Source organism: Burkholderia pyrrocinia (assembly GCF_003330765.1).
GTDB classification, from domain to species: domain Bacteria; phylum Pseudomonadota; class Gammaproteobacteria; order Burkholderiales; family Burkholderiaceae; genus Burkholderia; species Burkholderia pyrrocinia_B.
Window position 1 is genome coordinate 1,475,183 of the sequence record NZ_CP024902.1, and the last position, 113,765, is coordinate 1,588,947.

General features: G+C 69.0%; 98 protein-coding genes and 1 pseudogene (2 of these 99 running past the window's edge). 64 read left to right on the top strand and 35 right to left on the bottom strand.

Translation table 11 applies throughout. From position 1 onward, the window contains the following. Window positions 1-2,345, top strand: partial view of a TonB-dependent siderophore receptor gene (locus tag CUJ89_RS07105; RefSeq protein ID WP_114176724.1) — the 3' portion only. It extends 232 nt beyond the left edge of the window; the window shows 2,345 of its 2,577 coding nt (coding positions 233-2,577); its start codon lies off the left edge, out of view; its stop codon occupies window positions 2,343-2,345. Window positions 2,346-2,400: 55 nt separating this feature from the next. Next, window positions 2,401-3,168 (top strand): hypothetical protein, encoded by a 768-nt coding sequence (locus CUJ89_RS07110; protein ID WP_114176725.1) that lies wholly within the window; start codon window positions 2,401-2,403, stop codon window positions 3,166-3,168. 27 nt (window positions 3,169-3,195) lie between these two features. Here the strand turns inward: CUJ89_RS07110 and CUJ89_RS07115 are convergent, their stop codons facing one another. Beyond that, window positions 3,196-4,086, bottom strand: a complete 891-nt coding sequence (locus CUJ89_RS07115) for a LysR family transcriptional regulator (RefSeq protein ID WP_114176726.1) — start codon at window positions 4,084-4,086, stop codon at window positions 3,196-3,198. Between the two features lie 112 nt (window positions 4,087-4,198). Between CUJ89_RS07115 and CUJ89_RS07120 the strand changes: the two genes are divergently transcribed. Both CUJ89_RS07120 and CUJ89_RS07125 read left to right on the top strand, forming a co-directional pair. Then, window positions 4,199-4,624, top strand: a complete 426-nt coding sequence (locus CUJ89_RS07120; protein WP_114176727.1) for a VOC family protein — start codon at window positions 4,199-4,201, stop codon at window positions 4,622-4,624. 132 nt (window positions 4,625-4,756) lie between these two features. Beyond that, the gene (locus CUJ89_RS07125; RefSeq protein WP_114176728.1) at window positions 4,757-5,341 is read left to right on the top strand and encodes a flavin reductase family protein; all 585 of its coding nucleotides are present in this window, start codon (window positions 4,757-4,759) and stop codon (window positions 5,339-5,341) included. Between the two features lie 39 nt (window positions 5,342-5,380). On the opposite strand, the gene CUJ89_RS07130 is transcribed toward CUJ89_RS07125, so the two are convergent. After that, complete coding sequence (locus CUJ89_RS07130; RefSeq protein WP_114176729.1) at window positions 5,381-6,277, bottom strand: LysR family transcriptional regulator; 897 nt, start codon at window positions 6,275-6,277, stop codon at window positions 5,381-5,383. 97 nt (window positions 6,278-6,374) lie between these two features. Between CUJ89_RS07130 and CUJ89_RS07135 the strand changes: the two genes are divergently transcribed. Genes CUJ89_RS07135 through CUJ89_RS07145 form a run of 3 tightly spaced genes read left to right on the top strand, consistent with a single transcriptional unit; the run spans window position 6,375 to window position 9,356 of the window. Continuing rightward, window positions 6,375-7,673, top strand: coding sequence for a CitMHS family transporter (locus CUJ89_RS07135; protein ID WP_114176730.1), 1,299 nt, complete (start codon window positions 6,375-6,377; stop codon window positions 7,671-7,673). Window positions 7,674-7,686: 13 nt separating this feature from the next. Beyond that, on the top strand, window positions 7,687-9,045 hold the full coding sequence (locus CUJ89_RS07140; RefSeq protein WP_114176731.1) for an acyclic terpene utilization AtuA family protein: 1,359 nt from the start codon (window positions 7,687-7,689) through the stop codon (window positions 9,043-9,045). Further along, the gene (locus CUJ89_RS07145; protein ID WP_114176732.1) at window positions 9,045-9,356 is read left to right on the top strand and encodes a hypothetical protein; all 312 of its coding nucleotides are present in this window, start codon (window positions 9,045-9,047) and stop codon (window positions 9,354-9,356) included. The genes CUJ89_RS07140 and CUJ89_RS07145 overlap by 1 nt, the downstream gene beginning before the upstream one ends. 33 nt (window positions 9,357-9,389) lie before the next feature. Here the strand turns inward: CUJ89_RS07145 and CUJ89_RS07150 are convergent, their stop codons facing one another. From CUJ89_RS07150 to CUJ89_RS07160, 3 genes are all read right to left on the bottom strand, one after another. Continuing rightward, on the bottom strand, window positions 9,390-10,211 hold the full coding sequence (locus tag CUJ89_RS07150; protein ID WP_114176733.1) for a carbon-nitrogen hydrolase family protein: 822 nt from the start codon (window positions 10,209-10,211) through the stop codon (window positions 9,390-9,392). 378 nt (window positions 10,212-10,589) lie between these two features. Beyond that, entirely contained in the window at window positions 10,590-11,417 is an 828-nt protein-coding gene (locus tag CUJ89_RS07155) for a helix-turn-helix transcriptional regulator (RefSeq protein ID WP_114176734.1), read from the bottom strand. A gap of 110 nt (window positions 11,418-11,527) precedes the next feature. Continuing rightward, window positions 11,528-12,325: a LuxR C-terminal-related transcriptional regulator gene (locus CUJ89_RS07160; RefSeq protein ID WP_114178520.1), complete on the bottom strand. Its 798-nt coding sequence runs from the start codon at window positions 12,323-12,325 to the stop codon at window positions 11,528-11,530. Between the two features lie 141 nt (window positions 12,326-12,466). Between CUJ89_RS07160 and CUJ89_RS07165 the strand changes: the two are divergent. Further along, window positions 12,467-12,869: pseudogene (locus tag CUJ89_RS07165) on the top strand (topoisomerase IV); the annotation flags it as partial. Window positions 12,870-12,911: 42 nt separating this feature from the next. Here CUJ89_RS07165 and CUJ89_RS07170 read toward each other — a convergent pair. Together CUJ89_RS07170 and CUJ89_RS07175 are read right to left on the bottom strand one after the other, a co-directional pair. Beyond that, a complete protein-coding gene (locus tag CUJ89_RS07170; protein WP_114176735.1) occupies window positions 12,912-13,841 on the bottom strand; it encodes a phosphatidate cytidylyltransferase in 930 nt (309 codons plus the stop codon). A 36-nt stretch (window positions 13,842-13,877) separates the two neighbouring features. After that, the gene (locus CUJ89_RS07175; protein WP_114178521.1) at window positions 13,878-14,507 is read right to left on the bottom strand and encodes a lysophospholipid acyltransferase family protein; all 630 of its coding nucleotides are present in this window, start codon (window positions 14,505-14,507) and stop codon (window positions 13,878-13,880) included. A gap of 457 nt (window positions 14,508-14,964) precedes the next feature. Here CUJ89_RS07175 and CUJ89_RS07185 point away from each other — a divergent pair, with 457 nt between their 5' ends. Genes CUJ89_RS07185 through CUJ89_RS07200 form a run of 4 tightly spaced genes read left to right on the top strand, consistent with a single transcriptional unit; the run spans window position 14,965 to window position 19,248 of the window. Next, the gene (locus tag CUJ89_RS07185) at window positions 14,965-15,570 is read left to right on the top strand and encodes a CDP-alcohol phosphatidyltransferase family protein (protein ID WP_114176736.1); all 606 of its coding nucleotides are present in this window, start codon (window positions 14,965-14,967) and stop codon (window positions 15,568-15,570) included. A 59-nt stretch (window positions 15,571-15,629) separates the two neighbouring features. Beyond that, complete coding sequence (locus CUJ89_RS07190) at window positions 15,630-17,399, top strand: bifunctional alpha/beta hydrolase/class I SAM-dependent methyltransferase (protein ID WP_114176737.1); 1,770 nt, start codon at window positions 15,630-15,632, stop codon at window positions 17,397-17,399. Further along, entirely contained in the window at window positions 17,396-18,796 is a 1,401-nt protein-coding gene (locus tag CUJ89_RS07195) for a phosphatase PAP2/dual specificity phosphatase family protein (protein ID WP_114176738.1), read from the top strand. Before CUJ89_RS07190 ends, CUJ89_RS07195 begins: the two co-directional genes overlap by 4 nt. Continuing rightward, window positions 18,796-19,248: a hypothetical protein gene (locus CUJ89_RS07200; protein WP_114176739.1), complete on the top strand. Its 453-nt coding sequence runs from the start codon at window positions 18,796-18,798 to the stop codon at window positions 19,246-19,248. The genes CUJ89_RS07195 and CUJ89_RS07200 overlap by 1 nt, the downstream gene beginning before the upstream one ends. A 77-nt stretch (window positions 19,249-19,325) precedes the next feature. Here CUJ89_RS07200 and CUJ89_RS07205 read toward each other — a convergent pair whose 3' ends face one another. Continuing rightward, window positions 19,326-20,348, bottom strand: coding sequence for a sensor domain-containing diguanylate cyclase (locus tag CUJ89_RS07205; RefSeq protein ID WP_236654929.1), 1,023 nt, complete (start codon window positions 20,346-20,348; stop codon window positions 19,326-19,328). 483 nt (window positions 20,349-20,831) lie between these two features. Between CUJ89_RS07205 and bcsB the strand changes: the two genes are divergently transcribed. Genes bcsB through CUJ89_RS07250 form a run of 9 tightly spaced genes read left to right on the top strand, consistent with a single transcriptional unit; the run spans window position 20,832 to window position 35,522 of the window. Continuing rightward, a complete protein-coding gene (bcsB, locus tag CUJ89_RS07210) occupies window positions 20,832-23,174 on the top strand; it encodes a cellulose biosynthesis cyclic di-GMP-binding regulatory protein BcsB (RefSeq protein ID WP_114176741.1) in 2,343 nt (780 codons plus the stop codon). Window positions 23,175-23,177: 3 nt separating this feature from the next. Further along, a complete protein-coding gene (gene bcsZ, locus CUJ89_RS07215) occupies window positions 23,178-24,398 on the top strand; it encodes a cellulose synthase complex periplasmic endoglucanase BcsZ (protein ID WP_114176742.1) in 1,221 nt (406 codons plus the stop codon). Further along, window positions 24,383-28,252: a cellulose synthase subunit BcsC-related outer membrane protein gene (locus CUJ89_RS07220; RefSeq protein ID WP_114176743.1), complete on the top strand. Its 3,870-nt coding sequence runs from the start codon at window positions 24,383-24,385 to the stop codon at window positions 28,250-28,252. The genes bcsZ and CUJ89_RS07220 overlap by 16 nt, the downstream gene beginning before the upstream one ends. 26 nt (window positions 28,253-28,278) lie before the next feature. Continuing rightward, window positions 28,279-30,234 carry a cellulose biosynthesis protein BcsE gene (bcsE, locus tag CUJ89_RS07225; protein ID WP_114176744.1) on the top strand — a complete coding sequence of 652 codons (1,956 nt, stop codon included), beginning with the start codon at window positions 28,279-28,281 and terminating at the stop codon, window positions 30,232-30,234. Next, the gene (locus CUJ89_RS07230) at window positions 30,231-30,440 is read left to right on the top strand and encodes a hypothetical protein (protein ID WP_114176745.1); all 210 of its coding nucleotides are present in this window, start codon (window positions 30,231-30,233) and stop codon (window positions 30,438-30,440) included. Before bcsE ends, CUJ89_RS07230 begins: the two co-directional genes overlap by 4 nt. Further along, window positions 30,437-31,216, top strand: a complete 780-nt coding sequence (bcsQ, locus tag CUJ89_RS07235; protein WP_114176746.1) for a cellulose biosynthesis protein BcsQ — start codon at window positions 30,437-30,439, stop codon at window positions 31,214-31,216. Before CUJ89_RS07230 ends, bcsQ begins: the two co-directional genes overlap by 4 nt. Further along, complete coding sequence (bcsA, locus tag CUJ89_RS07240; protein ID WP_114178522.1) at window positions 31,213-33,750, top strand: UDP-forming cellulose synthase catalytic subunit; 2,538 nt, start codon at window positions 31,213-31,215, stop codon at window positions 33,748-33,750. Before bcsQ ends, bcsA begins: the two co-directional genes overlap by 4 nt. 27 nt (window positions 33,751-33,777) lie before the next feature. Further along, on the top strand, window positions 33,778-35,343 hold the full coding sequence (bcsG, locus tag CUJ89_RS07245) for a cellulose biosynthesis protein BcsG (protein WP_114176747.1): 1,566 nt from the start codon (window positions 33,778-33,780) through the stop codon (window positions 35,341-35,343). Next, entirely contained in the window at window positions 35,325-35,522 is a 198-nt protein-coding gene (locus CUJ89_RS07250) for a hypothetical protein (protein ID WP_114176748.1), read from the top strand. Before bcsG ends, CUJ89_RS07250 begins: the two co-directional genes overlap by 19 nt. Window positions 35,523-35,576: 54 nt before the next feature. Here the strand turns inward: CUJ89_RS07250 and CUJ89_RS07255 are convergent, their stop codons facing one another. The 4 genes from CUJ89_RS07255 to CUJ89_RS07270 are packed head-to-tail and all read right to left on the bottom strand — an operon-like array spanning window position 35,577 to window position 38,797. Then, window positions 35,577-36,461, bottom strand: a complete 885-nt coding sequence (locus CUJ89_RS07255; protein ID WP_114176749.1) for a pirin family protein — start codon at window positions 36,459-36,461, stop codon at window positions 35,577-35,579. Window positions 36,462-36,490: 29 nt separating this feature from the next. Then, entirely contained in the window at window positions 36,491-36,883 is a 393-nt protein-coding gene (locus CUJ89_RS07260; RefSeq protein WP_034183342.1) for an OsmC family protein, read from the bottom strand. A gap of 47 nt (window positions 36,884-36,930) precedes the next feature. Next, complete coding sequence (locus CUJ89_RS07265) at window positions 36,931-38,511, bottom strand: cation:proton antiporter (protein WP_114176750.1); 1,581 nt, start codon at window positions 38,509-38,511, stop codon at window positions 36,931-36,933. 25 nt (window positions 38,512-38,536) lie between these two features. Continuing rightward, window positions 38,537-38,797, bottom strand: a complete 261-nt coding sequence (locus CUJ89_RS07270) for a XapX domain-containing protein (RefSeq protein WP_114176751.1) — start codon at window positions 38,795-38,797, stop codon at window positions 38,537-38,539. 280 nt (window positions 38,798-39,077) lie between these two features. On the opposite strand from CUJ89_RS07270, the gene CUJ89_RS07275 reads away from it, so the two are divergent. After that, the gene (locus tag CUJ89_RS07275) at window positions 39,078-39,764 is read left to right on the top strand and encodes a hydrolase (protein ID WP_114176752.1); all 687 of its coding nucleotides are present in this window, start codon (window positions 39,078-39,080) and stop codon (window positions 39,762-39,764) included. Window positions 39,765-39,828: 64 nt separating this feature from the next. On the opposite strand, the gene CUJ89_RS07280 is transcribed toward CUJ89_RS07275, so the two are convergent. Then, complete coding sequence (locus tag CUJ89_RS07280; protein ID WP_114176753.1) at window positions 39,829-40,752, bottom strand: LysR family transcriptional regulator; 924 nt, start codon at window positions 40,750-40,752, stop codon at window positions 39,829-39,831. Between the two features lie 122 nt (window positions 40,753-40,874). On the opposite strand from CUJ89_RS07280, the gene CUJ89_RS07285 reads away from it, so the two are divergent. The 6 genes from CUJ89_RS07285 (at window position 40,875) to CUJ89_RS07310 (ending at window position 46,657) form a co-directional block, all read left to right on the top strand. Further along, window positions 40,875-41,042 carry a DUF1427 family protein gene (locus CUJ89_RS07285; protein ID WP_043182444.1) on the top strand — a complete coding sequence of 56 codons (168 nt, stop codon included), beginning with the start codon at window positions 40,875-40,877 and terminating at the stop codon, window positions 41,040-41,042. 20 nt (window positions 41,043-41,062) lie between these two features. After that, complete coding sequence (locus tag CUJ89_RS07290) at window positions 41,063-42,952, top strand: amidohydrolase (protein WP_114178523.1); 1,890 nt, start codon at window positions 41,063-41,065, stop codon at window positions 42,950-42,952. Between the two features lies 1 nt (window position 42,953). Further along, on the top strand, window positions 42,954-43,409 hold the full coding sequence (locus tag CUJ89_RS07295; protein WP_114176754.1) for a DoxX family protein: 456 nt from the start codon (window positions 42,954-42,956) through the stop codon (window positions 43,407-43,409). A gap of 85 nt (window positions 43,410-43,494) precedes the next feature. Next, entirely contained in the window at window positions 43,495-44,409 is a 915-nt protein-coding gene (locus CUJ89_RS07300) for a VOC family protein (protein ID WP_114176755.1), read from the top strand. Next, entirely contained in the window at window positions 44,406-45,101 is a 696-nt protein-coding gene (locus CUJ89_RS07305) for a YoaK family protein (protein ID WP_114176756.1), read from the top strand. Before CUJ89_RS07300 ends, CUJ89_RS07305 begins: the two co-directional genes overlap by 4 nt. A 149-nt stretch (window positions 45,102-45,250) precedes the next feature. Further along, window positions 45,251-46,657 (top strand): alginate export family protein, encoded by a 1,407-nt coding sequence (locus tag CUJ89_RS07310; protein WP_236654944.1) that lies wholly within the window; start codon window positions 45,251-45,253, stop codon window positions 46,655-46,657. A gap of 97 nt (window positions 46,658-46,754) precedes the next feature. Here the strand turns inward: CUJ89_RS07310 and CUJ89_RS07315 are convergent, their stop codons facing one another. After that, the gene (locus tag CUJ89_RS07315) at window positions 46,755-48,341 is read right to left on the bottom strand and encodes an acid phosphatase (RefSeq protein ID WP_114176757.1); all 1,587 of its coding nucleotides are present in this window, start codon (window positions 48,339-48,341) and stop codon (window positions 46,755-46,757) included. A gap of 223 nt (window positions 48,342-48,564) precedes the next feature. On the opposite strand from CUJ89_RS07315, the gene CUJ89_RS07320 reads away from it, so the two are divergent. The 3 genes from CUJ89_RS07320 (at window position 48,565) to CUJ89_RS07330 (ending at window position 50,928) form a co-directional block, all read left to right on the top strand. Further along, complete coding sequence (locus CUJ89_RS07320) at window positions 48,565-49,950, top strand: cytochrome-c peroxidase (protein WP_114176758.1); 1,386 nt, start codon at window positions 48,565-48,567, stop codon at window positions 49,948-49,950. A 109-nt stretch (window positions 49,951-50,059) separates the two neighbouring features. Next, complete coding sequence (locus tag CUJ89_RS07325; RefSeq protein ID WP_114178525.1) at window positions 50,060-50,446, top strand: RT0821/Lpp0805 family surface protein; 387 nt, start codon at window positions 50,060-50,062, stop codon at window positions 50,444-50,446. An 11-nt stretch (window positions 50,447-50,457) separates the two neighbouring features. Next, entirely contained in the window at window positions 50,458-50,928 is a 471-nt protein-coding gene (locus CUJ89_RS07330; RefSeq protein WP_114178526.1) for an NUDIX hydrolase, read from the top strand. A 113-nt stretch (window positions 50,929-51,041) separates the two neighbouring features. Here CUJ89_RS07330 and CUJ89_RS07335 read toward each other — a convergent pair whose 3' ends face one another. Then, complete coding sequence (locus tag CUJ89_RS07335) at window positions 51,042-52,751, bottom strand: glutamine--tRNA ligase/YqeY domain fusion protein (protein ID WP_114176759.1); 1,710 nt, start codon at window positions 52,749-52,751, stop codon at window positions 51,042-51,044. Between the two features lie 252 nt (window positions 52,752-53,003). On the opposite strand from CUJ89_RS07335, the gene CUJ89_RS07340 reads away from it, so the two are divergent. After that, on the top strand, window positions 53,004-53,213 hold the full coding sequence (locus CUJ89_RS07340; protein ID WP_006497729.1) for an ornithine acetyltransferase: 210 nt from the start codon (window positions 53,004-53,006) through the stop codon (window positions 53,211-53,213). A 193-nt stretch (window positions 53,214-53,406) separates the two neighbouring features. Continuing rightward, window positions 53,407-53,955, top strand: coding sequence for an RBBP9/YdeN family alpha/beta hydrolase (locus tag CUJ89_RS07345; RefSeq protein ID WP_114176760.1), 549 nt, complete (start codon window positions 53,407-53,409; stop codon window positions 53,953-53,955). A 39-nt stretch (window positions 53,956-53,994) separates the two neighbouring features. On the opposite strand, the gene CUJ89_RS07350 is transcribed toward CUJ89_RS07345, so the two are convergent. After that, window positions 53,995-55,215 carry a CaiB/BaiF CoA transferase family protein gene (locus tag CUJ89_RS07350; protein WP_114176761.1) on the bottom strand — a complete coding sequence of 407 codons (1,221 nt, stop codon included), beginning with the start codon at window positions 55,213-55,215 and terminating at the stop codon, window positions 53,995-53,997. 279 nt (window positions 55,216-55,494) lie between these two features. Here CUJ89_RS07350 and alaS point away from each other — a divergent pair, with 279 nt between their 5' ends. Further along, complete coding sequence (gene alaS / locus CUJ89_RS07355; protein WP_114176762.1) at window positions 55,495-58,119, top strand: alanine--tRNA ligase; 2,625 nt, start codon at window positions 55,495-55,497, stop codon at window positions 58,117-58,119. A 138-nt stretch (window positions 58,120-58,257) separates the two neighbouring features. Here the strand turns inward: alaS and CUJ89_RS07360 are convergent, their stop codons facing one another. Next, the gene (locus CUJ89_RS07360; protein ID WP_114176763.1) at window positions 58,258-59,172 is read right to left on the bottom strand and encodes a LysR family transcriptional regulator; all 915 of its coding nucleotides are present in this window, start codon (window positions 59,170-59,172) and stop codon (window positions 58,258-58,260) included. A 123-nt stretch (window positions 59,173-59,295) separates the two neighbouring features. Between CUJ89_RS07360 and CUJ89_RS07365 the strand changes: the two genes are divergently transcribed. The 8 genes from CUJ89_RS07365 to CUJ89_RS07400 all read left to right on the top strand — a co-directional run bounded on the left by CUJ89_RS07365 (window position 59,296) and on the right by CUJ89_RS07400 (window position 66,266). Then, a complete protein-coding gene (locus CUJ89_RS07365) occupies window positions 59,296-60,525 on the top strand; it encodes a YbfB/YjiJ family MFS transporter (protein ID WP_114178527.1) in 1,230 nt (409 codons plus the stop codon). A gap of 121 nt (window positions 60,526-60,646) precedes the next feature. After that, window positions 60,647-61,183, top strand: a complete 537-nt coding sequence (locus CUJ89_RS07370) for an NUDIX domain-containing protein (RefSeq protein WP_114176764.1) — start codon at window positions 60,647-60,649, stop codon at window positions 61,181-61,183. 130 nt (window positions 61,184-61,313) lie between these two features. Then, a complete protein-coding gene (locus CUJ89_RS07375) occupies window positions 61,314-61,751 on the top strand; it encodes an acyl-CoA thioesterase (protein WP_114178528.1) in 438 nt (145 codons plus the stop codon). A gap of 9 nt (window positions 61,752-61,760) precedes the next feature. Beyond that, entirely contained in the window at window positions 61,761-62,696 is a 936-nt protein-coding gene (locus CUJ89_RS07380; protein ID WP_114176765.1) for a branched-chain amino acid ABC transporter permease, read from the top strand. Beyond that, window positions 62,689-63,909 (top strand): branched-chain amino acid ABC transporter permease, encoded by a 1,221-nt coding sequence (locus CUJ89_RS07385; protein WP_114176766.1) that lies wholly within the window; start codon window positions 62,689-62,691, stop codon window positions 63,907-63,909. The genes CUJ89_RS07380 and CUJ89_RS07385 overlap by 8 nt, the downstream gene beginning before the upstream one ends. Then, window positions 63,906-64,658: an ABC transporter ATP-binding protein gene (locus CUJ89_RS07390; protein ID WP_114176767.1), complete on the top strand. Its 753-nt coding sequence runs from the start codon at window positions 63,906-63,908 to the stop codon at window positions 64,656-64,658. Before CUJ89_RS07385 ends, CUJ89_RS07390 begins: the two co-directional genes overlap by 4 nt. Next, window positions 64,655-65,359, top strand: coding sequence for an ABC transporter ATP-binding protein (locus CUJ89_RS07395; protein ID WP_114176768.1), 705 nt, complete (start codon window positions 64,655-64,657; stop codon window positions 65,357-65,359). Before CUJ89_RS07390 ends, CUJ89_RS07395 begins: the two co-directional genes overlap by 4 nt. A 160-nt stretch (window positions 65,360-65,519) precedes the next feature. Next, a complete protein-coding gene (locus CUJ89_RS07400; protein WP_114176769.1) occupies window positions 65,520-66,266 on the top strand; it encodes a glucose 1-dehydrogenase in 747 nt (248 codons plus the stop codon). Window positions 66,267-66,327: 61 nt separating this feature from the next. Here the strand turns inward: CUJ89_RS07400 and CUJ89_RS07405 are convergent, their stop codons facing one another. The 5 genes from CUJ89_RS07405 to CUJ89_RS07425 all read right to left on the bottom strand — a co-directional run bounded on the left by CUJ89_RS07405 (window position 66,328) and on the right by CUJ89_RS07425 (window position 72,636). Beyond that, window positions 66,328-66,822 carry a heme-degrading domain-containing protein gene (locus CUJ89_RS07405; RefSeq protein ID WP_114178529.1) on the bottom strand — a complete coding sequence of 165 codons (495 nt, stop codon included), beginning with the start codon at window positions 66,820-66,822 and terminating at the stop codon, window positions 66,328-66,330. 79 nt (window positions 66,823-66,901) lie between these two features. After that, window positions 66,902-67,720 (bottom strand): 5-deoxy-glucuronate isomerase, encoded by an 819-nt coding sequence (gene iolB / locus CUJ89_RS07410; protein ID WP_114176770.1) that lies wholly within the window; start codon window positions 67,718-67,720, stop codon window positions 66,902-66,904. A 36-nt stretch (window positions 67,721-67,756) separates the two neighbouring features. Next, window positions 67,757-68,686 (bottom strand): myo-inosose-2 dehydratase, encoded by a 930-nt coding sequence (gene iolE, locus CUJ89_RS07415; RefSeq protein ID WP_114176771.1) that lies wholly within the window; start codon window positions 68,684-68,686, stop codon window positions 67,757-67,759. 61 nt (window positions 68,687-68,747) lie between these two features. Continuing rightward, window positions 68,748-70,631: a 3D-(3,5/4)-trihydroxycyclohexane-1,2-dione acylhydrolase (decyclizing) gene (gene iolD / locus CUJ89_RS07420; protein ID WP_114176772.1), complete on the bottom strand. Its 1,884-nt coding sequence runs from the start codon at window positions 70,629-70,631 to the stop codon at window positions 68,748-68,750. A gap of 46 nt (window positions 70,632-70,677) precedes the next feature. After that, entirely contained in the window at window positions 70,678-72,636 is a 1,959-nt protein-coding gene (locus CUJ89_RS07425) for a bifunctional 5-dehydro-2-deoxygluconokinase/5-dehydro-2-deoxyphosphogluconate aldolase (RefSeq protein ID WP_114176773.1), read from the bottom strand. Window positions 72,637-72,945: 309 nt separating this feature from the next. On the opposite strand from CUJ89_RS07425, the gene CUJ89_RS07430 reads away from it, so the two are divergent. The 8 genes from CUJ89_RS07430 (at window position 72,946) to CUJ89_RS07465 (ending at window position 82,254) form a co-directional block, all read left to right on the top strand. Next, on the top strand, window positions 72,946-73,872 hold the full coding sequence (locus CUJ89_RS07430) for a sugar ABC transporter substrate-binding protein (protein ID WP_114176774.1): 927 nt from the start codon (window positions 72,946-72,948) through the stop codon (window positions 73,870-73,872). Window positions 73,873-73,941: 69 nt separating this feature from the next. Next, window positions 73,942-75,534 (top strand): sugar ABC transporter ATP-binding protein, encoded by a 1,593-nt coding sequence (locus tag CUJ89_RS07435; RefSeq protein WP_114176775.1) that lies wholly within the window; start codon window positions 73,942-73,944, stop codon window positions 75,532-75,534. A 27-nt stretch (window positions 75,535-75,561) separates the two neighbouring features. Then, complete coding sequence (locus CUJ89_RS07440; RefSeq protein WP_114176776.1) at window positions 75,562-76,587, top strand: ABC transporter permease; 1,026 nt, start codon at window positions 75,562-75,564, stop codon at window positions 76,585-76,587. A 43-nt stretch (window positions 76,588-76,630) separates the two neighbouring features. Continuing rightward, window positions 76,631-77,542 (top strand): sugar phosphate isomerase/epimerase family protein, encoded by a 912-nt coding sequence (locus tag CUJ89_RS07445; RefSeq protein ID WP_114176777.1) that lies wholly within the window; start codon window positions 76,631-76,633, stop codon window positions 77,540-77,542. Window positions 77,543-77,601: 59 nt separating this feature from the next. After that, window positions 77,602-78,615, top strand: a complete 1,014-nt coding sequence (locus CUJ89_RS07450) for a Gfo/Idh/MocA family protein (protein WP_114176778.1) — start codon at window positions 77,602-77,604, stop codon at window positions 78,613-78,615. 39 nt (window positions 78,616-78,654) lie between these two features. Further along, on the top strand, window positions 78,655-79,581 hold the full coding sequence (locus CUJ89_RS07455) for a TIM barrel protein (protein ID WP_114176779.1): 927 nt from the start codon (window positions 78,655-78,657) through the stop codon (window positions 79,579-79,581). Between the two features lie 48 nt (window positions 79,582-79,629). Further along, the gene (locus CUJ89_RS07460) at window positions 79,630-80,802 is read left to right on the top strand and encodes a Gfo/Idh/MocA family protein (RefSeq protein WP_114176780.1); all 1,173 of its coding nucleotides are present in this window, start codon (window positions 79,630-79,632) and stop codon (window positions 80,800-80,802) included. A 567-nt stretch (window positions 80,803-81,369) separates the two neighbouring features. Next, on the top strand, window positions 81,370-82,254 hold the full coding sequence (locus CUJ89_RS07465; protein WP_114176781.1) for a MurR/RpiR family transcriptional regulator: 885 nt from the start codon (window positions 81,370-81,372) through the stop codon (window positions 82,252-82,254). A gap of 127 nt (window positions 82,255-82,381) precedes the next feature. Here the strand turns inward: CUJ89_RS07465 and CUJ89_RS07470 are convergent, their stop codons facing one another. After that, window positions 82,382-83,902, bottom strand: a complete 1,521-nt coding sequence (locus tag CUJ89_RS07470) for a CoA-acylating methylmalonate-semialdehyde dehydrogenase (protein ID WP_114176782.1) — start codon at window positions 83,900-83,902, stop codon at window positions 82,382-82,384. A 109-nt stretch (window positions 83,903-84,011) separates the two neighbouring features. Here CUJ89_RS07470 and CUJ89_RS07475 point away from each other — a divergent pair, with 109 nt between their 5' ends. From CUJ89_RS07475 to CUJ89_RS07505, 7 genes are all read left to right on the top strand, one after another. Next, entirely contained in the window at window positions 84,012-84,947 is a 936-nt protein-coding gene (locus CUJ89_RS07475) for a LysR family transcriptional regulator (RefSeq protein ID WP_114176783.1), read from the top strand. 117 nt (window positions 84,948-85,064) lie between these two features. Beyond that, complete coding sequence (locus CUJ89_RS07480) at window positions 85,065-85,292, top strand: sulfurtransferase TusA family protein (protein WP_006402122.1); 228 nt, start codon at window positions 85,065-85,067, stop codon at window positions 85,290-85,292. Window positions 85,293-85,478: 186 nt separating this feature from the next. Beyond that, window positions 85,479-85,913: a peptidase gene (locus tag CUJ89_RS07485; RefSeq protein WP_114176784.1), complete on the top strand. Its 435-nt coding sequence runs from the start codon at window positions 85,479-85,481 to the stop codon at window positions 85,911-85,913. Between the two features lie 269 nt (window positions 85,914-86,182). Next, on the top strand, window positions 86,183-86,887 hold the full coding sequence (locus CUJ89_RS07490) for a response regulator transcription factor (RefSeq protein WP_006490421.1): 705 nt from the start codon (window positions 86,183-86,185) through the stop codon (window positions 86,885-86,887). Then, window positions 86,884-88,245, top strand: coding sequence for a FecR domain-containing protein (locus tag CUJ89_RS07495; protein ID WP_114176785.1), 1,362 nt, complete (start codon window positions 86,884-86,886; stop codon window positions 88,243-88,245). The genes CUJ89_RS07490 and CUJ89_RS07495 overlap by 4 nt, the downstream gene beginning before the upstream one ends. A 10-nt stretch (window positions 88,246-88,255) precedes the next feature. Continuing rightward, window positions 88,256-90,643 (top strand): CHASE2 domain-containing protein, encoded by a 2,388-nt coding sequence (locus CUJ89_RS07500; RefSeq protein WP_114176786.1) that lies wholly within the window; start codon window positions 88,256-88,258, stop codon window positions 90,641-90,643. Window positions 90,644-90,680: 37 nt separating this feature from the next. Further along, a complete protein-coding gene (locus CUJ89_RS07505; protein WP_114176787.1) occupies window positions 90,681-91,295 on the top strand; it encodes a DUF4136 domain-containing protein in 615 nt (204 codons plus the stop codon). Between the two features lie 52 nt (window positions 91,296-91,347). On the opposite strand, the gene galU is transcribed toward CUJ89_RS07505, so the two are convergent. Then, window positions 91,348-92,232 carry a UTP--glucose-1-phosphate uridylyltransferase GalU gene (gene galU / locus CUJ89_RS07510; protein WP_114176788.1) on the bottom strand — a complete coding sequence of 295 codons (885 nt, stop codon included), beginning with the start codon at window positions 92,230-92,232 and terminating at the stop codon, window positions 91,348-91,350. Between the two features lie 87 nt (window positions 92,233-92,319). Continuing rightward, window positions 92,320-95,187, bottom strand: a complete 2,868-nt coding sequence (locus CUJ89_RS07515; RefSeq protein WP_114176789.1) for a valine--tRNA ligase — start codon at window positions 95,185-95,187, stop codon at window positions 92,320-92,322. Window positions 95,188-95,400: 213 nt separating this feature from the next. On the opposite strand from CUJ89_RS07515, the gene CUJ89_RS07525 reads away from it, so the two are divergent. Next, window positions 95,401-97,764 carry a UvrD-helicase domain-containing protein gene (locus tag CUJ89_RS07525; RefSeq protein WP_114176790.1) on the top strand — a complete coding sequence of 788 codons (2,364 nt, stop codon included), beginning with the start codon at window positions 95,401-95,403 and terminating at the stop codon, window positions 97,762-97,764. Further along, window positions 97,761-98,558: a 5'-methylthioadenosine/adenosylhomocysteine nucleosidase gene (locus tag CUJ89_RS07530; RefSeq protein WP_114176791.1), complete on the top strand. Its 798-nt coding sequence runs from the start codon at window positions 97,761-97,763 to the stop codon at window positions 98,556-98,558. Before CUJ89_RS07525 ends, CUJ89_RS07530 begins: the two co-directional genes overlap by 4 nt. 66 nt (window positions 98,559-98,624) lie before the next feature. On the opposite strand, the gene CUJ89_RS07535 is transcribed toward CUJ89_RS07530, so the two are convergent. Further along, window positions 98,625-99,863, bottom strand: coding sequence for an MFS transporter (locus CUJ89_RS07535; RefSeq protein ID WP_114176792.1), 1,239 nt, complete (start codon window positions 99,861-99,863; stop codon window positions 98,625-98,627). A 406-nt stretch (window positions 99,864-100,269) separates the two neighbouring features. Between CUJ89_RS07535 and CUJ89_RS07540 the strand changes: the two genes are divergently transcribed. Then, entirely contained in the window at window positions 100,270-101,943 is a 1,674-nt protein-coding gene (locus CUJ89_RS07540) for a methyl-accepting chemotaxis protein (RefSeq protein ID WP_114176793.1), read from the top strand. A gap of 110 nt (window positions 101,944-102,053) precedes the next feature. Here the strand turns inward: CUJ89_RS07540 and CUJ89_RS07545 are convergent, their stop codons facing one another. Genes CUJ89_RS07545 through CUJ89_RS07560 form a run of 4 tightly spaced genes read right to left on the bottom strand, consistent with a single transcriptional unit; the run spans window position 102,054 to window position 106,954 of the window. After that, entirely contained in the window at window positions 102,054-102,929 is an 876-nt protein-coding gene (locus tag CUJ89_RS07545) for an HlyD family secretion protein (RefSeq protein WP_014897260.1), read from the bottom strand. A 12-nt stretch (window positions 102,930-102,941) separates the two neighbouring features. Continuing rightward, entirely contained in the window at window positions 102,942-103,145 is a 204-nt protein-coding gene (locus tag CUJ89_RS07550; protein ID WP_011351756.1) for a DUF1656 domain-containing protein, read from the bottom strand. After that, on the bottom strand, window positions 103,142-105,346 hold the full coding sequence (locus CUJ89_RS07555; RefSeq protein WP_114176794.1) for an FUSC family protein: 2,205 nt from the start codon (window positions 105,344-105,346) through the stop codon (window positions 103,142-103,144). The genes CUJ89_RS07550 and CUJ89_RS07555 overlap by 4 nt, the downstream gene beginning before the upstream one ends. 15 nt (window positions 105,347-105,361) lie before the next feature. Beyond that, entirely contained in the window at window positions 105,362-106,954 is a 1,593-nt protein-coding gene (locus CUJ89_RS07560; RefSeq protein WP_114176795.1) for an efflux transporter outer membrane subunit, read from the bottom strand. A 157-nt stretch (window positions 106,955-107,111) separates the two neighbouring features. On the opposite strand from CUJ89_RS07560, the gene CUJ89_RS07570 reads away from it, so the two are divergent. Together CUJ89_RS07570 and CUJ89_RS38215 are read left to right on the top strand one after the other, a co-directional pair. Next, window positions 107,112-108,053, top strand: a complete 942-nt coding sequence (locus tag CUJ89_RS07570; protein ID WP_114176796.1) for a LysR family transcriptional regulator — start codon at window positions 107,112-107,114, stop codon at window positions 108,051-108,053. A gap of 117 nt (window positions 108,054-108,170) precedes the next feature. Beyond that, window positions 108,171-108,335, top strand: a complete 165-nt coding sequence (locus CUJ89_RS38215; protein WP_201752284.1) for a hypothetical protein — start codon at window positions 108,171-108,173, stop codon at window positions 108,333-108,335. Between the two features lie 58 nt (window positions 108,336-108,393). On the opposite strand, the gene CUJ89_RS07575 is transcribed toward CUJ89_RS38215, so the two are convergent. Genes CUJ89_RS07575 through wrbA form a run of 4 tightly spaced genes read right to left on the bottom strand, consistent with a single transcriptional unit; the run spans window position 108,394 to window position 111,690 of the window. Then, the gene (locus CUJ89_RS07575) at window positions 108,394-109,224 is read right to left on the bottom strand and encodes a metallophosphoesterase (protein ID WP_114176797.1); all 831 of its coding nucleotides are present in this window, start codon (window positions 109,222-109,224) and stop codon (window positions 108,394-108,396) included. A gap of 25 nt (window positions 109,225-109,249) precedes the next feature. Beyond that, window positions 109,250-110,671: an FAD-binding oxidoreductase gene (locus tag CUJ89_RS07580; protein WP_114176798.1), complete on the bottom strand. Its 1,422-nt coding sequence runs from the start codon at window positions 110,669-110,671 to the stop codon at window positions 109,250-109,252. An 18-nt stretch (window positions 110,672-110,689) separates the two neighbouring features. After that, window positions 110,690-111,082: a DUF2069 domain-containing protein gene (locus CUJ89_RS07585; protein WP_114176799.1), complete on the bottom strand. Its 393-nt coding sequence runs from the start codon at window positions 111,080-111,082 to the stop codon at window positions 110,690-110,692. Further along, the gene (gene wrbA, locus CUJ89_RS07590; RefSeq protein WP_114176800.1) at window positions 111,079-111,690 is read right to left on the bottom strand and encodes an NAD(P)H:quinone oxidoreductase; all 612 of its coding nucleotides are present in this window, start codon (window positions 111,688-111,690) and stop codon (window positions 111,079-111,081) included. The genes CUJ89_RS07585 and wrbA overlap by 4 nt, the downstream gene beginning before the upstream one ends. Before the next feature lie 144 nt (window positions 111,691-111,834). Here wrbA and CUJ89_RS07595 point away from each other — a divergent pair, with 144 nt between their 5' ends. Continuing rightward, the gene (locus CUJ89_RS07595; RefSeq protein ID WP_114176801.1) at window positions 111,835-113,166 is read left to right on the top strand and encodes a YihY family inner membrane protein; all 1,332 of its coding nucleotides are present in this window, start codon (window positions 111,835-111,837) and stop codon (window positions 113,164-113,166) included. An 18-nt stretch (window positions 113,167-113,184) separates the two neighbouring features. Here CUJ89_RS07595 and CUJ89_RS07600 read toward each other — a convergent pair whose 3' ends face one another. Beyond that, complete coding sequence (locus CUJ89_RS07600) at window positions 113,185-113,502, bottom strand: Mpo1-like protein (RefSeq protein WP_114176802.1); 318 nt, start codon at window positions 113,500-113,502, stop codon at window positions 113,185-113,187. 157 nt (window positions 113,503-113,659) lie between these two features. Here CUJ89_RS07600 and CUJ89_RS07605 point away from each other — a divergent pair, with 157 nt between their 5' ends. Next, window positions 113,660-113,765, top strand: partial view of a CBS domain-containing protein gene (locus CUJ89_RS07605; protein WP_027784244.1) — the 5' portion only. The gene runs 350 nt beyond the window's last position; only the first 106 of its 456 coding nucleotides appear in the window; its start codon is at window positions 113,660-113,662; the stop codon falls past the right edge of the window.

Here is a 113,765-nt window from a genome sequence, read left to right on the forward strand (position 1 = left end):
CCGCGCAGCGCGCGTCGCGACGCGCGTTCGACATTCCGGCCGGCCCGCTCGAAGCGGCGCTGAACCGGTTCGGGCGCGACGCGGGCATCCTGCTCGCGTTTCCGGCCGAGCTGACGGCCGGCCTGACGAGCGGCGGCGTGCGTGGCCGGTTCGACGTCGACGGCGCGCTCGACCGCCTGCTGGCGGGCACGGCGCTCGTCGCGCTGCGCCAGCCGGCCGGGGGTTACACGCTGATGCGCACGGACGGCGCGACTGCACGGCCCGTGGCGGCTGGCGCTGCACTGGCCGCCGAACTGCCGACGATCACGGTGCGCAGCAGCGCGTTGCGCGCCGAAAGCTATCGCGCGCCGAAGGAGGCGGGCGTGCTGCGCTCCGACATTCCGCTGCTCGACACCGCGCAGGCCGTCAACGTCGTGCCTGCGCAGGTGCTGCGCGACCAGCGCCCGCGCAATCTCGACGACGCGCTCGGCAACGTGAGCGGCATCACGCAGGGCAACACGCTCGCGGGCACCCAGGACACGATCATGAAGCGCGGCTTCGGCGACAACCGCGACGGCTCGATCATGCGCAACGGGATGCCGATCGTGCAGGGGCGTTCGTTCAACGCGGCGGTCGACAGCGTTGAGGTGCTGAAGGGCCCGACGTCGCTGCTGTACGGGCTGATGGACCCGGGCGGTGTCGTCAACGTCGTCAGCAAGCAGCCGCAGCTCACGCGCTATAACGCGATCTCGCTCGGCGCGTCGACGTTCGGGCACGGCAAGAACGGCGGCAGCGCGACCTTCGACTCGACCGGGCCGGTCGGCGATTCGCGGCTCGCGTACCGGCTGATCGTCGACCAGTCGAACGAGCAGTACTGGCGCAACTTCGGCGAATACCGGCAGACCTTCGTCGCGCCGTCGCTCGCGTGGTACGGCCGCGATACGCAGGTCGTGGTGTCCTACGAGTACCGCCAATTCCATTCGCCGTTCGATCGCGGCACCGCGCTCGACCCGCGCACCAATGCGCCGCTCGACATTCCCGCGCGGCGGCGGATCGACGAGCCGTTCAACACCATGGACGGCGAATCGCATCTCGCGCAACTGAGCGTCGATCACCAGTTCAACGCCGACTGGAGCGCGCATCTCGGCTACAGCTACAACCGTGAGACCTACGATGCGAACCAGCTGCGCACGACCGGTGTCGATCCGGTGACGGGCACGCTGTCGCGCAGCAACGATGCGACGCACGGCTCGCTCAGCACCGACAGCTACGGGATCGGTTACGTGAACGGCAAGCTGACGCTCGCGGGGATGCGCCACGACGTGCAGGTCGGCTTCGACACCGAGTACCGCCGCATCTATCGCAAGGACATGTTGCGGCAGGCCGTGAAGACGCCGTTCAGCTATATCGATCCCGTGTACGGGCTGCTGCCGCCGTCGAGCACCGTGTCCGCGAGCGACAGCGACCAGACCGACACGCTGCACGATGCGTCCGCGTTCTTCCAGGACACGATTCATCTGACCGACAAGTGGATCGTGTCGGGCGGGATCCGCTACATCACGTACAACCAGGTCGCCGGGCGCGGCCGGCCGTTCAAGGCGAACACCGACCTCAGCGGCTCGAAGTGGCTGCCGCGCGCGGGCATCGTCTACAAGTGGACCGATACGTTCTCGCTGTACGGCAGCTATTCGCAATCGCTGAAACCGTCGTCGTCGATCGCGCCGATGACGGGCTACGTGATCGACGGCGCGACGCCGCCCGAGGAAGCGACCGCGTGGGAGATCGGCGGCAAGCTCGACCTGCCGGGCGGGATGACCGGCACGCTCGCGCTGTTCAACATCGACAAGAAGAACGGGCTCGTGTCGCAGTACAACGACGCGACGAATCTGACCGACTGGCGCACGTCGGGCAAGGCGCGCTCGCGCGGCGTCGAGCTCGACCTGTCGGGCAAGATCGGCGAACGCGTGAACGTGATCGCGAGCTATGCGTACATCGATGCGAAGACGGTCGAGGATCCGCTGTATGCGGGCAACCGGCTGTGGAACGTCGCGCGGCACACGGCGTCGCTCGCGGCCGTCTACGACGTCGGCACGCTGATCGGCGGCGACGACCTGCGCATCGGCGCGGCCGCGCGCTACGTCGGCGCGCGGCCCGGTGATTCGGCGAACAGCTTCACGCTGCCGTCGTACGTGCTTGCCGACGCGTTCGCGACGTACGACACGCGGATCGGCAAGCAGAAGCTGTCGTTCCAGCTCAACGTGAAGAACCTCTTCAACCGCACGTACTACCCGTCGAGCGCAAACCGCTACTTCGTCGCGATCGGCGACGCGCGACAGGTGTCGCTGCTGACCACGCTGCAGTTCTGACCACACAATCGCCGCGCGGCCGACACGACAGCGCGTGGCTTCGGAGAAGGCCTTGATGAACCGGAAGATGAAGAGCGGCGCCGTGCGCGCCGTTGCCGCCGGCGCGCGGCGTCGCGCATTGCGCACGATCGCGGGCTCGATGCTCGCGCTGTGCGCGGGCCTGGGCGCAGGCACGCCTGCATGCGCGGCCGATGCGCCGCAGGCCGTCACGCGCGTCGCGATGCTCGTGCAACTGCGCGGCCCGAACCTGAAGGTCGACGAGCGCATCGGCCAGCATCTCGGCGAACGCGGCTACGCGGTGCGCCTGATCGACGAATCGGCCACCCCCGATGCGGCGCGCGACGCCGATCTGGTCTTGATCTCGTCGACGGTGTCGTCGAAGAACGTGCGGCCCGGCTGGCGCACGCTCGACAAGCCGCTCGTGACCTGGGAAAACGACCTGCTCGACGATCTCGCGATGACGGGCAAGCGTCACGACGCCGACTTCGGCGAAACGGGCAAGGAGCGCTACCTGTGGCTCGTCAATGCGCCGCATCCGGTCTCGGCCGGGCTGCCGGCTGGCGCGACGAACGTGTACGGCAAGCAGGCGCCGATGAGCTGGGGCAAGCCGGGGCTCGGCGCGATCACGATCGCGACCGTGTACGGTCAACCCGACAAGGCCGCGATCTTCGCATACGAGAAGGGCGCGACGATGGACTACGAATCGCTCGCGCCCGCGCGCCGCGTGATGTTCTTCCTCGACAACGACACGTTCGTGAACCTGTCGCCGGCCGGCGTCGCGCTGTTCGACGCGGCCATCGACTGGGCGGCCGGGCGGCGCTGAACCGCAACGGCGCCGCTGGCGCGCGACTCAGGCAGCCTGCGGCGGCGCGTGCCGCCGCGACGCCGCTTCAATCATTTGGGCCAGCATCTGCGCGGGTTCCGACATCGTCCGCCGCGCGCGATGCACGAGCCCGATGTCGCGGTGGAACGTGTGGTGTCCGAGATCGATCGCGCGCACGCCGGGCGGCCAGCGGCGATACACGGCGGTCTGCGGCACGATCGCGATGCCGACGCCGTTCTCGACCAGCTTGACGATCGCGTCGAGCTCGTCGAGTTCGCATGTGTCACGCACCGAGATGTGCATCTTCCGCAGAAAGCGATCGACCTGACGGCCGCCGAATGACGCGCGGTCGTAGCGGACGAACGGCTCGTTCGCGAGCAGCTCGGCCCAATCCTTGCCCTTCACGCTGCGCGGCACGATCAGCCGGAACGGTTCCTGCGCGAGCGTCGTCCAGTGCAGGTCGCTCTGCAGCGAAAACGGCGGCCGGATGATCGCGGCCATGTCGATCTCGCCCGCGTCGACCCGGTTGACCAGCTCGATCGACAGCCCCGGTATCACGCGCGTCCGGCATGCGGGATGCCGGCGATGGAACTCGGCCAGCGCGGCCGGCAGCAGCGCGCTCTGCACCGACGCGATCGCGCCGAGCGTCACGCGCACGGCGGCCGGCGAGCCGGGGGCGGTCGAGCTCAGGTTCTCATACTGGCGGATCAGCGCCTGCGCCTGATCGAGCACGTGATGGCCCATCTCGTTGAGCCGGGCCGATCGGCCTTGCCGGTCGAACAGCGCAAAGCCGAGTTCGGCTTCGAGACGCTGCATCTGCGCGCTCACGGCGGCCTGCGTCAGCCCGATACGGTTGCCCGCCGCGGCGAACGTGCCTTCCCGGGCGACGGCGACGAGGGTTTTCAGCTCGCGGATCATTCATCAATTCTGTTTGTGAATTGCAAAATTATATATTGATTTAATTTTTGCTTGACGTTGTCTACCATGGTGCCAGCGTCGCATCGCGCGACCGTTCCTTCACGAGGCAACCATGAGTCTTTCCCCGTTTCACCTGGCGATTCCGGTCTACGATCTGCCGGCCGCGCGCGATTTCTATGGCCGCGTATTCGGGCTGGAAGAAGGGCGGTCGAGCGCGCAATGGGTCGACTTCGACTTCTATGGGCATCAGCTCGTGATTCACGAGCATCCGAAGACCGCGTCGCAGGAAGGCGCGCATACCAATGCGGTCGACGGTCACGAAGTGCCGGTGCCGCATTTCGGGATCGTGCTCGACTGGGTGCGCTGGGAGGCGCTGGCCGAGCGGTTGAGATCGTTCGACGTGAAATTCGTGATCGAACCGTATGTGCGGTTCCAGGGGCAGGTCGGCGAACAGGCGACGATGTTCCTGTTCGATCCGTGCGGCAACGCGCTCGAATTCAAGGCGTTCCGCGACATCGGCCAGCTGTTCGCGAAGTGACGGGCCGGGCCGTCGGCGCCGATTGAAACGGGGTGCGAGAATGCGGCATCCGGCCGGGCCGCGCACAGGCGCGCCGACCGGCGCCGCGCCGCACGGCATCCGTCCGTGCGCGCCGTTCTCCAAGGAACCCGTATGGACAGTCACATCGCTCCGGTGGAGCTGAAGAAAGCCTACCGTCTCCTCAACCACGGCCCGACCGTGCTCGTGTCGGCCCGTCACGACGGCGTCGACAACGTGATGGCCGCCGCCTGGGCGTGCGCGCTGGATTTCCTGCCGCCGAAGCTGACGGTCGTGCTCGACAAATCCGCGAAGACGCGCGAGCTTGTCGAGCGCAGCGGCACGTTCGTGATCCAGGTGCCGACGGCCGCGCAACTGCGGCTCACGCATGCGGTCGGCAGCCACAGTCTCGCGGAGCGGCCCGACAAGTTGCGCGAAGCGGGCGTCACGCTGTTCGACGTCGACGGCCACGACCTGCCGTTCGTCGCCGGATGCTCGGGCTGGCTCGCGTGCAAGCTGATTCCCGAGCCGCACAACCAGCAGACCTACGACCTGTTCATCGGCGAGGTGGTCGGTGCGTGGTCCGACACGCGCGTGTTCCGCGACGGCCACTGGTATTTCGAAACGGCCGATCCCGCGTTGCGCAGCCTGCACTACATCGCGGGCGGCAATTTCTATGCGATCGGCGAGTCGCTGCACGTGGATCCGGACGCACCGTAAGCGTCGGGCGGGCTGCCTTTTCCGCTCCGGGCGCGCGGCTTAAGCGCGCTTTTTCAATTCCGCGAGCATCGCTTGGGCGAACGCCTGCGCGACGCGCGGCAGCGTGCGCCCGCGCTTCGTGACGAGCGCGATCGGCCGCACGAACGCGGGATCGTCGATCGGCTTCACGACCAGCTCGGGCTCGGCGCGCACCTCGCGCGCGGTCGCGGGCAGGATCGTCACGCCGAGGCCGCCGCGCACCATCGCGACGGCCGTCATCATGTAGGTCGGCTCGCACGCGATCTCGGGCGTGCAGCCGGCCGCTTCCAGCGCGGCATCGACGACGCTGCGCACGCTCGTGCCGCGCGCGGTGAGCACGAGCGGCACGCCCGCGACGTCGGCGGTGGTCACGCGGCGCTTACGCGCGAGCGGATGATCGTTCGGACACACGGCGACGAGCCGGTCGGCGCCCGCATACAGCACCTCCAGCGACGCATCGAACGTGTCGCCGCCCGTCAGCCCGAGATCGGCTTCCTCGTTGCGCACCAGCGCGGTGACGAGGCTCGCGACGCCGTCGCGGATCTCGAAGCCCGCGCGCGGCACGTCGCGGCGGAACGACTGGATCAGTTCCGGCAGCACGCTGGACGCGAACGTCGGCAGGCACGCGAGCCGCACCGTGCCGCTCGTGCCTTCGCCGAGCGCGCGCGCATCGCGCAGCACGCGTTCCATGTCGTCGAGCGAGCGCTGCAGCAGCGGCAGCAGCTCGCGCCCGGTCTGCGTGAGCGCGACGCTGCGGCTGTTGCGGTCGAACAGGCGCGCGCCGACGATTTCCTCGAGCCGGCGGATCTGCACGGTCAGCGCCGGTTGCGACAGGTGCAGGCGCGCGGCCGCGCGTGTGAAGTTGCCGGCGTGCGCGACGGTGACGAATGCGCGGATATCGCGAAGATTCAGATCCATAACGGTTCGTGATTGCTGCGATCAAATCATTTCAATTGTGCTATCGCTGCGCCGACCTTACGCTCGTCTCCAACAAAAGACAAGGTAGGAGACAAGGATGCTGCCGTTACTCGGGCTTGGCACGATCGTCGTGCTGCTGGCCGCGATTCTGTCGAAGCGGATGTCGCCGCTCGTCGCGCTGATCATCGTGCCGATCGCGGCGTCGCTGATCGGCGGCTTCGGGCTGCATACCAGCAAGTTCGTCGTCGACGGGCTGAAGGGCCTCGCGCCCGTCGTCGGGATGTTCGTGTTCGCGATCCTGTATTTCGGCACGATCACCGACGCCGGCACGCTCGACCCGATCATCGACCGCATCCTGCGCGCGGTCGGCACGCGGCCGACGCGCATCGTGATGGGTACGACGCTGCTCGCGCTGCTGATCCACCTCGACGGCTCGGGCGCCGTCTGTTTTCTCGTGACGATTCCGGCTGTGCTGCCGCTGTACGACCGGCTGAAGATGGATCGGCGCGTGCTGGCCGCGGCCGTGTCGATGGCCGCGGGCATCAACTTCCTGCCATGGACGGGGCCGATGATCCGCGCGTCGGCATCGCTGCACCTGCCGGTGTCGGCGCTGTTCAATCCGCTGATCCCGGTGCAGGCGATCGGGCTCGTGTTCGTGTTCGGTGCCGCGTACTGGCTCGGGCGGCGCGAGGAGAAGCGGCTCGGCCTGTCGCGCGACGATGCGTCCGTTCCGCTGCCGAAGCGCGAGCTGACGCCCGACGAGCAGGCGCTGCGCCGGCCGCACCTGTTCTGGTTCAACCTCGTGCTGACGTTCGTCGTGCTCGGCACGATGGTGGTGATGGGCGAGAAGATCCCGCCCGCGATCATGTTCATGGTCGGGCTGTGCATCGCGCTGATGGTGAACTATCCGGACGTCGACATGCAGAGGAAGCGGATCGACGCGCATGCGCGTGCCGCACTGATGATGGCCGGCATCCTGCTCGCGGCCGGCGTATTCACGGGGATCATGCAGGGCAGCGGGATGCTGAAGGCGATGGCGCAGGCGGCGGTCGGCTTCGTGCCGCCGTCGATGGCCGGCCACATTCCCGTAGTGCTCGGCTTCGCGTCGATGCCGCTCAGCATGCTGTTCGATCCCGATTCGTTCTACTTCGGCGTGCTGCCCGTGATCGCGGAGGTGGCCGGCCAGCTCGGCGTGCCGGCCGTGCAGGTCGGGCAGGCCGCGCTGCTCGGCCAGATGACGACGGGGTTTCCAGTCAGCCCGCTGACGCCCGCGACGTTCCTCGTCGTCGGCCTGTGCGGCATCGAGCTGGCCGAGCACCAGAAATTCACGTTCCCGCTGCTGTTCGGCGCCTCGATCGTGATGACGATCGCGTGCGTCGTGCTGGGGATCTTTTGATACGGTACCGGACATGACAGCAAAGCAACCTGAACGGCGCGTGCGCATCGGCGCGGGCGCCGGCTACTCGGGCGACCGGATCGAGCCCGCGGTCGAACTGGCCGAACACGGCCGGCTCGACTATCTCGTCTTCGAATGCCTGGCCGAGCGCACGATCGCGATCGCGCAGCAGGCGCGGCGCAAGGACCCGGCGCTCGGCTACGATCCGCTGCTCGACGCGCGGATGCGCGCCGTGCTGCCGGTCGCCGTGCCGAACGGCGTGCGCATCGTGTCGAACATGGGCGCGGCGAACCCGCGCGCGGCCGCGCGGCGTACTGCACAGATCGCGCAATCGCTCGGTTTCGCGCAGCTGAAGGTCGCGGCGGTCGAAGGCGACGACGTGCTCGACGTCGTGCTGCGCGGCGCGTTCCGTTTCGAGGAATCGGGCGACGCAGTCGCCGCGTACCGCGACCGCATCGTGTCCGCGAACGCGTACCTCGGCGCCGCGCCGATCGTCGACGCGCTTGCGGCCGGCGCGGACGTCGTGCTGACCGGGCGCGTCGCCGATCCGTCGCTGTTCGCCGCGCCGCTGATCCACGCGTTCGGCTGGCGGATGGACGACTGGGACACGCTTGGGCAGGCGACGGTCGTCGGCCATCTGCTCGAATGCGCGGGGCAGGTGACGGGCGGCTATTTCGCCGATCCCGGCTACAAGGACGTGCCGGATCTCGCGCGGCTCGGGTTCCCGATCGGCGAAGTCGCGGCCGACGGCTCGGTCGTGATCACGAAGGTGCCGCATGCGGGCGGCCGCGTGAGCGCGGCGACCTGCAAGGAACAGCTGCTCTATGAGATTCACGATCCGGCGCGGTATCTGCAGCCCGATGTCGTTGCGGATTTCACGCGGGTCGCCGTCGCGGAGGAGGCGGCGGACCGTGTGCGCGTGACAGGCGGGCGCGGTACCGCGCGGCCCGATACGCTGAAGGTGTCGGTGGCTTACATCGACGGCTACATCGGCGAAGGACAGCTCTCGTACGGCGGCCCGGGCGCGCTCGAACGCGCGCGCCTCGCGCTCGACATCGTCCGCGAGCGGCTGGCGCTGACCGGCGTCGCCGCGACCGAGTTGCGCTTCGACCTGATCGGCGTCGATTCGCTGTATGGCGACGCAACGCCGGCCGTGCGCGGCGAGCCGGCCGAGGTGCGCGTGCGGGTGGCCGGCCGTGCGGCAAGCGCCGATGAAGCGGCGCGGATCGGCAATGAAGTCGAGACGCTCTATACGAACGGGCCGGCCGGCGGCGGCGGCGCGTTCAAGTCGACGCGCGAGGTGATCGCGGTGCAGTCGGTGCTGCTGCCGCGCGCGGCCGTGACGCCGTCGTTTTCATTCGTGGAGGCCTGATGCAACTGCGTGAACTCGCGCATGCGCGCACTGGCGACAAGGGCAATACGCTGAACGTGTCGGTCATTTGCCGCGATCCGCGTCATTACGAGCATCTGCGCACGCATCTGGATGCGGAATCGGTGAAGGCATGGCTCACGGGAATCGTGCGCGGCGATGTCGTGCGTTACGAATTGCCAGCGCTCGGTGCGTTCAATTTCGTCCTGCGCGACGCGCTCGGCGGCGGCGTGACGCGCTCGCTCGCGCTCGACGCGCATGGCAAGTCGGTCAGCTCGGCGTTGCTGGCGATCGAGGTGCCCGACCCGGCGTGACGGCGGGCGTCGCCCGGGGGGGCGGGCATGGGCTCACGGAATCAGCAGTTCGCGACGCCCGTCCGCGTGCTCGATGTGCTCGCCGGCGATGTGCAGGCGCTGATCCTTTCGATAGTCATAGATCGAGCGCGACGCGGCGAGCTGGTCGAAATCGAGCTCGACCGCATGACGCGATTCGGTGTTGCCGGCTTCGAAGATCACATTGCCGAACGGATCGACCGCGAGGCTGCCGCCCGCGAACACGACATCGTGCGTGCTGTCGCCGACGCGGTTGGCCACCACCACGAACACCTGGTTCTCCATCGCGCGCGCCGACGCCGATGTGCGGTGGACGTAGCGGTACGGTTCCATGTTGCCGTCGGTGACGAGGATCAACTGCGCGCCGAGCGCGGCGAGCGCGCGGCCGGTTTCAGGGAATTCGCTGTCGTAGCAGATCAGCAGGCCGATCCGCACGCCGCGCCATTCGACGGTCGCGTAGCGGTCGCCGGGCAGCACGACGCCGTGTTCGCTCACCCACAGATGCGTCTTGCGATAGCGCAGCGCGATGCCGTCCGGCGTAACGAACACGGTTGTGTTGTAGAACTTGCCGCCGTCGTTCTCGATCAGCCCGACCACCACGGCGACGTCGCGCGCGCGTGCGGCCGCGATGACCGCGCCGATGCTGGGGCCGTCGAGCGGTTCCGCGCATTCCGCGAGATTGGACGGATCGAGAAAGCCCGTGAGCTGCGCTTCCGGAAACATCACGATGTCCGTGCCGGGCGCGCAGGTTGCGATTGCTTCCAGCGTGCGCTGCAGGTTGTAGTGCGTGTCGCCGTCGCGACCGGCGAGCTGGACGATATCGAGCTTCAGTTTCATGGGCGAATTCGGTGGCTGTGATCCGTTGCCGGCGGCGCCGGAAGGAGGGGAAAACAGGCCCCAGTATGCGCCGAACGGCCGGTTTTCCCATCCCGCCGATGCGTTAACCCGTCAGGGGTATTGATCTCGTCGTGCTCGCGTCGACGTCCTGCTGTCGGAACAAACGGCGAAGTAAAAAAAACGCCGACCCTTCTGCAAGGGTCGGCGAACAGGTCCTGATTGACGAGGAAATTGCTACAGAACCCAGGCCACCATGTGTCGCCCGCGGCCGAAGTGTGTTGCGCGCAGGCGAACAAAATCGGATTCGGCAAGGATAGTGACCGGTGCAACGTATGCCCAGACGCCACGGCCGATAGACGGTATCGGCGCGCGATGGGGTTAGCCGTCAAGCAGCGCCCAGTCGAACAGTTCGCTGCGCGTGCGCACGCCGAGCTTCGCGAACGCGCGCTTTACGTAGGTTTCGGCGGTGGAGAGACGGATGTCGAGCAGGGTCGCGGCTTCCGGCACCGAGCGGCCGCTCAGCAGCAGCTTGCAGATTTCCTGCTCGCGGCGCGACAGGCGCACGTCCTGGCGCGCGACGCGCGCATCGAAGCCGTGATGCGACGGCGCACGGCCGGCCGCCGGCGCGATGCGGCGTGCGGCGCATGAGCGCGCATGCATTTCGAGCAGCGGGAACAGCAGGTCGGCCATCTGCCGCAGGTGGAACAGCTCGTCGCGGCTGAACGCAGCCTGGTGGGTCGAGCGCGTGACCGACAGCGCATACTGGCCGTTCGCATTGCCGTGCACGAGCATGCATTCCTGCGTGACGCGCTGTTCGTCGAAGAAGCGCCGGCGGAAATCGCCGTCGGGCAGGCCGCCGACGTGCCGCTGCAGCAGCAGCGTGCCGGTCGTGCCGCGCACCGGCTCGACGAGCGGATCGGTTTGCCAGAAATCCCGATAGTACGCATCCATCAGCGCGCACAGCTCCTGATGCGGGTCACCCCAGCTCCCGAGCCACTCGATCAGGTAGCCCGACGCGGCGCCCGGATCGGGCCGCCAGCGTTCGAGATGGATCGCGTCGGTGACGAGGTTCTCGTTGACGAAGCGGGCGACAGCATCGGCGAACCCGGCGGTGCCGGTCGCCCGGATCGCGTTGCCGAGCGTCTGGGGCCGCACGACGATGACAGGGCCGCCGTGGCCGGGCGGAGCGAGGGGAGGGAGGCGCATGGATGGCTGCTCGGAAGGCTGAACGATACGCAGACCTTACGCGAGCGTCGCGCGGGCGTCAGCCGGGGAATGCCCGCGCCAGGCCAGTGGAGGCGATGGCGCGCATCGCATCAGGCAGCGGTCTGCGCTTTCAGGAACAGCGAAAACAGCTCCGACTGCGAGTTGATGGCGAGCTTCGCGTAGATGTTGCGCCGGTGCACCTTGACCGTTTCCGCCGAAATCGCCAGCTTGTTCGCGACTTCCTTGTTCGAGCGGCCGCTCAGGATCAGCCGGATCACGTCGAGTTCGCGCGCGGTGAGCGGCGTACCGAGCCGCGCCATCGCATGTTCGAAGTTGTCCTGCGCATTGGCACCGGCCCGGCGCGGCGGTGAGGGTTCGGCGGGCGTTTGCTCGAACGCGAGGCGCTGCCGCATCAGCGCGACCACCCATGGCCGGACCAGGTCGAGCAACGCAACCTGTTCGGGGCTGAAGCGCCGCTTGCTGCCGAGCGACAGGCACAGCGTGCGCGAGTCGTCGAGCACGACGTTGAACTGCATCTCGTCCTCGACGACGTTGTGCGTGAAATAGAGCGTGTAGTACTCGGTGTCGCGAAAGCACTCGGGCGCCACGTCGGACAGCCGGAACAGGCCGCTTTTCGGTGCGTCGCGGTTCGCGATGTAGAACGGATCCAGCAGGTACAGGCCCTGCACGTAGTCGCGAAACAGCGGGTCGGGGCCGCCGCCTTCGTACGCGCATTCGGCGAATACCTGCGGGCGGCCGTCGCCGAACATCAGCGCGACCCAGCTGTCGACCGCGACGTAGTCCTCGATCAGCCGGATCAGCGACAGCCAGAAGCCCGGCTGGTCGAGCGACTCGATGAGCCGCCCGACCGATCGGTGCCATGCGACGTCCTGCAAGGTCAGGTTCATGCGTAAGTCCGTGTCGGGCCGGCCGATGCGCGCTTGCGATGCCGCGCCGTGCGTGTACGCTACGGACTCGCGGGCGCATTCCGCGCGCATCGAACGGATCCTGCAATGAAGAACGAGATCGTAACGCCGGCCGGCGCGAATGGCGAGGCCGAGGCGGCCATGCAGAACGGGATGCCGGGCATGGATTCGGATGGCACGGCCGGCACGATCGATCTGTACGTGCTGAAGCCGGCGCCGGACGGCAAGACGCTCGAGCCGGTCGATCTGGCTGCCGGTCGGCAATGCGATCGTCGAAGCGGCGCCGCGCATCAACGAAGCGCTCGACAATTCGGGATCGCTCGATTGCGGCAACGCGAAGTCGCATTGCGAGAGCCGCACGTTCACGATCGTGCCCGACACGACGGGCACCGGCGACGTCTATCCGCTGGCGGTGACCGAGACGGGCGCGCGTGGCGACAAGGCCATCCACGCGCGCTATACGGTGAAATTCGACGCATCGCGCGGCCGCTACGTCGTGCCGAAGGCGTTGCGCGAAGGGTATTGAGCGTCCGCGCGCGGGAACGGGCGGCATGGCGCCGCCCGCATATCACACGTACAGGTAGCGCACGAGGTGGAAGAACACCGGCGCGGCGAAGCAGATCGAATCGACGCGATCGAGCATCCCGCCGTGACCCGCGATCATCGAGCCCCAGTCCTTCGTGCCGAGCGAGCGCTTGACGGCCGACAGCACGAGCCCGCCGACGAAGCCCGCGATCACGATCGCGAGCGAGATCCCGAACGCCGCGCCGAAGCTGAACGGCGTCACGCGATACAGCGACGCGCCGCACAGCGTCGCGAGCAGGCCGCCGCCGACGAAGCCTTCGATCGTCTTCGACGGCGACAGGCGCGGTGCGATCTTGCGCCGCCCGAACAGCTTGCCGACGATGTACTGCAGCACGTCGCTGACCTGCACGACGAACAGGAAGAAGAACAGCAGCAGCGCGTTCTGCCCGGTGTAGCGCGGGATGTCGAGGATCAGCACGGCCGGCGCATGGCTCAACCCGTACACGCACACCATCAGCGCCCAGTTGATCTTCGCGTTGCGGCTCAGGAATTCGCGCGTGTCCTGCGTGAGCGCCGACACCAGCGACATCGCGAAGAACAGGTGCACGGGCACGAAGATCGAATACATCCCGTACCAGTTGATCGAGAGCAGCACGTACTGCACGGGGATCGCGACGAAGAACGCGATGAACAGCGTCGTGTGGTCGCTCGCGGTGGTCGGCGTGAGCGTGATGAATTCGCGCAGCGTCAGGTAGGACAGCACCGCGAACACGAGATACGTGACGTTGTTGCCGAGGCCGATCGCGATGACCATGATCGCGATCATGGCCCACCATGCGCGGATGCGCTGGTTCAGGTTGACGATGGTCGAACTGGTGCCGCCGCTGCGCGCGCCGAGGATCGCGCCGATCACGGTCGCGACGACGAGCACGCCCGTGACGCCCGCGACCAGTTCCCAGAAGAGAGTTCGCATGGGGATATCCGGAAAAGGAACAGGAGGGCGCCGCGTTCAGCCCGCGGGCCGCTGCGGCGCGAGTGCGACGACCGCGTCGCGCATGCGGGCGAGGAACGTCGGCTTCTCTTCCTGGTTGCCGAGCGCGTCGTTCGCGCCGAAGTGCACCTTGCAGATCAGCGGCACGGGCCAGATTGCCCCCTTCGGCATGATGCGCTGCAGGTTCTCGAGGTAGACGGGCGCGAGCGCGACGCTCGGGAACTCGGTCGCGAGGTGGAACAGCCCGCTCTTGAACGGTTGCGGCAGCACGTCGGCGCCGCGCGTGCCTTCCGGGAAGATGATGATCGAATGGCCTTGCCGCAGCGCGTCGCGCACCGGATCGAGCGGGTCACCCCCGGATTCGCGGTGGCGGTCGATCAGCACGACGTTCAGCAGCTTCTGCGCGATGTGGCGCTTCATGTCGCTGCTGTCCCAGTAGTCGCGCGCGGCGACCGGCCGTACGACTGCGCGCACGTCGCGCGGCAGCGCGGCGAGGATCGCGAGCGTGTCGATGTGGCTCGTGTGGTTCGAGAAGTAGATTTTCTGCGTCGGGGATGGCGGCGACTGATGCCAGACCGGATACGCGCCGGCGACAAGCCGCACGATGGACAGCAGGAAATCGCGCTGCCAGACGTTGAGGATGTTCATCGGCGCGGTGCCTCCTGCTTGCGTGCCCGGCCCGCCGAGCATGCGCGGCGGGCGGAATCCCGGAATGCCGGCGCGGCAGGATGCGCGCCGGACGGCCCTTGTTTAAATTTTTTCAAATTCGTGGCTGCCTGTCGCAGGTCCGCGATAATCGGTCGATTCGCCGCCGCACGCATGTTGCGTAGCGGTGAATGCGCCGGCCAGCGGCGTGATTGTCGGCTGTTGCACGCGTGCTCGTTTGCAGTTCGAATGGATCTCGCCGCAGTCGAGGCCAGCGGATTATCGCGAGTTTCCGTAAAAAACGCCAGATTGGCCCGGCGGGCGGCCCGGGCAGCCTGCTTGACGCATCGGGGCCGGTCGGCGACGATGAGGGCCGTCCATTGAAGGCCGACGAAGGCCGTTTCGCCGCCCGGGGCATGGCGGCGGGAAACGTATCCGACTGTGCCGCGCAAATAAAACGATGAGCCTCTACGCACTCAAACCCAAATTCCAGAACCGTCTGCGCCCGTTCGCGAATTCGCTTGCCGAACGCGGCGTCACCGCGAACCAGGTCACGCTGTTCGCGGCCGGCGGCTCGATCGTCGTCGGCGCGCTCGCCGGGCTCGGCGTGTTCGCCCGTGTGCTGTTCCTGCTGATTCCGCTGTGGCTGTTCGCGCGGATGGCGCTCAACGCAATCGACGGGATGCTCGCGCGCGAGCACGGGCAGAAGAGCACGCTCGGCGCGTACCTGAACGAGCTGGGCGACATCGTTTCCGACGTCGCGCTCGTGCTGCCGTTCCTCGCCATTTCCGCGTTCGCTCCGGCGGACGTCTGGCTGTTCGCGCTGACGGCGGTCATCGTCGAATGCGCGGGGCTGATCGGGCCGCTCGTCGGCGCGACGCGCCGCTACGACGGCCCGTTCGGCAAGAGCGACCGCGCGCTGGCCCTTGGCGCGTTCGCGCTGTGGATCGGCTTCGGCCTGCCGGTCGGTAGCGTCGCCGCGTGGTTGTGGCGCCTGCTGATCGTGCTGTCGATCGTGACGGTGGTGCGGCGCGTGCAGGCCGGTATCGCTGAAAAGGGCGGTTGACCGTCCGGGCGCCGGAGGGCGGCGCCGCATGATTCGAATAACGAAACGAGAGAGATCACATGAGCGCACGCATGGCCCGCGAGGCCGACTTCACCACGCACGACGGCGAAACGCTGTTCTATCGTCACTGGCCCGCGACGGGCCCGCGCTGTCGCGGCGCGATCGTGCTGCTGCATCGCGGCCACGAACATTCGGCGCGCGTCGCGCATCTCGTCGACGAGCTCGACCTGCCCGATTTCGCATTTTTCGCGTGGGACGCGCGCGGCCACGGCCGTTCGCCGGGCGCGCGCGGCTACAGCCCGAGCGCGGCCGCGTCGGTGCGCGACCTGCAGACCTTCGTCGAGCATATCCGCGACACGCACGGCATCGCGATCGAAGACACGGCCGTGGTCGGCCAGAGCGTCGGCGCAGTGCTCGCGGCCACCTGGGCGCACGACTACGCACCGCCGATCCGCTGCCTCGCCGTCGCGTCACCGGCGTTCCACATCAAGCTCTACGTGCCGTTCGCACGGCCAGGCCTGCGGCTGATGCACAAGCTGCGCGGGCTGTTCTACGTGAATAGCTACGTCAAGCCGAAATTCCTCACGCACGATCCCGAGCGGATCGCGAGCTATGCGTCGGATCCGCTGATCACGCGGCCGATCGCGGTCAACATGCTGCTCGACCTGCACGACACCGCGAAGCGGATCGTCGCCGACGCGGCGGCGATCACCGTGCCGACGCAACTGCTGATCTCGGGCGCCGACTGGGTCGTGCATCGCGGCCCGCAGGACCGCTTCTTCGAACGGCTCGGCTCGGCGCGCAAGGAGCGCATCGTGCTGCCGGGCTTCTATCACGACACGCTCGGCGAGCGCGACCGCGCGCAGGCGCTCGCGCCGTTGCGCGCATTCGTGCTGCGCGAGTTCGATGCGCCGAGCCCGCGCGTGTCGCTCGCCGACGCCGACCGGCGCGGCGCGTTCCACGACGAATACGCGGCGCTCGGCCGCCCGCCCGCGAACGTGTTCGCGCGCGCGTACTGGGCACTCACGCGGGCCGGCCTGAAGGCTGGCGGCGCGCTGTCGGACGGCATCGCGCTCGGGCTGCGGCTCGGCTTCGATTCGGGCTCGACGCTCGACTACGTGTACCGCAACCGCGCGCAGGGGCGGCTCGGCGTCGGTGCGCTGATCGACCGCACGTATCTCGATTCGCCGGGCTGGATCGGCATCCGCCGGCGCAAGGTGCACCTGCAGGAACTGATCGGCACGGCGATCGGCCGCCTGCGCGGCCACGGCACGCCGGTGCGGATCGTCGACATCGCGGCCGGGCACGGGCGCTATGTGCTCGACGCGATCGCGACGGCCGCCGAGCGCGACGGCGCGGCGCCCGACGACATCACGCTGCGCGACTACAGTCCGCCGAACGTCGAGGCCGGGCGCGTGCTGATCGCGCAGCGCGGCCTCGAGCCGATCGCGCGCTTCGAGCGCGGCGACGCGTTCGACGAGGCGTCGCTCGCGACGCTCGAGCCGCGTCCGACGCTGGCGATCGTGTCGGGCCTCTACGAGCTGTTCGGCGAAAACGCGCTGATCGAACGCTCGCTGCGCGGGCTCGCGCAAGCGGTGCCGCCGGGCGGCTATCTCGTCTATACGGGGCAGCCGTGGCATCCGCAGCTCGAATTCATCGCGCGCGCGCTGAACAACCACCGCGGCGAGGCGACCTGGGTGATGCGCCGCCGCTCGCAGGCCGAGATGGACGAACTCGTCGCGCGCGCGGGCTTCCGCAAGCTCGACCAGCGGATCGACGAAATGGGCATCTTCACGGTCAGCCTCGCGCAGCGGGTCGACGCGTCATGAGCGCGCTCGGCGGCGGCGCGAGCGGCCTCGCCGAACCGGCGGCCGGCGCGCGCGACGCGTCGTTCGCGCTGCGCTTCGGCTGGCTCGTGGCGATGGGCGCCGTGTTCTTCTCGACGTACGGTTTTGCGAACTGGCTCGCCGCGCGCCGCGCGGCGGTGCCGACGTTCGCGTTCGGCTGGGAGCACGCGATCCCGTTCGTGCCGTGGACGATCGTGCCGTACTGGTCGATCGACCTGCTGTATGCGCTGTCGTTCTTCTTCTGGACCCGCCGCGCCGATCTGCTCGATCACGTGAAGCGGCTGTTGACCGTGCAACTGGTGTCGGTCGCGTGCTTCATCGCGTGGCCGCTGCGCTTCGGTTTCGAGCGGCCCGACGCGGGCGGCATGGCCGGCGCGCTGTTCACGCTGCTGACGGGTTTCGACAAGCCGTTCAACCAGGCGCCGTCGCTGCACATCGGGTTGCTCGTCGTCCTGTGGGCCGTCTATGCGAAGCAGCTGCGCGGCACGGTCGCGCGCGTCGTGCTGCATCTCTGGTTCGCGGCGATCGGCGTGTCGGTGCTGACGACCTACCAGCATCACGCGATCGACGTGCCGACCGGCGCGGCCGTCGGCTGTCTCGCGCTGTTCCTGTTTCCGCTGCGCGATGCCGCGGGCCGGCTGCCGGGCGCCGATGTGTCGCCGGGCGGGGCCGGCCGCGCGCTCGCGCGCCGCTATGCGCTCGGCGCGGCGCTGGCCGCGCTTGTCGCGCTCTGGTGCGTGCCGCGCGCGCCGGGCTGGGCGCTGGCGGCGGGGTGGGTCGCGCTGGCGCTCGCATGCGTCGCGTGGATCTACCGGCGCGGTGCATCCGGCGCATTCCAGAAGGATGCGCAAGGGCGTTTTCCGGTATTCATTCGCTGGCTGCTCGCGCCGACGATCGCCGGCGCGTTCGTCAATTCGCGGCTTTGGACGTTCCGGCAGCCGGCGCCCGTGCGGATCGACGCGCGCGTGTCGATCGGCCGCACGCCGACGACGCGCGACGTGCGGCGCCACGGCTTCACGGCGCTGGTCGACCTGACCGCCGAGATGCCGCGCTGGGCGGCGGCCGACGCATCGCTTGCGTATGCGACCGTGCCGCAGCTCGACCTCGTCGCACCGACCGCGACGCAGCTCGCGCAGGCCGTCGCGGCGCTCGAACGCCTGCACGGCGAAGGGCGTGACGTGCTGGTCTGCTGCGCGCTCGGCTACGGGCGCAGCGTACTGTGCGCGGCCGCGTGGCTGGCGGCGCGACGCGGGCTCGGCGATGCGCGCGACGCGCTTGCCGCGGTGCGCGCCGTGCGGCCGCACGCGGTGTGGTCGGACGACGGCGTGGCCGTGCTGCAGCACTGGATCGATGGCCGTCGTGGCGCGGGACGCAGGTGATGCGCGACCCGTCGGCGCCATTCCGGATTGCCGCCGCGCGCGGTGCGCTCGATGCGGGCGCATGGGCGATCGCGGCCGCGCTGGCCGCGGCCGGCGCGGGCTGGTGGGTCGCGGCGGGCTGGGCGCCGGCGACGATCGCCCGCGTGCTGCTGGCCGTCGTCAGCACGGGGTCGGGGATCGCGGCGCTGTGGTACGCGGTGCGCATCGAGATCGACCGCCGGCTGTTCGCCGCGCTGGCGCGGGCGGTGTCCGGCGATGCGTCGGTCGACGACGGGCTCGCGGCGCTCGACCGTGCGCTCGCCGATCTCGGCTGGATCGATGCAGGGAAGGCCGGGCGCGCGCTCGACGCGCGCGTGCGCGGCGCGGTCGGGCTGTGCCGGGCCGGCGTGTTCGTCGCGATCGTGCAGTGGCTCGTGGTCGGGATTGCGATCGCGGTGCCGCAGATCGGCTAACGCCTGTTCACGCCAATAACGGGCTGGCGAACGCGCCTCTCCGTGCGTTCCGCAAAGCGATGTCTTGCGGGCGCGCGTTACGCGCGAGCCGTACGCTGTGACCGTGTCCGCTTGGCTTCATACATCGCCTGATCCGCATGCTCGATCAGCGCGGTCATGTCGGTGCCGTCGTCGGGCAGCAGCGCGATTCCGACGCTGACGCCGAGTCGCAGCGGGCGTCCCTCGAATTCGAACGGTTCGCCGACCTGCCGCGCAAGCCGCGTGCTTTGTGCGTGCGCATCGTCGCGGTTGCCGATGTTCGGCAGGATCACCGCGAATTCGTCGCCGCCGATGCGCGCGACCGTGTCCGAGCGCCGCACCGCACCCTGCATCCGCGTGGCGATCTCGCGCAGCGCAGCGTCGCCCGCGCGGTGGCCGAAACCGTCGTTGATCGGCTTCAGCCCGTCCATGTCGATGTTGAGGATGCCGAGCCGGCCGTTCGCGCGCAGCGCCGTGTGCATCGACTGCCGCAGGCGGTCGTAGAACAGCGCGCGGTTCGGCAGGCCCGTGAGCGCGTCGTGCGTGGCGCGCAGGTACAGCTCGTTCGCCTCGTTGCGCGCCGCGTGGAACATCGCGGCGGCGATCAATTCGGCCGTCAGTCGCAGCGTGCCGGCGTCGGCTTTCGAGAAGCCGTCGACGTCCGGCGACATCACCTTCAGCACACCGACCGTCGTGTCGGCATGCGTGAGCGGCATCACGAGCATCGAGCGCAGGCCGACCCGGCGGCACGCATCGCGATCGACGCGCGGGTCGGTTTCCGAATCGCTGCAGTGCAGCAACTCGCCTTGCTGGACGCACAGGCCCGACAGGCTGCCCGAGCGCCGCAACCGCAGGCCGAGCATCCCGGCGGCCGTGCCCGACGCGGCGCGGTACACCATGTCGTCGCCCTCGGCGAATTCGACCGCGGCGGCGCTCGCACCGGTGAGCAGCGGCACCTGCTCGGCCACATAAGCCATCACGCTGCCGAGGTCGAGGCCGAGCTTCGCGATCTCGGTCTGCGCGGCGATGATGCGCAGCAGCGTGTCGGGAGACGGGGTGGCGGTGTCGACGATTTGATCCAAGTCAGTTTTCCATGAAAGAAAGCTCATGCGGCTGCGCGGGATTGCGGTAGCATACGCGCCGCCCTGCGGCAGCGCCTCCCGGGCGGTCTGCAACGGACCGCCGCCGGCGTGCCGGCCAGCCGTACCGCGCGGCAGTATGCCGTTCGGCCCGTCCGGCGACAACGGCGCAATTCTTACCATTCGTACCTCTCGCGCAGCATTTCCGACCGGATTGAGGTTTTTTTGCTTCACTGTTGCGAATCGGGGTAAGTTTTGTCCTATTTTTGAGATAGTGTGACGAATGAGCGAGCGCCGGTGCCAGGCGCGCGCAACACGACGACAGGCGGATTAAAGAATTGGCCGCGTCGTTTCGATAAACGAATCAGGCTAGTTAGATTGATGAGGGGAAGCAGTGGGGATGTTCACTCACGGGCATGGCTGCTTTGCGCGCGTCGGTTTCGACGCGCTTGATGACCGAATGATCGTGACGAAACGGAGCGGCGCATGAAGCCGGCCGCGTCGCTGTTCGTCCTGTCGGTCGCCATGGCCGGCGCTTTCCACGCGGCCGCGCTGTCGGCCGCGCCGATGCCGGCGGTGCCGGCGGCCGCTTCGGTGTCCGACGCCGGCGCCGGTCGTGCCGCCGCGCCCGGCGCGGCGTCGGCCCCGGTGCTCGTGGCCGCGCCGACGGCGGCCAGCGCGCCGGCCGCCGGTCTGCCGGCGACGACGGTGCGGTTGCCGTTCGCGTCGCTCGGCGCGTTCGATCCGCTGCGCCTGCGCGGCGCCGATGACGTGCGTACGATCAACGCGGGCGTGCGGCTCGATCGCGTGGTCACGGGCGCGCGGCTGCGCCTGACCTACGCGTATTCGCCGTCGCTGGTGTTCCCGCTGTCGCACCTGAAGGTGTCGGTGAACGGCGAGGTCATCGCGACCGTCCCGTTCGACGCCGCGCGCGCGGGCCGCACGGTCACGCAGGACATCCCGATCGATCCGCGCTACTTCTCGGATTTCAACCAGATCGGCCTGCGCCTGATCGCGCACTACACGCTCGATCATTGCGAGGATCCGTCGAACTCGGCGCTGTGGGCCGACGTGAGCCCGACGAGCGAGCTGATCCTCGACGAATCGCCGGTCCGCCTGCCGAACGATCTCGCGCTGCTGCCCGCGCCGTTCTTCGACCGGCGCGACAACGGCCGCGTGCGGCTGCCGTTCGTGCTGCCGGCGTCGCCCGATTCGGCGACGCTGCGCAGCGCGGGCGTGCTCGCGTCGTGGTTCGGCGCGCTGGCCGACTACCGGCATGCGCGTTTCCCGGTGTCGTCCGGACTTCCGACCGACGACCAGGCGGTGGTGGTCGGCACGGCCGCGACGCTGCCGGCCGGCCTGGCGCTGCCGTCGGTCAACGGCCCGCTGCTCGCGATCGCCGACAACCCGGCCGCGCCGGGGCGCAAGCTGCTCGTCGCCACGGGCCGCACGGCGGCCGAGGTCGACGACGCGGTCGCGACGCTCGTGCTCGGCCGCGCAGCGCTGTCGGGGCCGGCGGCGACGGTCGCGCACGTCGATCTCGGCGCGCCGCGCAAGCCTTACGACGCGCCGCGCTGGCTGCCCGTGAACCGGCCGATCGCGTTCCGCGAGCTTGTGTCCGATCTGCGCGAGCTGGAAGTGCGCGGCACGACGCCCGACCCGATCCGCCTGAACCTGCGCGTGCCGTCCGATCTCCATTCATGGAACGGCGCGGGCGTGCCGATCACGCTGCGCTACCGCTACACGGCGCCGACCGTGCAGGACAACTCGACGCTCGCCGTCGAGATCAACGAACAACTCGTGAAGTCGTACCGGCTCGGGCCGGCCCACGCCGAGGACGCGCACGGCCGCATGCAGTTGCCGCTGCTGTCGGTGCCGGAAGGGCGCGTGACGAGCGACGTCGACATTCCGGCGTTCCGCGTCGGCAGCGGCAACCAGCTGCAGTTCCGCTTCACGCTCGACTCGCAGAAGACGGGCCTCTGCTCGAGCACGGCCAGCGAGCCGCAGCGGGCGGCGATCGATCCCGATTCGACGATCGATTTCTCGCACTTCGTCCATTACGCACAACTGCCGAACCTCGCGTTTTTCGCGAACAGCGGCTTTCCGTTCACGCGGTTCGCCGACCTGTCGCAGACGGCCGTCGTGATGCCCGACCGGCCGTCGCCGCAGGAACTCGAAGCCTACCTGACGATGCTCGGCCACATGGGCGAATGGACCGGTTTCCCGGCACTGCGCGTGCAGGTCGCGCGGCCCGGCGACGTCGCCGCGCTGTCGGGCAGCAAGGATCTGCTCGTGATCGACGGCTCGCCCACGTCGCCGCTGCTCGCACACTGGCGCTCGGCGCTGCCGCTCGTGATCGGCGAGCAGGGCGGTGCGGGCGGTGACGGCGCGACGCGCGTCGCGTTCACGGTGAAGGAGCGCTGGCGCAACGGCGTCGGCCTGGCCGACGGCGGCGCGCATATCGAGCAGACGGGCCCGCTCGCGGCGCTCGCCGGTTTCGAGCTGCCGGGCAGCCGCGGCCGCAGCGTGGTTGCGCTGACGGCGACCGACCAGCCGCGCCTCGGCGATCTGCTCAACGTGTTCGAGAACCCCGGCCTCGTGTCGCAGCTGCAGGGCGACCTCGCGCTGGTGCGGCCGGGGCAGGTCGACAGCCTGCGCGTCGGCGAACCTTACGTGGTCGGCTTCGTGCCGTGGTATGCCCGCGTGTGGACGCAGGCGGCGCGGCATCCGGTCGTGCTCGGCGCGGTCGGCGTCGTCGCGGGGCTGCTGCTCGCGCTCGGCGTGTTCAGCGTGCTGCAGAGAATCGCCGCGCGTCGACGGGGGATGTAACGGATGGCGCGGGCAATGGCGAAGCGACGGGCAACGCAGCCGGCGCGGCGCGTCGGCGCGGTACTCGCGCTGGCGGTTGCGGTGACGTGTGCGGCGGCCGGCATGGCCGCTCGCGCGCAGGCCGCGGGGGCCGACACGGCCGCCATGGGATGCAGCGCGGCGTGGCCGCGCTGGGACACGTTCAAGCGCGATTTCATCTCGGTCGACGGCCGCGTGATCGACGTCGGCTCGGCCGATTCACGCACGGTGTCGGAGGGGCAGGCGTATGGGCTTTTCTTCGCGCTGGTCGCGAACGACCGGCGCATGTTCGACACGATCCTCGCATGGACCGAGAACAACCTCGCGCAGGGCGACCTGAGCACGCATCTGCCGGCGTGGCTCTGGGGCCGCGCGCCGGACGGCGCGTGGCGCGTGCTCGACGCGAACGCGGCGTCGGACGCCGACCTGTGGATCGCGTACGCGCTCGTCGAGGCCGGGCGGCTGTGGCACGAGCGCAGCTACACGGCGCGCGGCGCGCTGCTCGCGAAGCGCGTGCTCGACGACGAGACGGCGACCGTGCCGGGTCTCGGCATCACGCTGCTGCCGGGGCCGACCGGGTTCAAGCTGACCAACGGCCAGTGGCGCGTGAATCCGAGTTATTCGCCGCCGCAGGTGATCCGCGCGCTCGGCGCACGCCTGCCCGACGACCGGCGCTGGGCCGCGCTGGCCTCCAGCACCGCGCGCGTCCTGCTCGACACGGCGCCGAAGGGCTTTTCGCCCGACTGGGCGCTGTATCGCGCGGGCGCGGGCTTCGGGCCCGATCCGGAGACGCACGCGGAGAGCGCGTACAACGCGATCCGCGTGTATCTGTGGGCCGGCATGCTCGACCGCGCCGATCCGCTCGCCGCACCGTTGCTCGCGCGTTTCGCGCCGTTCGCCGACCACATCGCCGCGCATGGCGCGCCGCCGGAGAAGGTCGATACGACGACGGGCGTCGCGGGGCCGAACGACGGCAACGGCGGGTTCTCCGCGGCGGCCGTGCCGTTCCTCGACGCGCGCGGCCAGCGTGCGCTCGCGGATGCGCAGGCGGCCCGCGTCGATACGCTCGCACGCCAGGCTGCACCCGGCTACTACACGAGCGTGCTGACGCTGTTCGGCCTCGGCTGGCGCGACGGACGCTACCGGTTCGGCGCGGACGGCACGCTCGACGCACGCTGGGGAGGCCGTTCGTGCGCCGCCCGCTGAAGCGCGCCGTGCCGCGCGTCGCGGGATTCGCGTGGCTCGCGTCGTCGATGTGCGCGGCGGCGCCGGGCACCGCATCCGGCGCGACGATGCCGAACCCCGCCACGCCGGCGGCGTCCGCTTCGGCCGATGCGCAGCGCCAGCTCGACACCGCGCGGATGTGGGGCGTCAAGCATCGCGACGACCTCGCGCGCGATGCGCTGCGCAAGGGGTTGCTGATCGCGCCGGGCGATCCGGAACTGCTTGCCGAGCAGGTCCGCGTGCTGCTGCGGCTCGGCGACGCGAAAGGCGCGCAGGCCGCGCTCGCGCGCTTGCAGGCGCAGTCGCCGAATGCGCCCGTCACACGGCGGGTGGCCGACGAATACCGCGTCGCGACGAGCGGGCGCGGCGAGATGGCGCAGATCCGCCTGCTCGCGCGCAGCGGTCGCTCCGACGAGGCGGCCCGGCGGGTCGTCGCGCTGTTTCCGAACGGCGCGCCGTCGGGCGCGCTCGGTGCCGAGTATTACGAGATCGTCGCGAATGCGCCGGGCGGACGCGAGCAGGCGATCGCCGCGCTGCGCCGCGCGATCGCGGCCGATCCGCAGGACACCAGCGCGGCCATGGCGCTGGCGCGGCTGCTGAACCAGCATGGCGACACGCGCGCGGAGGCGAACCGGATCGCATGGTCGCTCGCGAAGCGGGACGACGCCGACCATACGGAAGCGATGTCGTTGTGGCGGCGCGTGCTGCAGGTGGCCGGCAACGATCCCGCGTATCTCGATGCGCTGCATGCGTATCTCGCGCTCGTGCCGGACGACACCGAATTCCGCGGCCGCGTTGCCGAACTGGACAGCCGGCGCGATGCGCAGCGCCGGCTCGAACGCGATCCCGACTACATCGCGCAGCAGCGCGGCCTGCAGGCGCTCGCGCGCGGCGATCTTGCGGCCGCCGATCCGTTGCTCGAGCGCGCCGCGCGTGCGCGCGCGGACGACGCCGATGCGGTCGGCGGGCTCGGCTTGCTGCGTTTGCGCGAAGGCCGGCACGACGACGCACGCGCGCTGTTCGCGCGGGCCGCGACACTCGCGACCGACCAGCGCGGCAAATGGCAGAGCCTCGCCCGCACCGCGCAGTTCTGGGGGCTGCTCGCGCAAGGCCGCGCGGCCGCCGCCGCGGGCCGGCCGCAGGACGCCGAGCGTGCGGCGCGTGCCGCGCTCGCGATGCAGCCGGGCAGCCCGGACGCGAAGCTGCAGCTCGCCGATGCGCTGCTCGCGCAGCGTGACTGGACGCGCGCGGAGCCGTTGCTGCGCGAGTTGCTGGCCGCGCGTTCGCCGAGCCTGCCGGCCGTGCGCGGCGCGGCGATGCTGTATGAAAACACCGGTCGCGCCGACCGGATCGGCCCGCTGCTCGACGCGCTGCAAGGGCGCGTAACGGGCCGCGACGATCGCCGCGCGCTCGATGGCCTGCGCGCCGACCTGCTCGCGAACCAGGCGCGCGCGCTCGCGGACAAAGGCGAACGCGGGCCCGCCGCGCAGCGCTACGAAGCGGCCGTGCGAGCGGCGCCCGACGCGCCGTGGACGCGCTTCGCGCTCGCGCGCCTGTATCGCGACATGGGGCTGCCGCAGCTCGGCCGCACGGTGATGGACGAAGGGCTCGCGCAAAGCGATGCGCCCGAGATGCGCTATGCGACCGCGCTGTACCGCAATTCGCTCGACGATGTCGCGGGCGCGCAGGCCGCGCTCGCGCCCGTCGACGACGCGCGCCGGTCGGACGGGATGCGCGCGCTGGCGCGCAAGCTCGACGCCGAAAGCACGCTGGCCGACGCGCGCGGCGCGCTCGGGCGCGGCGACCGCGCGGCATTTGCCGCCTCGCTTGCGCATGCGCAGGCAAGTGCGCCGGACGATCCCGACATGCTCGCCGCGATCGGCGCGCAGTGGATCGACGCGGGCGAACCCGATCGCGGCCTTGCGCCGTTGCGCGACTGGATCGCCGCGCATCCGCGCGAAGCCGATGCGGACGTGCGGCTGCGCTACGGCGACCTGCTCGGCCGCGCCGGGCGCGACGACGCGCTCGCCGCCTGGCTCGACGCGCTGCGCCGCGAACCGTCGCTGACGCCCGCGCAGACGGCGAGGATCGAGGACCAGTCGCTGCGGCTCGTGTTGCGGCAGACGGACGATGCGATCGCGCGGCAGGACTACGCGCAGGCGCGCACGCTGCTCGATCGCGCGAGCCCGGCCGGCCGCGCGGACAAGCGCCATGCGCTCGAACTGGCCGATCTCGAACGCGCGCAGGGGCATTACGGCGCGGCGCGCGATGCACTCGCGCCGGTCGTCGCGCGCACGCCAGACGATGCCGATACGCAGCTCGCGCTGGCGCGCATCGACGAGGACAGCGGCAACCGTGCCGCTGCGCTCGCGCGCGTGCAGGCGGTGCTCGCACGCACGCCGGACGACGACGTCGACACGCAACTGTCGGCCGTGCGCCGCCTGAACGCGCTGCGCCGTCCGGACGAAGCCGCGCAGCTGACCGGCCGGCTGCACGCCGCGTATCCGGCGCGCGCGGACGTGACGGTCGCGACGGGGCGCGTGGCCGAGGCACAGGGCCGCTATGACGACGCGGCGTCGCTGTACCGGCTGTCGCAGTCGCAGGAACGCGCGACGGGCGTCACTCCTGGCCGCGACGGCTTGACGCCCGCACAGGCCGCGTTCGCGGATCTCGAACAGCGACGCGACCCCGAGATCGAGACCGGCTGGATGCCCGCGTACAAGTCGGGCGACGCAGGCGTGTCCTCGTATCGCGCGCAGCAGGTGCCGGTCTACATGCAGTTGCCGGTGCGCTACGACGGGCACGCGTTCCTGCAGGTCGACACCGTGCATCTGGATGCAGGCACGCTCGACACGACGGACAAGACGTCGTACACGCTCAACACGTTCGGGTTCTATCCGGCGCTGAACGCGCCGGCCGCGAACCCGCCGGGCTCGCTGCGCCAGTCGGCGACGGGCGTCGCGGTCGGTGCCGGCTACAAGACCGACGCGTGGCGCTTCGATGTCGGCACGTCGCCGCTCGGCTTTCCGGTGCAGTACGTCGTCGGCGGCGTGCGCTACCGGTTCGACGCGGGCCCCGCGAGCTTCACGGTGAATGCGTCGCGGCGGCCGGAGACGAGCAGCGTGCTGTCGTACGCGGGCTTTCGCGATCCGTGGACCGGCGCGGTATGGGGTGGCGTGCGCCGCGATGGCGTGAACCTGCGCGCATCGGTCGACCTCGGCCGCGCTAACCTGTTCGCGGAACTCGGCGCAGGCGTGCTGTCCGGCCGCAACGTCGAGCGCAACGCGGAAGTCACGCTGCGCACGGGGTTCACGATGCCCGTGTACGAGCGTGCGACGATGCGCGTGAGCACGGGCCTCGTCGGCAGCGCGTGGCACTACGCGCAGAACCTGCGCTACTACACGTACGGGCAGGGCGGCTACTACAGCCCGCAGCGCTACCTGTCGCTCGGCGTACCGATCGAGTGGGCCGGGCGTGTCGATGCGCTGTCGTGGGACCTGACCGTGACGGGCGGCATTTCGAACAGCTACGAGCGCGATACGCCGTATTTCCCGCTCGGCGTGCCGGGTTCGGGGCTGAAGTCGGCCGATACGCTCGCCGGGCTCGCGTACGGCGGCAGCTCGACGCGCGGCGTGTCGTTCTCGTACGGCGTCAACGGAATCGTCGAGTACCGCGTGAACCCGCACCTGAGCGTCGGCGCGCAGTTGCATGTCGACCGGTCGCACGACTATGCGCCGAGTTCGGCGCTCGTGTACCTGCGCTATGCGTTCGACGCGCGCGCGCAGCGCAACTGGCTCGTCACGCCGACGCCCGTGCGGCTTTATTCGGATTACTAGAGGAAGGTCGTGAATAGGGGAAGGTCGTGAATACCGAAATCGATGCCACCCGTCCCGCGCTCGGCGCCGCCGGCCTGCTGGGCCGCCTGCGCGCGCTGCTGCGCGCGGGGCCGGCCGGCGGCCGCGTCGGCACGCTGAGCCGGCTCGCGATCGACGGCTTGCCCGACGCTTGGACGCAACTGGAGGCCGGCGGCCTGTACGCGATCTACGCGGCCGGCGGCACGCCGGCGTGCGACGCGCTCGTGTGGGAGAGCGCGCGGCAGGCGCGCACGCGCAACGTGACAGTCGTGCTCGCACGCGATGCGGCACGCGTCGCCGAACACCTGCAGGCGCGCGGCTTCGCGGGCGGCGCGCAGCCGGCCGGCTGGCCGCGCAACCTGAACGTGCTGGCGATGCCGACGGCGGCCGAGCCGGCCGGCAGCGACGGTGCGACCGACGACGCACCGCGTCGCGCGGCGCCGGGCCCGTTCGCGCGGCTGACCGGCGGCTTGCGCGCGCTGAAGCGCTACGGCTTTCGCGCGCGCTCGCTGTATTTCGTCGAAGGCGCGCAGCGCTGGTTCAGCTGGGACGACCCGGTCGCGCTCGCCGAAGAAGCACACGCACTCGCCGACTGGTGCCGCACGCGCCGGATCGCGCTCGTGCTGCTGCTCGACCCCGAAGCGGCCGGTGCGGGCACCGATGCGCGCACCGACGATGCGCCGCTCGTGCGCGACGCGGATCGCACGCCGCGCAGCGGTTTCCACGGCGTCTGCTCGGGCGTCGCGCAGATGCAGCGCACCCACGGCGAGCTATTGTGGATCGTCGAATTCTGGCGCGCGGGCGACACGCTCGCGGCCGGCGAGGTGCGGCCGCTGCGCTTTGCGCCGGGCGGCCGGCTGTCGGCGAGCGTCGATGGCGGCGCGACCGAGCCGGCGCGCCGCATGAAGCTCGCGAGCGACGAGGATCGGGTTGTCGTCAGCCGCGCGGTGCTCGACGGCGCGAACCGCGTGCCCGGCGAATGGGAAGTCGTCGACGACAATGCGGCCGTCGTCGCAGCCTGCGCGCATGCGCAGGCCGCGACCGCGGTGCTCGTGTTCCGCTCGCATGCGCAGCTCGAAGCGTTGTGCGCGGACGTGCACGCGCTGCGCCGGCAGTGCGGCGGCGCGCTGAAGATCGCCATCGTCGAGCGCGACGAGGTGCTGCGCCAGCAATTCGAGATGCTGTTGCTGAGCGTCGGTGCGAACCGCGTCGTCGCGCGCGACCTGCCGGTGTCGCGGATGCAGGCCGCCGTGCACGCGCTGCGCGGCCAGCTCTATGCGCGGCCCGTCGCGGCCGACTATCGCGCGGCGCTCGCGGCCGCGCTCGGCGATTCGGTGCTCGGTTATCTGCCGGTCGGCGCGTTCTGCCTGCGGATTCGCGCGGTGCTCGATCGCGGCGCCGTGCTCGCGCTGCCGCACACGCTCGCGAAGATCGCGCTGCTGCCGGGCGTGTCGCACGTCGACGCGCTGCGGCATTGCCGGCCGCGCCGCGCGGGCGACGTCGTGACGGCCGATGCCGCGCACCTGTACGTGTTCCTGTTCGCATGCGAGCCGGTCGACGCCGACGACGCGCTCGCACGGATCTTCGACGTGCCGGTCGACACGCTGTCCGACCGCGTCGTGTGCCTCGGGCAGGGCAGCATCGACACGGAGCTCGATGCGCTGAAGGCCGAGAACCGGCGCGCGCCGATCGCCGACTACAGCGACCTGTTCTCGGCCACGCCGCCGGCGGGCGCGGCGCGCGCACCGCTCGCGCGCGCCGATCTCGGCGAGGCGTTGCCCGAAGCGAGCAAAGTGAGCGGTGCGATCGATGCGATCGATACGATCGTCGCGCTCGAGGCGATCGGTGCGACGCCGGCGGCCATGGCCGCCGACGCATTGGCGTCGGAACCCGTCATTCCCGCCGCCCGCAAGCGCGGCGCCATCCGCAGCGCGATGCCGCTGCGCAAGCCGGAGGACGCATGATCATCGACCTCGTCATCGGTTTCGTCGTCGGCATCGCGATCGCGGTGCCGGTCTGGATCGTCGCGCAGCACCTCGGCATCGGCCGCGGCTTTCATGCGCCGCGCGGAATCGATCGGCACGATGCGGTGCCGTGCGAACTCGTGCCGGTCGCGCTGCGCGGGCGCTTGCTGCCCGATGCCGACCGCAGCGGCGAGGCGGCGCGATGAAGACGATCGCCCTGACGTCGACGACGGGCGGCGCGGGCCGCACGACGCTCGCCGCCGCGCTCGCGGTGCTGCTCGCGCGCCGCGGCCGGCCGGTCGTCGCCGTCGAATTCGATGCGCAGAACCTGATGGGCGCGACGCTCGGCCTCGACACGCTGGCCGAACACGGCCTCGCGCAGAGCGTGCTCGGCGGCGCCGAGCCGTGGCACGCGCATACGTGGCGCAACGCCGACGGCGTGCTGTTCGTGCCGTACGGGCAGGTCGACGCGGCCGGCGCCGCCGCGTGCGATGCGCGGCTCGTGGCCGACCCCGCGTGGCTGTCGCGCGCGCTCGACGAGATCGCGCTGCCGGCCGACGGCGTCGTGCTGGTCGACACCGCGCGCTATCCGTCGCCGCAGGCCGAGCAGGCGATTCGCCGCGCGGACCTGACGCTCGTCGTCGTGCCGCCCGAGCCGATCGCCTGCGCGACGGCGGCCGCGCGGCTGGGCGCGCTCAGGGCCGGCGGCGGCGAACTGCAGATCGTCGTGAACCGGCTGAATCCGGCGCGCGACATGCAGCGCGATGCGATCGCGATGCTGCGCGCGGTCGCGGGGCCGGCCTCGATGCTCGAGCAGCGGATCCACGTCGACGCGGCCGTGCCCGAAGCGCTCGCGCGCGGCAGCTGGATCTTCGACGACGCACCGTATTCGCAGGCGTCGCACGACCTGAACGGCATCGCGAACTGGGTCGACACGTGGCTGGCCGCCGGCGCGGCCGGTCGCACGGGAGCGGCGCGATGAAGGCCGCCTTCATGCCGCCATTGCGCGCGCTCGGCCGCCGCGCGGCCGACTGGCTCGCACGCGGCATCGGGCTGCCGGCGCAGCGCACGCGGGTCGACTGGCTCGTGCGGCTGTTCTTCCACGCGCCGCCGGCCGGCCGGCCCGATCACGTGCGCCGCTGGGTGCGCGTCGCGTTCCTGCGGCTCGCGCACGAGTGGGGCGTGCTGCAGCCGCTCAGCCCGCGCGAATGGCTGTGGCGCGCGATCGTGCGCGCGCCGCGCGCGGGCGACGGCCGGCCCGCACGCGATCCGCTCGCGTGGTTCGACACGTTCGTCGTGCCCGTCTACGTGGCGGGGCGCGCGGTCGGCCGGCGCATCGACGCGATGCTCGAGCGCCTGCCGTGGGCACGCTGGGGCGGCTGGCTCGATGCGCGCGCGAACGGCGTCGGCCGGCGCCGCGGGCTCGCGCCGCTGTTGCTGGTGGCCGGCGCGCTGCTGTGGGCCGCGGCCGGGATGTCGCCGCTGATGCCCGGCGCGCAGTTCGCGTTCTTCGCGATCGTCGCGGTGCTGGCGCTCGCGCTGCGCCGCCTGCCGGGCCACCTGCCGACGCTCGCGCTCGCGTCGCTCGCGCTGCTCGCGACGGTGCGCTACATGTGGTGGCGCACGACGCAGACGCTCGACTTCCGCAGCCCGCTCGAGGCGGTCGCCGGCTACCTGCTGTACGGCGCGGAAGCCTATACGTGGCTGATCCTGCTGCTCGGTTTCGTGCAGACCGCGTGGCCGCTCGACCGGCCGATCGTGCCGCTGCCCGACGATCCCGACACCTGGCCGACCGTCGATATCTACATCCCGACCTACAACGAGCCGCTGTCGGTCGTGAAGCCGACGGTATTCGCCGCGCAGAGCATCGACTGGCCGACGGCGAAGCTGCGCGTCTACCTGCTCGACGACGGCCGGCGCCCCGAGTTCGCGGCGTTCGCGGCCGAGGCCGGCATCGACTACCTGACGCGCGACGACAACCGCCACGCGAAGGCCGGCAACATCAACCGCGCGCTGCCGAAAACGCACGGCGAATACATCGCGATCTTCGACTGCGATCACGTGCCGACGCGCTCGTTCCTGCAGACGACGATGGGCGTGTTCCTGCGCGACCCGAAGTGCGCGCTCGTGCAGACGCCGCATCATTTCTTCTCGCCCGATCCGTTCGAGCGCAACCTCGGCACGTTCCGCGAGATCCCGAACGAGGGCAACCTGTTCTACGGGCTCGTGCAGTCGGGCAACGACCTGTGGAACGCGACGTTCTTCTGCGGGTCGTGCGCGGTGCTCAAGCGCAGCGCGCTGGAAGAGGTCGGCGGTGTCGCGGTCGAGACCGTGACCGAGGATGCGCACACGGCGCTCAAGCTGCACCGGCGCGGCTATACGTCGGCGTACCTGCCGACCGTGCAGGCGGCCGGCCTCGCGACCGAAAGCCTCGCGGGCCACGTGAAGCAGCGCACGCGCTGGGCGCGCGGGATGGCGCAGATCTTCCGCATCGACAACCCGTTCCTCGGGCGCGGGCTCGGCTTCATCCAGCGGATCTGCTACGGCAACGCGATGCTGCACTTCTTCTACGGGATTCCGCGGCTGGTGTTCCTGACGATCCCGCTCGCGTACCTGTTCTTCCACCTGTACTTCATCAACGCGTCGGCGCTCGCGCTCGCGAGCTACGTGATCCCGTATCTCGTGCTCGCGAACGTCGCGAACTCGCGGATGCAGGGGCGCTACCGCCATTCGTTCTGGGCCGAGGTCTACGAATCGGTGCTCGCGTGGTACATCGCGCTGCCGACCACCGTCGCGTTCTTCAGCCCGAAGCACGGCAAGTTCAACGTGACCGACAAGGGCGGCAAGATCGACGAAGGCTACGTCGACTGGTCGACGTCGAAGCCGTATCTCGTGCTGTTCGGGCTGAACGTGCTCGCGATCGCCGCCGGCGTGTGGCGGCTCGTGGCCGACCAGGGCGACGAGGCGTCGACGATCCTGATCACGCTCGGCTGGACCGTCTACAACCTCGCGATGCTCGGCGCGGCGCTGGCCGTCGCGCGCGAGACCAAGCAGGTGCGCGTCACGCACCGGATCGCGATGCGCGTGCCGGCCATGCTGCTGCTCGCCGACGGCTCGACGGCCGCATGCTTCACGAGCGACTACTCGACCGGCGGCCTCGGCCTCGAAGCCGTGCCGGGGCTGCCGCTCGTCGTCGGCGACACACTGACGGTATGCGTGACGCGTGGCGACCGGCCGTTCCCGTTCCCGGTGCGCGTGAGCCGCGTGACGCCGACCCACGTCGGCGTGAGCTTCGAAGCGCTGACGCTCGAACAGGAGCGCCAGCTCGTGCAATGCACGTTCGGGCGCGCGGATGCGTGGCTCGACTGGCATGAAGGCCAGCGCCTCGACACGCCGCTCGGCGGGCTGAAGGAAGTGCTGCGCATCGGCGTGGAAGGTTATGTACGGATGTGGAAGGGTGCGGCGCGCGGCTTGCAGGCCATGCTGGCGCCGAAACTCGATCGGGCGCGCGACTGACGCGGCGCTCATCATGGAGTGGGTTAGATGACGTTCTGGAATCTGTATTTCATCCTGAAGTTCGCGCTGTTCGCGACCGGGCACCTGCAGCCGCTGTGGCTCGCGAACCTCGCGTTCGCGCTGGCGCTCGCGGCGAGCGCGCCGATCCGGCAACGCGCGTGGCGGATCGTCCGGCAGGTCGCGGCGATCGCGATCGCGGTGCCGCTGCTCGCGCACGAGATGCATGCGCCGCCGCTCGCGCGTCTCGTCGAAGCCGCGCGCGAAGTGAGCACGTTCCGCCTCGACTACTGGATGGAACTGCTGCCGCGCCTGCTGCCGCCCGTGCTGCTGCTGACGGTGGCCGGCGCGCTGATCGTCTACTTCGTCGTCAACCGCTGGCTGCGCGTCGCGACGTTCGTGCTGGCCGTGCTGATCGTGATGCCGCTGTGGCAGGCGGGCAGCGGCCTGATGGCGCGCGTCGTCGCACCGGCCGCGCAGCAGGCGAACGCGCCGGGCACAACGACGATGGGGCTTGCCGACCGGCCCGAGGACCACAACGCCGCGCTCGCGACGTTCCGCGCACAGGAGTCGCAGCGGCAGGTCGCGTTCGGTCATCTCGGCAACGATCCGGCCGCGCAGTTCGACGTGATCGTGCTGCACATCTGCTCGCTGTCGTGGGACGACCTCGATGCCGCGAAGCTGCGCAACCATCCGATGCTGAGCCGCTTCGACTATCTGTTCACGAACTTCAGCACGGCCGCGAGCTACAGCGGCCCGGCGGCGATCCGCGTGCTGCGCGCGAGCTGCGGGCAGGAGGCGCATGCGGACCTGTACAAGCCCGCGCCGCAGCAGTGCCAGCTATTCGCGCAACTCGCGGGCGCCGGCTATACGGTGCAGTCGCTGCTGAACCACGACGGTCATTTCGACAACTTCCTGCAGGTGATTCACGACAACATCGGCGTGCCCGACGCGCCGCCGGTGTCGAACGCGGCCGCGCCCGTCGCGATGCACGCGTTCGACGGCTCGGCGATCAAGGAGGACTACACGACGCTCGCGAACTGGTACGCGCAGCGCGCGTCGGTTCCGGGCCCCGTCGCGTTGTACTACAACACGATCAGCCTGCACGACGGCAACCGCGTGGTCGGCAGTTCGCTGACGAGCATCGACTCGTATCCGCAGCGCGCGACCAAGCTGATGGACGACTTCGACCGGCTCGCCGACCTGATCGCGCAGTCGGGCCGGCGCGCGGTGATCGTGTTCGTGCCCGAGCACGGCGCCGCGCTGCGCGGCGACAAGAACCAGGTCGCGGGCCTGCGCGAGATCCCGACGCCGCGCATCGTGCACGGGCCGGTCGGCGTGCGGCTGGTCGGTTTTGCGGGCAACCACGGCGCGACGACCGTGATCGAGCAGCCGACCAGCTTCCTCGCGCTCGCGCAGTTGCTGTCGAACCTCGTGTCGAACAGCCCGTTCAAGCCGGGCGCGACGCTCGCGCAATACGCGGCCGACCTGCCGCGCACGCGGATGGTCGGCGAGAACGAGGGCACGGTGACGATGCAGACGGCCGCGGGCTACGCGGTGAAAACTCCGGACGGCGTATGGATCGACGAACAGTAATCCTTCCCGGCGACGGCGACGACGATCGCCTGTCGCAGCCGAACGACGTGCTCGGCCTCGCGCGGCATCTGCCCGCGCTCGATCCTGAACGGTACGTCGACGAACAGGCGCGCCGCGCGTTCATCGAATCGCTCGATCGCTGGCCGACGCTCGCGAAACTGATGGGATTGAAGCGCTGAACGAACGACGGCCGGCAAGGACGCCGGCCGTCGTTCGCTGGCGAGCGGGCCTGCCTACTGCCCCTTGCGCTCCGGCTGGCGCGTCCACGTGTCTTCCTCGCCCGGCACCTTGCCGAAGGTCTGCGCGGCCCACGCCACGCGGGCCGCGTCGATCTTCGCGCGTTCGCTCGACACGAAGTTCCATTCGATGAAACGCTCGCCCGGCAGGTGCGCGCCGCCGAGCAGCATCACGCGCGCACCGTTCGCGCTGGCCAGCACCACGGTCGCGCCGGGTTCGAGCACGGCCATCGTCGCGCTCGCGAGCGGCGTGCCGTCGATGCTCAGGTCGCCGTCGACCAGATACACGCCGCGCTCGTCGTGCTCGGCATCGAGCGCGAGCGTGCCGCCCGCCGTGAATGCCGCGTACGCGTAGAGCGTCGGCGAAAACACCTCGACCGGCGACGCGAGCCCGAACGCGGTGCCGGCGATCACGCGCACGCTCGCGCCGTCGCGCTCGAGCGACGGTAGCGTGTCGGCCGGATGATGGACGAACGCGGGCGCGGCGTCCTCATGCTCGACCGGCAGCGCGACCCAGGTCTGGATGCCGTGCACGGGCTGCGCGTGCGGGAGATCCTCGTCGGGCGAGCGCTCCGAGTGGACGATGCCGCGCCCGGCCGTCATCCAGTTCACGTCGCCGGGCACGATCTTCTGCCGGAAGCCGAGGCTGTCGTGATGCATCAGCGAGCCGTCGAACAGGTAGGTGACGGTCGCGAGCCCGATGTGCGGATGCGGCAGCACGTCGATGCCCTGGCCGGCGGGCAGTACCGCCGGCCCCATCTCGTCGAAGAAGATGAACGGGCCGACGAGGCGTGCGGCGCGCGCGGGCAGCACGCGGCGCACGACGAGGTTGCCGATGTCGCTTTCGCGCGGCGTGAGCAGGGTCTTGATCGATGCGGACATGGTGAGTGGCTCGTGGTCGATGCGGTGCGTCAGGCGATCGCCGTGTCGATCGTGATCGGATGCGTGAGGATCTTGTGCACCGGGCATGCGTTCGCGATCTGCAGCAGGCGCTCGCGTTGCTCGCCGGACAAGTCGCCTTCGAGCGTGATGCGGCGCACGATCGTGCTGCCCGCGCTGCCCGATTCGTGTGCGAGCTTCACGTGCACTTCGGCGAGCGGCCAGCCTTTGCGTTGCGCATACATTTTCAGCGTGATCGCGGTGCAGGCGCCGAGGCTCGACAGCAGCAGCGCGACGGGTGTCGGCGCGGCATCGCCGCCGCCGAGCGGCGCCGGTTCGTCGGCACGCCACTGGTGGACGCCGTCGCTGAAGTGGACGAGGTAATCGACGGAGCCGATGCTCGCTTCGACGGACAGTTCGCTCATTGCAGTTCCAGGTGGGGAAGGGGGAGGGCCGGCGGCTTCGCCGGGCGTTACGGTTCGAGCAGCCGCTGCAGCCGCAGTTCCTCGAAATCGAGTTCCGATTCGATCCGGTGCAGCACCGTGTCGTCGACTTTGCCGTCGCGATGCAGGTCGAGCAGTGCGCGGCGCGACACGCCGACGAGTTCGAGTTCGACGCGCAGCATGCGCGCACGCATGTCGGCCGGTTCGGTGCCGTGGCGATGCGCGCGTTCGTTGAACGTGACGCGGTTCCGGTATTCGGCGAGCAGGCGGTCGAGCGACGGACGCTCGAGGCTCGACCCGCGCTGCTCGAGTGCGTCGAGTTCGGCGAGCGCCGCGCCGAACGTCTGCGCGCGCACCGCATGCTCGGACATCGTGTGCCGCGCGGCCGGCCGCAGCTTCAGCACGCGGATCAGCGGCGCGAGCGTGCCGCCCTGCACGACGAGCGTCGCGATGATCAGCAGGAACGTGCTGAACAGGATCAGGTCGCGGCCGGGGAAGTTGCCCGGCAGCGCGATCGCGGCCGCGAGGCTCACGACGCCGCGCATGCCCGACCAGCCGAGCACGACGGCCTCGCGCCACGACCACGGCGCGTGGCCCGCGCGCGGCGCGCGCAGGCGGCCCGGCAGCCACATCGCGACGAATACCCAGACGACGCGCGCACCGATCGCGGCGGCGGTGGCGGGCAGCGCGACGCGCAGGCCGGCCATCAGCACCGCGCCTTCGTGGTTCACGCGCGCGAGGATCGCGTGCAGCGCGAGGCCGATCAGGATGAAGACGAGCGCGTCGAGCACGAACACGATCGCTTCCCACGTCGCTTTCGCCTTGATCCGCATATCGGCGCCGAACACGCGATGCTGGCGCACGCCGAGCACGAGGCCGCAGGTCACGACCGACAGCACGCCCGAGCCGTCGACAGCTTCCGCGATCCCGTAGCTGCCCCACGCCATCGCGAAGGTCACGACGATGCCGAGCATCGGGTCGCGCAGGCGCGGCAGCACCCAGCACATCGCATGGCCGCACGCGAGGCCGACCGCGATGCCGATCAGCGTGAGCGAGAAGAACAGGCCGGTGGCGCTCGCGGCGGTGATCGACACGGCGAGCGCGGCCGACACGGCCATCTGGTACAGCAGCAGGCCCGATGCATCGTTGACGAGGCTTTCGCCTTCGAGCACCGCGACCAGCCGCGCGGGCAGCGGGTGGCGCTGCAGGATCGCCTTCGCGGCGACCGCGTCGGGCGGCGACACGATCGCGCCGAGCGTGAAGCACGCGGCCCACGGCAGCGCCGGGTTCGCGGCATGCACGGCGACGGCGACCGCGACGGTCGTGAACGCCACCGCGCCGAGCGCGAGCGACGCGATCGAGGCGAGTTCCTGCCGGAACTCCTTCCACGCGGTGTAGAACCCGCTCGACATCAGCAGCGGCGGCAGCACGGCCGCGAGCAGCAGCGCCGGGTCCATGTCGGGTACGCGCTTGCCGGCGACCGCCACCACGCAGCCGCCGAGCAGCAGCACGACGGCCGGCGGAATCGAGATCCGTTCGGCGAGCCACGTGAGCGCGCCCGCGCCGCAGATCAACAGCAGCAGGTAATGGAACAGCTCGACGTTGGTCATGCGCGGCCGGCGGAGACGGGATGCATCACGACGGCTTGCGGTCGTTCGCGGCGCCGCCCGGCAGCGCGCCGAACATGTGCTGGCTGCACTGCGCGTCGCGCCACGCGGTATTCAGCCGGTGGCCCGAGAGCATCCGGCGCAGGACGGGCAGGATCTGTTCGCCGGCCAGCATGCCGAGCAGGCCGGTGAGCGCGATGATCGGCGGCGCCGGCGAATTCACGCCGATCGCGCCGTAGATGACACCGGCAAGGATGCCGGCGAGCAGCGACAGGAAATACGGTTTCATGGTGGGTGTCTCGTGTTGGGCGATCGGCGACGGGGGCATGCCGTCAAGGTCTTGAAAGGGTATCGGGTTTGCGTGAAGAAAAAAAGGGTGGGCGGCCCCGAACGGGCATCGATTCCGGAATCGGATCGATTCCGTTTCTTGGGTGTTCGCGCCGCGCGTTTGCAGATTAAATACTGCGAGCTGGATGACGATCCCGATCCGGCGCAATTCACATGCGGCTCCTCCCGTTCCGACGGTCGAGGCAGGCTCTTCTTTTTCCGTTTACAGGACGACACGCGTCATGAGCAACCCGAAACTTGAAGTACTCACTCCGCAGAACAGCCAGCTGATCTTCATCGACCAGCAGCCGCAGATGGCGTTCGGCGTGCAGTCGATCGACCGCCAGGTACTGAAGAACAACGTCGTCGGGCTCGCGAAGGCCGCGAAGGTATTCAACATCCCGACCACGATCACGACGGTCGAAAGCGAGAGTTTCTCGGGCTTTACCTATCCCGAGCTGCTCGACGTGTTCCCGAACCAGAAGACGCTCGAACGCACGTCGATGAACTCGTGGGACGACCAGAAGGTGCGCGACGCGCTTGCCGCGAACGGCCGCAAGAAGGTGGTCGTGTCGGGCCTGTGGACGGAAGTCTGCAATACGACGTTCGCGCTGTGCGCGATGCTCGAAGGGGACTACGAAATCTACATGGTCGCCGACGCGTCGGGCGGCACGTCGAAGGACGCGCACGACTTCGCGATGCAGCGGATGGTGCAGGCCGGCGTGGTGCCCGTCACGTGGCAGCAGGTCCTGCTCGAGTGGCAGCGCGACTGGGCGCGCCGCGAGAGCTACGACGCCGTGATGGCGATCGCGAAGGAGCACTCGGGCGCATACGGGATGGGCGTCGATTACGCGTACACGATGGTCCACAAGGCGGCCGAGCGTACGCTGACGCCGCACGAGTCGATCCCGGCGGTGCCGGCGAAGTAAACGGGCCGCCTGCCGCGATCGTCGCGATGGACGCGGCGATTGCCTGCCGTCGGCCGCCGCGCGTTCAGGCCACGGGCAGCGCCCACGGCGCGTGCGAGAAGTGTTCGGCGAGGAACTCGAGCAGCACCGTCACGCGTGCGGCGCGCAGCATGCCGGGCGGCGTGACGAGGTTGACGTTGATGTCGGCGATCTTCCAGTCGCTCATCACTTCCTCGAGCTCGCCGCGCTGCATCTCTTCCCACACCAGGAACTCGGGTTGCAGCGCGAGGCCGTGGCCGGCGACGAGCGCGGGGACGATCACGTCCGCGTTGTTGGTGCGGATGCGGCCGTGCACGGACACGCCGACCTCCTCGCCCGATGCCGAGTGACGAAAGCGCCAGTGCTCGGGCGTCGGCAGGTTCGTATAGGCGAGGCACACATGCTGTTCGAGGTCGCGCGGGTGCGTGGGGCGGCCGCGCCGGTCGAGGTACGCGGGCGCTGCGACAAGCGGCCGGCGCACCGCACAGAGCCGGCGCGAGCGCAGCGACGAATCGCTGAGCTCCGCGATGCGGACCGCGACGTCGAAGCCGCCGGACACGATGTCGACGATGTGGTCGGTGAGCACGAGGTCGATGTCGACGCGCGGATAGCGCTCGAGAAACGCGGGCAGCACCGGCGACAGATGGCGCACCCCGAACGACATCGGCGCATTCACGCGCACGAGGCCGTGCGGTTCGAGCGCCTGTGCGGACGCTTCGCTTTCGATCAGTTCCGCATCGGCGAGCAGGCGGATCGCGCGGTCGCGCAGCAGTTCGCCGGTCGGCGTGAGCGACAGCTTGCGCGACGTGCGGTACAGCAGCATCGCGCCGAGGCGCTTTTCGAGGCGTGCGATCGCCTTCGACACGGTCGGCTGGGAAACGCCGAGCAGGTCGGCGGCCTTCGCGAACGAACCGGTCTCCGCGACGCGCGCAAAGATGGCCCAGGCTTCGAGATCAGGAAGGTGTTGCATGGTCGGAGCGGGTGGCAGGAAGCGAAACGGATGCGGCGGCAGCGGATCGTGCCGCCGATGCGACGCACCGCAAAGGCGCGCGCGATGCAGGTGATTCTAATCCGGCCGGGAGAAAAATCGTTATGGAATCTTATCTACTTTCGTTGGGCGCCGGCGTGCTGATCGGCGTCGTATACAGCGTGATCAAGGTGCGCTCGCCGGCACCGCCGCTGATCGCACTGGTCGGCCTGGCCGGCATGCTGATCGGCGCACAGGCCATCGCGCCGGTCCGTCACTGGCTCGGCTTCTAACCGCATCGAGGAAAATGTTCATGAGCGCAACCGATATTCAACCCGATCTCGTCCTGCACAACGGGCGCATCACGACGCTCGATCGTGCGAACCCCGTCGCGACGGCCGTCGCGATCAAGGATGGCCGCTTCGTTGCGGTCGGCGGCAACGCGGACGTGATGCCGCTCGCGGGCAGCGCGACGAAGGTCGTCGACCTCGACGGCCGCACCGTGCTGCCGGGCCTGATCGACAACCATACCCACGTGATTCGCGGCGGCCTGAACTACAACATGGAGCTGCGCTGGGATGGCGTGCCGTCGCTCGCGGTCGCGATGGACATGCTCAGGCGGCAGGTCGCGATCACGCCCGCGCCGCAGTGGGTGCGCGTGGTCGGCGGCTTCACCGAACACCAGTTCGCCGAGAAGCGCCTGCCGACGATCGAAGAACTCAACGCGGCCGCACCCGATACGCCGGTGTTCATCCTGCACCTGTACGATCGCGCGCTGCTGAACGCGGCCGCGTTGCGGGTGGTCGGCTACACGAAGGACACGCCCGAGCCGCCGGGCGGCACGATCCTGCGCGACGCCGCGGGCAATCCGACCGGGCTGCTGCTCGCGAACCCGAACGCGACGATCCTCTACGCGACGCTCGCGAAGGGGCCGAAGCTACCGTTCGAATACCAGTACAACTCGACGCGCCACTTCATGCGCGAACTGAACCGTCTCGGCGTGACGGGCGTGATCGATGCGGGCGGCGGTTCGCAGAATTACCCCGACGATTACGAAGTGATCCGCAAGTTGCACGATGCGGGCGAGATGACGATCCGGATCGCGTACAACCTGTTCACGCAGAAGCCGAACGCCGAGAAGGAAGACTTCGTGAACTGGACCAAGAGCGTCAAGTATCACGACGGTACCGACTATTTTCGCAACAACGGTGCGGGCGAAATGCTGGTGTTCTCGGCGGCCGATTTCGAGGACTTCCGCGTCGCGCGCCCGGATTTGCCGGCGCAGATGGAAGACGATCTCGAAGGCGTCGTGCGCGTACTCGCGCAGAACCGCTGGCCGTGGCGCATGCATGCGACCTACGACGAAACCATCAGCCGCGCGCTCGACGTGTTCGAAAAGGTCAACAAGGACATCCCGCTTGCCGGCCTGAACTGGTTCTTCGATCACGCGGAAACCGTTACCGAAAAATCGATGGATCGTATTGCGGCGCTGGGCGGCGGCATCGCGGTGCAGCATCGGATGGCGTACCAGGGCGAGTATTTTGTCGAGCGCTATGGCGCGCAGGCGGCCGAGGCGACGCCGCCCGTTGCGAAGATGCTTTCGAAGGGCATCAAGGTCTCGGCCGGCACCGACGCGACGCGCGTCGCGTCGTACAACCCGTGGGTGTCGCTCGCGTGGCTCGTGACGGGCAAGACGGTCGGCGGGCTGCGGATGTATCCGCAGCGCAACCTGCTCGATCGCGAGACCGCGCTGCGCATGTGGACCGAATACGTGACGTGGTTCTCGAACGAGGAAGGAAAGAAAGGGCGTGTAGCGGTCGGGCAGCTCGCCGACCTGGTGGTCCCGGATCGCGATTTCTTCACATGCGCGGAGGATGATATTGCCGCGACGACCGCGTTGCTGACGGTGGTCGGCGGAAAGATCGTATGGGGCGCAGGGCCGTTCGCGTCGCACGATGCGCCGATTCCGCCCGCGATGCCGGACTGGTCGCCGGTGCGCGAGTACGGCGGCTACGGCGGCTGGGGTGCGACGCAGCGCAACGGCGCGCCGCTGCAGCGTGCGGCAGCCGCCGCGATGTGCGGCTGCGCGAGCGCGTGCAACGTGCATGCGCACGCGCATGCGAGCGCGTGGGGGAGCACGTTGCCGACGTCGGACGCGAAGGGTTTCTGGGGCGCGTTCGGCTGTTCGTGCTGGGCGATCTGACATGGCGGCTTCGAACAGCCCCGGCGGCTTCGGCAACCCGGCCTGGGTCCGCGCGCTGCTGGCGCAGCCGTGGGCCCTGCCGCTCGTGCGTCTGGCGCTGGTGTCCGCCTACCTGATCGGCGGTGTCGCGAAGGCGCTGGACTTCGGCGGCGCGGTCGCGGAGCAGGCGCATTTCGGCCTGCATCCGGCCGCGCTCTGGGCGGCGCTGGCGATCGCGGTCGAGATCGCCGGCTCGCTGTGCGTAGTGTTTAACCGCTTCACGTGGCTCGGCGCCGGCAGCCTCGGCATGCTGACGCTCGTCGCGATGGCGGTGGCGAACGATTTCTGGAACCAGACCGGCACCGAACACTTCATGGCGCTCAACAGCTTCTTCGAGCATCTCGGGCTGATCGCCGCACTCGTGCTCGCGACCGTGCTCGCCGATGCGAGGCGCGCGAACGGCGACGGTCGCGCGTGAGCGGCCGGCATCCGGCCGGCCGGGCGGGCCGGCCATCTCGACCCATCGAGCCATACATACGACGAAACAACCAGGAAATCCTGTGATGAAAACACTTCGCTCTGCCTTGCTTGCCTTTACGGTTGCATGCGGCCTCGTCGCGGCGCCGGCCGCATTCGCGAAACCGCCGGTGCCGCCCGCGGCCACCCCGACGCTGGCCGTCGGGCCGCAATACGACACGACGCACGTGTACGTCGCGCCCGAGGATTTCGACCGCTTCACCGACAGCTTCGTCGCGACGTTCGGCGGCAGCAAGTCGAAGCAGGGCGTGTTCCAGGTCACGCCGACGCCGAGCCAGACGATGTCGCAGCTCGTCTTCACGCCGTCGGGCACGATCTCCGTGTTCGGCTTCAAGACGCCGGTCCCCTGGCCGTTCGGGGCTGAGCGCACGGGCTATCTGGTCGCCGACATGGACGCGGCGGTGAAGGTGGCGCGCGAGCATGGCGCGGACGTGATCGTCGACACGTTTCCCGATCCGATCGGCCGAGACGTGGTGATCGCCTGGACGGGCGGACTGAAGATGCAGCTCTACTGGCACACCCAGGCGCCGCACTATGACGCGTTGCAGACGGTCCCCGAGAACCGCGTGTACGTGTCGCCGCAAAGCGTGCGCAAGTTCGTTCACGATTTCGTCAGGTTCTCGAACGGCAAGGTGGTGTCCGACAACCTCAAGGCACCCGGCATCGAAATCGGCCGGCCGAACGACACCTATCGCCGCATCCGCATCGAGTCGGGCTTCGGCAAGATGACCGTGCTCGTGACGGACGGCCATCTGCCTTATCCGTTCGGGCGCGAAACGACCGGCTACGAGGTGCAGAATCTCGACGCAACGCTGGAGAAGGCAAAGGCCGCGGGTGTGACCGTGCTCGTGCCGCCGTTCGCATCGGGCGGCCGCAACGCGGCGCTCGTGCAGTTCCCGGGCGGCTACGTTGCCGAGATCCACGCGAGCGCGGCACGATGAAGCACGAGGATACGATCCTGGCCGGCGTCGCAGGCTTCGTCGACACGCTGAGCTTCGTCGCGCTGTTCGGGCTGTTCACCGCGCACGTGACCGGCAACTTCGTGCTGATCGGCGCGGGCATCGCGGGCTTCGGCCAGGGTGTCGTGCTCAAGCTCAGCGTGTTTCCCGCGTTCGTGTGCGGCGTCATCGCGAGCAGCCTGATCGCGCGGTCGCTGTCCGCGCGGCCCGCGTGGCAGGGCGCACGCGCGCTGCACGCGGTACAGGCCGTGCTGCTGCTCGGCTTCTGCGCGGCCGGCGTGTGGGCGACGCCCGTTACGCAGCCCGACAGCCTGCCGGCACTCGTGGCCGGCATCGTCGGCACGTTCGCGATGGGCATACAGAATGCGCATCCGCGCGTGATCCCGCGTGCAGGCGTGCCGAACACGGTGATGACCGGTAACGTGACGCAGGCGATCCTCGACGTCGTCGACATGCTGTCTGCCGGCACGGCCGACAGTGCGCGCGCGGTGGCACGCGCGCGCTTCGCGAAGATGCTGCCGGCGATTGTCGCGTTCGCGTTCGGTGCAGCATGCGGGGCGCTCGGGTTCCGCTACGGCGGGTTCTGGGTGCTGCTCGCACCGGCGTGCGCGCTCGCGGCGCTGGCGGCATGCGCGGGATTGTCCGGGCGCGCCGTCACGCAGGAGTCCGCATGATCGCCCGGCATGGGACGGCGCTGCGCGGCCGCGTGCGGCGAGCGGGCCGGATCGACGCATGCGGCCGGGCGCGGATCGCCGCCATCGGCGCGCAAGGCGTTGCGGCAATACAAGGCAGCCGCGTCGATCGGGCCGCCCGCGTCGCGGTCATGGCCGGACTACTGCTCGCGGGCAACGACGCGGCGTTCGCGAGCACCGCGACGGCACCGCCGGCCGCCGACAGCGCGCCCGCATCGACGTGCACGGCCAAGCGGCCGACCGTGCTGTTCAACCGCTGGCAGGAAGACTGGTCGGTGCTCGCGAATCCGTGCGTGCCGCGCGCGCCGCTCGACGGGCTGAAATACATCCCGCTCGGCAACGATCCGGCATCCTATCTGTCGCTCGGCGTAAACCTGCGCGAGCGCCTGGAGACCAACGACGCGCCGCTGTTCGGCATCGGCTCCGCGCAATCGGATACGTACCTGATCCAGCGCGTCGAGGTGCATGCCGATGCGCATCTCGGCCAGCACTGGCAGTTCTTCGTGCAGTTGCAGGACGACCGCGCGTTCGGCAAGAACACGATCTCGCCGGTCGACAGGAACCCGCTCGATCTCGAACAGGCATTTGCGACCTACACAGGTGCGCTCGGCGGCGGCACCTTCAAGTTCCGCGTCGGCCGGCAGGAGATGGCGTTCGACCTGCAGCGCTTCATCGCCGCGCGCGACGGCCCGAACGTGCGGCAGGCGTTCGATGCGGTGTGGGCCGACTACGAGTACGGGAAGTGGCGCTTCATCGGGTATGCGACGCAGCCTGTGCAGAACCGCACCGTGTCCGCGTTCGACGACGTATCGAACCGCGACCTCACGTTCAGCGGCGTGCGCTTCGAGCGGCAGTCGGTCGGGCCTGGCGACCTGTCGGGCTACTGGTCGCGTTACAACCGCAGCAACGCGCGCTTTCTCGATGCGAGCGGCGCCGAGCGTCGCGACGTATGGGACTTGCGCTACACGGGCACGCAGGGCCGCTTCGACTGGGATCTCGAAACGATGCTGCAGACGGGGACGGTCGGCAGCAGCACGATCCGCGCGTGGGCGGTCGGCTCGATCGCCGGCTACCGGCTCGACGCGCCGTGGTCGCCGCGCGTCGCGCTGCAGGTCGACGCGGCGTCGGGCGACCGGCATCCGCACGACGGTCGCGTCGGCACCTTCAATCCGCTGTTTCCGAACGGCTATTACTTCACGCTCGCGGGCTTTACCGGCTACTCGAACCTGATCCACGTGAAGCCGTCGGTGACGCTGAAGCCGTCGCCGAACCTGTCGCTGCTGGGCGCGCTCGGTTTCCAGTGGCGCGAGACGACCGGCGACGCGGTTTATCAGCAGGGCAACGCCGTGGTGCCGGGCACGGCCGGCAAGGGCGGGTTGTGGACGGGGATGTACGTGCAGCTGCGTGCGGACTGGACGATCGCCGCGAACCTGATCGGCGCGGTCGAGGCCGTGCATTTCCAGGTCGGCGACGCGATCCGGCAGGCGGGCGGGCACAACGCCGACTATGTCGGCGTCGAGCTGAAGTACGGGTGGTGACGGGCGGTGCGAACGCGTGCTGAATGACAAAGGGCGGCCTGGGCCGCCCTTTGTCGTGTGCTCGTGTGCGGCCGGCATGGCGCCGGCCGGTTTGCCGTTACAGGTTCGGCGACAGCGCGAGCGCGTTCGTCAGGTCGCCCATCGGCTGCGCGCCGTTGGCCTTCAGCGCGTCGTCGCGCTGTTGCAGGCCCGTGAGGCGCGGCAGCGAGAAGCGGCGCGTGATGAAGCGCAGGATCGACGCCGTGTCGTACTGCGTGTGATCGACGAAACCCTTCTTCGAGTACGGCGACACGATGAGTGCCGGAATGCGCGTACCGGGGCCCCAGCGATCGCCCTTCGGCGGCGACACATGATCCCAGAAGCCGCCGTTCTCGTCGTACGTGACGACGACGACCATGTTCTTCCACTGCGGGCTGGCCTGCAGGTGCGCGATCAGGTTCGCGATGTGCTGGTCGCCGCTCGCGACGTCCGTGTAGCCCGGGTGTTCGTTCAGGTTGCCCTGCGGCTTGTAGAACGCGACCTGCGGCAGCGTGCCCGCGTCGATCGCCTGGATGAACGCGCTGCCGTCGGTGCCGCCGTCGAGCAAGTGCTGCGCGCGGCTCGTGCTGCCCGGTGCCTGGTTCGCGTAGTAGTTGAACGGCTGGTGGTGCGGCTGGAAGTTCGGCGCCGTCATGTTCGGGCCGTAGATCACGTTTGCCGTGCCGCTCTGCGCAGCCTGCAGCGCCTGGTTCCACGCACCGCCGTACCATGCCCACGACACGCCCGCGTTGGTCAGCAGGTCGCCGATGTTCTGCTGCGTTTGCGGCGGCAGCGTCGACGCGGCGGACGGATCGGCGAGGTTCGGGTCGCCGCCCGACGCGGCCTTGTTGCCGCTCGGCTGGTACGGCGGCTGCATCGTGTTGATCGCGTAGAAGTCCGGCGTCAGGTTGCCCGAGTTCACGAACTTCGGAATCCCGTCGAGCGCGGAAGCCGGCGAGTTGCTCGCGAGCTGCAGCGACTTGCCGTCGGCACCGACGGCCGAGATCGAGCCGGCGGCCGGGCTCTTGTCCGCGTTCGCGTAGAACGGCGCGCACGCGCAGATCAGGTACTGGTGGTTCAGGAACGAGCCGCCGAATGCACCCATGAAGAAGTTGTCGGCCAGCGTGTACTGCTGCGCGATCTTCCACAGCGGCAGCTTCGTCGCGTCGGGCGTGTAGTGGCCCATCACGAGGCCGCCCGAATCGGCCCATGCGGCGAACATGTCGTTCTTGCCGCCGTTGATCTGCATCTGGTTTTCGTAGAAGCGGTGATACAGGTCGCGCGTCGTCACGCTCATCGGCGTGTTGAAGCCGCTCGGGTCGTCGATCGCGAACGGCGCGTTCGGCAGGTTGGCCGTCATCGCCTCGGTCACGGCCGGCGTGACGCCCTTCGCCGTCAGGCCGCCCCAGACCTTCGGCAGCGTCGCGAGCGGCTGGCCGTTGCGGTCCTTCTGCTGCGCGCTTGCCGCGGTCACGTTCTGCAGGCCGTTCGCGCCCGGGAAGTTGCCGTACAGGTTGTCGAAGCTGCGGTTTTCCGCGTAGATCACGACGACGTTCTTCACCGTCGACAGGCCCTGCTGCTGCACGTCGTCGCCGCCGCAGGCGGTGAGGGCGGCGGCCGCGGCAACGGCGATCGGCGTAAAGCGAATCCAGGCGTGGTTTTTCATGCGTTGTACTCTCTATCTCTCTTGTCGCGTGGGGAACCGGAGCATCCGTGCGCCGCCGGCTCTCGGAGGTGACCGTGGCATGTCCGGCTGTAAGCATTTTGAGGGCGCGATTTGACAGCCGGGTGTAGGCGTCCTTTCGATTGCCTGTCGGTTGGTCGTCATGGAACGGTCATGCGGCTGACATAAACTCCGGCCGCTCCTGAACCCACTTTCCGACGAATCGATGAAGCCTCGCCAACCGACAGCCGGCGCGTTCGCGCGTTCGTGGCTGCATCTGACCGGCGCGCTCGCGCTGGCCACCACGCTTGCAACCCTTGCCGGCTGTGACGGACAGCCGGATGCGGGCACGCCGCGCGTGCAGGCCGCGAGCGCGGCGAGTGCGCCGGGCGCCGCCAAGATGGATGCGTCCGCAACGATTGCCGCGAGCGGCGCCGTGGTCGCGACGAACCAGCCGCAGACGCGTGCGCAAGTTTACGAAGGCGTGCGCCGGATGACGGCGCTCGGCAAGCAACTTTTCGTCGACCCTACGCTGTCAGGTTCCGGCAAGCTGGCATGCGCGTCGTGCCACAGCCCCGATCACGCGTTCGGGCCGCCCAATGCGCTGGCCGTGCAGTTCGGCGGCGACGACATGAAGCGCCCGGGCTTTCGCGCGGTGCCGTCGCTCAAGTACCTGCAGGGCGTGCCGCAGTTCACCGAGCACTTCCACGATTCGGACGACGAAGGCGACGAGAGCGTCGACGCGGGCCCGACGGGCGGCCTCACGTGGGACGGCCGCGTCGACACGGGCGCCGAACAGGCGCGCATTCCGCTCACGTCGCCGTTCGAGATGAACAGTTCGCCCGCGAAGGTGGCGCAGGCCGTGAAGGCCGCGCCGTATGCGGACGAGTTCCGCGCGGTGTTCGGCGTGAAGGTGCTCGACGACGATGCGGCCACGTTCAAGGCCGTGCTGCGCGCGCTCGAGACGTTCGAGCAGACCCCCGAACTGTTCTCGCCGTATACGAGCAAGTACGACGCGTACCTCGCCGGCCACGCGCAGCTCACGCCTGCCGAACTGCGCGGGCTGCAGTTGTTCAACGACGAGAAGAAGGGCAATTGCGCGAGCTGCCACATCAGCCAGCGCGCGCTCGACGGCACGCCGCCGCAGTTCAGCGATTTCGGCTTGATCGCGATCGCGGTGCCGCGCAACCGCGCGCTGCCCGTCAATCGCGACCCGCGCTTTTACGATCTCGGCGCGTGCGGCCCCGAGCGCACCGACCTGAAGGGACGCGACGCATTCTGCGGGCTGTTCCGCACGCCGTCGCTGCGCAACGTCGCGCTGCGCAAGACGTTCTTCCACAACGGCGTGTACCACTCGCTCGACGACGTGATGCGCTTCTATGTCGAGCGCGACATTCATCCGGAGAAGTTCTATCCGGTCGTGCACGGCAAGGTGCAGATCTACGACGATCTGCCGAAGCGCTACTGGCCGAACATCAACCGCGAGCCGCCGTTCGACCGCAAGCGCGGCGAGCAGCCGGCGCTGAACGCGGCCGAGATCAAGGACGTGATCGCGTTCCTGGGCACGCTGACTGACGGATATCAGCAAACGGCTGCGTCGGCCGGGCACTAGAAGGCATCGTTGACGGCACGCATGCTATGCTCGCTCGCTGACGGGCGCGGTGCATGCCGGTTCGCCGGCATGCACCGCGCCGTTCGATCGAACATCCAAGGAGAACAACATGTCGATGCGTGCATCCCTTTCCGTCGTCACGCGTGTGCTGGCCGGCGCCGCGTGCGTAGCCGCGATGCTGCCCGCCCATGCGCAGAACAACCTGAACTTCCTGAACGACACGCCGCTCAGCTATTTCAGCAAGGCCGACACGGCGTCGCTGTCGAAGGCCGCCGCGAAGGTGCGCGACGAAGGCAAGGACGGCGAGACCACGACGTGGCAGAACAGCGGCAGCCGCACGCAGATCGAAGCGAAGCTCACGCCGACCACGACCGAGACGGACGGCAAGACCTGCCGTGAAATCACCACCGAAATCACCGCGAAGGGCCAGACGATGACGCTCAAGCCCGTCTACTGCAAGACGGCCGCGGGCAAGTGGCAACTGCAGAAGCGCTGAGCACGCGCATGATGAAGCGGTGCGGCGCGCCGCGCACGGTGTCGTGCGGCGTCGTGATCCTCGATGCGGCCGGCCGCGTGTTCCTCGCGCACGCGACGGACACCACGCACTGGGACATCCCGAAAGGGCAGGGCGAACCGGGCGAGTCGCCGGCCGACGCCGCGCTGCGCGAACTGCTCGAGGAAACCGGCATCGAATTCGCGCCGGCCCGGCTGCTCGATCTCGGCTGCTTCGCATACCGGCACGACAAGGACCTGCACCTGTTCGCGGTGCAGGTTGCGGAAGGCGAGATCGATCCCGCGCACTGCACGTGCACGTCGCTGTTCCCGAGCCGTCGCGACGGCTCGATGATTCCCGAGATGGATGCGTATCGCTGGACCGTGCCGGGCGACATCGACGCGTATGCGAGCCGCAGCCTTGCGCGGCTATTTCGCACGAAGCTGTCGCTGGTGGAGCTGCATCGGCGATTGTCGGGTGCGTGAATGAACGCGGCGGCTTCGTTTCGATGCAAGCAGTATAAAACCGGCCCTCGGCCGGTTTTTTTATGGTCGCGCGACGGAGGCTCGAGGCCGCACGCCGCGCGCGGAGCAGCCCGTCAGGCCGGCTTGCCCCAACTGTCGCGCAGCCCGACGACGCGGTTGAACACGGGCTTGCCCGGCTTCGAATCGACACGGTCGGCAACGAAATAGCCGTGCCGCTCGAACTGGAAGTGCGTTTCCGGCGCGACGTCGCCGGCGCCCGGTTCGACGAATGCCTGCGTGATCTTCTTCGAATCGGGATTCAGCGCTTCGAGGAAGTTCGCGCCGCCCGCGTCCGGATGCGGTTCCTTGAACAGGCGGTCGTAGATCCGCACTTCGGCCGCCTGCGCATGCTTCGCGCTGACCCAGTGGATGTTGCCCTTGACCTTGTACGTGTTCGCGCCTTCGGTGCCCGACTTGCTGTCCGGGAAGTAGTTGCAGTGCACGGCCGTCACGTTGCCGTCGGCGTCCTTGTCGAAGCCCGTGCATTCGATCACGTAGCCGTAGCGCAGGCGCACCTTGTTGCCCGGGAACAGGCGGAAATAGCCCTTCGGCGGGTTTTCGACGAAATCGTCGCGCTCGATCCACAGCTCGCGCGAGATCGGGAACGTGCGCACGCCGCGGTCCGGATGATGCGGGTGCACGGGCGCCGTGCACGCTTCCTCGAGGTCTTCCGGATAGTTGTCGATCACGAGCTTCAGCGGATCGAGCACCGCGGCCGTGCGCGGCGCCTTGTCGTCGAGGACGTCGCGCAGCGCGCCTTCGAAGATGCTCATGTCGATCCACGAATCGATCTTCGTCACGCCGATCCGCTCGCAGAACAGGCGAATGCTCTCCGGCGTGAAGCCGCGGCGGCGCACGCCGACGATCGTCGGCATCCGCGGGTCGTCCCAGCCGTCGACGTGGCCTTCGGTGACGAGTTGCAGCAGCTTGCGCTTGCTGGTGATCGCGTACGTGAGGTTCAGCCGCGAGAATTCGATCTGTTGCGGCAGCGGGCGCGTGAACACGCCGGCGTCCGCGAGTTCGTTCAGCACCCAGTCGTACAGCGGGCGGTGATCCTCGAATTCGAGCGTGCACAGCGAATGCGTGATGCCTTCGAGCGCATCCGAGATGCAGTGCGTGTAGTCGTACATCGGATACACGCACCATGTGTCGCCGGTGCGGTAGTGGTGCGCGTAGCGGATCCGGTAGATCACCGGGTCGCGCATGTTCATGTTCGGCGAAGCCATGTCGATCTTCGCGCGCAGCACATGCTCGCCTTCCTTGAACTCGCCGGCCTTCATGCGGCGGAACAGGTCGAGGTTTTCGTCGGGCGTGCGGTCGCGGAACGGCGAAGGCTTGCCGCCTTCGGTCAGCGAGCCGCGGTTCGCGCGCATTTCGTCCGCGCTCTGGCTGTCGACATACGCGTTGCCGCGCTTGATCAGCAGCTCGGCGAATTCATACAGCTTGTCGTAGTAGTCGCTCGCGAAATACTGATGATCGACCGCGTCCTTGCGCCAGTCGAAACCGAGCCAGCGCACCGCATCGACGATCGAATCGACGTACTCGATGCTTTCCTTTTCCGGGTTCGTGTCGTCGAAGCGCAGGTGGCACACGCCGCCGTAGTCGCGCGCGACGCTGAAGTTCAGGCAGATGCTCTTCGCATGGCCGATATGCAGATAGCCGTTCGGCTCGGGCGGGAACCGCGTCTCGACGCGGCCACCCCATTTGCCGGTGCGGTTGTCGTCGTCGATGATGTTGCGGATGAAATTGGAAGCCGCGGGGGCGTCGTTGCGTTCGGTGCTCATGCGGTTGGCGTCAGGTTGTGTCGGCGCGTCGCGCCGGTTTAATCCCGTAATTCTACCTGACCGGGGTCCGTCCCGCGCGGCTTGCAGGATGGGGCCGGTGCGTTCGCGATGCGTACCGCAATATCTCGATAGTGTGTCGGCTGTAACACGACGTAAATCGGATTGCTCGCGCCGTTCGAGTATTTCTATGATGACTTCATCGATTCAATGCCGCCATTCGCGTAATCGCATGGCGGGAGGACGCCAATAATCATGATGAAGAAGACCACATTTCTCGTTCGTACCGCGGTGATCGTCGCGGCCCTGTCGCAACTCGGCGCATGCGCGATGACGCATACGCAACGCAATGCCGGTATCGGCGCGGCCGCGGGCGGCGCGCTCGGCTACCTGATCACGGGCGGCCCGGTCGGCACGGTCGCCGGTGCGGCGGCAGGCGGCCTGGTCGGCGCCGGCGTGCGCTGATCGAAGCCGGCGCTCGCGTGCGATGCAGGCGCGACTGATCGCCGGCCGGTCGTGACGCCGTCCTGAACGCGTCGCGACCCTCTCAGGTATCACGCATGCCCTTCCGGTTTTTGACAGGCAGCATCAGGGAGGAGGCGGTGTGCGACACTTCGTCGACGCCACATAACGACGCGATGCGTCGACGAATCCTTTCATGAGCGACCCTCTCGTTTTCGTCCTGCCGGGCTACGCCAATTCGGGCCCGCTTCACTGGCAGAGCCGCTGGGAGCGTGCCGATACGCGCTTCTCGCGCGTCGCGATGCCCGACTGGGACCGCGCGTTCCGCAACGGCTGGTGTCTCGCGCTCGACCGCGCGGTCGAAGCCGCACGCGGGCCCGTGCTGATCGCCGGCCACAGTCTCGGCACGCTGACCACCGCGTGGTGGGCGACGCGCTATGCGCGTCCGGCCGCGCTCGCGAAAGTGCGCGGCGCACTGCTCGTCGCGCTGCCCGATCCCGACGGGCCGGCGTTTCCGGCCGACGCGCACGGCTTCGGGCCCGTGCCGCACGAGCGGCTGCCGTTTTCGACCTGCGTGGTCGCGAGCAGCGACGATCCGTACGGCTCGATCGCGTTCGCGCGCGGCTGCGCGCATGCGTGGGGCAGCGCATTCCACGACATCGGCCCGCGCGGCCACATCAACGCGGACAGTGGGCTCGGCGACTGGCCGGCCGCGCGCGGCTGGCTGGACGCGCTCGCGCGGTAGTCGGGCAATCGCCGCGCGAGCCGTTGACGCGGCCGATCGTCAGATCGCCTGTTTCGCCTTCAGTGCCGCAATTCGTCCATCGTCGTAGCCGAGCATGTCGCGCAGCACGTCGTCGGTCTGTGCGCCGAGCAGCGGCGGGGCCGTGCGCGCGTCGGGCGGCGTCGCGCTCATCCGGATCGGATTGCGCACGAGTTGCACGTCCGCGCCGCACGGGTGCGGCAGCGACACCTGCAGCCCGCGCGCGACGACCTGCTCGTTGTCGAACACCTCGTCGAGATCGTTGATCGGCCCGCACGGCACGCCGGCCGCTTCGAGCGTGCCGATCCAGTCGGCCTTGCCGCGCACCTTCACCATCTCCGCGAGGATCGGCACCAGCGTGTCGCGGTGGCGCACGCGCGCGGGATTGGTCGCGAAGCGCTCGTCGTCGGCCAGTTCGGGCTGGCCGCCGGCCTCGACGAACTTGCGGAACTGCCCGTCGTTGCCGACCGCGACGATGATCCACCCGTCGCTCGTCTGGAACGTCTGGTACGGCACGATGTTCGGATGCGCGTTGCCCCAGCGCGCGGGCGGCTTGCCGCTCGCGAGGAAGTTGGTGTTCATGTTCGCGAGCAGCGCGACCTGCACGTCGAGCAGCGCCATGTCGATGTACTGGCCAACGCCGGTACGGTCGCGGTGCGCGAGCGCGGCCAGCACGGCGATCGTCGAGTACAGGCCGGTCGCGAGATCGGCGATCGCGACGCCGGCCTTCTGCGGGCCGCCGCCCGGCTCGCCGTCGCGCTCGCCGGTGATGCTCATGAAGCCGCCGATCCCCTGGACGATGAAGTCGTAGCCCGCGCGGTGCGCGTACGGGCCCGTCTGGCCGAAGCCGGTGACCGAGCAGTAGACGAGATCGGGCTTCACCGCACGCAGCGATTCGTAATCGAGCCCGTATTTCTTCAACTGGCCGACCTTGTAGTTCTCGAGCACGACGTCGCTTTGCGCGGCGAGTTCGCGCACGATCTGCTGGCCCTCGGGCGTCGCGATGTCGATCGTCACCGAGCGCTTGTTGCGGTTCGCCGCGAGGTAGTACGCGGCCTCGGCGGTATCCGCGCCGTCCGCGTCCTTCAGGTACGGCGGCCCCCAATGGCGCGTGTCGTCGCCGGCGCCCGGGCGCTCGACCTTGATCACGTCCGCGCCGAAATCGGCAAGGGTCTGCGCGCACCACGGGCCCGCGAGCACGCGGGTGAGGTCCAGCACGCGGATATGGCTCAGGGCACCCATCGTCGAATCGTCTCCTTTCATGGCGGGCCTTGGCGGACAAGGCGAATTGGCATGCCGAGCATCTTAAGGCGAATCGGCCGCGCGGGTGGCCTGGAGCCTGTTATTAGCGGGAACAGGCTCCGACCGGGCCGGCCGGATGGCCGAGCCGCTTTGCCCGCGCTTTGCCCGGAAGCCGGCCCCGATCCCGTATAATCGATCGTTTCCGAATCCATGCCGCCGTACGCCCCGCCAAGGGCGCCGGCGTTTGAAGCCGTCTTTGCCCGACTGTCCCCGCACGCCATGAAAGCTGCCGAAATCCGCGAGAAATTCCTCAAATTCTTCGAATCGAAGGGCCACACGATCGTCCGCTCGTCGAGCCTCGTGCCCGGTAACGACCCCACGCTGATGTTCACGAACTCGGGCATGGTCCAGTTCAAGGACGTCTTCCTCGGCACGGACCATCGCCCGTATTCGCGCGCCACGACGGCGCAGCGCAGCGTGCGCGCGGGCGGCAAGCACAACGATCTCGAGAACGTCGGCTACACGGCGCGCCACCACACGTTCTTCGAGATGCTCGGCAACTTCTCGTTCGGCGACTACTTCAAGCACGACGCGATCAAGTTCGCGTGGGAGCTGCTGACCACGGTCTACCAGTTGCCGAAGGAAAAGCTGTGGGTCACCGTCTACCAGGAAGACGACGAGGCGTTCGACATCTGGGCGAAGGAAGTCGGCGTGCCGGCCGAGCGCATCATCCGGATCGGCGACAACAAGGGCGCGCGCTACGCGTCGGACAACTTCTGGACGATGGGCGACACGGGCCCGTGCGGCCCGTGCACCGAGATCTTCTACGATCACGGCCCGGACGTGTGGGGCGGCCCGCCGGGGTCGGCCGAGGAAGACGGCGATCGCTACATCGAAATCTGGAACCTCGTGTTCATGCAGTTCAACCGCGACGCGCAGGGCAACATGACGGCGCTGCCGAAGCAGTGCGTCGACACCGGCATGGGCCTCGAGCGCCTCGCCGCGGTGCTGCAGCACGTGCACAGCAACTACGAGATCGACCTGTTCCAGAACCTGATCAAGGCCGCCGCGCGCGTGACCGAGATCAGCGACCTGAACAACAACTCGCTGAAAGTGATCGCCGATCACATCCGCGCGTGCTCGTTCCTGATCGTCGACGGCGTGATTCCCGGCAACGAAGGCCGCGGCTATGTGCTGCGCCGGATCGTGCGCCGCGCGATCCGCCACGGCTACAAGCTCGGCCGCAAGGGTTCGTTCTTCCACCAGCTGGTGGCCGACCTCGTTGCCGAGATGGGCGTCGCGTATCCGGAGCTGAAGGAAGCCGAGCAGCGCGTGACCGACGTGCTGCGCCAGGAAGAAGAGCGCTTCTTCGAGACGATCGAGCACGGGATGTCGATCCTCGAGGCCGCGCTGGCCGACGTCGACGCGAAGGGCGGCAAGGTGCTCGACGGCGAACTCGCGTTCAAGCTGCACGATACCTACGGCTTCCCGCTGGACCTCACGGCCGACGTGTGCCGCGAGCGCGGCATGACGGTCGACGAGCCGGCGTTCGACGACGCGATGGCACGCCAGCGCGAGCAGGCGCGCGCGGCCGGCAAGTTCAAGGCCACGCAGGGCCTCGAATACGCGGGCGCGAAGACCACCTTCCACGGCTATGAAGAAATCGCGTTCGACGACGCGAAGGTCGTCGCGCTGTACGTCGACGGTTCGTCGGTCAACGAAGTGAAGGCCGGCCAGGATGCGGTCGTGGTGCTCGACCACACGCCGTTCTACGCGGAATCGGGCGGCCAGATCGGCGACCAGGGCGTACTCGCGAACGCGTCCACGCGCTTCGCGGTGGCCGACACGCTGAAGGTGCAGGCCGACGTGATCGGTCACCACGGCACGCTCGAGCAGGGCTCGCTGAAGGTCGGCGACGTGCTGCGCGCGGAGATCGACGCGCACCGCCGCGCACGCACGCAGCGCAACCACTCGGCCACCCACCTGATGCACAAGGCGTTGCGCGAAGTGCTCGGCGCGCACGTGCAGCAGAAGGGTTCGCTCGTCGATGCCGACAAGACCCGTTTCGACTTCGCGCACAACGCGCCGCTGACGGACGACGAAATCCGTCGCGTCGAGCAGATCGTCAACAACGAAATCCTCGCGAACGCGCCGGGCATCGTGCGCGTGATGCCGTACGACGAGGCGGTGAAGGGCGGCGCGATGGCGCTGTTCGGCGAGAAGTACGGCGATGAAGTACGCGTGCTCGACCTCGGCTTCTCGCGCGAACTGTGCGGCGGCACGCACGTGAGCCGCACCGGCGACATCGGCTTCTTCAAGATCGTGATGGAAGGCGGTGTCGCGGCCGGCATCCGCCGCGTCGAGGCGATCACCGGCGACAACGCGGTGCGCTTCGTGCAGGATCTCGACGCACGCGTGAACGAAGCCGCGGCCGCGCTGAAGGCGCAGCCGTCGGAGCTCACGCAGCGCATCGTGCAGGTGCAGGACCAGGTGAAGTCGCTCGAGAAGGAGCTGGGCGCGCTGAAGTCGAAGCTCGCCTCGAGCCAGGGCGACGAGCTCGCGCAGCAGGCCGTCGAAATCGGCGGCGTGTACGTGCTGGCCGCGACGCTCGACGGCGCCGACGCGAAGACGCTGCGCGAAACGGTCGACAAGCTGAAGGACAAGCTGAAGAGCGCGGCGATCGTGCTGGCTGCCGTCGAAGGCGGCAAGGTCAGCCTGATCGCGGGCGTCACGCCCGACGCGAGCAAGAAGGTCAAGGCCGGCGAGCTCGTGAACTTCGTCGCGCAGCAGGTCGGCGGCAAGGGCGGCGGCCGTCCGGACATGGCGCAGGCAGGCGGCACCGAGCCGGCGAACCTGCCGGGCGCGCTGGCTGGCGTCAAGGGCTGGGTCGAAGAGCGGCTCTGATCGTCACGGCCGATGCGATGTTGTTGCACTGACAGCATCGCGTGAATCGAAAAACGACCCGATCGGCAGGTGCCGGTCGGGTCGTTTTGTTTGTGCCGTACGTGCGCGTCGCTCGATGCGGCGACGTGTGAGCCCGGGTCAGGCCGGCACGGTCACGGTCGGCTTTGCCGCGTCGCCAGGCTGCCGCGCGGCGTCGGTGAGCGCGTCGCGCAACGCGGCGAGCGCCGCCGACGCATAACCCTGCCGCCACGCGAGCAGCGTGTCGATGCCTTCGAGTTCAGGAATCGTGTGCACGGCGATGTTGCCGGTCTCGGGCTGCAGGTCGAGCACCGAACGCGGCGCGACCGCGATGCCCGCGCCGGCCGCGACGCACGCGACGATCGCGTGATACGAGCCGAGTTCGAGCACGCGCGCCGGTTTGACCGCGTGCGCCGCGTACCACTGCTCGACGTACTTGCGATACGTGCAGCCGCGCTCGAACGCGATCAGCGTCGGCAGGATCACGTCGCGCGGCGTACGCACCGGCGGATGGCCGCGCGGCGTCAGCAGCACCAGATCCTCGCGGAAGATTGGCACCGTCTCGAACGTGTCGGGCAGCGTGTCCGGCGCGGGCGGGCGCGCGAACAGCGCGGCGTCGATCTCGAAGTCGCGCACCCGGTCGATCAGCCAGCCCGTCGTGCCCGTCAGCAGTTCGAGCGACACATCGGGCCATGCGTGGTGATAACGCGCGAGCACGGTCGGCAGCCGGCTCGCGGCCGTGCTCTCCATCGTGCCGAGCCGCAGCCGTCCGCGCGGCGTGTCCTCGCGCACGGCGTCGCGCGCCTCGTCGGCAAGCGCGAGCAGGCGCTCTGCATACGGCAGCAGCGTGTGCCCGGCCGGCGTCAGCACGAGCCGGCGGCCGTCGCGCACGAACAGCGCCGCGCCGAGTTCTTCCTCGAGCTGCTTGATGCGCGTCGTCACGTTCGACTGCACGCGATTGAGCTTGGCCGCCGCGCGCGTCACGCCGTTCTCGCGCACCACGGCCCGGAAAATCGCCAGCGCCGCCAGGTCCATGATTCTCTCCGGGTGATGAATGTATTCTTAATTATTCATTTTTCGAGAACGTTTGGTCAAGCTACGATGGAAGCGTTCCGATTTCCGATCCGGCTTGCGCACCGCGCGTCGGCCCATGCCGCCATGTCCCGCTTCGATGCCCCGACCGCCGCTGCCGGCGCGCTCCCGTCCGATCAGGCTGACCGCCGCGCCCGCGCGGCCGCGCTGGCCTGCATGGTCGGCCTCGCCGTCGTGCTCGGTGTCGGCCGCTTCGCGTTCACGCCGCTGCTGCCGCTGATGCTCGCCGACGGCTCGATCGGCCTGAAGGCCGGGGGCTGGCTGGCATCGGCGAACTACGCGGGCTACTTCGCCGGCGCGGTCAGTTGCGCGGCGCTGCGCGTCGCGCCCGCGCGGATGGTCCGCTTCGGGCTCGTGGCCACGGTGCTGCTCACTGCCGCGATGGGCGTCGGCCACCTGCTGCCCGTGTGGCTCGCGGTGCGCTTCGTCGCGGGCGTCGTCAGCGCATGGACGTTCGTGTTCATGTCGCAATGGGGGCTGCGGCGCCTGGCCGAGCTGGTCGCGCCCGAGTGGAGCGGGGTGATCTACGCGGGGCCCGGTGTCGGCATCGTGCTGACGGGGCTGATCGGCAGTGCGCTGGCCGGCCAGCGCGCGGCGTCGGGCTGGCTCGGCTTCGCGGCGCTGTCGGCCGTGCTGTCGGTCGCGATCTGGCGCACGTTCGGCGCAGCGCCGTCGGCCGGCGCCGTGCCGCATGCGGCCGCCGCAGCCGCTGCGGCGCCGGCCGACGCGCGACGCCATCGCGCGGCCGCCGCGTGGCTCGTCGTGCTGTACGGCGCGCCGGGCTTCGGCTACATCATCACCGCGACGTTCCTGCCCGTGATCGCGCGCGCCGCGCTGCCGGTCGGGTCGCCGTGGCCCGACCTGTTCTGGCCGATGTTCGGCGCGGCGCTGATCGTCGGCGCGATCGCCGCCGCGCGGCTGCCCGGGCACTGGGACAACCGGCTGCTGCTGGCGGCCGGCTGCGCGACCCAGGCGCTCGGCATCGCGGCCGGGATCGTGTGGCCGAACGCGGCCGGCTTCTCGGTCGGCAGCGTGTTGCTCGGCCTCCCGTTCACCGCGATCACGCTGTTCGCGATGCGCGAGGCGCGGCGCCTGCACGGCGAGCGCGCGGCCGGACTGATGGGCTATGCGACCGCGTCGTACGGTGTCGGGCAGATTCTCGGGCCGCTCGTCGCGGCGCCGCTTGCCGCGCGCTTCGGGTCGTTTTCTCCCGCGCTGTGGGTCGCGGTGGCCGCGCTGCTCGCGGGCGCCGCCGGCTTCGCGGCGACCGCCGCAAGAGGGCGCCTGCGACCCTGACGTCGGCGGGGCCGGATCGTCTGCGGCACGGGCAAACTCGCTAGAATGAAGCCTTTCCCGCGCCGAGCGGGTGCGCGGGCAGCCTGCAGGCGGCCGTCCGGCGTCCGCCAGATCCTTATCGATGACCACCGCCGACTACCGCTTTTGCCCGCGCTGCGCGAGCCCGCTGACCGAGCGCGCCGATTCCGACCATGAAGGTGGCCGCGTGCGCCAGGCGTGCCCCGACGACACCTGCGGCTATGTTCACTGGAACAATCCGCTGCCCGTCGTCGCCGCGATCGTCGAGCTCGACGGCAAGATCCTGCTCGCGCGCAACGCGGCCTGGCCCGAAGGGATGTTCGCGCTGATCACCGGGTTCCTCGAGAACGGCGAGACGCCCGAGGACGGCATCGCGCGCGAGGTGTTCGAGGAAACGGCGCTGAAGGCCGAGCACGTGTCGCTCGTCGGCGTCTACGAATTCATCCGCAAGAACGAACTGATCATCGCGTATCACGTGCGCGCGTCGGGCACGGTCGCGCTGTCGCCGGAACTACTCGAATACCGGCTCGTCGATCCGCCGCTGCTGCGCCCGTGGCGCGCCGGCACGGGCGTCGCGCTGGCCGACTGGATGCGCGCGCGCGGCCTCGATTTCGAGTTCGTCGACCGGCCGGGGCAGTGACGGGCCGGCCTGCCCGCAGGGTTTCATCCGCCGCGCCGCGAGCGATCGCGACGCGGCGTTCCGCCTGTTGCCGGCGCGCCGTGCCGCACGGTCGCCGCGCCTCGTCCCCCTCGTCCTGACCGCCATCGCCATGTCCGACAAGCCGCAGCCGCGTCCGCGCGACGCCTATCGCCACTTCCTGCCGATCACGACCCGCTGGATGGACAACGACGTCTACGGGCACGTGAACAACGTCGTCTACTACAGCTACTTCGACACCGTCGTGAACGCGTACCTGATCCGCGCGGGCGTGCTCGACGTCGAGCACGGGCAGACCATCGGGCTGGTCGTCGAGACGCAGTGCAACTACTTCGCGCCGCTCGTGTTTCCGCAGTCGGTCGACGCGGGGCTGCGCGTCGCGAAGCTCGGCACGTCGAGCGTGCGCTACGAGATCGGACTGTTCGCGCAAGGCGACGCATCGCCCGCCGCGCAGGGGCATTTCGTGCACGTGTACGTCGATCGCGGCACGCGCCGGCCCGTGCCGCTGCCCGACGCGCTGCGCGCCGCGCTCGAGCCGCTCGCGGCCTGACGGTTCGCGGTGCACGCGTTCGCGCTCCAGGCCTTCAACGGCCTCAGCTACGGCTTGCTGCTGTTCATGCTGTCGGCCGGCCTCACGCTGATCTTCAGCGTGCAGGGCGTGCTCAACTTCGCGCATGCGAGCTTCTACATGCTCGGCGCGTATGTCGGCTACAGCATCGCGGCTCGCGCGGGCTTCTGGCCCGCGCTCGTGCTCGCGCCGCTCGCGGTCGGGCTGCTCGGCGCCGGCTGCGAACGCTGGCTGCTGCGCCGCGTGCACGCGCGCGGCCATACGAGCGAGTTGCTGCTGACCTTCGGCCTCGCCTACCTGATCGGCGAGGGCGCGAAACTGCTGTGGGGCCTCGCGCCGCTGCCGGCGCCCGTGCCGCCGCTGTTCGACGGTGCGCCCGTGACCGTGTTCGGTCTCGCGCTGCCGCGCTACCGGCTGTTCATGATGGCGATGTCCGTGGCGATGCTGGTCGCGCTCGGCGCGCTGCTGCGCGCGTCGCGCATCGGGCTCGTCGTGCGCGCCGCGCTCACGCACCGCGCGGCTGTCGAGGCGCTCGGCTACGACGTGCCGCGCGTGATGACGGGCCTGTTCGGCGCGGGCACCGCGCTCGCCGCGCTGGCCGGCGTGATCGGCGCGCCGCTCGCGGTGATCGAACCCGCGCTGGCCGAGACCGTCGGATCGATCGTGTTCGCGGTCGTCGTGATCGGCGGGCTCGGCTCGCTCGGCGGTGCCTTCGCCGCGTCGCTCGCGGTCGGTTTCGCGCAGACCTTCGCGGCCGCGAGCGACACGTCGCTGCGCGACCTCGCGCAATGGGCCGGCGTCGCGCTGCCCGACAGCGTGGCCGCGGTGTCGATCGCGCAGCTTGCGCCGCTGGTGCCGTACCTGCTGCTCGTCGCGGTGCTGGTCGCGCGGCCGCGCGGGCTGTTCGGCGAGCGCGCCGATGCGTAGCCGCGCGCTCGCCGGCTTCGCTCGCTGGGCGTTGTTCGCCGCGTGCGTCGCGTTGCCCGCGTGGCTGTGGCCGCATGGCGCGGTGCTCGGCTATCTCGCGCAGACGGCCGCGCTCGTCGTGCTCGCGCTGTCGTACAACCTGCAACTCGGCACGACCGGGCTGCTGTCGTTCGGACACGCGGCGTTCGCGGGCCTCGGCGCATTCGCGGCCGCGCACTGGTTCAACCGCTTCGGTGGCCCGCTGCCGCTGTTGCCGCTCGTCGGCGGCGTGGCCGGCGCGGGTTTCGGTTTCGTCGCCGGGCTGCTCGCGACGCGCCGTTCAGGTACCGCGTTCGCGATGATCACGCTCGGGCTCGGCGAATGCGTCGCGGCCGCCGCGTGGAGCGTGCCCGCGTGGTTCGGCGGCATCGGCGGCGTGCCGATCGACCGCGCGAGCGGCACGCCGTGGGGCGGCTGGCATTTCGGTGCGCCGGCGCACGCCTATGCGGTGATCGCCGCGTGGTGCGTCGCATCCGCGCTGGCCATGCATGCGCTGACGCGCACGCCGCTCGCGCGGCTCGCGAACGCGGTGCGCGACAACCCCGCGCGCGTCGCCGCGCTCGGCACCGATCCGCGCCGCGTGCGGCTCGCGATGGTCACCTGCGCGTCGTTCTTTGCGGGCATTGCCGGCACGTTGACGCTGATCGACGTCGAGATCGCGACGCCCGACAGCGTGTCGATGGCGCGCTCCGCGACCGTGCTGATCGCCGCGGTGATCGGCGGTACCGGCGCGTTCTTCGGGCCGGCGGCCGGTGCCGCCGTGCTGACCGCGCTGAGCCTCGTCGTCGCGGGCGTGTCGCGCGCCTGGGCGCTGTATCTCGGTGTGCTGTTCGTCGTGATCGTCGTGGCCGCGCCGCGCGGGATCGCGGGCATTGCGCAAACGCTCGCGCAGGCGTTGCGGCGCGGCGCACCGGCGGCCGAGCGGTGGCGCGTGCTGTGCGGCGTCGGCGCGTGCGTGTTCTGGGGCGTCGCGATCGTCTGCGCGGCCGAGCTCGGCTATGCGTGGCGCTTCGCGCAGGATGACGGCGCGGGCCTCGCGTTCGGCGCATGGGGCATCGACGCCGATACGCCGGCCGGCTGGGCCGTCGCGTGCTCGGCGGCCGGCATCGGCACGCTGCTGTGGAGCTGGCGCGCGCGGCTCGTGCAGGGCGGCAAGCGAGGGGACGGGCGATGAACGGCAATGCGATCGCGCTCCATGGCGTCGTGCAGTGCTTCGGTGCGCAGACCGTGCTCGACGGCGTCGAACTGAGCATCGCGGCCGGCGAGCGCCACGCGCTGATCGGGCCGAACGGCGCGGGCAAGTCGACGCTGTTCGGCGTGATTGCGGGCGCAGCACGGCCGACGCGCGGGCGCGTCGTGCTGCACGGCGTCGACCTGCGCGGGCGCGGGCCGGTCGTCGCGAGCCGCCTCGGCATCGGCCGCAGTTTCCAGCAGACGAGCGCATTCGCGCGGCTGACCGTATTCGACAACCTGCGCTGCGCGGCGCTGCATGCGCCGGCCGAGCGGCGGCGCTGGTGGAACCGGCTGCGCGAATCGGCGTCGGTCGATCTCGCGGCCGCGCGCGTGCTGCGCGACATCGGTCTCGACGCGCGGCGCGACACGCCGGCCGCCGAGCTGAGCTATGCGGAGCAGCGCGCGCTCGATCTCGGGATCGCGCTCGCGAGCGGCGCGCGCACGCTGCTGCTCGATGAGCCGACGGCCGGCATGAGCCGCGCGCAGGCGGCGCGGATGATCGCGCTGATCCGTGCGACGACGCAGGGCCGCACGGTGCTGATGATCGAGCACGACATGGATGCGGTGTTCGGCTTCGCCGAACGCATCACGGTGCTGGTGCGCGGCACGGTGGTCGCGACCGGCGCACCTGATACGATCCGCGCCGATCCGGCGGTGCGCGCTGCCTATCTCGGCGAGCGTGGCGTATGACGGCGCTGCTCGACATTCGCGGCCTGCGCGCGTGGTACGGGTTGCAGCCCGTGCTCGACGGCGTCGATCTCGCGCTCGCGCCGGGCGAGACGCTCGCGCTGCTCGGCCGCAACGGCTCGGGGCGCTCGACGCTCGCGAAGGCCGTGATGGGGCTCGTACGCACGACCGGCTCGGTGCGCATCGCCGGCGCCGAATGCGCGGGCGCGCGCACGTTCGAGATCGCGCGGCGCGGCGTGGCTTACGTGGCCGAAAGCCGCGACGTGTTCCCGCTGCTGACCGTGCGCGACAACCTGCGGCTCGGGCTGCGCGGCGCAAGCGGCGCGGCCGAACGCGCGGCGCTCGAACGCCTGTTCGACCGCTTTCCGCTGCTGGCTGCGCGCGCGGACGTGAAAGCCGGGCGGCTGTCGGGCGGCGAGCAGCAGGTGCTCGCGCTGGTCCGTGCGCTCGCCGGCAGCCCGCGCGTGCTGATCGTCGACGAACCGGCCGAAGGGCTCGCGCCGCTTGCGGTCGACGAAGTCGGTGCATGCCTCGCCGCGCTGCAGGCCGACGGCGTCGCGATCGTGCTGATCGAGCAGCGGCTGCAGTTCGCGCCGCGGCTCGCGCGGCGCGTCGCGGTGATGGGGCGCGGACGGATCGTCTACGACGGCGCACTCGACGGATTGGGCGGCGATGTCGCCAACGCGTGGTTGAGCGCCGGCTGACGGCGCCGAACCGATTGTTCGGCTGGCCCCGCCAGTCAATTCGCGTCGAGCCGCTTTATCGCCGCCGTGCGGCACCTTACATTGCCAGTCATGCCGGTCGCCGTTTCAACGCGGCAACCGGCACCCTCCATCGAAGGTCTTCTGACTGAGGAATGAAATCATGAGCAAGCTGGCAGGCAAGGTAGCGATCGTCACGGGCGGATCGAAGGGTATCGGCGCCGCGATCGCCAGGGCGCTGGCCGCGGAAGGCGCATCCGTCGTCGTCAACTACGCGAGCAGCAAGGCGGGCGCCGACGCGGTCGTGAGCGCGATCGTCGAAGCCGGCGGCCGTGCGGTCGCGGTCGGCGGCGACGTGTCGAAGGCAGCCGACGCGCAGCGCATCGTCGATACGGCGATCGACACGTATGGCCGTCTCGACGTGCTCGTCAACAATTCGGGTGTGTACGAATTCGCGCCGATCGAAGCGATCACCGAAGAACACTACCGCCGGCAGTTCGACACGAACGTGTTCGGCGTGCTGCTCACGACGCAGGCGGCCGTCAAGCATCTCGGCGAAGGCGCGAGCATCATCAACATCAGCTCGGTGGTGACCAGCATCACGCCACCGGCCAGCGCCGTCTACAGCGGCACCAAGGGCGCGGTCGACGCGATCACCGGCGTGCTCGCGCTCGAACTCGGCCCGCGCAAGATCCGCGTGAACGCGATCAACCCGGGCATGATCGTGACCGAGGGCACGCACAGCGCGGGCATCATCGGTTCCGATCTCGACAAGCAGGTGCGCAGCGAGACGCCGCTCGGCCGCCTCGGCGAGCCGGACGACATCGCATCGGTCGCCGTGTTCCTCGCGTCGGACGACGCACGCTGGCTGACCGGCGAGCGCCTCGTCGCGAGCGGCGGGTTGCACTGACCCTGCGGGACGGCGGATCGGCGCGCACGCGTCGATCGCGCCGACTGCACCGACTGCACCGTTACGCGATCATCGCCAGCGCGTTCGCGCCGACGTGCCATCGCAGGCTCTCGACGACGAGCGCGTGATTGTGTTCGGAGTCGAGCCCCGCGATCGTCATCGCGCCGACGATGCCGGCCCCGGCGATCCGCAACGGCACGCCGCCGCCGTCGAGCGCATAGTCGTCGTCCGACAGCCCCTGCGAGCGCAGCGACCAGCCGGCGCGACGAAACTGCGCGCCGACCTCGAGCGAACTCAGGCCGAAACGGCGTACGGTGTTCTGCCGGCGGCGGATCGCGTCGCTGTCGTCCGCGCGGCTGCCGTCGAGCGCGCAGTAGAACAGCGGCGCCGCTTCGCCGACGATGCCGACCGCGATCGGCAGCCCGCGGCGCGACGCGATGTTGATCGCGATTTCCCCCAGCCGGCGCGCGACGTCGGCATTGAAGCGCTGCAGCGCCGTGTCCGGCGCGTTTTCGTCGAAGGGCGCGTGATCGATGCGCAGGAAGGTCGTCATCATGGCGGCTCCGTATCGTCGCAGGTCCGGTTCGCGCGCCGGCATCGCAATGTCACGGGCTGCGCGCTTGCCCGTCGTGGGTTCAGCGCGTCGGCGGCGCGTCGAGCATCCACTCGTGCGCGGGATCGTTCTTGAACGCCCACGCGCGGCTCGGCCCGGCCATCACGTTCAGGTAATACAGGTTGTAGCCGTGCGGCGCGACGACCGGGTGGTAGCCGCGCGGCACCATCACGACGTCGTGGTTCTCGACCGCGCACGCTTCGTCGAGGCTGCGGTCGTCCGTGTACACGCGCTGGAACGCGAAACCCTGCGGCGGATCGATCCGGTGGTAGTAGGTTTCCTCGAGCGAGGTTTCGTCGGGCGCCGCATCGCGGTCGTGCTTGTGCGGCGGATAGCTGCTCGAATGGCTGGCCGGCGTGACGACTTCGACGACCAGCAGCCGGTCGGCCGCCGGGTTGTCGCCCATCAGGATGTCGCACACGTAGCGCGTGTTGGTGCCTTGCCCGCGCACCGAGCGGCGCATCCGTTCGCCGTCGAGGCGCCGCACGGGCTTGTCGCCGCTCGCGTACGGCGCGGTGCACAGCGCGATTTCCGCATCGCGCGTCGCGACCAGCGTGACGGTCTTGCCGCCCGGCACGTACAGCGCGTCCGGCGACACTTCGTCGAATACGCTGTCGCGCTTGCCGAGCGCATCGTAGGTTTCGCCGTCGACGTCCGCGCGCACCGTGCCCGTGAGCACGACGACGCACAGCTCGCGCGCGCCGGTGTCGAGCGTTTCGGTGTCGCCCGCCTTCAGGCGCAGCGCGCGAAAGCCGACGTGCTTCCAGCCGGCCGACTCGGGCGTGACGTTGCAGATTTCGCGGTCGGCGGATGCCTTGACCAGCAGGGGAGAAATCGTCATGGGGTAGGGCTCCGCAATAGGGTGGGGCTCAAGCGTTCACGCGCTCAACCGGTCGACGATCGCGCGCAGCGATTCGTAGCCCTTCTTCGCATACGGGTAGCTCGGCGCGACCGCCGGATCCTGCTCGGCCTCGACGACGAGCCAGCCTTCGTAGCCGGCGTCCTTCAGCGTGCGCAGCGTCGCCTCGTAGTCGAGCGCGCCGTCGCCCGGCACCGTGAACGTGCCGTTGATCACGCCGTTCAGGAAGCTCCAGCCGTCGTTGCGTGCCTGCGTGACGACCTGCGGCCGCACGTCCTTGCAATGCACGTGGACCACGCGCGACACGTGCTTCTTCAGCAGCGTCACCGGGTCGGCCGCGCCGCCGAAATACGCGTGGCCCGTGTCGAACAGCAGGAACACCTTGGCCTGATCAGTCAGCGCCATCAGCCGGTCGACGTCGTCCGGCGATTCGACGTAGGCGCCCATGTGGTGATGGTAGGCGAGCTTGATCCCGTACGTGTCGAGCAGATGCGCGCCGAATGCGTCGAGGCGCGCCGCGTAGCGCTGCCACGCGGCATCGTCGACGAAGCGCGGCCGCTTCGCGACCGGCGTGTCGATGCTGCCCTGGATCGTGCCCGCGCATTCGCCGTAGACGACCACCTTCACGTCGTTGACCTGCAGCTTCGTCAGGTGCGCGCGGCAGCGCTCGATTTCCGCGGCGACCGCATCGGCGTCGCTCATGCCCGGCTCGACTTCCGCGAGAAAGCCCGAATACCAGCCCGACACGCAGACGAGCCCGAATTCGGCGAGCTTCGCCTTCAGCTCGGGGCCCGTCTTCGGAAACTTGTTGCCGAGCTCGAAGCCCGCGTAGCCGATTTCGGCGCCTTCCTTCAGCGCCGTTTCGAGCGGCGTCTCGCCGCCGAGCGACGGCAGGTCGTCGTTCATCCACGACAGGGGATTGATACCGATGCGGACGTTCCAGCTCATGAGGTGCTTCCTTGGTTCGGGTGTTGTTTGGGCGGGGCGGGTGCGTGGGCAGCGCGCGGCATCAGCGCCGCTGCCGGGTCTTTGCGTCGAGATACGTGCGGTGCGCCTGCTCGACGCCGGTGCGCCCGGACACCTGCGGCACCGCGACTTCCCACCACGCGCCGCCGTCGTCGGTCGTGCGCCGGTGCGTGGTGTCGATCACGAGCACCTGGCTTTTCTTCGCCGCACGGGCACGGCGCATTTCGCTGCGCAGTTCGCCGACGTCGCGCACGTGCACGGCTTCGGCGCCCATCGCGCGCGCATGCATCGCGAAGTCGATCGTCGAACGCTCGCCGCCTTCCGGCACGCAGTCGTCGAGCATGTTGTTGAAGCTCGCGCCGCCGCAATTCAGTTGCAGCCGCTCGATGCAGCCGTAGCCGCGGTTGTCGAGGATCACGACGATGATCTTGCGGCCGAGCATCACGGAGGTGGCGAGTTCCGCGTTCAGCATCATGTACGAGCCGTCGCCGACGATCACGATCACCTCGCGCTCGGGCCGCGCGAGCTTGGCGCCCAGGCCGCCCGCGACTTCGTAGCCCATGCACGAGTACGCATAGTCCATGTGATAGTTGCCCGGCACGCCGCTGCGCCACAGCTTGTGCAACTCGGCCGGTAGCGTGCCGGCCGCGCATACGACGAGGTCGTCGCGCGCGCTGTCGCGCCCGGCGTCGGCCGCGGAATCGCGCACCGCGCCGATCACTTCCGCGTCGTACGGCAGCGTGTCCTTCGGCATGCGCGTCGTCAGCTCGGTCACGCGCGCGTTCCACGCGGCGGCCTGGTCGCGGTTGCTGGCCGTCCATGCCGGATCGGCGTGCCAGCCAGCCAGCGCGGCCGACAACTGGCCGAGGCCGGTGCGCGCATCGGCGACGAGCTGCCGGCCGCGTTTCTTGCCCGCGTCGAACGGCTGCACGTTCAGGCTCAGCAGCGTCGCGCCGCCATAGAGCGCGTGCGAGCCGGTCGTGAAGTCCTGCAGCCGCGTGCCGACCGCGAACACGACGTCGGCCTGCGCGGCCGCGCGGTTCGCGGCGGGCGAGCCCGTCACGCCGATCGACCCGAGGTTCAGCGGATGGTCCCACGCGAGGCTGCCCTTGCCGGCCTGCGATTCGGCGACCGGCACGCCGTGCGTATCGGCGAACGCGCGCAGCGCGTCCCACGCCTGGCTGTACAGCACGCCGCCGCCCGCGACGATCAGCGGCTTCTTCGCGGCCTTCAGCACGTCGAGCGCGTCGGCGAGTTCGAGCGCATCGGCCGGCGGCCGGCGCATCCGGATCACCGGCGGCGCGAAGAAATCCTCGGGCCAGTCGTACGCGAAGGTCTGCACGTCCTGCGGCAACGCGAGACACACGGGGCCGCATTGCGCGGGGTCGGTCATCACCTGGATCGCGCGCGGCAGCGCGACGAGCAATTGCTCGGGCGACGTGATCCGGTCGAAGTAGCGCGTGACGGGGCGAAAGCAGTCGTTCGCGCTGACGTCGCCCTGTTCGAAGTCCTCGATCTGCTGCAGCACGGGGTCGGGCAGCCGCGACACGAACACGTCGCCGGGCAACAGCAGCAGCGGCAAGCGGCCGACGTGCGCGAGCGCGGCCGACGTCAGCATGTTGGTCGCGCCGGGGCCGATGCTCGACGTCGCGGCCATCATCCGCTGGCGGAAATTCGCTTTCGCGAACGCGACGGCCGCGTTGGCCATCCCTTGCTCGTTGTGCGCGCGAAACGTCGGCAGCCGGTCCTTCTCGGCATGCAGCGCTTCGCCGAGCCCGGCCACGTTGCCGTGGCCGAAGATCGCGAACACGCCGCCGCAGTACGGCAGGATCTCGGTGCGGCCGTCGGGCTGGACGACTTCGGCGCGCAGGGCGGCCAGGTAGCGCACGAGCGCCTGGCTGACGGTCAGTCTTACGGTGGTGGTCATCGTCGGTCGATAGAGAGAAGTCGGGTGGTCGTCACGAACACGGGCATCAGGCTGCTGCTGCGGCGCGCGCGGCGGCCCGGCGGCCCAGCCACGCGTCGACCAGTTGCGCGAAGTTGCCGGCCACTTCGTCGATCAGCGCCTGATCGTCGATCCGGCCCGCGAACCACTTCAGCGACGCATCGGCCCACAGCGTGCGCCCGACCATGAAGCCCTTGACGATCGGGTTGGTCGCCGAGCGGAAGCTGTCGACGAGGTATTGCAGCGGCTGGTTCAGCCCGAGGATCACCGCGCCGCGGCAGTGCGGATCGCGCTCCGCGATCAGCGCGGCGAGCCGCGCCCAGCCGTCGGCGCTCAACGGCGTGAGCTTCCACCATTCGGGTTTCACGCCGAGGTTGTAGAAGCGCGCGACCGTGCGCAGCACCGCGTCGTCCTCGGTGCCGGCCGGCGTGACCGCGCGCGGCGGAATCATTTCCAGCAGCAGCTCGTTGCCGCTCGCCCGCGTGGCTTCCCACAGTTCGAGCACGCGCTGCTCCTGCTCGACGCGCAGGTCGACGTGGTCGTCGGGGTGATAGTGAACGAGGCACTTCACGACCTGCTCGGTCGGCCAGTGCGTGAGCGACGAGCCGACCGAGCGCGTCTCGTCGAAGCGCAGCGGCCGCGAGCCCGGCAGCTCGACCGGTCGGCCGACCCACCAGCCGCGCCCGGTGGCCGACGCGAGCGCGTCGCTGCCGTACGCGCCGCCGTCGATCAGCACGCCGACGTGGCCTTCGATATGGCGATCGCGCTCGACCTGTTCGGCCGCGCGCACGAGCAGGCGCTTCAGCGTCTTGATCCGCGCTTCGTCCGCGCCGGCCTGCACCGCGAGTTCGTAGAACTGGCTGCGATGGTCGAACGCCATCACGCACAGGTCGTCCCATTCGCGGCGCGGCACCGTGACGCGATGCAGGTGCGCGAGCGTGCGGTCGGCGTCGACCACGGGATTGCGGCTGCCGTCGAACCAGTGCGCGAGTTCGGCCGGCGTCGGCATCGCGGCCGAGCACGCGTGGCGCGACACGACGATCGCGCCGCACGCATTCGCGATGCGCGTCGATTCGACCCAGTCGCGGCCGCGCAGCAGCCCCGACAGCAGGCCCGACAGGAACGCGTCGCCCGCGCCGAGCACGTTGAGCACCTCGACGCGTTCGCCGACGAAGGTCGGCGCATCGTCGATGCGCGCGGGGATGTCGCCCTCGATCACGCAGCAGCCGAGCGCGCCGCGCTTGACCACCAGCGCGGCGCCGGTCGTGCGGCGCACGGCCTCGAGCGACGCGATCAGGTCGTGCGGCACGCCGCCCGCGATCAGGAACTCCTCCTCGGTGCCGACCAGCAGGTCGAATTCGCCGAGCACCTGCTGCAGTTGCCGCGTCACCTGCGCGTCCGGCACGTAGCGGTTCTCGCCCGCGCCGCGCGCGGTCAGCCCCCACAGCACGGGCCGGTAGTCGATGTCGAGAATCCGCACGACGCCGTGGCGGCGCGCGTAGCCGAGCGCGGTCAGCGACGCTTCGCGCGTGGCCGGCGTCGACAGATGTGTGCCGGTGATCGCGAGCGCGCGGCAGCCGGCGATGAAGTCCTCCCGGATCTCGTCGGCGCGCACGGCCATGTCCGCGCAGTTCTCGCGCATGAACAGCAGCGGGAACGTGTCGCGATCCTTCAGCCCGAGCAGCACCAGCGCGGTGAGGCGCTCACCGTCGGTCTGCAGCTGGCTCGTGTCGCAGCCTTCGCGCTCGAGCGTCTCGCGCAGGAAGCGGCCCATCTGCTCGTCGCCGACGCGCGAGATCATCGCGGTCTTCAGCCCGAGCCGGGCCACGCCGAACGCGACGTTGCCCGACGAGCCGCCGAGATACATCTGGAAGCTGCGCGCGTCTTCCAGGCGGCTGCCGTACTGCTGCGCATAGAGATCCACGGCCACGCGGCCGAGGCAGGCGAGATCGATGGGGCGGTCACTCGGAAAGTTCAGCAGGCTCATATCACGTGTCACGCTCGCAGCCGGCGCTGGGCCATGCCGGCAGATTAGGGGGCCGATCCGCTCGCCGGTGGCTGCCGCAACGTGCGCTGCACGACGCGAGGTTGCCTGCCGCAAGGAATCGGGCTACGGACGCAGTCTAGACTTTTTGGAAATCCAGTTCCCTAGGTGAAATCACGTAGAAATAAATTTCCAAAATTTCGAGGAAGTGATCTACAGTTTCATCCGGATGCTTCAGTCCGTATCGGACTCGGCCCGGCGGCGCGCAACGCGCCGTCTTCCGCCCCCCGGAGATGAGGAGACAGAGTGATCATGAAGACCAAGCTGATGGCCGTCGCGGCCGCCGCGATCCTGGCGACGCCGCTCGCGCACGCCGAGAAGATCGGCGTGACGATGGCGTCGTTCGACGACACGTTCCTGACCATCCTGCGCAACGGCATCGCCGACGCAGCGAAGAAGGACGGCGCGACGGTGCAGATCGAGGACGGCGGCAACGACGTCGGCAAGCAGTTGAGCCAGGTCCAGAACATGATCGCGCAGAAGGTCGACGCGATCATCGTGAACGCGGTCGATACCGACGCGACGCCGAAGATCACGAAGATGGTAACGGCGGCGAAGATCCCGCTCGTCTACGTGAACCGCAAGCCGGTCGATTTCGACAAGCTGCCGGCCGGCGTCGCGGTCGTCGCGTCCGACGAGAAGCAGTCGGGCACGCTGCAGGCGCGTCAGGTGTGCAAGCTGCTCGGCGGCAAGGGCGACCTCCTCGTGCTGATGGGCGAACTGTCCAACGAATCGGCCCGCGCCCGCACCAAGGACATCGAGGACGTGATCGCGACGAAGGATTGCTCGGGCATGAAGATCGTCGACAAGCGCGAAGGCAAGTGGAGCCGCACGCAGGGCCAGGACATCACGATGAACTGGCTGAGCTCCGGGACCAAGTTCGACGCGATCGTGTCGAACAACGACGAAATGGCGATCGGCGCGATCAACGCGCTGAAGGCCGCGCGCAAGTGGACGCCGAAGACCGTCGTCGCCGGCATCGACGCGACGCCGGACGGCCTCGCGTCGATGAAGAGCGGCGATCTGAAGGTGTCCGTCTACCAGAACGCGGTCGGGCAGGGCACGCAGGCGGTCGCCGCGGCGCTCAAGCTCGCGAAGAAGCAGAACGTCGACCGCTTCGTGAACGTGCCGTTCGAGCTCGTGACGCCCGAGAACATGAACCAGTACGCCAAGCACTGACCGGCTTTTCCGTTGAACTGCGTGGGCCCGGCATCGCCGGGTTCGCGTGCGACTTGTCGAGGAACGTCCATGTTTACAGCCAGGATCGCGCGCCCGATGGCCGGCGACGACGCGCCGGCCCCTTCGTCTGGATCGCCCGGATCGTCCCCTCCGGACGCGCCGCCGGCTTCTGCCGCGGCCGACTGCGTGCTCGAGGTGCGCGGCGTCGGCAAGTCGTTCCCGGGCGTCGTCGCGCTCGACGGCGTGCAGTTCCGCGTGCGCCGCGGCACCGTCCATGCGCTGATGGGCGAGAACGGCGCGGGCAAGTCGACGCTGATGAAGATCATCGCGGGCGTCTACACGCCCGATCAGGGCGAAATCCTGATCAATGGCGAACCCGTCGTGCTGCACGGCCCGCTCGATGCGCTCAATCGCGGGATCGCGATGATCCATCAGGAGCTGAACCTGATGCCGTACATGACGGTCGCGGAGAACATCTGGATCCGCCGCGAACCGAAGAACCGCTTCGGCCTGATCGATCACACGGAGTTGCGTCGCCGCACGGCCGCGCTGTTCGAGCGGCTGTCGATCGACATCGATCCGGAAACCGACGTGCGCACGCTGACGGTCGCGAGCCGCCAGATGGTCGAGATCGCGAAGGCCGTGTCGTTCGACTCGGACGTGCTGATCATGGACGAGCCGACGTCGGCGCTGACCGACAAGGAAGTCACCCATCTGTTCCGGATCATTCGCCAGCTGCGCGAGCAGGGCAAGGGCATCGTCTACATCACGCACAAGATGAACGAGCTGTTCGAGATCGCCGACGAGTTCTCGGTGTTCCGCGACGGCAAGTACATCGGCACGCATGCGTCGAGCGACGTCACGCGCGACGACATCATCCGCATGATGGTCGGGCGCGAGATCACGCAGATGTTCCCGAAGGAGGAGGTGCCGATCGGCGACGTCGTGCTGTCGGTGAAGAACCTCGGCGTCGACGGCGTGTTCCGCGATGTGAGCTTCGAGCTGCGCGCAGGCGAGATCCTCGGCGTCGCGGGCCTCGTCGGCTCGGGGCGTTCGAACGTTGCGGAGGCGCTGTTCGGCGTCGTGCCGGCCACGTCGGGCGAGATCCGGATCGACGGCAAGCCGGTGCGGATCGCGACGCCCGCGCAGGCGATGAAGCACGGGATGGCGTTCCTGACCGAGGACCGCAAGGACACCGGCTGCTTCCTGAATCTCGACCTGCTCGCGAACATGGAAGCGGCCGTGCTCAGCAACCGCTACGTGAAGTTCAATTTCGTGCAGCAGGCGCAGTTGAAGCGCGACTGCGAGGAAATGAGCCGGACGCTGCGCGTGAAGACGCCCGGGCTGCACGAGGAGATCCAGAACCTGTCGGGCGGCAACCAGCAGAAGGTGCTGATCGGCCGCTGGCTGCTCACGCAGCCGCGCATCCTGATCCTCGACGAACCGACGCGCGGCATCGACGTCGGCGCGAAGGCCGAGATCCACCGGCTCGTCAGCGCGCTCGCCGGCAAGGGCGTCGCGGTGCTGATGATCTCGTCGGAGATGCCGGAGGTGCTGGGGATGAGCGACCGCGTGATGGTGATGCACGAAGGGCGCATGACCGGCATCGTCGAACGCAAGGACGCCGACCAGGTCCGCATCATGGATCTCGCGTCGCGCTGAGCCGAAACAAGCATGGAGACAACTGAAATGGGCAACCTGAATCCGGTCGCGGACGCGCAGACCATGACAATCAAGGCGCGGCACACGAAGTGGCCGCCCGAGCTGAGCATCTTTCTCGTGCTGGTCGGCATCAGCCTGTTCTTCGAGATCGTCGGCTGGGTCGTCGTCGGCCAGAGCTTCCTGTTCAACGCCGAGCGGCTCGAGATCATCGTGTTGCAGATGGCCGTGATCGGCATCATCGCGGTCGGCGTGAACCTCGTGATCATCACCAGCGGGATCGACCTGTCGTCGGGGTCGGTCGTGGCTGCCGCGGCGGTCGTGTCGGCGAGCCTCGCGCAGGTGTCCGACTTCCCGCGCGCGGTGTTTCCGCACCTGACCGACCTGCCGATCATCTGGCCCGTGCTCGCCGGCGTGTGCGTCGGGCTGCTGGTCGGCCTGCTGAACGGCACGCTGATCGCGATGACGGGCATTCCGCCGTTCATCGCGACGCTCGGCACGATGGTGGCCGCGCGCGGGTTCGCGAAGTGGTTCACCAACGGGATGCCCGTGTCGATGCTGACCGACCCGTTCGCGGCCATTGGCGCGGGGGCGAACCCCGTGATCATCTTTCTCGTGATCGCCGCGATCTTCCACGTCGTGCTGCGCTACACGCGCTTCGGCAAGTACACCTACGCGATCGGCGCGAACCGTCATGCGGCCGTCGTGTCGGGCATCAACGTCACGCGTCACCTGATCTTCGTCTATGCGATCGCGGGCCTCCTGAGCGGAATCGCGGGCACCGTGACGGCCGCGCGCGCGATCTCGGGCCAGTCGGGCATGGGCGTGATGTACGAACTCGACGCGATCGCGGCCGTCGTGATCGGCGGCACGTCGCTGTCGGGCGGCCTCGGCCGCGTGACGGGCACCGTGATCGGCGTGCTGATCCTCGGCGTGATGACGTCGGGCTTCACGTTCATCCGCATCGACGCGTATTACCAGGAGATGGTCAAGGGCGCGATCATCGTCGCGGCCGTGATCGCCGACCAGTATCGCAACAAGAAGACGCGTCGCTGACCGCACGCGTCCGACCGGATACCGCATTGACCAAGGAAGCCTGATGAAGATCGCGCTGGACCCCTACATGATTCGCCACCTGCCGCTCGACCGGTTGCCGCACGCGGTGGCCGAGCTCGGCTACGACCAGATCGAGCTGTCGCCGCGCAGCGACTTCCTCGACTGGTGGGTGATGCCGCGTGCGACGCGCGAGCGCATGGCCGGGTTTCGCCAGGCAATGCGCGCGAGCGGCGTGGGCCTTGCGTCGCTGCAGCCGATGTACCGGTGGGCGAGCCCGTTCGAGGACGAGCGGCAATGGGCCGTGCGCTGCTGGAAGAAGGCGATCGAGGTCGCGATCGAGATGGAGTGCACGCTGATGGTGTCGGAGTTCGGGCGCGGCGCGTCGCCCGAGCGTTCGGTCGGCGAGCGGCCGGGCGCCAACCCGAAGGAGCTGTGCGAAGCCGCGTGGTTCCGTTCGATGGACGAGCTGCTGCCGATTCTCGAGCGCGAACGCATCGTGCTGTCGGTCGAACCGCATCCGGAGGACTGGATCGAGCAACTGCAGCCGGCGATCGACATCGTGACGAACCTCGGCTCGCCGTCGCTGAAGCTGTCGTACATCGCGCCGCACACGTTCTACTACGGCGACGACCTGGCCGCGATGATCGCGCAGGCCGCGCCGATCCTCGCGCACGTGCGCGTGGCCGACACCTTCGACCACCGCAAGAGCAGCCAGCTGCGCTACATCGTGAACCCGCCCGGCTCGAACCAGATCCGCGTGCACCAGCATCTCGACATCGGGCAGGGCGAGATCGACTGGGACGTGTTCTTCGGCGCGCTCGGCGCCGCGGGCTTCGACGGCGTGATGTCGTCGTGCGTGTTCGCGTGGGAGGACCGTGCGGAAGCGTCGTCGCGCTACATGCGCGACACGATCCGGCGCTACATCGAGCGCCATTTCGATCGCCCGGCGCGCTGACCGATGACTGACCGGCGCGGCACGGGCCGCGCCGCTGACGAATGACTGGAGACCCCTAGATGACCTTGCAAATCGGCGTGATCGGCTGCGGCGCGATCGGCCAGGACCATATCCGCAGGCTGACCCGCACGCTGTCCGGCGCGCGCGTCGTGGCCGTCAACGACATCGATCCGCAGCAGGCGCGCGACGCGATGACGAAGGTCGGGATCGACGCCGAGATCTACGGCGACGGCCATGAAGTGATCGCGGCCGCCGACGTGCAGGCCGTGCTCGTCACGTCGTGGGGGCCGACGCACGAAGCGTTCGTGCTCGACGCGATCGCGCACGGCAAGCCCGTGTTCTGCGAGAAACCGCTCGCCGTCACGGCCGAAGGCTGCATGCGGATCGTCGAAGCGGAAGTCGCGCACGGCAGCCGGCTCGTGCAGGTCGGCTTCATGCGGCCCTACGACGACGGCTATCGCGCGCTGAAGCGCGTGATCGACAGCGGCGAGATCGGCGCGCCGCTGATGCTGCATTGCGCGCACCGCAACCAGTCGGTCGGCGAGCGCTACACGACCGACATGGCGATCACCGACACGCTGATCCACGAACTCGACGTGCTGCGCTGGCTGCTCGGCGAGGACTACGCGAGCGCGCAGGTCGTCTACCCGAAGAAGACGCGCCATGCGTCCGCGCATCTGGCCGATCCGCAGATCGTGCTGCTGGAAACGGCGAGCGGCGTGCGCATCGACGTCGAGATTTTCGTGAACTGCCAGTACGGCTATGACATCCAGTGCGAGGTAGTCGGCGAGCAGGGCATCGCGAAGCTGCCCGATCCGCCGGCCGTGGGGCTCAAGCAAGCAGCGCGGCACGCCGTCGAGATCATGACCGACTGGAAGGAGCGCTTCATCGCGTCGTACGACGTCGAGTTGCAGGCGTTCGTCGACGGCGTGCGGCAGCGCGCGCTGACGGGCCCGTCCGCATGGGACGGCTACGCGGCGGCGGTCGCGGCCGACGCCTGCGTGCGTGCGCAGCAGAGCGGCGCGGTCGAGCCGATCGCGATGGCCGAACGCCCCGCGTTCTATCGCGGCTGAACCGTGGCCGCGCGCCGCTTACCTGCCGGACTGACCGACATGACGATGAAGATTGGTTGCGCACCGTGCTGCTGGGGCGTCGACGACGTGAAAAACCCGCACCTGCCGCCGTGGCGGCACGTGCTCGCCGAGGCCGCGCAGGCCGGCTACTCGGGCATCGAGCTCGGGCCGTACGGCTACATTCCGCTCGAACTCGACGTGGTGAGCGCCGAGCTGGAGCGGCAGCGTTTGAGCATTACCGCCGGCACGATCTTCGACGATCTCGTGTCGCCGGAGAACCTGCCGAGCCTGCTGCGCCAGACGCGCGAGATCTGTGCGCTGATCACGCGGCTGCCGGCGCTGCCGACGCAGGATGGCCAGCGCTATGCGGCGCCGTACCTGGTCGTGATGGACTGGGGGCACGAAGAACGCGATTACGCGGCCGGCCATGCCGATCGCGCGCCGCGGCTGTCCGCCGAACGCTGGGCACGCATGGTCGACCACATCCGGCAGATCGCCACGATCGCGCGCGACGAGTTCGGCGTGCGTGCGGTGATCCATCCGCATGCGGGCGGCTACATCGAGTTCGCGGACGAGATCGACCGGATCGTCGCCGATATTCCGGCCGACACGGCCGGCCTCTGCCTCGACACGGGCCACCTGCATTACTCGGGCATGGACCCGGAGACCTGGCTGCGCCGCCACGCGGCGCGTCTCGACTACGTGCATTTCAAGGACATCGACGCGGCCGTGTACGACGCGGTGATGGGCGAGCACATCGCGTTCTTCGCCGCGTGCGCGCGCGGCGTGATGTGCCCGATCGGCACCGGCGTGCTCGACTACGTTTCGATCCGGCATGCGCTCGACGACATCGGTTACGCGGGCACCATCACGATCGAGCAGGAGCGCGACCCGCGCAATGCCGGCACGAGCCTGCGCGACGTCGCCGCGAGCCGCGCGTTTCTCGCGTCGGCCGGCTTCGCATGAACCACTGAACCCCCGAATACCTGAACACGGACCAGGAACACCACCATCATGATTGACGGACAGATTCTGCTTGGACATTCGATTCGCTGGGGCATGGTCGGCGGCGGGCTCGGCAGCCAGATCGGCTACAGCCACCGGTCGGCCGCATTGCGCGACGGCAGCTTCCAGCTGGTTGCCGGTGCATTCGACATCGATCCCGAACGCGGCCGCCAGTTCGGCGTGAAGCTCGGCGTCGCGGCGGACCGCTGCTATCCCGACTACGCGACGATGTTCGAGGCCGAGGCGCGCCGCCCGGACGGCATTCGCGCAGTGTCGATCGCGACGCCGAACAACACGCACTTCGAGATCTGCCGCGCCGCGCTGAACGCGGGGCTGCACGTGGTCTGCGAGAAGCCGCTGTGCTTCACGACCGAGGAGGCCGAGGCGCTGCAGCGCCTGTCGGTCGAGCAGAACCGGATCGTCGGCGTCGCGTACGGCTACTCCGGGCACCAGATGATCGAACAGGCGCGCGAGATGATCGCGCGCGGCGATCTCGGCGAGATCCGCATCGTGCAGATGCAGTTCGCGCACGGGTTCCACAGCGAGGGCGTCGAAGCCGCGAGCGCGGCCGCGCGCTGGCGCGTCGACCCGAAGTTCGCGGGCCCGAGCTACGTGCTCGGCGACATCGGCACGCATCCGCTGTACATCTCCGAGGTGATGGCGCCCGAGCTGAAGATCCGGCGGCTGATGTGCTCGCGGCAGAGCTTCGTGAAGAGCCGCGCGCCGCTCGAGGACAACGCGTTCACGATCATGGAATACGACACGGGCGCGATCGGCTACGTGTGGTCGAGTGCGGTGAACGCGGGCTCGATGCATGGCCAGAAGGTGAGGGTGATCGGCTCGAGGGCGAGCGTCGAATGGTGGGACGAGCATCCGAACCAGCTGCGCTACGAAGTGCAGGGGCAACCCGCGCAGGTGCTCGATCGCGGGATGGGTTATCTGCATCCGAATGCATTGCGCGAGGATCGCATCGGCGCCGGGCATCCGGAAGGGTTGTTCGAGGCCTGGTCGAATCTCTATGCGCGCTTCGCGCTCGCGATGGATGCGGCCGATCGCGGCGACGCCGCGGCGTTGAAGAATATCCGCTTTCCGGACGTCCATGCGGGCGTGGAGGGCGTGCGGTGGGTCGAGAACTGCGTGCGCTCCGCCGACGCGGGCGGCGTGTGGATCGACTATCGTTGAGCAGGGCAGGCCGGTTGCGGCGCGCCGAGCGCCGGCCATCGGCCCCGGCAGACTCGGTAGACACCCTAATCTTTACGACGCCGCGAGAGCGTTGGACAATCGCTTCCAGTCTTGCCGTGGAGCGTGTGCAAGTGATGATCGAGCGCGTGGGAGCGAAACGCGCGGCGCGGGCCGTGCCGCAAACGTGATTAAATTCGCCCTTCATGCATGTATCTAGGGTCTGTTTACATATGGAACGCACATGCGAATGCCCGAAATCGCTCGTAGGGCAAGAAGTGAGGAGCGCCGTTTGGCCGAGCCAAACAAGCGACGAGCGACGCCGCCATACGGGCGATTTCGGGCATTCCCGTGACATGAATTTTTTAATTTGGGGTTGCCACGAGAACGGCCGCTCGCCGCGTTGCGCTCCTTGCGAATACGCCAGTATTCGCAGCGTCACGCGCCTTGCGAGCGGCCGTTCTCGTGGCAACGCATGCGCGTTCCATATGTAAACAGACCCTAAGTGAGTCCCGGGCCGCGTCCGTCTGCATCGCGCGCGCATCGGGGCCGTCAACTTCGCGCTATCCGATGAGTTCATCCGAGAAACCTCCCGCCACCGTCGAGCAGTTCCTGCAGCACCTGACGCAGGAATACGACGGCCTCAGCAATCGCCTGAAGGTGATTGCGCGCCACGTGGAAACGCATCGGGACCAGCTTGGCCTGGAAGGCATCCAGTCGCTCGCGGAGGCGTGCGGCGTCCAGCCGTCGGCCGTCGTGCGCTTCGCGAAGCATTTCGGCTTTTCCGGCTTCTCGGAGATGCAGCGGCTGTTCCGCGAAGGGCTCGCGCAGCAGATCGCGCCGGGGCGCGCGTACAACCTGCGGCTGCGCGACGTGATCGAATCGGGCTCGTCGAGCCTGCAGCCCGAACAGATCGCCGACGAGTTCATCAAGGGCAGCATTGCAGGGATGCAGCAGCTGCGGCAGACGCTCGACCCGCAGGCGCTCGCACAGGCCGTCGATCTGCTCGCCGACACGCAGGCGATCTGGATCGCGGGCTCGCGGCGCGCGTTTCCGATCGCCGTGTACCTCGACTATGCGCTGCAGCACACCGACAAGCGCATCGGGCTGTTTAGCGCGCTCGGCAGCATGCACCTCGGGCAGATCCGGTCGGTGCGCAAGGGCGACGTGATGATCGTCATCTCGTTCATGCCGTATGCGGACGAGACCGTGCAGGTCGCGCAGCAGGCCGTGCAGCGCGGCGCGCGACTGATCGCGATCACCGACAGCCGGATGAGCCCGCTCGCGCGGGAGGCCGAGGTGACGCTGATGGTGCAGGACAGTGCGACGTTCGGCTTCCGCGCGCTGACGGCCACGATGGGCCTCGCGCAGAGCCTGTTCGTCGCGCTTGCGTACCGGCTCGAGCTGTCGTACCTGCCGACCGCCGACGGCGCGCACGGCACGAAAGCCGGCTAGGGCCTGTTCCCGCCAATAACGGGCTTGCGCTGGCCACCAGAAGGGCCGGGCGCAAGGAATGCGACGAAGCTTCTGCCGGCGCACCGCCCGCCCGCCTGACCGGCCGGCGGGCGGCGCACCGGCCCGCTTACTTCGCGGTCGGCATCGCGAATTCGGCGCCCTTGCCGATGCTCGACGACCAGCGCTGCATCACCGACTTCTGGCGCGTATAGAAGCGCACGCCTTCCTCGCCGTACGCGTGCATGTCGCCGAACAGGCTCTTCTTCCAGCCGCCGAAGCCGTGCCACGCCATCGGCACCGGAATCGGCACGTTGATGCCGACCATGCCGACCTGGATGCGCCGCGCGAATTCGCGCGCGATGCCGCCGTCGCTCGTGAAGCACGCCACGCCGTTGCCGAACTCGTGCGCGTTGATCAGGTCGACCGCTTCGCCGAAGTCCTTCACGCGTACGCAGCCGAGCACGGGCCCGAAGATTTCTTCCTTGTAGATCCGCATGTCGGGCGTCACGTGGTCGAACAGCGTGCCGCCGGTGAAGAAGCCTGCCTCGCGGCCGGGCACGCGCAGCCCGCGTCCGTCGACCACCAGTTGCGCGCCTTCGCTCACGCCTTGCTCGATATAGCCTTCGATGCGCTTCAGCGCTTCGCCGGTGACGATCGGGCCCATCTCGACTTCGGGTGACATGCCGTCGCCGATCACCAGCTTGCGCGCGCGTTCGGCCACCATCGGCACGATCTTGTCCGCGACATCGCCCACCAGCACCGCGATGCTGATCGCCATGCAGCGCTCGCCGGCCGAGCCGTACGCGGCGCCGATCAGCGCGTCGACGGCCTGCTCGATGTTCGCGTCGGGCATCACGACGAGATGGTTCTTCGCGCCGCCGAGCGCCTGCACGCGCTTGCCCGACTGCACGGCGCGCTGCTGCACGTAGGCCGCGATCGGCGTCGAGCCGACGAAGCTGACGGCCTGCACGTCGGGGTGGTCGAGCAGCGCGTCGACCGCGCCCTTGTCGCCCTGCACGACGTTGAACACGCCGGCCGGCAGCCCGGCCTGCGTCAGCAGGTCGGCGATGAACAGCGCGGCCGACGGGTCGCGCTCGCTCGGCTTCAGCACGAACGTGTTGCCCGTCGCGATCGCGACCGGGAACATCCAGCACGGCACCATGCACGGGAAGTTGAACGGCGTGATGCCCGCGACCACGCCGAGCGGCTGGCGCATCGTCCAGTTGTCGATGCCGGTGCTGACCTGGTCGGTGAAGTCGCCCTTCAGGAGCTGCGGCACGCCGCACGCGAATTCGACGATGTCGATGCCGCGCGCGACTTCGCCCTGCGCATCGGAAAACACCTTGCCGTGCTCGGCCGTGATGATCGCCGCGAGCGTGTCGCGGTGCTCGTTCATCAGCTGCAGGAAGCGGTGCAGCACGCGCGCGCGGCGGATCGGCGGCGTGGCGGCCCAGGCCGGGAAGGCGGCGTGGGCCGACGCGACGGCCTGCTGTACTTCGCTGCCGTCGGCGAGCGCCACGCGGCGCACCGCGCGGCCGAGCGCGGGATTGAGGACGTCCTGGAAGCGGCCGCTGCGGCCGGCAACGGGCGCGCCGTCGACATAGTGGCCGACGTCGGCGTCGGACGTGTACGCGGGAACCGGATTCATCGTGTCTCCTGGGGATGAGGGGTGAACGGAACCTAGTCTAGGGAAACCGGCGGGGCGGGAGAAGACCGCGAAACTTGATTCACTGTTCAGAATTCTGAATAATCAATGGATGAATCAGCAAAATGTCCAGGCGCTCTGGCCGCATATCCATTCGCTGACGGTACTGGCCGCGGCCGGCAGTTTCACGGCCGCCGCGCAGCGGCTCGGCATCAGCAAGGCCGCGATGAGCCAGCGCATCGCCGATCTCGAAAAGGCGGCCGGCGTGCCGCTCGTGCGCCGCACGACGCGCAGCGTGCGGCTTACCGATGCGGGCCAGACGCTCGTCGACAGCACGCGCGACGCGTTCGAGTCGATCGGGCAGCACTTCGCGCGCGTGAAGGACCTGGCCGGCGAGCCGCGCGGCCTGCTGCGCGTGACGGCGCCGGTCGCGCTCGGGCGCCAGCAGGTCGTGCCGCACCTGCCCGATTTCCTGCGGCAGTATCCGGGCGTGCACATCGAGCTCGACCTGTCGGACCGGCTGCATTCGCTGACGCAGGAGGGCTTCGACCTCGCGATCCGGCATACGACCACCGCGCCGCAGACCCACGTCGCGTGGAAGCTATGCGACACGCGCTCGCTGCTCGTCGCGAGCCGCGACTACCTCGACGCGCGCGGCGCGCCGCGGCACCCGGGCGAACTCGTCGATCACAGTTGCCTCTGCTATCTGCGCGACAACGAACCGGCCGCGTGGAGCTTCGAGCCGGACGGCCGGCGCCGCGAGCGCGTGAGCGTGCCGGTGCGCGGCAGTTTCGCGGCGAACAACAGCGAGGCGATGCGCGAGGCCGCGCTCGGCGGGCTCGGCATCGCGCTGCTGCCGGATTTTAGCGCGCGGCGCGATCTCGACGCCGGCCGGCTCGTCGCGCTGCTCGACGGCTGGCGGCCGTCGGGCGCGTTCGGCGATCACATCTTCGCGATCCGCCCGTACAGCCCGGTCGTGCCGAGCGCGGTGCGCGCGCTCGTGCGGCACCTGCGCGAGCGGCTTGCGGGCGGCTTCTCCGGCACGTGACGTCGGTGCCCGCGGGCGCCGGGCCGTGGGCGGCCCCGGCAGGCGCGGCGGCGCTGCGGTAAAATCGCTGCTTGCTCCCGCGCCTCGTGTGGCGCGTCATTCGAAGGTCGACAACCGATGCAGATTCACAAGGAAGTGGATGCGCGCGGGCTCAATTGCCCGTTGCCGATCCTGCGTGCCAAGAAAGCGCTTGCCGATATGGAAAGCGGGCAGATCCTCAAGGTGCTCGCGACCGATCCGGGCTCGCAGCGCGATTTCGCCGCATTCGCGAAGCAGACAGGCAACGAGATCGTCGAATCGACGACGCAGGACAAGACCTTCGTGTTCCTGATGCGCCGCCGCTGACGGCCCGCATCGCCCGGCCCTGGCCGGCCAGCCAGCCGACCCTCTCTGACAATTCTTAAACCTCGCTTCGTGACCGGCTGCGTATACTGACCCGGCCGGTCGTCCGCACCCAGCGGATGCGCCGGCCACGGTACGGCGGGCACGGGGGCCATGCCTGACGCTACCGTCGTACAACGGGGAGAGGACATGTCCTTCAGACCAAGGACCATTCGAAATCCGTCCGAAGCGGAATGCATTGCGCCCATGCGAGCGCCGGGACTGAGCCGTATCGAGCTCGATCCGCAACAGGATCGCCACGCGCGTGCCGCGCTGGAGGCCTATGCGGATTCGGCCGCGGCCGAGATGCCGTGGCTGGCCGAGTGGCTCGATGAACGGCTGCGCGATGCCGCGCAGGACGACGGCTTGGGCCTGACCTACTGCGGTGCGACGGTCGAACGCGTGTTCGATCTGGCGCAGGCATGGGCGGCGGGCCAGCCCGACTACACGGCCGGCGCGTGGGAGCGCGTGCGCGGCCAGTTGCAGCGGATGCTTGCGCAACCGGCGCCGTTGCGATCGATGGTGCAGCGCGTGCCGGCCGATGGTTTCGCCGAGCCGGTGGTCGGCATCGCGGGCGTCGATTAGGCGTCCGATTGCGCGACGGGAAGGATTATTCGAAGAAAGGACGCTAGTCCGCGCAATTTCTTGGCGAATTTCATACTACTATGATGAAATCGCCGGTTCGTCCGTGCCCCGTTTTTGAGATATTTAACCGGGGTCGCCGGTTTGCGCAGGTGGCGCGAGCGGCGAACGACGGCTCGCCGGCCGGTATCCGGAAGCCGCGCGCGTGCTGCGCGGCGGGGGTGAGCGCGGGGATCTGAACTGGACGAATCGATTTCGATTTGCGGGGTGCTATGAGAATTGCTGTACTGGATGACGATCCGGCCCAGACGGATTTCGTCAGTCAAACGCTGACGGCCGTTGGCCATACGTGCTATGCGTTCAAGGAAGGCAAGGCCCTGAAGAAGCGTCTGCAGCGCGAGACGTTCGATCTGCTGGTGCTCGACTGGAACGTGCCCGACATGTCCGGCGAGGAAGTGCTGAAGTGGGTGCGCGCCAATCAGACCGAGCACAGCCTGCCGATCATCTTCATGACGAGCCGTGACGACGAGGCGGGGATCACGCAGATCCTCAACGCCGGCGCCGACGACTACGTGGTCAAGCCCGTGTCGGGCCCGATCCTGCGCGCACGCATCGGCTCGCTGCTGCGCCGCGCGTATCCGGTCAATGCCGAGGCGACCGTTCGCGAATTCGACCAGTTCCGTTTCGACGTGAACCTGAAGCAGGCGTACGTCGGCGACAAGGCCGTGAGCCTCACGCAGAAGGAATTCGAACTCGCGCTGCTGCTGTTCCAGCACCTCGACCGGCCGTTGTCGCGCGCGCACATTCTCGATCTCGTGTGGAAGCAGGCGACCGACATCCCGTCGCGCACGATGGATACGCACATCTCGATGCTGCGCACCAAGCTCGGCCTGCGGCCCGAAAACGGCTATCGCCTCGCGCCGATCTACGGTTACGGCTACCGGCTCGAGCGGGTCGGCCAGGGAGAACCGGAGTGACCGCGGGAATCACGCGGCGCACGGCGAACCTGCGTACGGCGGCGCTGCGCGCGGCCTGCGCGGTCGCGGTTGCATTCACCGCGCAGCATGCGGCTGCGCAGCCGCCCGCTGCCGCGGGCAAGATGGTCGTCTACCATACGCAGGCGGGCGACACGCTGTACGACGTCGCCGCGCGCTACCTGCAGGGCGCGGACGACTGGCAACTGCTCCAGCAGATCAACGGCGTGCCCGCGCCGAAGCACCTGCAGCCCGGCGTCGCGCTGAAGCTGCCGGTTGCGCGCCTGCGCAAGGAACAGCTGACCGCGCGCGTCGTCGCGGTGCAGGGCACGGCCGAACGCGCGTCCGGCGACGCTTACGTGCCGCTCGCGAACGATGCGACGCTTGCCGAGGGCGATCGCATTCGCACGGGCGCGAACGGCTTCGTGACGCTCGAGCTCGCCGACGGCACGCACATGAGCCTGCCGCCCGACAGCGAGCTCGACCTGAAGGCGCTGCGCCGCACCGTGCTGACCGGCACGCTCGATCGCCAATTCGAACTCACGCGCGGCTCGGTCGACAGCGAAGTCACCCATCTGAAGAAACGCGACGACCGCTTCCAGATCCGCTCGCCGTCGGTCGTGGCCGGCGTGCGCGGCACGCGCTTTCGCGTGAACTACGATGCGGCCGGCAATGCGTCGACGCGCATCGAGGTGCTCGACGGCACGGTCGGCGTGGCGGGTAACCGGCAGCCGGCCGGCCCGACGCTCGTGCATGCGAACTTCGGCAGCGTCGCGACGTCGTCCGGCGCGGTCGGTGCGCCGGTCGAGCTGCTGCCTGCGCCGGCGCTCGCGCATCCCGACAAGGTGCAGGACGAACCCGACGTCGCGTTCGACGTCGCGCCGCTCGCGCAGGCGCATGCGTACCGCGTGCAGCTGGCACACGACGCGGGGCTGCTCGACCTGTTCCGCGAAACGCGCACCGATTCGCCGCGCGCGGTTTTCCGCGACGTGCCGAACGGGATGTACTTCGTGCGGATCGCCGCGATCGATGCCAACGGCCTCGAGGGGCTGCCGCGCACCTATGCGTTCGAGCGCCGCGTGATGGGGCTCGACGCGAGCGCGTCGCCCGGCGCGGGCGGCTACGAATTCCGCTGGTCGCCGAACGGTTCGGGCACGGATGCGCGCTACCGGTTCGTGCTGTCGCGCTCGAAGGACCTGAGCGCGCCGGTCGTCGACCAGGTCGGCCTGCACGCGCGCCAGATCACCGTCGCGCACCTGCCGCCGGGCGACTATTTCTGGGCTGTGACCGTCGAGGAGTTCGAAGGCGGCAAGTTCTACGAAAAGACCAGTCCGGTCAGCGCGTTCACGCTGTCGCGCTGACCCGCGGCGCATGAAACCCGACTCCGTTTCCCCGCGGCGGCGCCTCGGCCGCCGCTTCCTGATCGAATGGATCGCGATCGGCTGCCTCGGGATCGTGGTGATCCTCGCATGCGCGCTCGGCCGCCTGTCGTCGAGCGTCGACGGGCTGGTCTACGACCGGCTGCTGATGCTGCGCAGCCTGCCGCTGTCGCCCGACGTGGTCGTCGTCGACATCGACAACCAGAGCGTGTCGGCGCTCGGCCGCTGGCCGTGGCCGCGCGACGTGCATGCGCGGCTGCTCGACACGCTGGCGCGCGCGCAGCCGGCCGCGGTCGTCTACGACGTGCTGTTCACCGAACCCTCGCCGGAGGATCGCGCGTTCGCGGACGCGATGAGCCACGTGCCGACCTTCCTGCCCGTGCTGCTGAGCCCCGAGCAGGCGGACGGCACGCGTACCGTCGATCCGCCGGTGGCCGCGCTCGCGGCGCGCGCGATGGGGCTCGGCCACATCAACCTCGAAGTCGATCGCGACGGCATCGTGCGCAGCGTCGCGCTGTTCGAAAGCGACGGCCGCGTGCGCTGGCCGCAACTGATGGTGCCCGTGTACCGCGCGATCCAGGGCGGCCGGCTGCATCCGGCCGGCGGCGCGCCCGGCGCGAACGCGCACGACCTGTCGCGTGATGCGGCCGGCGAGGGCCGCTACCTGATCCCGTTCAGCCGCAACACGCCCGCCTATCCGACGCTGTCGTTCGACGACGTGCTCGAAGGGCGTGTGAAGCCCGACGCGCTGCGCGGCAAGATCGTCGTCGTCGGCGTGACGGCGTCGGGACTGTACGACCGCTTCGCGACGCCCGTGTCCGGCGACTTCGGCCCGCTCGCCGGCGTGTATATCCATGCCAACGTGCTCGACATGCTGGCGACCGGCAGCGCGATTTCACCCGTGTCGCGCGCGGGGCTGTTCGCCGCGTCGCTGCTGCCGCTCGCCGCGCTGCTGGGCGGCTTCCTGATGCTGTCGCCGTGGCGCGCGCTGCTGCTGACGCTGAGCCTCGCCGCGCTCGCTGTCGTCGCGAGCATGGCGCTGCTGTTCGAGGCGCGCATCTGGCTGTCGCCGGCGCCCGCGATCTTCGGGCTGGTCGCCGTCTACCCGATCTGGAACTGGCGGCGCCTGGAAATGACGATGTCGTACCTGCGCCGCGAGCTGCAGCGGCTCGCCGACGAGCCGCACCTGCTGCCCGAGGCGCCGCGCACGCGCAGCGTCGGCGGCGACGTGCTGGAACGGCAGATGGCGCTGATGGCGCAGGCCGCGCAGCGCGTGCAGGACATGAAGCGCTTCGTGTGGGACAGCCTCGACAGCATGCCCGAACCGATCTTCGTGACCGACCTGGCCGGCACCGTGCTGATCGCGAACCATGCGGCGAAGCGCTACGGGTCGCGGCTCGCGCTGCCGCTGCCGGAAGGGCGGCCGCTGCGCACCGCGCTCGGCGAGCTGACGTTCATGAAGACCGTCGACGGCAACGCCGAACACGATGCGGCGATCCGCGAGCACTGGCCGGCCGCGCTCGACCCGACGCTCGAGGCCGAACACGACGCGATGGCGCGCGGCATCGAGGTGCGCGATCGCGACGGGCTCGACCATCTGTTACGCTACGCGGCCTGCACGAACGCGCAGGGCCGCGTGACGGGCTGGATTGCCAGCCTCGTCGACGTGACCGAAGTGCACGCGGCCGAGCGGCAGCGCGAAGAAGCGCTGCACCTGCTGTCGCACGACATGCGCTCGCCGCAGGCATCGATCCTCGCGCTCGTCGAGATCGAGCGCGACCGCGTCGACACCGACACGATGCGCGCACTGCTCGCGCGGATCGAGCGCTACGCGCACCGCGCGCTGTCGCTGGCCGACGAGTTCGTGCAGCTGGCGCGCGCGGAGTCGCAGGCGTACCAGTTCGAAGCAACGAGCCTCGTCGACGTGCTGATCGATGCGAGCGACGAGGTCTGGCCGCAGGCGCAGGCGAAGCGCATCCGCGTCGACACCGACGTCGGCGCAGCCATGTGCTGGGTGCGCGCGGACCGCTCGCTGATCACGCGCGCCTTCGTGAACCTGCTGAACAATGCGGTCAAATACAGTCCGTCCGACACCGTGATCGCGTGTACGCTGACGGTCGAGCACGCGTCGAAACGGATGTTCTGTACGATTCGCGATCAGGGGTACGGCATTGCGCCGGACGATCAGCGGCATCTGTTCGAGCGTTTCAAGCGGTTCCATGCCGGCGAGCGGCCCGAGATCTCGGGTTCCGGGCTCGGCATGGCATTCGTGAAGACGGTCGTCACGCGCCACGGCGGCAGCGTGTCGGTCGACAGCGAAGTGGGTGTCGGCACCGCGGTGACGGTGTCGCTGCCCGCGATCGACGAGCCGTCCGCCTGACAGGGCCGGGCACGACGGCAGGCATTTGGGGGAAGTCATGAGAAAGGAATGGGCAGCGGCCGCGCTGGCGGCGTCGCTGTTGACGGGTTGCGCCGGCATGACGAGCGGTGTGAGTGCGCTCGGGCAGCCGGATGCGTTTGCATCTGGCGCGCACGGTTACGATTTCGTGCGGACGGCTGCGCAGGCCGACGACGCCGAATACCGGCAGATCGAGACGCTCGTACGTGACGAACTCGCGCGCCGCGGCTTCGACGCGCAGCCGCTCGCGGCCGCGCGTTACCGGCTGTCGATCGCTTACGCAACGCAGCCGGCCTCGGTCACGGCGAGCGCCGACCGGTGCGGCGCCGCGAGCAGTGCATGCGTGACGGTCGACGGGCCGGCGCCGTTCGCACTGCCGTTCGCGGGCAAGGTGTACCGTCACGTGCTGACGCTGCGTTTCGTCGATGCGCAATCGGGCGCCGACGCTTATCGCGTGACGGCCGCGCTGCGCGATCGCGACCCCGGCACGCAGCAGGCTGCGCCGGCGCTCGTGAAAAGCGCACTCGCAAAGGTGCCGTTCGGCGATGGCAGCGGCTGGCTCGTCAAGACGAAAAAAGACGACGCGGGCGGGATGCCGGGCGTCGTCTCGGTGAAGCCGGCCGAAGCGCGCTGAGCGGCGGCCGGTGAGGTGAGGGCGGGCCCGCCGGGGCGAGCCCTTGCCGCGTTCAGGCGGCCGGTTGCGCGCTGCCGCGCGTGCGCAGGTATTCGTCGAATTCCACGCCGACTTCCGGGTGGCGCAGCGCGAATTCGACCGTCGCCTTCAGGTAGCCGAGCTTGCTGCCGCAGTCGTAGCGCGTGCCCTGGTACTTGTAGGCCAGCACTTGTTCATCGGCGAGCAGCGCCTGGATCGCGTCGGTGAGCTGCAGCTCGCCGCCCGCGCCGGGCTTCAGCGCACGCAGGTGTTCGAAGATCCGCGGCTTCAGGATGTAGCGGCCGACCACGCCGAGGTTCGACGGCGCGACTTCCGGCGCCGGCTTCTCGACGATCGCCGACATCTTGACGATCGACTCTTCCCACTCCTTGCCGTCGACGATCCCGTACGCCTTCGTCTCCGACGGCGGGATCTCTTCGACGCCGATCACCGAGCTGTGATAGTGGTCGAACACGTCGACCATCTGCTTCATCACGGGCGGGTTGCCGTCGAGCAGGTCGTCGGCGAGGATCACCGCGAACGGGTTGTCGGCCACGAGCTTTTCCGCGCACAGCACTGCATGACCGAGGCCGAGCGCTTCCGGCTGGCGCACGTAGAAGCAGTCGACATGGCTCGGCTTGATGCTGCGCACCAGCTCGAGCAGCTTTTCCTTGCCGCGTGCCTCGAGTTCGGCCTCGACCTCGTACGACTTGTCGAAGTGATCCTCGATCGCGCGCTTGCTGCGCCCCGTGACGAAGATCATCTCGGTGATGCCCGCGGCGATCGCTTCCTCGACCGCGTACTGGATCAGCGGCTTGTCGACAACCGGCAGCATTTCCTTCGGGCTCGCCTTTGTTGCCGGGAGGAATCGCGTGCCGAGACCGGCAACGGGGAATACCGCCTTGGTGACTTTCAACATGATCGAACCTTTATTCCTGTAATCGACTTGTCAGACGGCTTATGTTCACGTCGCCATTATAGTGAACGCAAACGGCCTTACCCTTTGTTACGCAGGCAACCGATCGAGTTGCGCACGCAGTTTCTCGAGCGTGCTCTGGAATTCCGCGACGCGTTTCTGCTCCTGTTCGACCACGGCCGGCGGCGCTTTCGCGACGAATGCCTCGTTGCCGAGCTTCGCGTTGCATTTCACGATCTCGCCCGTCAGGCGTGCGATTTCCTTCGACAGGCGCTCGCGTTCGGCCGCGACGTCGATTTCCACCTTCAGCACCAGCTTGTTCGGGCCGACGATCGCGATCGGCGCGCCGTGCGCTTGCCGGTCGAGCGTCGCTTCGTCCGCGAGGATCTGCACTTCCGACAGGCGCGCGAGGGCCTGAACGTACGGCGCGAACGAGCGCAGGCGCTCGGCATCGCCGGCCGCGAGCAGCGGCACCTTCGTCGCCGGCGACAGGTTCATCTCGCCGCGCAGGTTGCGGCACGCGTCGACGATCGCCTTCAGGTCGGCCGCCCACTGCTCGGACGCCTCGTCGATCTTCTGCAGGTTGGCGACCGGATACGCCTGCGTCATCAGCGACGCTTCGCCCTCGGCCAAGCCCTGCGGATAGCGGCCCGCGAGCGGCGCGACCTTCTGCCAGAGCGCTTCGGTGATGAACGGGATCACCGGATGCGCGAGGCGCAGCACCGTTTCGAGCACGCGCAGCAGCGTGCGGCGCGTCGCGCGCTGCTGTTCCGGCGTGCCGTTCTGGATCTGCACCTTCGCGAGTTCGAGATACCAGTCGCAGTATTCGTCCCACACGAACTTGTAGATGCTGCTTGCGACGTTGTCGAAGCGATAATCGGCGAAACCCTTCGCGATGTCGGCCTCGGTGCGCTGCAGCAGCGATACGATCCAGCGGTCGGCCGCCGAGAAGTCGAGGTAGCCGCCGGGGCCGCAATCGCCCGCGCCGCAGACTTCCGGCTTGTCGCTGCCGCAGTCGTGGCCTTCGCAGTTCATCAGCACGAAGCGTGTCGCGTTCCACAGCTTGTTGCAGAAGTTGCGATAGCCTTCGCAGCGCGCGAGGTCGAAGTTCACGTTGCGGCCGAGCGTCGCCATCGACGCCATCGTGAAGCGCAGCGCATCGGTGCCGAACGCGGGGATGCCGTCCGGGAATTCCTTGCGCGTCTTCTTCTCGATCGTCGCGGCCTGCTTCGGGTTCATCAGGCCCGTCGTGCGTTTTGCGACCAGCGTTTCGAGATCGACGCCGTCGACGATGTCGAGCGGGTCGAGCGTGTTGCCCTTGCTCTTCGACATCTTCTGGCCTTCCGCGTCGCGCACGAGGCCGTGCATGTAGACGGTATGGAACGGCACCTTGCCGGTGAAGTGCGTGGTCATCATCACCATCCGGGCGACCCAGAAGAAGATGATGTCGAAGCCCGTGACGAGCACCGATGAAGGCAGGAAGTGCTTCAGTTCAGGCGTTTCGTTCGGCCAGCCGAGCGACGAGAACGGCACGAGCGCCGACGAGAACCACGTGTCGAGCACGTCTTCGTCGCGCTTCAGCGCACCCGCATAGCCTTTCGCGGCGGCCTGCGCGCGCGCCGCTTCCTCGTTGCGCGCGACGAACACCTCGCCGTTCTCGCCGTACCACGCGGGAATCTGGTGCCCCCACCACAGCTGGCGCGAGATGCACCAGTCCTGGATGTTCTCGAGCCACTGGTAGTAAGTGGTCGTCCAGTTTTCCGGGACGAACTTGATCTGGCCGTCGCGCACGACGTCGAGCGACGTTTCGGTGATCGACTTGCCGGGATTGAACGTGCCTTCCGGCGCCGGCTTCGTCATCGCGACGAACCACTGGTCGGTCAGCATCGGCTCGATCACGACGCCCGTGCGGTCGCCGCGCGGCACCATCAGCTTGTGCGGCTTCACGGAGTCGAGGAAGCCCAGCGCGTCGAGATCGGCGACGATCGCCTTGCGCGCGTCGAAGCGGTCGAGGCCACGATACGGGGCGGGGCCGTTGTCGTTGATCTTCGCATCGAGCGTCAGGATCTCGATCGGTGCGAGGTGGTGGCGCAGGCCGACCTGGTAGTCGTTGAAGTCGTGCGCGGGCGTGACCTTCACGACGCCCGTGCCGAACTCGCGGTCGACGTAGTCGTCGGCGATCACCGGGATCTCGCGGCCGGTCAGCGGCAGCGTAACGAGCTTGCCGATCAGGTGCGCGTAGCGCTCGTCTTCCGGGTGCACCATCAGTGCGACATCGCCGAGCATCGTCTCGGGACGCGTCGTCGCGACGGTCAGCGAGCCCGAGCCGTCGACGAGCGGGTAGCGGATGTGCCACAGGTGGCCGTTTTCCTCTTCGCTCACGACTTCGAGATCCGACACGGCGGTAAGCAGTACCGGATCCCAGTTGACGAGGCGCTTGCCGCGGTAGATCAGGCCCTGTTCATGGAGCGTGACGAACACGTCGCGCACGGCGGCCGACATCTTGTCGTCCATCGTGAAGTATTCGCGCGACCAGTCGGTCGACGCGCCGAGACGGCGCACCTGGCCCGTGATCGTCGAGCCGGATTGCTGCTTCCATTCCCACACGCGCTCGACGAACTTCTCGCGGCCGAGGTCGTGGCGCGATACACCCTGTGCGTCGAGCTGGCGCTCGACGACGATCTGGGTGGCGATCCCCGCGTGGTCGGTGCCGGGCACCCACAGCGTGTTCTCGCCGAGCATCCGGTGGTAGCGGGCAAGGCCGTCCATGATCGTCTGGTTGAACGCGTGGCCCATGTGCAGCGTGCCCGTCACGTTCGGCGGCGGCAACTGGATCGCGAAATCGGGGCGGGCCGGATCGAACGCCGGGGCGGCATAGCCGCGTTTTTCCCACTCCGGCCCCCATTGGGACTCGATGGCGTGGGGTTCGAAGCTCTTCGCAAGCGTGTTGTCGCTCATGTTGGAAATCTGCCGAAAAATGCGTGAATTGGATGCCGAATCCGACAATTATAAATGGATGCCCATCGGCCAGCCATTGCGTTGCCGGCGCGGGCCCGTCGCGACGCGGCCGCAACGCGGTCGCGGCATGCGGCCGAACGGATCGGGAACGGCATCGCGCGGCCGACTTATAATGTCGGGTCCGCATTTTTCTCGCCCGTCCGCCGCCGCTCCATGCCCGATCTGCTCGCCAATCTGAACCCCGAACAATACGCCGCCGTCACGTTGCCGAACGAACCGGCGCTGATCCTTGCAGGGGCGGGCAGCGGCAAGACCCGCGTGCTGATCACGCGCATCGCGTGGCTGATCCAGCAGGGCTATGCGTCGCCGCCCACCGTGCTTGCCGTGACCTTCACGAACAAGGCCGCGCGCGAGATGATGGCGCGCCTGTCGGCGATGATGCCGATCGACCCGCGCGGGATGTGGATCGGTACGTTCCACGGCCTCTGCAACCGGATGCTGCGAACGCACTACCGCGATGCCGGCCTGCCGCAGACCTTCCAGATCCTCGACACCGCCGACCAGCTGTCCGCGATCAAGCGGTTGATGAAGGCGGCGAACGTCGATGACGAGAAGTACCCGCCGAAGAACGTCCAGTACTTCATCAACAACGCGAAGGAGCAGGGGCTGCGTCCCGACAAGGTCGACGCGACCGACAACTTCAACCGCAAGTTCGTCGAGCTGTACCAGGCGTACGACCAGCAATGCCAGCGCGAGGGTGTCGTCGATTTCCCCGAGCTGCTGCTGCGCTGCTACGAGCTGCTCGCGTACAACGCGCCGCTGCGCGCGCACTACCAGGCGCGCTTCAAGCACATCCTCGTCGACGAGTTCCAGGACACCAACAAGCTGCAATACGCGTGGCTCAAGATGCTTGCGGGCGGCCAGAACGCGATCTTCGCGGTCGGCGACGACGACCAGTCGATCTACGCGTTCCGCGGTGCGAACGTCGGCAACATGCGCGACTTCGAAGACGAATTCCGCGTGCGCAACCTGATCAAGCTCGAGCAGAACTACCGGTCGCACGGCAACATCCTCGACGCGGCGAACCAGCTGATCTCGAATAACGCGCACCGCCTCGGCAAGAACCTGCGCACCGACGCGGGCCACGGCGAGCCCGTGCGCGTGTACGAGGCCAGCACCGATTCGCAGGAAGCCGGCTGGATCGTCGAGGAGATCCGCTCGCTGATCAACACCGGGATGGCGCGCAGCGAAGTGGCCGTCCTGTACCGCAGCAACGCGCAGTCGCGCTCGATCGAGCACACGCTGATGTCGTCGGGCATCCCGTACCGCGTGTACGGCGGCCTGCGCTTCTTCGAGCGGCAGGAAGTGAAGCACGCGCTCGCGTACCTGCGCCTGATCGACAACCCGAACGACGACACGGCGTTCGTGCGGGTCGTGAACTTCCCGACCCGCGGGATCGGCGCGCGCTCGATCGAGCAGCTGGCCGACGCCGCGCGGCTGTACGGCTGCTCGATGGCCGCCGCGATTCCGTACGTGACGGGCAAGGCCGGCACGAGCCTCGGCGGGTTCGCGAACCTGGTCGCGAAGATGCGCGCCGACACGCAGCAGATGAGCCTGCCCGAGACCGTCGAGCACGTCGTGCGCGCGAGCGGCCTCGCCGATTTCTACCAGGGCGAGCGCGAAGGCCAGGACCGCCTCGAGAACTTGCAGGAACTCGTGAACGCGGCCACTGCGTTCGTCGCCGAGGAAGGCTACGGGCTCGACACGCCGGCCCGCTCGATCCCGCTGCGCGCGGGCGCGATCGCGGCGCCCGAACTCGGCGCGGCGGCGGACGATCCGGCGGTCGACGTGCTCGATCCGGCGTCGCCCGGCGACCCGGCGCAGAACCCCGACACGATGACGCCGCTCGCGGGCTTCCTGTCGCATGCGTCGCTGGAGGCCGGCGACAACCAGGCGCAGGCCGGCCAGGATGCGGTGCAACTGATGACGGTGCATGCGGCGAAGGGGCTCGAATTCTCGGCCGTGTTCATCACGGGCCTCGAGGAAGGGCTGTTCCCGCACGAGAACAGCGTGCTCGAATCGGACGGCCTCGAGGAAGAGCGCCGGCTGATGTATGTCGCGATCACGCGTGCGAAGGAGCGGCTCTACCTGTCGTTCGCGCAGAGCCGGATGCTGCACGGCCAGACCCGCTACAACGTGCGTTCGCGCTTCTTCGACGAGCTGCCGGAGCACGTGCTGAAGTGGCTGACGCCGAAGGTCGAGGCCGGTTCGCGGTGGGGCGGGCGTTCGGACAACGCCGGGTACGGGCGCGACTGGTTCGCGCGGCCGGGCGGCGGCGGGCGCGAGCAGATCGTCGACGCGGCCGTGTCCGCGCCGCTGCCCGCGTTCGCGGACAAGCAGCGTGCGGCCGGCGCCGGCTTCCGGGTCGGCCAGCAGGTGTTCCATACCAAGTTCGGCGAAGGCACGGTCACTGCGCTCGAAGGCGCCGGCACCGATGCAAAGGCGCAGGTGAAGTTCAAGCGGCACGGCGAGAAGTGGCTCGCGCTCGCGGTCGCGAAACTGCAGGCGGTGGAATGATGGACATCGATATGGCTGCCGCGCCTGCGACGCGCCCGCTGGGCATTCTGGCCGCGCTGCCTGAGGAACTCGGCGATCTGATCGCCGCGATGCGCGCCGACGGCGCGATGAAGACGGTCACGCTCGGCCGCCGCGATTACCACGTCGGCACCGTGCACGGCGCGGCCTGCGTCGTCACGCTCGCGCGGGTCGGCAAGGTCGCGGCCGCCGCGACGGTCAGCGCGCTGATCCACGTGTTCGGCGTCGCGGGCGTCGTGTTCACCGGCGTCGCGGGCGGCGTGTCGCGCACGGTGCGCGTCGGCGACGTCGTCGTGGCCGACACGCTGCTGCAGCACGATCTCGACGCGTCGCCGCTGTTTCCGCGCTACGAGGTGCCGCTGCTCGGCATCACGCGTTTCGCGACCGACGCGGAACTGACGGCTTGTCTGAGGGCCGCTTGCACGCTGTTCGTCGCGGAAGAGGGCGCGCAGTTCGCCGAGCGCTTCGGGCTGGCCGGCGCGACGCTGCACGCCGGGCTCATCATCAGCGGCGACCGGTTCGTGTCGAGCGAGCGCGAGGTCGTCGCGCTGCGCGACGCGCTGCCGGACGCGCTCGCGGTCGAAATGGAAGGCGCCGCGATCGCGCAGGTGTGTGCGGAGCACGACGTGCCGTTCGCGCTGGTGCGCACGATCTCCGATACGGCCGACGATCACGCGACGCAGTCGTTCTCGCACTTCCTGTCGGCGATCGCGAGCAGCTATTCGTCCGGCATCCTCAAGCGTTTCCTGACGCTGCATGCGACGACGGCGGCCTGAAGCCGCCGTCGTTTTCTCCGTTCAAGCCGATCGACCGGCCGCGGCGCACACGCCGCGGCCGGCTCGTCACGCCTGCTTGCGCCGGCTGCTTTCGAGGTTCGGCAGGAACACCGTCAGCACGCCGATCAGCGGCAGGAACGAGCACACCTTGTAGACGAACGTGATGCTCGTCGCGTCGGCGAGCTGGCCGAGCACGGCCGCGCCGATGCCGCCGAGGCCGAACGCGAAGCCGAAGAACAGGCCCGCGACCATCCCGACCTTGCCGGGCATCAGTTCCGTCGCATAGACGAGGATCGCGGCGAACGCCGACGCCAGCACGATGCCGATGATCACGGTCAGCACGCTGGTCCAAAACAGGTTCGCGTACGGCAGCAACAGCGTGAACGGCGCGACGCCGAGGATCGATACCCAGATCACGTACTTGCGGCCGATCCGGTCGCCGACGGGCCCGCCGATCAGCGTGCCGGCCGCCACGGCCGCGAGAAATACGAACAGGTGGATCTGCGCGGCCTGCACCGACAGGTGGAACTTGTCGATCAGGTAGAACGTGAAATAGCTGTTGATGCTCGCGAGGTAGAAGTACTTCGAGAACACGAGCAGCACCAGCACGCCGATCGCGCCGATCACGCGGCCGCGCGACAGCGTCGGGTGGCCGGCCGCCACGGCCTTTTTCTTCATCGACGGATGCTTCTTGTACCAGTGGCCGATCTGCGTGAGCACGACCATCGCGACGAGCGCGGCCGCCGAGAACCACGCGATGCTGTGCTGGCCGTGCGGAATGATCACGAGCGCGGCGAGCAGCGGCCCGAGCGCAGAACCCGCGTTGCCGCCCACCTGGAATACCGACTGCGCGAGCCCGTGCTGGCCGCCCGACGCCATCCGCGCGACGCGCGACGATTCAGGATGGAACACCGACGAACCGCAGCCGACGAGCGCCGCGGCTACCAGCAGCATCGGGAAAGTCGGCGCGACCGACATCAGCAGCAGCCCCGCGAGTGTGAAGCCCATGCCAACCGGCAGCGAATACGGCTTCGGACGCTTGTCGGTATAGAGGCCGACGAGCGGCTGCAGCAGCGACGCGGTGATCTGGTAGGTGAGCGTGATCAGGCCGATCTGCGCGAACGACAGCGCGAACTGGCTCTTGAGCATCGGATAGATCGCGAGGATCAACGACTGGATCATGTCGTTGAGCATGTGCGAGAAGCTGATCGCGCCGAGCACCGGGTAGACGGTGCGCGGAGCGGGTGGCGCGGACGGTTGGGCGGCGGCTGCGCCGGCGGTACCCGGGTCGAGGCTGGTTTCCATGTGAGCTGAGCGAGTTGAGGTGGCGGGGCGCGCTCTGATGGGGATCGGCGCGTTTTCAATCGTTGCTGCGTCAAAGAAGTGTAATGTGGCGTATCGAGAATGTCAGGCCAAGTTTTATCGCAAATCGGACATTCATCCGACGGATCCATCGGTGCCCGCTTTTTTGACCGGATATAACGCTGGCGGCGCGTTTGCCCGTCAGCGGGGGCTGCGCCGGGGCCCGGTGAGTGTTTTACCGGACTCAAGAAACGGCGGTGGCGGCCGTTGAACGACCCAATGACAACAGGCGCGCCGCGTCCGGCACCGGCTATCCGCCGTGCGGGCGCAGGACGCGCGGCATGGGCCGCCATCGCGGGAATGCCGGGACCGACCTTTCCGGCAGCGTGATCAATACGGGGATATATCGATGAAAGCAGCATCATTGCATCCGCAGCCAGGTGCGGCCGCCGCCGCACCCGACGTTGCCGCCGGTCGCACCGCACGGCGCCCGCGAGCGGCACGTCGCGAGCGCCGGCCGTGGACCGTCAAGGCGACGTTGCGCGCCGCATTCGCGATCCTGCTGGCCGGCACGCTGGCGATCGGCGTGTTTTCGCTGTGGCAGATCAGCCGGCTGAATGCGTCGATCGCGTCGGTCTACGAGCAGGGCCACGTCGCGAGCCGCGCGGCGCAGGAGGTCCGGGCCGAGGTGCTGCATGCGAGCCGTGCACAGAAGATGCTGCTGACCGCGACCACCGCGAAGGAGCGCGACGAACTGGGCGCCGAGGTCGACGCGGGGCTTGCGTCGATCGGCAAGGCGCTTGGCACGCTGCAGCGCTACGCGGATCCGGCCGACGCCGACGATTCGGCGCGGCTGCGCGCATTCTCGACCGCAGTCGGTACGTGGAGCGGGCATCTGCGCGATTTCGTCACGCTCGTGCGCGCGCAGCCGCTCGACCTGTCGCAGATGAACTGGCAGGTCGGCACGCAGGACGTGTCGCTGCTGGTCGAAACCGGCAAGCTCGAGAAACTCGTCGCCGAACTCGTGAAGACGCGCGGTGCGAAGTCGAAGGCGACGCTCGATGCGTCCGCCACCATCTTCTCGTCGTCGTTTGCGATGATCGCGGCGATGACGGCCGCGCTGATCGTGCTCGCGATCGCGATCGCCGAACGCGTCGTGCGCCGCCTCGCGTCGCAACTCGGCGGCGAGCCCGCGCACGCGAAGGCGATCGCCGCGGACATCGCGCGCGGCGACCTGACGCGACCGATCACGCTCGGCCGGCACGACCGCGACAGCATGGTGCGTGCGCTGGCCGAGATGCAGACGGGGCTCGCGGCGACCGTCGGCGAGATTGCCGTCAGCGCCGAGGCCATCGCGGCCGCGTCCGGCGAGATCTCGACCGGCAATCTCGACCTGTCGCGGCGCACCGAGCAGCAGGCCGTCGCGCTCGAGCGCACCGCGGCCAGCATGGAGCAGCTCACGTCGACCGTGCGGCAGAACGCCGAGAATGCGCGGCAGGCGAGCACGCTCGCGGCCAGTGCGTCGGCCGTCGCGGAGACGGGCGGTGAAGTCGTCGGGCGCGTGGTCGCGACGATGAGCGAGATCGACGACAGCGCGAAGAACATTCGCGACATCATCGGCACGATCGAAGGGATCGCGTTCCAGACCAACATTCTCGCGTTGAATGCGGCGGTCGAGGCCGCACGCGCCGGCGAGCAGGGGCGTGGCTTCTCGGTGGTCGCGGGCGAGGTGCGCCTGCTCGCGCAGCGCGCGGCGACCGCGGCGAAGGAGATCCGCGCGCTGATCGGCGCGTCGGTCGAGCGCGTCGCGAACGGCGCGGCGCTCGCGCACGATGCGGGCCGCACGATGGGCGACGTCGTGCGCGCGGTCAAGCGCGTGACGGACATCATCGGCGAGATTTCCGCGGCGTCGGACGAGCAGAGCGCCGGGATCGACGAGATCGGCCGCGCGGTCACGCAGATGGACGCCGGCACGCAGCAGAACGCGGCACTCGTCGAGCAGGCGGCCGCCGCGGCGAACGCGCTCGACGAGCAGGCGCAGGCGCTCAAGTCGCTGGTCGGGCGCTTTCGCATCGCGGCGTGAGCGCCGCGTGGTCGCGGGCCGGCCGCCCGCGATGCGCGCATCCCGCCGGCCACCGGTCGATCGGTGACAAAACCGGCAGTCGGGCGGCGCGCCGCCCGGCCGTACCGCGATTACGACTTCTTCTGCTTGTCGGGATCGATGATGACCGTGCAGGTCGTGCCCGCCGACAGCACCACGTCGGCCGGCACTTCGTCGATCCGGATGCGCACCGGCACGCGCTGCGCGAGGCGCACCCAGTTGAAGGTCGGGTTCACGTCCGCGACGAGGTCGCGGCTTTGCGGGTTGTCGCGATCGTAGATGCCGCGCGAGATGCTTTCGACGTGGCCCTTCATCACGCCGCCGCTCATCAGCCGCATCTCGGCCGGCGCGCCGATCTTCACGCGCGGCAGCTTGGTTTCCTCGAAGTAGCCGTAGACCCAGAACGAGTGGCTGTCGACGATCGCGAGCTTCGCCTGGCCGGCCACCGCATAGTTGCCCTTGAACGTCTGCAGGTTCGTGATGTAGCCGTCGACCGGCGCGACCACGCGCGTGCGCTCGAGATTGAGCTTCGCGGCGTCGAGCGCGGCGATCGCCTGCTGGTACTGCGCATCGGCGCTCGACGCGCTGTGCGCCGCGTTCTCGCGGTTTTCCTTCGACACGACGAGCGCATCGAGATCCGCGCGGCGGGCCGCGTCGTCGCGGCGCATCTGCAGTTCCGCGCGGCGGGCGGCGACGGCCGCCTGCGCCTGCTCGACCGCGATCTGGTAGTGCGACGGGTCGATCTGCATGATCAGGTCGCCCTTTTTCACGAGCTGGTTGTCATGCACGGGCAGCTCGACGATCGCGCCCGACACGTCCGGTGCGACGTTGACGATCTCGGCGCGCACGCGCCCGTCGCGCGTCCATGGATCGTCCATGTAGTGCACCCACAGCGAGCGCCCGATCAGGATCGCGACAAGAAGGATGACGGCAGTCGCGACGAAGCCGAAGAGTTTTCTGAGAATCATGATGGTTCGGAATCAACGGTAAACGGCAAGACTCAGTCCGCCGCAAATGCAGACGAGCAGGCAGGCCCGGAACAGCGACGGGTGCCAGACGAGACGGTAGAGGCCCGTGTAGGCGAGCAGGCGGTCGACGGCCCAGGTCGCGAGCGCGCCCAGGACGAACATCAGCACCACCGTGGGCATGTAGGCATCGAGAATGGCGATTTCACGCGGCATCATGACGAGGCTCCTGGTTGGGGACGCACGGGGCGGTTGCGGTTGAGCGGCGCGAGCGGCGATTCCGGATCGAGCAGCGCCGTGCGCACGAAATGCAGATGGCTCAGGATGCGCTGCAGCCGGTGGCGCTCGTCGCGCGACGGCTCGAACGCGTCGAGCGTCTGCCGGGTCGCGTCGATCGCCGCATTGGTCGCGGCGAGCGTCGCATCGAAGCGCGCGGCGCTCGGCTTCGCGAACAGCGTCGACAGCGCGGCGCGCATCGTCTCGATCGCGCGACGCCATGGCATCGCCGGCGCATAGCGCGGGTCGGTCGGCAGCGTCGCCAGCTCGTGGCGCAGGTCGATCGACGCGTTGCCGGTTTCGAGCACCGCGAACATCCAGCGCAGCGCGTCGCGCTGCACGTCGGGCTGGTCGGCCGACAGCGTGTGCGCCTGGTACATCAGGTCGCGCGCGCCGCTTTCGAAGCGCGTGCGCAATCCGGCGAGCCGCGCGTGGCAGGCCGCGACGGCCTGGTGGCGCAGGTCGGCGAACAGCCGCTTCTTGAGCCAGGGCGCGGTCGGCGGGAACAGCACCGCGAACGCGATCGCCGATACCAGCATCGACAGCACGAGCGCGAGCGCGTCGTTCATGAAGCTGGTCGGGTCGTAGTGCGTGATGTTGTCCGGGCCGGCGAGGAAGCTGAAGAAGATCAGGTAGCCCATCCCGTAGCCCGCGAGTTTCGGCTTCATCGTCATGAAGATGCCGATCGCGAGGAGCGGCGCGAGGGCGACGCACAGCAGCGGGAATCCGTCGATATGCGGATAGATGCCGAACATCAGCAGGAAGCCCGTGCAGACGGCGAGCGCCGTCCCCATGCCCATCTGCGCGGACATCGCGGTCGGCCGCGGCGTCGACGACGCGAGCGCGCAGGTGGCCGCCGCCGTCAGCGTGAGCGTCACGCCGCTCGGCCACGCAGTCTCGATCCAGAACCAGCCGAGCAGGAGGATCACGGTCGCGGTGCGAATCGCCGCGATCACCATGGCCGTCATGTTGGTGCGCGGCTCGTAGCGTTCGATCCAGCGTTCGCGTTCGTGCGTCGCGGTCGACAGCGACGCGTAGGTCGCCGCGTACTCGTGCAGGTCGGTAATGAAGCGGTACAGCAGCTCGGCGGCCGTATCGAAGTCGAGCAGCGGAAAGTCCGGCTGCGTTTCGAGCGCCGCGCGGGTCGCGCGGATGCGGCGCGGCAGCGCGTCGCGCCACGCGAGCAGTTGCTCGGCCGCATGCCCCGCGTCGGTCGACGTGCGCACGGGTTCGCCGGCGGGCGTCAGCAGCAGCGGCGCGATCTCGCGGAAGTACGGCTCGATCGCGTCGATCGCGGCCTGCGCGCCGGCCGCATGCAGCCGGTTCATCAACTGGTGCAGCGCATGGAAACGGCTCGACGCGCTCATGAATTCGCTGTTCAGCCGCGCGAGGCGGCCGCTGCGCATCCGCGTGTCCGGATCCTCGAACACGGCTATGCTGCGCGCGGCCTCGAACCCGACCACGTCGGCGACGAAGCGCGTATGGATGGTTTCGATATGCGCGCGGTCGAGCTTGCCCGACAGCGCCGATGCGACGTAGTCGACGAAGCTGCCGAAGCGCTTGCGCACCGTCGTGCGCATCTGCTCGCCCGTGTACTGCGGAAACACGAGCGCGCTGACCACACCGGCCGACACGATCCCGACCATGATTTCGGCAACGCGCGTCAGCGCGCTCATGAACGCGCCGTCCGGGTGCTGCGAAGCGGGCAGCCCGATCAGCGCGGTCGTGTAGCCGGCCAGCAGAAAGCCGTAGCTGCGGAAGTTACGGTTGCGCGCGGCGCCGGCCGTGCACAGCGCAACCCACAGCGCGACCGCCAGCAGGAACAGCTGCGGCTGCTGCGGGAACAGCCCGACGAACGTGAGCGTTGCGATGAGCCCGAAGATCGTGCCGGCGACACGGTAGAAACTCTTCGCGAGCACCGCGCCGCTTTGCGGCTGCATCACGATGAACACCGTCGTCATCGCCGTTTTCGGCGCGGGCAGGTCGAGCCGCATCGATACGCCGGTCGCGATGAATGCGGCGAGCAGCGCCTTGAACAGGTAGAGCCACGCGGCGCCGTCGGTACGGGCCCAGTCGCCGAACGCGGCGTACCAGGCCGCGAGCGGGCCGCTGGCGTGCGTGGAAGCGGGGGAGGAGGCTGACATGGCGGGCGCTCCGGGTTACCGTGCGGCCGGCGCGCCGGACGCGCCGGCGGTGGCGACCTGCGTGGGCCGGGCGACCGCCGCCACGGGCTTCGTGCCCGACGCGGCGGCAGGCGCTGCTGCGCCCGCGGCGGGTTCGTCGTGCAGCGGATGGTCGCCCCGGACATCCTCGCCCGTCTCGACGCCGCCGCCGAGCGCGGCCATCAGCTGTGCGTGCGCGGCGAGGCGTTCCGCATCGATGCGGGCGGCCGTCTCCTGCGCGCGCAGCAGTTGCTGTTGCGCGACCAGCACGTTCACGTAATCGGTCAGCCCGCGGCGGAAACCTTCGCGCGACAGCTGGTAGCTGCGGTCGTTGGCGGCCACCGAGCGCGCGGCGTCCTTCTTCTGCGTATCGAGCGAGCGGATCCGCACGACCTGGTCGGCGATGTCCTTGAGCGCGCCGACGATTGTCTGGTTGTAGCGCTCGACCGCCTGGTCGTAGCCGGCATCCGCCGCGCCGAGCTGCGCGCGCAGCCGGCCGCCTTCGAAGATCGGCAGCGACAGCGCAGGGCCGGCCGTCCAGCCGCCGTTCATCGCGCGCAGGAAGTCGGTGAACGGCGCGGTCACGCCGAAGCCGCCGACCGTCGCGAGCAGGTCGATGTTCGGGTAGAACGAGGCCTTCGCGACATCGATGCCGCGCGCCTGCGCGTCGACCGTCCAGCGCGCCGCGACGACGTCGGGGCGGCGGCCGAGCAGGTCGGCCGGCATCGCCGACGGCAGGCCGGCCGGCGCGTCGAGCGACAGTTGCGGCCGCGTGATCGCGTCTCCGGCGCCCGGGCCCTTGCCGGCCAGCGCGGCGAGCTGATGGCGCGCGAGCTGGATCGCTTCTTCGTAGCTGTCGATCTGGCGCTCGTAGTCGGGCAGCGTCGATTCCGCCTGGCTCACTTCGAGCTGCGTGCCGAGGCCGGCCTGCAGCCGCTTGTGCGCGAGATCGGCGAGCGAGCGCTGGCGTTCGAACGTGTCGTGCGCGAGGTCGAGCAGCGCATAGTTCATCGACATGCCGACATACGCGCGCACGACGTTGACTTCGAGTTCGAGCTTTGCCGCACGCGCGTCGGCGGCGGTCGCATGCGCGGTGTCGAGCGCGCGCTCGGTCGCGTTCTTGTCCTTACCCCACAGGTCGAGGTGGTACGACAGGCCGAGCGTGCCCGTGTTGTTCCAGGTATCGGCGTTCGCGAGCGGGCCCGGGCCGTAGAACACGTTGTCGGGCCAGTGCTCCCGCATCAGCGAAAGATTGCCGTTGATCTGCGGCAGTTCGGCCGAGCGGGCGACGCGCGCCATCGCCTGCGCTTCGCGCACCCGCGCCTCGGCGGCCGCGAGCGTCGGGTTGCCGGCCTGGGCGGCGGCGATCCACGTGTCGAGCTGCGGATCGCGGTAGGCGCGCCACCAGTCGGCCGCGGGCCAGCCCGCATCACGGTCGGCCGCGCGGATGGCGGCGCCGGCGTCGAGCGCGTTCGCCTCGATGCGGGCCGACTGCGGCTTGTTGTCGCCCATGCTCGCGCATCCGGCCATTATTAATGAGACTGCAAGAACCGCCAGTGCGAGCGTCCCTTTTGTTGCCGGAGACTGCACGATTTTCTCCCTTTCGCATATAGATGAGTCGGATGCGATTATATTTTTCAGTGATTCCTGAATAAATGGACAACGGTGCAAGTCATTTTTACGAATCCTGAGATAATATTTGTTGGCCTCTGTGCAACAATCCCTCCGGATTCACACGGGTATTGGGATGGATACGTTACAAAACATGCGGGTATTCGTCCGCGTGGTCGACGCGGGAAGCTTTACCGCGGCCGCCCAGCAGATGAATTCGACCACCGCCTACGCGTCGCGCGCAGTCTCGGATCTCGAGGCGCACCTGCGCACGCGTCTTCTGAACCGCACGACGCGCCGGATCGCGCTGACCGAAGCCGGCGAGCGCTACCTGCAGCGCTGCGAGCAGATCCTCGCGTATGTCGACCAGGCCGAAGCCGAGGCGGGCGACGCGCACGCGCGCCCGTCGGGCAAGCTGAAGGTCCATTGCTTCACGAGCCTCGGCCAGCACTACCTGGTGCCGGCCATCGCGCGCTATCGCGAGCGCTATCCGGACGTGCACGTCGAACTGACGCTCGCGCAGCGGATGCCCGACCTGCTCGACGAGGGTTACGACGTCGCGATCGTCGTCGGCCGCGACCTGCCCGATTCGGGGCTCGTGTCGCAGCGGCTCGGCGAGAGCTACAGCGTGGTGTGCGCGTCGCCCGGCTACGTCGAGGCGCACGGCGTGCCGCTGCGGCCGGCGGATCTCGCGCAGCACGTGTGTCTCGGGATGGCCGCGCCGGGTTTTCACTACGACGCGTGGGCGCTGGCCGGGCCGAACGGCGACGAGGTCGTCCCGATCACTGCGCCGCCGTTTCGCGTGAACGTCGCCGAGGCGCTCGCGGTGGCCGTGCGGGAGGGGATGGGGGTCGGCGGGCTGCCGCTCTATTCGGCGATCGGCTGGCTGCGCAGCGGGCATATCGTGCGCGTGATGCCCGAGTACCGGTCGCACGTGATGAACATCTACGCGCTGTATCCGTCGCGCCAGTACCTCGACGCGAAAATCCGTACCTGGGTCGATTTCCTGCGCGACGCACTGCCGGCCACGCTCGAAGCCGACGAAGCCGCGCTCGAGCAGTACACGCGTGCGACATGACGGCGCGGTTGGGCGCAATCTGACGAGATTTGTCCTTCAGGCAACATTTTTTTACGAACGTGTGTCAGACAGTTTGATACTGTGGGAATTATTGAGATACGTCACCCCGGAGTAGCAATGGATACGCACCTGATGATCGGCCTTGGAGTCCTGCTGGGCGCGGCCGCCGCTGCCGCGGCGACCCGCGACCTGCTGCGTGCGATGAAGGCGAAGGCGCGGATGAAGCCGGTGCCGGTGCGGGTGCGCGCGGCGCAGCACGCATCGCGCCGCCCCGGTCGCTGATCCGGCCGTATCGCCCGGGTCGGAGAAGGCCGCGCAACGCGGCCGGGCGGGCCGGCGTTCAGCCGAGCTCGACGACCTTGTCCCACGTGAACGCGGTATTTTCCCGTTCGCCGGTGCGCCGGCGGATGTAGCCGCGCGGGTTGCACACCACGCGTGTGCCGCCGTCCGCAACGTAGTCGAATGACGTATGCGTGTGGCCGTGGAGCCACAGATCCACCGGCGGACGCACGAGTTCCGCCATATCCGTGACGAACCCGGCCGACGCGAGATCTTCCGCATAGCGCTCCGCCAGCGAGCGCCGGTGCGGCGCATGATGGGTGACGACGATCGTCCGGCCCGCGAACGGCGCCGCGAGTTGCGCTGCCAGCCACGCGCGGCTTTGCCGATGCAGCGCGATCGCGTCGGCCGGCGAGAAATCCCGTTCCGGCGCGTCCGATGCTGCATGCAGCACCGCGTCGTGCGGCCAGGTCACCTGGATCAATCCCTTGAAATCGAGCATCACCCGCAGCCCGGCGTCGATTGCGCTCGCGATGCTGGCGTCGTCGGCGCCGAACAATGAAAAATCGGCCCAGAGCGTCGTGCCGAGCACGCGGAAGCGCTGTTCGGGATCGACGTAGACGCCGTTGTTCAGGTAATGCACGTTGTCGAGCGTATGCGCCGCGTCGCGCATCGCCGTCTCCAGCGCGCCGAATTCCCCGTCGTAATACTCGTGGTTGCCCGGCACGTAGATCACCGGTACGTCCGGATCGAACGTCTCGGCGGCCCAGCGCAGGCCTTCCGCATGGTTGTGGATGTCGCCGGCCAGCACGACGAGATCCGCGTCGGCATGCGGGATCGTGTCGGGGTGATTGCATTCGAGATGCAGGTCGGACAGTACGCGGACTTTCACGGGCTTCGCTCCGGAGTAGGCGGCTTCAGCGCAGGACCTTGCCGGGATTCATCAGGCCGCGCGGGTCGAGCGCGGTCTTCAGCGTGCGCATCAGCGCCGTCTCGACCGGCGACTTGTAGCGCTGCGCGTCGTCGATCTTCAGTTGGCCGATGCCGTGCTCCGCGCTGATCGTGCCGTGGTGGCGGTGCACGTTGTCGTAGACGATCCGGTTGATCGGCGCCTGGAACGCGGCAAGGAACGCCTTCGGGTCGCCGCCTTCGGGCATCTGCACGTTGTAGTGGAGGTTGCCGTCGCCGAGGTGGCCGAACGTGACCATCCGCGCGCCCGGCGCGGCCTGCTGGATCGCCGCGTCGGTCTCGTCGATGAAGCGCGCGACCGACGAGATCGGCACTGCGATGTCGTGCTTGATGTTAAGCCCCTCGTCGGCCTGCGCGAGCGGGATGTGTTCGCGCAGGTCCCAGAACGCGCGCGACTGCGCGAGATTTTCCGCGACCACCGCGTCGACCACGAGCCCGGCCTCGAACGCTTCTTCCATCAGTGTCTCGAACAGCGCGCGCGCATGCGCTTCGCTTTCATTGTCGGACAGTTCGAGCAGCACCGTCTGCGAATGCGTCTGCGCGAACGGGTAGCGCAGTTGCGGGTAGTGCTTGCCGACGAGCTGCATGCAGAAATCCGACATCAGCTCGAAGCCGGTCAGCAGCGGCCCGGCCGCGCGCTGGGCGAGCGCGAGGAAATCCAGCGCCGCGTGCGGCGATTCGAGCGCGGCGAGCGCCGTGACCTGCGCGGCCGGCAGCGGATGCAGCTTCATCACGGCAGCCGTGATGATCCCGAGCGTGCCTTCCGCGCCGATGAACAGGTCGCGCAGGTCGTAGCCGGTGTTGTCCTTGCGCAGCCCGCGCAGGCCATCCCAGATTTCACCCTGCGGCGTCACGACCTCGAGCCCGAGGCACAGCTCGCGCGCGTTGCCGTAGCGCAGCACCGCGGTGCCGCCCGCATTGGTCGACAGGTTGCCGCCGATCGTGCAGCTGCCTTCCGCCGCGAGGCTCAGCGCGAACAGCCGGCCGCCTTCGCGGGCGCGCGCCTGCACGTCGGCGAGAATCACGCCGGCTTCGACGGTGATCGTGTTGTTGTGCGGATCGAGCGCGCGCACGCGGTTCAGGCGCGCGACGCTCAGGACGGCCTGGCTGCCGCTCGCGTCGGGCGTTGCGCCCCCGGCGAGGCCCGTGTTGCCACCTTGCGGCACGAGCGCGATGCCGTGCACGTTGGCCAGCTTGACGAGCGCGGCGACTTCGGCCGAGTTCGCAGGCTTCAGCACCGCGCACGCGGCACCCTTGTAGCGGCGGCGCCAGTCGGTCAGGAACGGTTCGGTATCGTGCGGGTCGGTCAGCACATGGTCGGCGCCGATCGCGTCGCGGCACGCGGAAACGAAAGCTTCGGAGGACATCATCACCTTGTCGCGTAAGGGTCAGGACGCGGCGCGCGGTTTTTTCGCCGTGCGCTTGAACGGCGCGACATACGCCAGCGCCGCCACGAAGAAGCCGACGGCGAGCGCGGTCTCGCACCAGCCGAGCGTCGCGGAGAGCCCGCGATCGGACATGCCGCGCACGATGCCTTCGGCGAAATAGACGAGAATCAGCATGCTCGCCCACTGCATCGTATAGATGTTACGCCGCCAGACGCCGGGCAGCGCGAGCGCGAGCGGCACGGCCTTGAGCATCAGCGCGGAGCCGCCCGGGCGCAGCGGCGCGAGCCACAGCTCCCACGCGATCGACAGCGCGATCAGCGCGACGAGGCACGCGGCGGCGGCCAGCGCGTAGCGCGGCCGGGCCGCGACGGCGGGGCGGGCGGGGGCGTTCATGCGGCCTCGGCGGCGGCGAGGGCGGCCGCTGCGCGCGCGAGCCGCTCGCCGAGCGCGGCCGCGAGCGCCTTTTCGTCCGCCGACAGCCCGCCGGGCGCGGCGCGATCGTGATGCGCGACGTGCGACGCGCCGTACGGCGTGCCGCCGGTGCGCGTCGTGCTGAGTGCAGATTCGGTATACGGGATCCCGACGATCATCATCCCGTGATGCAGCAGCGGCAGCATCATCGACAGCAACGTCGATTCCTGGCCGCCGTGCAGGCTGCCCGTCGACGTGAACACGCTCGCCGGCTTGCCGGTCAGCGCGCCCGACAGCCATTGCGGCGTTGTGCCGTCGAGGAAATACTTGAGCGATGCGGCCATGTTGCCGAAGCGGGTCGGCGAGCCGAGCGCGAGGCCCGCGCATTCCTCGAGGTCGCGCAGTTCCGCATAGGGCGGGCCGTCGGCGGGGATATCGGGGGCGGTGGCTTCGCAGACGGTCGAGACGGACGGCACGGTGCGGATACGCGCCTGCATGCCCGGCACGCTGTCGATGCCGTTCGCGATCGCGAGCGCGAGATCGCGCGTGGCGCCGTGACGGCTGTAATAGAGGACGAGGATGTCTTTCATGGGCTACGGAGCCGCGTGCGGCCGCGCGCGTGCCCGGTGCAGTCGGCCCCTGCTGGATCGAGCGGCTATTATAGGGGCTGAAGCCGTCGCGCAACGCGGCGGCGGCGCGCCGTCGGGCGCGCGGCATCAAGAAGGAGAAGCCGTTTGCCGAAGTTGAGCGTCGATCTCGACACCATCAAGCGCCTCGCGCAGTTCGCGGCCCGGCGCAGCGCCGAGGATCGCATCCCGCAAGTGGCGGGCAGCCTGACGTTCACGACGATGCTGGCGCTCGTGCCGCTCGTGACGGTCGCGTTCGCGCTGTTCACCGCGTTCCCGATGTTCGCGTCGTTCCAGATCTCGCTGCAGGGGTTCCTCGCGGATCACCTGATGCCCGCGCAGTTCAACATCCAGATCTTCAAGTACCTGAACCAGTTCGCGTCGAAGGCCAAGGGGCTGACGACGGCCGGCCTGATCGTGCTCGTCGTCACGTCGGTGATGACGATGATGACGATCGAATCGGCCTTCAACCTGATCTGGCGGGTGCGCAAGCCGCGGCCGTTCGCGCAGCGCGTGCTCGCGTACTGGGCGCTGATCACGCTCGGTCCGCTGCTGTTCGGCGTGAGCCTGTCGATCTCGTCGTACCTGTTCACGCAGTCGCTCGCGTTCACCGGCGCGGGGCCGTCGACGTCGATCGTCGAGTGGCTGCTCGCGCTCGCGTCGCTGCCGCTGACGGTGCTCGCGTTCACGCTGCTGTACGTCTATCTGCCGAACTGCACGGTCGCATGGCGCGACGCGGTGATCGGCGGGCTGTTCGCGGCCGTCGCGTTCGAACTCGCGAAGCGCGGCTTCGGCTACTACGTGCGGCGCATTCCGACCTATACGGCCGTCTACGGCGCGTTCGCGGCGTTGCCCGTGTTCCTGTTGTGGGTATACCTGAGCTGGTTCATCGCGCTGCTCGGCGCGATGGTGGCCTCCGCGCTGCCGGCGATCCGCGTCGGCCAGTTCCACCGCATCCATTATCCGGGCAGCGACCTGCTCGACGTACTCGAACTGCTCGCGCGGCTCGCCGAAGCGCGCGCGGCCGGCAAGCACGGCTACACGGCGATGCGGCTCGCTGCCCTGCTGCGATGCGACATGGAAACCGCGCAGCGGTTGCTGACGACGCTGGAGGAACGGGAATGGATTGCGCGGCTGGACGGTGGCGGCGACGCCATGCCGCGCTACATCCTGCTCGCGAACCCGGAGCAGTTGACGCTCGCGCAACTGTTCGACGTGCTGGTGATCGACCGCACGGAACTGACCTACCAGCTGCAGCGGCGCCGCAGCCATGTCGACGGCGCTGCGCTGCTGGCGGTGCTGTCGAGCGACCGGTTCGACGTGTCGCTCGCGTCGCTGGTCGCCGCGCACCGGCTCGCGGGCGCGCAGCCGGCGGGCACCCCCGGGCAGGCGCCGGACGGCGTGCCCGACCCGCACGCGCGGCCGCCGCGGCCCGCGTGAATGCGGTGCCCGGCGGCTCTACAGCGGGATCTTGCCGGTGCAGATGTCCTTGAACATCACCCAGTCGCCCATCAGGCTGTAGATCGGGTGCCGGAACGTGGCCGGGCGGTTCTTCTCGAAGAAGAAGTGTCCGACCCACGCGAACGCGTAGCCGCAGACGACAGCCGCCGGCAGCCACAGCCAGTGGCCCGTCGCGATCGCCATTGCGACGCAGCCGATCACGCCGAGCGAGCCGATGAAGTGCAGCCGCCGCGACGTCAGGTTCTGGTGTTCGTTCAGGTAATACGGGTAAAAATCAGCGAAGCTGGCGAATTGCTCCGAATGTGTGTGCGCCATGGCCGTCTCCTCGGGCGGCTGTCGATGGAGTCATTGTGCGGCGGGCGGCCGGTGTCCGCAAGCGGGGGCGGCCCGTCGCGCCGGGCCGAGCTTTCTTTTTGACAGGCTTTCCGATAGGATCGAAAGAGGTTTTGCATTCAAGCATGAGGGGACTACGATGCGCGTCAGCGATATTCTGAAAGTGAAGGGCAACACGCTGTTTACGGTGACGCCCGATATGCCGCTGCGCGAAGCGGTCGATACGATGGCCGAGCACGATATCG

Bases quoted from the DNA above. Each gene is read 5' to 3' on its own strand.
- CUJ89_RS07335 (WP_114176759.1), bottom strand. From the start codon at position 52,751: ATGAGCACCGAACGCAACGACGCCCCCGCGGCTTCCAATTTCATCCGC.
- wrbA (WP_114176800.1), bottom strand. From the start codon at position 111,690: ATGAAAGACATCCTCGTCCTCTATTACAGCCGTCACGGCGCCACGCGC.
- CUJ89_RS07365 (WP_114178527.1), top strand. From the start codon at position 59,296: ATGTCCCGCTTCGATGCCCCGACCGCCGCTGCCGGCGCGCTCCCGTCC.
- CUJ89_RS07530 (WP_114176791.1), top strand. From the start codon at position 97,761: ATGATGGACATCGATATGGCTGCCGCGCCTGCGACGCGCCCGCTGGGC.
- CUJ89_RS07190 (WP_114176737.1), top strand. From the start codon at position 15,630: ATGAGCGCACGCATGGCCCGCGAGGCCGACTTCACCACGCACGACGGC.
- CUJ89_RS07405 (WP_114178529.1), bottom strand. From the start codon at position 66,822: ATGATGACGACCTTCCTGCGCATCGATCACGCGCCCTTCGACGAAAAC.
- CUJ89_RS07435 (WP_114176775.1), top strand. From the start codon at position 73,942: ATGTTTACAGCCAGGATCGCGCGCCCGATGGCCGGCGACGACGCGCCG.
- bcsQ (WP_114176746.1), top strand. From the start codon at position 30,437: ATGAAGACGATCGCCCTGACGTCGACGACGGGCGGCGCGGGCCGCACG.
- CUJ89_RS07580 (WP_114176798.1), bottom strand. From the start codon at position 110,671: ATGATGTCCTCCGAAGCTTTCGTTTCCGCGTGCCGCGACGCGATCGGC.
- CUJ89_RS07310 (WP_236654944.1), top strand. From the start codon at position 45,251: ATGGCCGGACTACTGCTCGCGGGCAACGACGCGGCGTTCGCGAGCACC.
- CUJ89_RS07185 (WP_114176736.1), top strand. From the start codon at position 14,965: ATGAGCCTCTACGCACTCAAACCCAAATTCCAGAACCGTCTGCGCCCG.
- bcsB (WP_114176741.1), top strand. From the start codon at position 20,832: ATGAAGCCGGCCGCGTCGCTGTTCGTCCTGTCGGTCGCCATGGCCGGC.
- CUJ89_RS07160 (WP_114178520.1), bottom strand. From the start codon at position 12,325: ATGAACCTGACCTTGCAGGACGTCGCATGGCACCGATCGGTCGGGCGG.
- CUJ89_RS07275 (WP_114176752.1), top strand. From the start codon at position 39,078: ATGAGCAACCCGAAACTTGAAGTACTCACTCCGCAGAACAGCCAGCTG.
- CUJ89_RS07395 (WP_114176768.1), top strand. From the start codon at position 64,655: ATGACGGCGCTGCTCGACATTCGCGGCCTGCGCGCGTGGTACGGGTTG.
- iolD (WP_114176772.1), bottom strand. From the start codon at position 70,631: ATGACCACCACCGTAAGACTGACCGTCAGCCAGGCGCTCGTGCGCTAC.
- CUJ89_RS07515 (WP_114176789.1), bottom strand. From the start codon at position 95,187: ATGAGCGACAACACGCTTGCGAAGAGCTTCGAACCCCACGCCATCGAG.
- CUJ89_RS07270 (WP_114176751.1), bottom strand. From the start codon at position 38,797: ATGAAACCGTATTTCCTGTCGCTGCTCGCCGGCATCCTTGCCGGTGTC.
- CUJ89_RS07295 (WP_114176754.1), top strand. From the start codon at position 42,954: ATGGCGGCTTCGAACAGCCCCGGCGGCTTCGGCAACCCGGCCTGGGTC.
- CUJ89_RS07470 (WP_114176782.1), bottom strand. From the start codon at position 83,902: ATGAATCCGGTTCCCGCGTACACGTCCGACGCCGACGTCGGCCACTAT.
- CUJ89_RS07460 (WP_114176780.1), top strand. From the start codon at position 79,630: ATGATTGACGGACAGATTCTGCTTGGACATTCGATTCGCTGGGGCATG.
- galU (WP_114176788.1), bottom strand. From the start codon at position 92,232: ATGTTGAAAGTCACCAAGGCGGTATTCCCCGTTGCCGGTCTCGGCACG.
- CUJ89_RS07555 (WP_114176794.1), bottom strand. From the start codon at position 105,346: ATGTCAGCCTCCTCCCCCGCTTCCACGCACGCCAGCGGCCCGCTCGCG.
- CUJ89_RS07200 (WP_114176739.1), top strand. From the start codon at position 18,796: ATGCGCGACCCGTCGGCGCCATTCCGGATTGCCGCCGCGCGCGGTGCG.
- CUJ89_RS07320 (WP_114176758.1), top strand. From the start codon at position 48,565: ATGAAGCCTCGCCAACCGACAGCCGGCGCGTTCGCGCGTTCGTGGCTG.
- CUJ89_RS07260 (WP_034183342.1), bottom strand. From the start codon at position 36,883: ATGAGCGAACTGTCCGTCGAAGCGAGCATCGGCTCCGTCGATTACCTC.
- CUJ89_RS07230 (WP_114176745.1), top strand. From the start codon at position 30,231: ATGATCATCGACCTCGTCATCGGTTTCGTCGTCGGCATCGCGATCGCG.
- CUJ89_RS07485 (WP_114176784.1), top strand. From the start codon at position 85,479: ATGTCCTTCAGACCAAGGACCATTCGAAATCCGTCCGAAGCGGAATGC.
- CUJ89_RS07330 (WP_114178526.1), top strand. From the start codon at position 50,458: ATGAAGCGGTGCGGCGCGCCGCGCACGGTGTCGTGCGGCGTCGTGATC.
- CUJ89_RS07125 (WP_114176728.1), top strand. From the start codon at position 4,757: ATGGACAGTCACATCGCTCCGGTGGAGCTGAAGAAAGCCTACCGTCTC.
- CUJ89_RS07120 (WP_114176727.1), top strand. From the start codon at position 4,199: ATGAGTCTTTCCCCGTTTCACCTGGCGATTCCGGTCTACGATCTGCCG.
- CUJ89_RS07465 (WP_114176781.1), top strand. From the start codon at position 81,370: ATGAGTTCATCCGAGAAACCTCCCGCCACCGTCGAGCAGTTCCTGCAG.
- CUJ89_RS07255 (WP_114176749.1), bottom strand. From the start codon at position 36,461: ATGTCCGCATCGATCAAGACCCTGCTCACGCCGCGCGAAAGCGACATC.
- CUJ89_RS07290 (WP_114178523.1), top strand. From the start codon at position 41,063: ATGAGCGCAACCGATATTCAACCCGATCTCGTCCTGCACAACGGGCGC.
- CUJ89_RS07155 (WP_114176734.1), bottom strand. From the start codon at position 11,417: ATGCGCCTCCCTCCCCTCGCTCCGCCCGGCCACGGCGGCCCTGTCATC.
- CUJ89_RS07475 (WP_114176783.1), top strand. From the start codon at position 84,012: ATGAATCAGCAAAATGTCCAGGCGCTCTGGCCGCATATCCATTCGCTG.
- CUJ89_RS07360 (WP_114176763.1), bottom strand. From the start codon at position 59,172: ATGGACCTGGCGGCGCTGGCGATTTTCCGGGCCGTGGTGCGCGAGAAC.
- CUJ89_RS07400 (WP_114176769.1), top strand. From the start codon at position 65,520: ATGAGCAAGCTGGCAGGCAAGGTAGCGATCGTCACGGGCGGATCGAAG.
- CUJ89_RS07150 (WP_114176733.1), bottom strand. From the start codon at position 10,211: ATGAAACTGAAGCTCGATATCGTCCAGCTCGCCGGTCGCGACGGCGAC.
- CUJ89_RS07145 (WP_114176732.1), top strand. From the start codon at position 9,045: ATGCAACTGCGTGAACTCGCGCATGCGCGCACTGGCGACAAGGGCAAT.
- CUJ89_RS07480 (WP_006402122.1), top strand. From the start codon at position 85,065: ATGCAGATTCACAAGGAAGTGGATGCGCGCGGGCTCAATTGCCCGTTG.
- CUJ89_RS07370 (WP_114176764.1), top strand. From the start codon at position 60,647: ATGACCACCGCCGACTACCGCTTTTGCCCGCGCTGCGCGAGCCCGCTG.
- CUJ89_RS07535 (WP_114176792.1), bottom strand. From the start codon at position 99,863: ATGGAAACCAGCCTCGACCCGGGTACCGCCGGCGCAGCCGCCGCCCAA.
- CUJ89_RS07490 (WP_006490421.1), top strand. From the start codon at position 86,183: ATGAGAATTGCTGTACTGGATGACGATCCGGCCCAGACGGATTTCGTC.
- CUJ89_RS07195 (WP_114176738.1), top strand. From the start codon at position 17,396: ATGAGCGCGCTCGGCGGCGGCGCGAGCGGCCTCGCCGAACCGGCGGCC.
- CUJ89_RS07140 (WP_114176731.1), top strand. From the start codon at position 7,687: ATGACAGCAAAGCAACCTGAACGGCGCGTGCGCATCGGCGCGGGCGCC.
- bcsG (WP_114176747.1), top strand. From the start codon at position 33,778: ATGACGTTCTGGAATCTGTATTTCATCCTGAAGTTCGCGCTGTTCGCG.
- CUJ89_RS07500 (WP_114176786.1), top strand. From the start codon at position 88,256: ATGAAACCCGACTCCGTTTCCCCGCGGCGGCGCCTCGGCCGCCGCTTC.
- CUJ89_RS07425 (WP_114176773.1), bottom strand. From the start codon at position 72,636: ATGAGCCTGCTGAACTTTCCGAGTGACCGCCCCATCGATCTCGCCTGC.
- CUJ89_RS07250 (WP_114176748.1), top strand. From the start codon at position 35,325: ATGGATCGACGAACAGTAATCCTTCCCGGCGACGGCGACGACGATCGC.
- CUJ89_RS07505 (WP_114176787.1), top strand. From the start codon at position 90,681: ATGAGAAAGGAATGGGCAGCGGCCGCGCTGGCGGCGTCGCTGTTGACG.
- CUJ89_RS07345 (WP_114176760.1), top strand. From the start codon at position 53,407: ATGAGCGACCCTCTCGTTTTCGTCCTGCCGGGCTACGCCAATTCGGGC.
- CUJ89_RS07350 (WP_114176761.1), bottom strand. From the start codon at position 55,215: ATGGGTGCCCTGAGCCATATCCGCGTGCTGGACCTCACCCGCGTGCTC.
- bcsA (WP_114178522.1), top strand. From the start codon at position 31,213: ATGAAGGCCGCCTTCATGCCGCCATTGCGCGCGCTCGGCCGCCGCGCG.
- CUJ89_RS07115 (WP_114176726.1), bottom strand. From the start codon at position 4,086: ATGATCCGCGAGCTGAAAACCCTCGTCGCCGTCGCCCGGGAAGGCACG.
- CUJ89_RS07600 (WP_114176802.1), bottom strand. From the start codon at position 113,502: ATGGCGCACACACATTCGGAGCAATTCGCCAGCTTCGCTGATTTTTAC.
- bcsZ (WP_114176742.1), top strand. From the start codon at position 23,178: ATGGCGCGGGCAATGGCGAAGCGACGGGCAACGCAGCCGGCGCGGCGC.
- CUJ89_RS07545 (WP_014897260.1), bottom strand. From the start codon at position 102,929: ATGATTCTCAGAAAACTCTTCGGCTTCGTCGCGACTGCCGTCATCCTT.
- CUJ89_RS07440 (WP_114176776.1), top strand. From the start codon at position 75,562: ATGGGCAACCTGAATCCGGTCGCGGACGCGCAGACCATGACAATCAAG.
- CUJ89_RS07325 (WP_114178525.1), top strand. From the start codon at position 50,060: ATGTCGATGCGTGCATCCCTTTCCGTCGTCACGCGTGTGCTGGCCGGC.
- CUJ89_RS07585 (WP_114176799.1), bottom strand. From the start codon at position 111,082: ATGAACGCCCCCGCCCGCCCCGCCGTCGCGGCCCGGCCGCGCTACGCG.
- CUJ89_RS38215 (WP_201752284.1), top strand. From the start codon at position 108,171: ATGGATACGCACCTGATGATCGGCCTTGGAGTCCTGCTGGGCGCGGCC.
- CUJ89_RS07375 (WP_114178528.1), top strand. From the start codon at position 61,314: ATGTCCGACAAGCCGCAGCCGCGTCCGCGCGACGCCTATCGCCACTTC.
- CUJ89_RS07455 (WP_114176779.1), top strand. From the start codon at position 78,655: ATGACGATGAAGATTGGTTGCGCACCGTGCTGCTGGGGCGTCGACGAC.
- CUJ89_RS07135 (WP_114176730.1), top strand. From the start codon at position 6,375: ATGCTGCCGTTACTCGGGCTTGGCACGATCGTCGTGCTGCTGGCCGCG.
- CUJ89_RS07430 (WP_114176774.1), top strand. From the start codon at position 72,946: ATGAAGACCAAGCTGATGGCCGTCGCGGCCGCCGCGATCCTGGCGACG.
- CUJ89_RS07175 (WP_114178521.1), bottom strand. From the start codon at position 14,507: ATGAACATCCTCAACGTCTGGCAGCGCGATTTCCTGCTGTCCATCGTG.
- CUJ89_RS07305 (WP_114176756.1), top strand. From the start codon at position 44,406: ATGAAGCACGAGGATACGATCCTGGCCGGCGTCGCAGGCTTCGTCGAC.
- CUJ89_RS07285 (WP_043182444.1), top strand. From the start codon at position 40,875: ATGGAATCTTATCTACTTTCGTTGGGCGCCGGCGTGCTGATCGGCGTC.
- CUJ89_RS07540 (WP_114176793.1), top strand. From the start codon at position 100,270: ATGAAAGCAGCATCATTGCATCCGCAGCCAGGTGCGGCCGCCGCCGCA.
- alaS (WP_114176762.1), top strand. From the start codon at position 55,495: ATGAAAGCTGCCGAAATCCGCGAGAAATTCCTCAAATTCTTCGAATCG.
- iolB (WP_114176770.1), bottom strand. From the start codon at position 67,720: ATGACGATTTCTCCCCTGCTGGTCAAGGCATCCGCCGACCGCGAAATC.
- CUJ89_RS07525 (WP_114176790.1), top strand. From the start codon at position 95,401: ATGCCCGATCTGCTCGCCAATCTGAACCCCGAACAATACGCCGCCGTC.
- CUJ89_RS07450 (WP_114176778.1), top strand. From the start codon at position 77,602: ATGACCTTGCAAATCGGCGTGATCGGCTGCGGCGCGATCGGCCAGGAC.
- CUJ89_RS07570 (WP_114176796.1), top strand. From the start codon at position 107,112: ATGGATACGTTACAAAACATGCGGGTATTCGTCCGCGTGGTCGACGCG.
- CUJ89_RS07300 (WP_114176755.1), top strand. From the start codon at position 43,495: ATGAAAACACTTCGCTCTGCCTTGCTTGCCTTTACGGTTGCATGCGGC.
- CUJ89_RS07130 (WP_114176729.1), bottom strand. From the start codon at position 6,277: ATGGATCTGAATCTTCGCGATATCCGCGCATTCGTCACCGTCGCGCAC.
- CUJ89_RS07280 (WP_114176753.1), bottom strand. From the start codon at position 40,752: ATGCAACACCTTCCTGATCTCGAAGCCTGGGCCATCTTTGCGCGCGTC.
- CUJ89_RS07110 (WP_114176725.1), top strand. From the start codon at position 2,401: ATGAACCGGAAGATGAAGAGCGGCGCCGTGCGCGCCGTTGCCGCCGGC.
- CUJ89_RS07265 (WP_114176750.1), bottom strand. From the start codon at position 38,511: ATGACCAACGTCGAGCTGTTCCATTACCTGCTGCTGTTGATCTGCGGC.
- CUJ89_RS07315 (WP_114176757.1), bottom strand. From the start codon at position 48,341: ATGAAAAACCACGCCTGGATTCGCTTTACGCCGATCGCCGTTGCCGCG.
- CUJ89_RS07550 (WP_011351756.1), bottom strand. From the start codon at position 103,145: ATGATGCCGCGTGAAATCGCCATTCTCGATGCCTACATGCCCACGGTG.
- CUJ89_RS07390 (WP_114176767.1), top strand. From the start codon at position 63,906: ATGAACGGCAATGCGATCGCGCTCCATGGCGTCGTGCAGTGCTTCGGT.
- CUJ89_RS07340 (WP_006497729.1), top strand. From the start codon at position 53,004: ATGATGAAGAAGACCACATTTCTCGTTCGTACCGCGGTGATCGTCGCG.
- CUJ89_RS07445 (WP_114176777.1), top strand. From the start codon at position 76,631: ATGAAGATCGCGCTGGACCCCTACATGATTCGCCACCTGCCGCTCGAC.
- iolE (WP_114176771.1), bottom strand. From the start codon at position 68,686: ATGAGCTGGAACGTCCGCATCGGTATCAATCCCCTGTCGTGGATGAAC.
- CUJ89_RS07385 (WP_114176766.1), top strand. From the start codon at position 62,689: ATGCGTAGCCGCGCGCTCGCCGGCTTCGCTCGCTGGGCGTTGTTCGCC.
- CUJ89_RS07170 (WP_114176735.1), bottom strand. From the start codon at position 13,841: ATGCGAACTCTCTTCTGGGAACTGGTCGCGGGCGTCACGGGCGTGCTC.